The 115,343-nt window shown below is 31.4% G+C and carries 102 protein-coding genes (2 of these 102 cut by a window edge); 44 read left to right on the forward strand and 58 right to left on the reverse strand.

The genetic code is table 11. The annotated features are described in order from the left end of the window. The 11 genes from ACH5TW_RS02805 to ACH5TW_RS02855 form a co-directional block, all read right to left on the reverse strand. A protein-coding gene (locus ACH5TW_RS02805; protein ID WP_439334963.1) for an alginate export family protein crosses the window boundary here: on the reverse strand, window positions 1-724 show its 5' portion. The gene continues 527 nt to the left of window position 1, outside the view; the window shows 724 of its 1,251 coding nt (coding positions 1-724); the start codon lies at window positions 722-724; its stop codon lies beyond the left edge, outside the window. A gap of 47 nt (window positions 725-771) precedes the next feature. Next, window positions 772-1,602, reverse strand: a complete 831-nt coding sequence (locus ACH5TW_RS02810) for an ABC transporter ATP-binding protein (protein WP_439334964.1) — start codon at window positions 1,600-1,602, stop codon at window positions 772-774. Between the two features lie 6 nt (window positions 1,603-1,608). After that, window positions 1,609-2,457: an ABC transporter ATP-binding protein gene (locus ACH5TW_RS02815; protein ID WP_439334965.1), complete on the reverse strand. Its 849-nt coding sequence runs from the start codon at window positions 2,455-2,457 to the stop codon at window positions 1,609-1,611. 89 nt (window positions 2,458-2,546) lie between these two features. Then, window positions 2,547-3,653, reverse strand: coding sequence for an ABC transporter permease (locus tag ACH5TW_RS02820; RefSeq protein ID WP_439334966.1), 1,107 nt, complete (start codon window positions 3,651-3,653; stop codon window positions 2,547-2,549). 28 nt (window positions 3,654-3,681) lie between these two features. Next, on the reverse strand, window positions 3,682-5,067 hold the full coding sequence (locus ACH5TW_RS02825) for a CmpA/NrtA family ABC transporter substrate-binding protein (protein ID WP_439334967.1): 1,386 nt from the start codon (window positions 5,065-5,067) through the stop codon (window positions 3,682-3,684). A gap of 311 nt (window positions 5,068-5,378) precedes the next feature. Further along, window positions 5,379-6,089, reverse strand: coding sequence for a cytochrome c3 family protein (locus tag ACH5TW_RS02830; RefSeq protein ID WP_439334968.1), 711 nt, complete (start codon window positions 6,087-6,089; stop codon window positions 5,379-5,381). Window positions 6,090-6,102: 13 nt separating this feature from the next. Continuing rightward, window positions 6,103-7,131: a 2Fe-2S iron-sulfur cluster-binding protein gene (locus ACH5TW_RS02835; protein ID WP_439334969.1), complete on the reverse strand. Its 1,029-nt coding sequence runs from the start codon at window positions 7,129-7,131 to the stop codon at window positions 6,103-6,105. Window positions 7,132-7,203: 72 nt separating this feature from the next. Next, the gene (locus tag ACH5TW_RS02840; protein ID WP_439334970.1) at window positions 7,204-7,677 is read right to left on the reverse strand and encodes a hypothetical protein; all 474 of its coding nucleotides are present in this window, start codon (window positions 7,675-7,677) and stop codon (window positions 7,204-7,206) included. Between the two features lie 97 nt (window positions 7,678-7,774). After that, window positions 7,775-8,602: a c-type heme family protein gene (locus tag ACH5TW_RS02845; protein ID WP_439334971.1), complete on the reverse strand. Its 828-nt coding sequence runs from the start codon at window positions 8,600-8,602 to the stop codon at window positions 7,775-7,777. A 27-nt stretch (window positions 8,603-8,629) separates the two neighbouring features. Then, window positions 8,630-9,043, reverse strand: a complete 414-nt coding sequence (locus ACH5TW_RS02850) for a globin family protein (RefSeq protein WP_439334972.1) — start codon at window positions 9,041-9,043, stop codon at window positions 8,630-8,632. Window positions 9,044-9,263: 220 nt separating this feature from the next. After that, entirely contained in the window at window positions 9,264-10,022 is a 759-nt protein-coding gene (locus tag ACH5TW_RS02855; protein WP_439334973.1) for a Crp/Fnr family transcriptional regulator, read from the reverse strand. A 221-nt stretch (window positions 10,023-10,243) separates the two neighbouring features. Here ACH5TW_RS02855 and ACH5TW_RS02860 point away from each other — a divergent pair, with 221 nt between their 5' ends. From ACH5TW_RS02860 to ACH5TW_RS02925, 14 genes are all read left to right on the forward strand, one after another. Further along, complete coding sequence (locus ACH5TW_RS02860) at window positions 10,244-11,422, forward strand: molybdopterin molybdotransferase MoeA (protein WP_439334974.1); 1,179 nt, start codon at window positions 10,244-10,246, stop codon at window positions 11,420-11,422. Between the two features lie 9 nt (window positions 11,423-11,431). Further along, window positions 11,432-11,770, forward strand: a complete 339-nt coding sequence (locus ACH5TW_RS02865; protein WP_439334975.1) for a winged helix-turn-helix domain-containing protein — start codon at window positions 11,432-11,434, stop codon at window positions 11,768-11,770. Between the two features lies 1 nt (window position 11,771). Continuing rightward, on the forward strand, window positions 11,772-12,512 hold the full coding sequence (locus tag ACH5TW_RS02870; protein WP_439334976.1) for a sulfite exporter TauE/SafE family protein: 741 nt from the start codon (window positions 11,772-11,774) through the stop codon (window positions 12,510-12,512). 1 nt (window position 12,513) lies between these two features. Next, complete coding sequence (mobA, locus tag ACH5TW_RS02875) at window positions 12,514-13,098, forward strand: molybdenum cofactor guanylyltransferase (RefSeq protein ID WP_439334977.1); 585 nt, start codon at window positions 12,514-12,516, stop codon at window positions 13,096-13,098. Then, window positions 13,082-13,315 (forward strand): MoaD/ThiS family protein, encoded by a 234-nt coding sequence (locus ACH5TW_RS02880; RefSeq protein ID WP_439334978.1) that lies wholly within the window; start codon window positions 13,082-13,084, stop codon window positions 13,313-13,315. Before mobA ends, ACH5TW_RS02880 begins: the two co-directional genes overlap by 17 nt. A 46-nt stretch (window positions 13,316-13,361) precedes the next feature. Next, window positions 13,362-14,459: a molybdopterin-synthase adenylyltransferase MoeB gene (gene moeB, locus ACH5TW_RS02885; RefSeq protein WP_439334979.1), complete on the forward strand. Its 1,098-nt coding sequence runs from the start codon at window positions 13,362-13,364 to the stop codon at window positions 14,457-14,459. Then, the gene (locus ACH5TW_RS02890) at window positions 14,449-14,895 is read left to right on the forward strand and encodes a molybdenum cofactor biosynthesis protein MoaE (protein ID WP_439334980.1); all 447 of its coding nucleotides are present in this window, start codon (window positions 14,449-14,451) and stop codon (window positions 14,893-14,895) included. Before moeB ends, ACH5TW_RS02890 begins: the two co-directional genes overlap by 11 nt. A gap of 88 nt (window positions 14,896-14,983) precedes the next feature. Next, entirely contained in the window at window positions 14,984-15,895 is a 912-nt protein-coding gene (gene moaCB, locus ACH5TW_RS02895) for a bifunctional molybdenum cofactor biosynthesis protein MoaC/MoaB (protein WP_439334981.1), read from the forward strand. After that, entirely contained in the window at window positions 15,895-16,902 is a 1,008-nt protein-coding gene (gene moaA, locus ACH5TW_RS02900; protein ID WP_439334982.1) for a GTP 3',8-cyclase MoaA, read from the forward strand. Before moaCB ends, moaA begins: the two co-directional genes overlap by 1 nt. Before the next feature lie 125 nt (window positions 16,903-17,027). Then, window positions 17,028-17,672, forward strand: coding sequence for a hypothetical protein (locus ACH5TW_RS02905; RefSeq protein ID WP_439334983.1), 645 nt, complete (start codon window positions 17,028-17,030; stop codon window positions 17,670-17,672). A 213-nt stretch (window positions 17,673-17,885) separates the two neighbouring features. Then, complete coding sequence (locus tag ACH5TW_RS02910; RefSeq protein WP_439334984.1) at window positions 17,886-18,464, forward strand: hypothetical protein; 579 nt, start codon at window positions 17,886-17,888, stop codon at window positions 18,462-18,464. Window positions 18,465-18,516: 52 nt separating this feature from the next. After that, window positions 18,517-19,356, forward strand: a complete 840-nt coding sequence (locus ACH5TW_RS02915; protein WP_439334985.1) for a sialate O-acetylesterase — start codon at window positions 18,517-18,519, stop codon at window positions 19,354-19,356. Between the two features lie 114 nt (window positions 19,357-19,470). After that, a complete protein-coding gene (locus tag ACH5TW_RS02920) occupies window positions 19,471-20,550 on the forward strand; it encodes an alpha/beta hydrolase (protein WP_439334986.1) in 1,080 nt (359 codons plus the stop codon). Between the two features lie 115 nt (window positions 20,551-20,665). Next, on the forward strand, window positions 20,666-21,001 hold the full coding sequence (locus ACH5TW_RS02925) for an avidin-fold protein (RefSeq protein WP_439334987.1): 336 nt from the start codon (window positions 20,666-20,668) through the stop codon (window positions 20,999-21,001). A 155-nt stretch (window positions 21,002-21,156) separates the two neighbouring features. On the opposite strand, the gene ACH5TW_RS02930 is transcribed toward ACH5TW_RS02925, so the two are convergent. Both ACH5TW_RS02930 and ACH5TW_RS02935 read right to left on the reverse strand, forming a co-directional pair. Next, the gene (locus ACH5TW_RS02930) at window positions 21,157-21,642 is read right to left on the reverse strand and encodes a glycosyltransferase (protein WP_439334988.1); all 486 of its coding nucleotides are present in this window, start codon (window positions 21,640-21,642) and stop codon (window positions 21,157-21,159) included. A gap of 25 nt (window positions 21,643-21,667) precedes the next feature. Next, the gene (locus ACH5TW_RS02935) at window positions 21,668-22,852 is read right to left on the reverse strand and encodes a response regulator (protein WP_439334989.1); all 1,185 of its coding nucleotides are present in this window, start codon (window positions 22,850-22,852) and stop codon (window positions 21,668-21,670) included. 180 nt (window positions 22,853-23,032) lie between these two features. On the opposite strand from ACH5TW_RS02935, the gene ACH5TW_RS02940 reads away from it, so the two are divergent. The 3 genes from ACH5TW_RS02940 to ACH5TW_RS02950 are packed head-to-tail and all read left to right on the forward strand — an operon-like array spanning window position 23,033 to window position 28,838. Beyond that, window positions 23,033-26,122 (forward strand): putative glycosyltransferase family protein, encoded by a 3,090-nt coding sequence (locus ACH5TW_RS02940; RefSeq protein WP_439334990.1) that lies wholly within the window; start codon window positions 23,033-23,035, stop codon window positions 26,120-26,122. Beyond that, the gene (locus ACH5TW_RS02945; RefSeq protein ID WP_439334991.1) at window positions 26,122-27,324 is read left to right on the forward strand and encodes a hypothetical protein; all 1,203 of its coding nucleotides are present in this window, start codon (window positions 26,122-26,124) and stop codon (window positions 27,322-27,324) included. The genes ACH5TW_RS02940 and ACH5TW_RS02945 overlap by 1 nt, the downstream gene beginning before the upstream one ends. Next, window positions 27,321-28,838: a glycoside hydrolase family 2 TIM barrel-domain containing protein gene (locus ACH5TW_RS02950; RefSeq protein WP_439334992.1), complete on the forward strand. Its 1,518-nt coding sequence runs from the start codon at window positions 27,321-27,323 to the stop codon at window positions 28,836-28,838. The genes ACH5TW_RS02945 and ACH5TW_RS02950 overlap by 4 nt, the downstream gene beginning before the upstream one ends. Here the strand turns inward: ACH5TW_RS02950 and ACH5TW_RS02955 are convergent. The 4 genes from ACH5TW_RS02955 to ACH5TW_RS02970 form a co-directional block, all read right to left on the reverse strand. Beyond that, on the reverse strand, window positions 28,828-30,045 hold the full coding sequence (locus ACH5TW_RS02955; RefSeq protein ID WP_439334993.1) for a glycosyltransferase: 1,218 nt from the start codon (window positions 30,043-30,045) through the stop codon (window positions 28,828-28,830). The genes ACH5TW_RS02950 and ACH5TW_RS02955 overlap by 11 nt on opposite strands. A gap of 108 nt (window positions 30,046-30,153) precedes the next feature. Then, window positions 30,154-31,404 (reverse strand): oligosaccharide flippase family protein, encoded by a 1,251-nt coding sequence (locus ACH5TW_RS02960; protein ID WP_439334994.1) that lies wholly within the window; start codon window positions 31,402-31,404, stop codon window positions 30,154-30,156. After that, window positions 31,385-31,693 (reverse strand): hypothetical protein, encoded by a 309-nt coding sequence (locus tag ACH5TW_RS02965; protein WP_439334995.1) that lies wholly within the window; start codon window positions 31,691-31,693, stop codon window positions 31,385-31,387. Before ACH5TW_RS02965 ends, ACH5TW_RS02960 begins: the two co-directional genes overlap by 20 nt. Window positions 31,694-31,719: 26 nt before the next feature. Next, the gene (locus tag ACH5TW_RS02970) at window positions 31,720-31,998 is read right to left on the reverse strand and encodes an STAS domain-containing protein (protein WP_439334996.1); all 279 of its coding nucleotides are present in this window, start codon (window positions 31,996-31,998) and stop codon (window positions 31,720-31,722) included. A gap of 156 nt (window positions 31,999-32,154) precedes the next feature. On the opposite strand from ACH5TW_RS02970, the gene ACH5TW_RS02975 reads away from it, so the two are divergent. Further along, window positions 32,155-34,215 carry a tetratricopeptide repeat protein gene (locus ACH5TW_RS02975; RefSeq protein WP_439334997.1) on the forward strand — a complete coding sequence of 687 codons (2,061 nt, stop codon included), beginning with the start codon at window positions 32,155-32,157 and terminating at the stop codon, window positions 34,213-34,215. Window positions 34,216-34,233: 18 nt separating this feature from the next. On the opposite strand, the gene ACH5TW_RS02980 is transcribed toward ACH5TW_RS02975, so the two are convergent. From ACH5TW_RS02980 to ACH5TW_RS03030, 11 genes are all read right to left on the reverse strand, one after another. Continuing rightward, window positions 34,234-34,701 carry a hypothetical protein gene (locus tag ACH5TW_RS02980; RefSeq protein ID WP_439334998.1) on the reverse strand — a complete coding sequence of 156 codons (468 nt, stop codon included), beginning with the start codon at window positions 34,699-34,701 and terminating at the stop codon, window positions 34,234-34,236. Window positions 34,702-34,862: 161 nt separating this feature from the next. Then, window positions 34,863-35,321 (reverse strand): IS200/IS605 family transposase, encoded by a 459-nt coding sequence (gene tnpA, locus ACH5TW_RS02985; protein ID WP_439334999.1) that lies wholly within the window; start codon window positions 35,319-35,321, stop codon window positions 34,863-34,865. 546 nt (window positions 35,322-35,867) lie between these two features. After that, complete coding sequence (locus ACH5TW_RS02990) at window positions 35,868-38,447, reverse strand: DUF6923 family protein (protein WP_439335000.1); 2,580 nt, start codon at window positions 38,445-38,447, stop codon at window positions 35,868-35,870. Between the two features lie 147 nt (window positions 38,448-38,594). Further along, window positions 38,595-39,296, reverse strand: coding sequence for a LytR/AlgR family response regulator transcription factor (locus ACH5TW_RS02995; protein WP_439335001.1), 702 nt, complete (start codon window positions 39,294-39,296; stop codon window positions 38,595-38,597). A gap of 9 nt (window positions 39,297-39,305) precedes the next feature. Beyond that, complete coding sequence (locus tag ACH5TW_RS03000) at window positions 39,306-39,623, reverse strand: Hpt domain-containing protein (protein ID WP_439335002.1); 318 nt, start codon at window positions 39,621-39,623, stop codon at window positions 39,306-39,308. A 2-nt stretch (window positions 39,624-39,625) separates the two neighbouring features. Continuing rightward, window positions 39,626-41,602, reverse strand: a complete 1,977-nt coding sequence (locus ACH5TW_RS03005; protein ID WP_439335003.1) for a PAS domain-containing sensor histidine kinase — start codon at window positions 41,600-41,602, stop codon at window positions 39,626-39,628. Further along, window positions 41,602-42,141, reverse strand: a complete 540-nt coding sequence (locus ACH5TW_RS03010) for a heme NO-binding domain-containing protein (protein ID WP_439335004.1) — start codon at window positions 42,139-42,141, stop codon at window positions 41,602-41,604. Before ACH5TW_RS03010 ends, ACH5TW_RS03005 begins: the two co-directional genes overlap by 1 nt. A gap of 1 nt (window position 42,142) precedes the next feature. Further along, window positions 42,143-42,556 (reverse strand): response regulator, encoded by a 414-nt coding sequence (locus ACH5TW_RS03015; protein WP_439335005.1) that lies wholly within the window; start codon window positions 42,554-42,556, stop codon window positions 42,143-42,145. 127 nt (window positions 42,557-42,683) lie between these two features. After that, entirely contained in the window at window positions 42,684-44,117 is a 1,434-nt protein-coding gene (locus ACH5TW_RS03020; RefSeq protein ID WP_439335006.1) for a rubredoxin, read from the reverse strand. Continuing rightward, on the reverse strand, window positions 44,114-47,635 hold the full coding sequence (locus ACH5TW_RS03025) for a molybdopterin-dependent oxidoreductase (RefSeq protein WP_439335007.1): 3,522 nt from the start codon (window positions 47,633-47,635) through the stop codon (window positions 44,114-44,116). The genes ACH5TW_RS03020 and ACH5TW_RS03025 overlap by 4 nt, the downstream gene beginning before the upstream one ends. Before the next feature lie 127 nt (window positions 47,636-47,762). Then, window positions 47,763-49,187 (reverse strand): MFS transporter, encoded by a 1,425-nt coding sequence (locus ACH5TW_RS03030; RefSeq protein ID WP_439335008.1) that lies wholly within the window; start codon window positions 49,185-49,187, stop codon window positions 47,763-47,765. Window positions 49,188-49,483: 296 nt separating this feature from the next. Between ACH5TW_RS03030 and ACH5TW_RS03035 the strand changes: the two genes are divergently transcribed. Continuing rightward, window positions 49,484-50,134 carry a hypothetical protein gene (locus ACH5TW_RS03035; RefSeq protein ID WP_439335009.1) on the forward strand — a complete coding sequence of 217 codons (651 nt, stop codon included), beginning with the start codon at window positions 49,484-49,486 and terminating at the stop codon, window positions 50,132-50,134. A gap of 59 nt (window positions 50,135-50,193) precedes the next feature. Here ACH5TW_RS03035 and ACH5TW_RS03040 read toward each other — a convergent pair whose 3' ends face one another. The 9 genes from ACH5TW_RS03040 to tilS all read right to left on the reverse strand — a co-directional run bounded on the left by ACH5TW_RS03040 (window position 50,194) and on the right by tilS (window position 63,676). Next, complete coding sequence (locus tag ACH5TW_RS03040; protein ID WP_439335010.1) at window positions 50,194-50,859, reverse strand: response regulator; 666 nt, start codon at window positions 50,857-50,859, stop codon at window positions 50,194-50,196. An 836-nt stretch (window positions 50,860-51,695) separates the two neighbouring features. Continuing rightward, on the reverse strand, window positions 51,696-53,510 hold the full coding sequence (locus ACH5TW_RS03045; RefSeq protein ID WP_439335011.1) for a sensor histidine kinase: 1,815 nt from the start codon (window positions 53,508-53,510) through the stop codon (window positions 51,696-51,698). 10 nt (window positions 53,511-53,520) lie between these two features. After that, window positions 53,521-54,105 carry a DUF4202 domain-containing protein gene (locus tag ACH5TW_RS03050; protein ID WP_439335012.1) on the reverse strand — a complete coding sequence of 195 codons (585 nt, stop codon included), beginning with the start codon at window positions 54,103-54,105 and terminating at the stop codon, window positions 53,521-53,523. An 11-nt stretch (window positions 54,106-54,116) separates the two neighbouring features. Then, window positions 54,117-54,494 carry a nitrite reductase small subunit NirD gene (gene nirD / locus ACH5TW_RS03055; RefSeq protein WP_439335013.1) on the reverse strand — a complete coding sequence of 126 codons (378 nt, stop codon included), beginning with the start codon at window positions 54,492-54,494 and terminating at the stop codon, window positions 54,117-54,119. Window positions 54,495-54,585: 91 nt separating this feature from the next. Beyond that, entirely contained in the window at window positions 54,586-57,099 is a 2,514-nt protein-coding gene (gene nirB / locus ACH5TW_RS03060) for a nitrite reductase large subunit NirB (protein WP_439335014.1), read from the reverse strand. Window positions 57,100-57,265: 166 nt separating this feature from the next. Continuing rightward, complete coding sequence (locus tag ACH5TW_RS03065; RefSeq protein WP_439335015.1) at window positions 57,266-59,560, reverse strand: FdhF/YdeP family oxidoreductase; 2,295 nt, start codon at window positions 59,558-59,560, stop codon at window positions 57,266-57,268. A 38-nt stretch (window positions 59,561-59,598) separates the two neighbouring features. Then, window positions 59,599-60,555, reverse strand: a complete 957-nt coding sequence (locus ACH5TW_RS03070) for a YheT family hydrolase (RefSeq protein ID WP_439335016.1) — start codon at window positions 60,553-60,555, stop codon at window positions 59,599-59,601. A gap of 106 nt (window positions 60,556-60,661) precedes the next feature. Further along, window positions 60,662-62,284, reverse strand: a complete 1,623-nt coding sequence (gene ade, locus ACH5TW_RS03075; protein WP_439335017.1) for an adenine deaminase — start codon at window positions 62,282-62,284, stop codon at window positions 60,662-60,664. A gap of 81 nt (window positions 62,285-62,365) precedes the next feature. After that, window positions 62,366-63,676, reverse strand: coding sequence for a tRNA lysidine(34) synthetase TilS (gene tilS / locus ACH5TW_RS03080; RefSeq protein WP_439335018.1), 1,311 nt, complete (start codon window positions 63,674-63,676; stop codon window positions 62,366-62,368). A gap of 124 nt (window positions 63,677-63,800) precedes the next feature. Between tilS and ACH5TW_RS03085 the strand changes: the two genes are divergently transcribed. After that, window positions 63,801-64,493: a hypothetical protein gene (locus ACH5TW_RS03085; protein WP_439335019.1), complete on the forward strand. Its 693-nt coding sequence runs from the start codon at window positions 63,801-63,803 to the stop codon at window positions 64,491-64,493. On the opposite strand, the gene pabB is transcribed toward ACH5TW_RS03085, so the two are convergent. After that, window positions 64,490-65,788, reverse strand: a complete 1,299-nt coding sequence (gene pabB / locus ACH5TW_RS03090) for an aminodeoxychorismate synthase component I (protein WP_439335020.1) — start codon at window positions 65,786-65,788, stop codon at window positions 64,490-64,492. The two genes, ACH5TW_RS03085 and pabB, sit on opposite strands and share 4 nt — an antisense overlap. A 75-nt stretch (window positions 65,789-65,863) precedes the next feature. Here pabB and ACH5TW_RS03095 point away from each other — a divergent pair, with 75 nt between their 5' ends. Together ACH5TW_RS03095 and ACH5TW_RS03100 are read left to right on the forward strand one after the other, a co-directional pair. After that, window positions 65,864-66,754 carry an aldose 1-epimerase family protein gene (locus tag ACH5TW_RS03095; protein WP_439335021.1) on the forward strand — a complete coding sequence of 297 codons (891 nt, stop codon included), beginning with the start codon at window positions 65,864-65,866 and terminating at the stop codon, window positions 66,752-66,754. Between the two features lie 37 nt (window positions 66,755-66,791). Beyond that, window positions 66,792-68,147, forward strand: coding sequence for a DEAD/DEAH box helicase (locus ACH5TW_RS03100; RefSeq protein WP_439335022.1), 1,356 nt, complete (start codon window positions 66,792-66,794; stop codon window positions 68,145-68,147). 280 nt (window positions 68,148-68,427) lie between these two features. Here ACH5TW_RS03100 and ACH5TW_RS03105 read toward each other — a convergent pair whose 3' ends face one another. Then, the gene (locus ACH5TW_RS03105) at window positions 68,428-69,525 is read right to left on the reverse strand and encodes a hypothetical protein (protein ID WP_439335023.1); all 1,098 of its coding nucleotides are present in this window, start codon (window positions 69,523-69,525) and stop codon (window positions 68,428-68,430) included. A 128-nt stretch (window positions 69,526-69,653) separates the two neighbouring features. Here ACH5TW_RS03105 and ACH5TW_RS03110 point away from each other — a divergent pair, with 128 nt between their 5' ends. Beyond that, on the forward strand, window positions 69,654-70,964 hold the full coding sequence (locus ACH5TW_RS03110; RefSeq protein WP_439335024.1) for a voltage-gated chloride channel family protein: 1,311 nt from the start codon (window positions 69,654-69,656) through the stop codon (window positions 70,962-70,964). A gap of 7 nt (window positions 70,965-70,971) precedes the next feature. Here the strand turns inward: ACH5TW_RS03110 and ACH5TW_RS03115 are convergent, their stop codons facing one another. The 9 genes from ACH5TW_RS03115 to ACH5TW_RS03155 all read right to left on the reverse strand — a co-directional run bounded on the left by ACH5TW_RS03115 (window position 70,972) and on the right by ACH5TW_RS03155 (window position 81,066). Continuing rightward, complete coding sequence (locus tag ACH5TW_RS03115) at window positions 70,972-71,763, reverse strand: polysaccharide deacetylase family protein (protein WP_439335025.1); 792 nt, start codon at window positions 71,761-71,763, stop codon at window positions 70,972-70,974. A 10-nt stretch (window positions 71,764-71,773) separates the two neighbouring features. Then, window positions 71,774-73,063 (reverse strand): serine hydrolase domain-containing protein, encoded by a 1,290-nt coding sequence (locus ACH5TW_RS03120; protein ID WP_439335026.1) that lies wholly within the window; start codon window positions 73,061-73,063, stop codon window positions 71,774-71,776. Window positions 73,064-73,189: 126 nt separating this feature from the next. Continuing rightward, window positions 73,190-75,619, reverse strand: a complete 2,430-nt coding sequence (locus tag ACH5TW_RS03125) for a glycoside hydrolase family 31 protein (RefSeq protein WP_439335027.1) — start codon at window positions 75,617-75,619, stop codon at window positions 73,190-73,192. A gap of 149 nt (window positions 75,620-75,768) precedes the next feature. Further along, a complete protein-coding gene (locus ACH5TW_RS03130) occupies window positions 75,769-76,596 on the reverse strand; it encodes a mechanosensitive ion channel family protein (protein ID WP_439335028.1) in 828 nt (275 codons plus the stop codon). Window positions 76,597-76,629: 33 nt separating this feature from the next. Next, entirely contained in the window at window positions 76,630-76,803 is a 174-nt protein-coding gene (locus ACH5TW_RS03135; protein ID WP_439335029.1) for a hypothetical protein, read from the reverse strand. Beyond that, window positions 76,803-77,378: an RNA polymerase sigma factor gene (locus tag ACH5TW_RS03140; RefSeq protein WP_439335030.1), complete on the reverse strand. Its 576-nt coding sequence runs from the start codon at window positions 77,376-77,378 to the stop codon at window positions 76,803-76,805. Before ACH5TW_RS03140 ends, ACH5TW_RS03135 begins: the two co-directional genes overlap by 1 nt. A 265-nt stretch (window positions 77,379-77,643) precedes the next feature. After that, entirely contained in the window at window positions 77,644-78,489 is an 846-nt protein-coding gene (locus ACH5TW_RS03145; protein ID WP_439335031.1) for a DUF4249 domain-containing protein, read from the reverse strand. Between the two features lie 5 nt (window positions 78,490-78,494). Continuing rightward, window positions 78,495-80,876 (reverse strand): TonB-dependent receptor, encoded by a 2,382-nt coding sequence (locus ACH5TW_RS03150; RefSeq protein WP_439335032.1) that lies wholly within the window; start codon window positions 80,874-80,876, stop codon window positions 78,495-78,497. A 49-nt stretch (window positions 80,877-80,925) separates the two neighbouring features. Beyond that, window positions 80,926-81,066 carry a hypothetical protein gene (locus ACH5TW_RS03155; protein ID WP_439335033.1) on the reverse strand — a complete coding sequence of 47 codons (141 nt, stop codon included), beginning with the start codon at window positions 81,064-81,066 and terminating at the stop codon, window positions 80,926-80,928. A gap of 355 nt (window positions 81,067-81,421) precedes the next feature. Here ACH5TW_RS03155 and ACH5TW_RS03160 point away from each other — a divergent pair, with 355 nt between their 5' ends. Then, the gene (locus ACH5TW_RS03160) at window positions 81,422-82,204 is read left to right on the forward strand and encodes a S1/P1 nuclease (RefSeq protein WP_439335034.1); all 783 of its coding nucleotides are present in this window, start codon (window positions 81,422-81,424) and stop codon (window positions 82,202-82,204) included. 9 nt (window positions 82,205-82,213) lie between these two features. On the opposite strand, the gene ACH5TW_RS03165 is transcribed toward ACH5TW_RS03160, so the two are convergent. The 3 genes from ACH5TW_RS03165 to ACH5TW_RS03175 form a co-directional block, all read right to left on the reverse strand. After that, entirely contained in the window at window positions 82,214-83,050 is an 837-nt protein-coding gene (locus ACH5TW_RS03165; RefSeq protein ID WP_439335035.1) for a DUF922 domain-containing protein, read from the reverse strand. Between the two features lie 65 nt (window positions 83,051-83,115). Then, window positions 83,116-84,516: a dihydrolipoyl dehydrogenase gene (gene lpdA / locus ACH5TW_RS03170; RefSeq protein WP_439335036.1), complete on the reverse strand. Its 1,401-nt coding sequence runs from the start codon at window positions 84,514-84,516 to the stop codon at window positions 83,116-83,118. Window positions 84,517-84,661: 145 nt separating this feature from the next. Then, on the reverse strand, window positions 84,662-86,257 hold the full coding sequence (locus tag ACH5TW_RS03175; protein WP_439335037.1) for a S41 family peptidase: 1,596 nt from the start codon (window positions 86,255-86,257) through the stop codon (window positions 84,662-84,664). Window positions 86,258-86,395: 138 nt separating this feature from the next. Between ACH5TW_RS03175 and smpB the strand changes: the two genes are divergently transcribed. The 3 genes from smpB (at window position 86,396) to ACH5TW_RS03190 (ending at window position 88,038) form a co-directional block, all read left to right on the forward strand. Next, window positions 86,396-86,854, forward strand: a complete 459-nt coding sequence (smpB, locus tag ACH5TW_RS03180; RefSeq protein WP_439335038.1) for an SsrA-binding protein SmpB — start codon at window positions 86,396-86,398, stop codon at window positions 86,852-86,854. An 83-nt stretch (window positions 86,855-86,937) separates the two neighbouring features. Next, complete coding sequence (locus ACH5TW_RS03185; protein ID WP_439335039.1) at window positions 86,938-87,468, forward strand: thioredoxin domain-containing protein; 531 nt, start codon at window positions 86,938-86,940, stop codon at window positions 87,466-87,468. Window positions 87,469-87,492: 24 nt separating this feature from the next. Continuing rightward, a complete protein-coding gene (locus tag ACH5TW_RS03190) occupies window positions 87,493-88,038 on the forward strand; it encodes a pyridoxamine 5'-phosphate oxidase family protein (protein ID WP_439335040.1) in 546 nt (181 codons plus the stop codon). An 11-nt stretch (window positions 88,039-88,049) separates the two neighbouring features. On the opposite strand, the gene ACH5TW_RS03195 is transcribed toward ACH5TW_RS03190, so the two are convergent. Continuing rightward, window positions 88,050-88,691: a protein-L-isoaspartate(D-aspartate) O-methyltransferase gene (locus ACH5TW_RS03195; RefSeq protein ID WP_439335041.1), complete on the reverse strand. Its 642-nt coding sequence runs from the start codon at window positions 88,689-88,691 to the stop codon at window positions 88,050-88,052. A 147-nt stretch (window positions 88,692-88,838) separates the two neighbouring features. Between ACH5TW_RS03195 and ACH5TW_RS03200 the strand changes: the two genes are divergently transcribed. The 15 genes from ACH5TW_RS03200 to ACH5TW_RS03270 all read left to right on the forward strand — a co-directional run bounded on the left by ACH5TW_RS03200 (window position 88,839) and on the right by ACH5TW_RS03270 (window position 107,080). Further along, window positions 88,839-89,798, forward strand: coding sequence for a Gfo/Idh/MocA family protein (locus tag ACH5TW_RS03200; protein ID WP_439335042.1), 960 nt, complete (start codon window positions 88,839-88,841; stop codon window positions 89,796-89,798). A gap of 31 nt (window positions 89,799-89,829) precedes the next feature. After that, window positions 89,830-90,054, forward strand: a complete 225-nt coding sequence (locus ACH5TW_RS03205; RefSeq protein WP_439335043.1) for a hypothetical protein — start codon at window positions 89,830-89,832, stop codon at window positions 90,052-90,054. An 89-nt stretch (window positions 90,055-90,143) separates the two neighbouring features. Further along, complete coding sequence (locus ACH5TW_RS03210) at window positions 90,144-91,034, forward strand: 3-hydroxybutyryl-CoA dehydrogenase (RefSeq protein ID WP_439335044.1); 891 nt, start codon at window positions 90,144-90,146, stop codon at window positions 91,032-91,034. 68 nt (window positions 91,035-91,102) lie between these two features. After that, complete coding sequence (locus ACH5TW_RS03215; protein WP_439335045.1) at window positions 91,103-91,771, forward strand: YggS family pyridoxal phosphate-dependent enzyme; 669 nt, start codon at window positions 91,103-91,105, stop codon at window positions 91,769-91,771. Window positions 91,772-91,796: 25 nt separating this feature from the next. Beyond that, window positions 91,797-93,161, forward strand: coding sequence for an exonuclease domain-containing protein (locus ACH5TW_RS03220; RefSeq protein ID WP_439335046.1), 1,365 nt, complete (start codon window positions 91,797-91,799; stop codon window positions 93,159-93,161). A 39-nt stretch (window positions 93,162-93,200) separates the two neighbouring features. Next, window positions 93,201-94,031 carry an ion transporter gene (locus ACH5TW_RS03225; RefSeq protein WP_439335047.1) on the forward strand — a complete coding sequence of 277 codons (831 nt, stop codon included), beginning with the start codon at window positions 93,201-93,203 and terminating at the stop codon, window positions 94,029-94,031. Next, window positions 94,024-94,920 (forward strand): tRNA (adenosine(37)-N6)-dimethylallyltransferase MiaA, encoded by an 897-nt coding sequence (gene miaA, locus ACH5TW_RS03230; RefSeq protein WP_439335048.1) that lies wholly within the window; start codon window positions 94,024-94,026, stop codon window positions 94,918-94,920. Before ACH5TW_RS03225 ends, miaA begins: the two co-directional genes overlap by 8 nt. 178 nt (window positions 94,921-95,098) lie before the next feature. Beyond that, window positions 95,099-95,776: a tRNA (guanosine(37)-N1)-methyltransferase TrmD gene (gene trmD / locus ACH5TW_RS03235; protein WP_439335049.1), complete on the forward strand. Its 678-nt coding sequence runs from the start codon at window positions 95,099-95,101 to the stop codon at window positions 95,774-95,776. Window positions 95,777-96,146: 370 nt separating this feature from the next. Further along, entirely contained in the window at window positions 96,147-96,497 is a 351-nt protein-coding gene (gene rplS, locus ACH5TW_RS03240) for a 50S ribosomal protein L19 (RefSeq protein WP_439335050.1), read from the forward strand. Window positions 96,498-97,360: 863 nt separating this feature from the next. Further along, window positions 97,361-99,571, forward strand: coding sequence for an NADP-dependent isocitrate dehydrogenase (locus ACH5TW_RS03245; RefSeq protein ID WP_439335051.1), 2,211 nt, complete (start codon window positions 97,361-97,363; stop codon window positions 99,569-99,571). A gap of 79 nt (window positions 99,572-99,650) precedes the next feature. Then, on the forward strand, window positions 99,651-102,026 hold the full coding sequence (locus ACH5TW_RS03250) for a TonB-dependent receptor (RefSeq protein WP_439335052.1): 2,376 nt from the start codon (window positions 99,651-99,653) through the stop codon (window positions 102,024-102,026). Window positions 102,027-102,029: 3 nt separating this feature from the next. Beyond that, a complete protein-coding gene (locus tag ACH5TW_RS03255) occupies window positions 102,030-102,839 on the forward strand; it encodes a DUF4249 family protein (RefSeq protein WP_439335053.1) in 810 nt (269 codons plus the stop codon). A gap of 137 nt (window positions 102,840-102,976) precedes the next feature. Next, window positions 102,977-104,221 carry an efflux RND transporter periplasmic adaptor subunit gene (locus ACH5TW_RS03260; RefSeq protein WP_439335054.1) on the forward strand — a complete coding sequence of 415 codons (1,245 nt, stop codon included), beginning with the start codon at window positions 102,977-102,979 and terminating at the stop codon, window positions 104,219-104,221. A 1-nt stretch (window position 104,222) separates the two neighbouring features. Continuing rightward, on the forward strand, window positions 104,223-105,581 hold the full coding sequence (locus ACH5TW_RS03265; RefSeq protein ID WP_439335055.1) for an ABC transporter permease: 1,359 nt from the start codon (window positions 104,223-104,225) through the stop codon (window positions 105,579-105,581). A 35-nt stretch (window positions 105,582-105,616) separates the two neighbouring features. Next, window positions 105,617-107,080: a TolC family protein gene (locus ACH5TW_RS03270; RefSeq protein ID WP_439335056.1), complete on the forward strand. Its 1,464-nt coding sequence runs from the start codon at window positions 105,617-105,619 to the stop codon at window positions 107,078-107,080. Window positions 107,081-107,156: 76 nt separating this feature from the next. On the opposite strand, the gene ACH5TW_RS03275 is transcribed toward ACH5TW_RS03270, so the two are convergent. From ACH5TW_RS03275 to ACH5TW_RS03290, 4 genes are read right to left on the reverse strand one after another with little or no spacing between them, the layout of a single operon-like run. Beyond that, window positions 107,157-108,215, reverse strand: a complete 1,059-nt coding sequence (locus tag ACH5TW_RS03275) for a serine hydrolase domain-containing protein (protein WP_439335057.1) — start codon at window positions 108,213-108,215, stop codon at window positions 107,157-107,159. A 44-nt stretch (window positions 108,216-108,259) separates the two neighbouring features. Next, entirely contained in the window at window positions 108,260-109,522 is a 1,263-nt protein-coding gene (locus ACH5TW_RS03280; RefSeq protein ID WP_439335058.1) for a BamA/TamA family outer membrane protein, read from the reverse strand. 12 nt (window positions 109,523-109,534) lie between these two features. Further along, complete coding sequence (locus tag ACH5TW_RS03285) at window positions 109,535-110,467, reverse strand: hypothetical protein (RefSeq protein ID WP_439335059.1); 933 nt, start codon at window positions 110,465-110,467, stop codon at window positions 109,535-109,537. Window positions 110,468-110,483: 16 nt separating this feature from the next. Beyond that, on the reverse strand, window positions 110,484-111,200 hold the full coding sequence (locus tag ACH5TW_RS03290; protein ID WP_439335060.1) for a DUF547 domain-containing protein: 717 nt from the start codon (window positions 111,198-111,200) through the stop codon (window positions 110,484-110,486). 113 nt (window positions 111,201-111,313) lie between these two features. Here ACH5TW_RS03290 and murQ point away from each other — a divergent pair, with 113 nt between their 5' ends. Then, window positions 111,314-112,132, forward strand: a complete 819-nt coding sequence (gene murQ, locus ACH5TW_RS03295; protein ID WP_439335061.1) for an N-acetylmuramic acid 6-phosphate etherase — start codon at window positions 111,314-111,316, stop codon at window positions 112,130-112,132. Then, a complete protein-coding gene (locus ACH5TW_RS03300; RefSeq protein WP_439335062.1) occupies window positions 112,122-112,355 on the forward strand; it encodes a DUF6095 family protein in 234 nt (77 codons plus the stop codon). Before murQ ends, ACH5TW_RS03300 begins: the two co-directional genes overlap by 11 nt. On the opposite strand, the gene ACH5TW_RS03305 is transcribed toward ACH5TW_RS03300, so the two are convergent. Next, window positions 112,356-112,856, reverse strand: coding sequence for a hypothetical protein (locus ACH5TW_RS03305; protein ID WP_439335063.1), 501 nt, complete (start codon window positions 112,854-112,856; stop codon window positions 112,356-112,358). Between the two features lie 183 nt (window positions 112,857-113,039). Next, on the reverse strand, window positions 113,040-115,343 hold the 3' portion of the coding sequence (locus tag ACH5TW_RS03310; RefSeq protein ID WP_439335064.1) for a helix-turn-helix domain-containing protein. The gene runs 138 nt beyond the window's last position; 2,304 of the gene's 2,442 nt are visible here — the last part of the coding sequence; the start codon falls outside the window, past its right edge — the gene reads right to left on this strand; its stop codon occupies window positions 113,040-113,042.

Here is a 115,343-nt window from a genome sequence, read left to right on the forward strand (position 1 = left end):
TTTGTACAAAAGCATTAGCAGCTACACCAAAACTTCCTTTTTTATAATCTAAATGTGTACCTATAGTTTGTAAATTACTAATTCCGTCAGTTTCTTGAAAACCTGTATTTAATAATAATAAACTACCTGATAAGTTTTCCCAAGCTTGCTTTAAGTATAAATACTGCATGCTCTTATAAGAAAAGAAACCTGTTGTTCCATAATTAGTTCCAACCGATTGAAATCCTGTAGGGTTTGAATAATCTTGATTAAAAGCTAAACCTAAATCAAACATAAATTTACCTTTCTTATATTTTAATAAAGCTGCATCATGATTACGACCTTGTTGTGCCCAGTCTAAACCTCCAAAAATCCTTTGATCGTCATACGAAATAACCTGTCGTCCTAATTTTGTTGAGAAACCTTCACCTAACTTAAGTTCTGCCCATGCTTGAAAAACGGCAAATGAGTTATTTTGGTCATATGGTAAAATCTGTCTGTTCTCTCCCCAAACCATGATGTCTTGAAAACTAACAAAGAACTTATATGCTTCAGTTGCATATCCTGCATTTAATCGAACTCTTGTTGATATTCCGAAGCCAGCGTCAGCATCATCTGCAATTAAGCTACCGAAACCATTTCGATATTCTGTACGTGGTCTAAACTCTCCATCTAATGTAAATTGTGCATTTGCAAACTGAACCATAGCTGTCAGTATAGCTATAAATGAATAAATCTTTTTCATAATTTTTAATTTTTAAGTTTGTTTAATTTGATTTGTTTATAAGGTATTTAGTGTTCTAAAAAATCTATAAGATGCTTTCTGTACTCATAATAATCATCGTGTTCTAAAACAGATTTTCGTGTTCTAGGTCTTTCAAAATCTACATTTAAAATATCACCTATTTTGGCTTTAGGCCCACTCGTCATCATTACTACACGATCTGCTAAAAAGATGGCCTCATCAACATCATGCGTAATCATAACTGCAGTAATTTTTTCTTTATTCCAAATTTCAATAAGAATATCTTGAAGCTCGCCTCTTGTTAAAGAATCTAACATTCCAAAAGGCTCATCTAACAATAAAACTTTAGGCTTAATAGCAAATGCTCTTGCAATACCAACACGCTGTTGCATACCTTGAGAAAGGTCTGACGCTTTCTTATTAAAAGCATCTTCCAATCCTACTTTCTGCAAATAATATTTAGCAATATCTTGACGTTGTCCTTTAGTAGCATGAGGAAAAACCTTATTCACACCTAATAACACATTTTGAAGAGATGTCATCCAAGGCATCAAACTAGGCGATTGGAAAATAACCCCTCTATCTGGCCCAGGACCTTTTATATGCTTTCCTAATACAGATATATTGCCCCCAGAAATAGGATTTAATCCTGCAATCATAGAAAGCATAGTTGTTTTTCCACAGCCAGAATGCCCAATAATGGTAACAAATTCCTCTTTTCGTATCTGAAGATTTAAATCTTCAAGAACAACATAATCTCCTTTTGGTGTTGGATATACTTTCTTAAGGTTATTTAAATCCAACATAACCTCATTAGAAGGAAATCGACCATTATTAGGAATACTTCTTGCTGCTTTATTTTCTAGTATAACACTCATTATTAATTATTTAAATTGATTAACAAAATCTTTAGGGCTCAAATCTGGAAGAATAAATTCTTCTTTAGATTCAGATTTTCGTTCATTTCCTATATCCATTAAATATTCAATAATGGCATTTCTTGTTTTCTTAAAATTCGGATTATCATTTAGCGCTGTTTTATCTCTCGGGCGTTCAATATCAATTTTAAACTCAGGCCCCAACGTCGCATTAGGCCCTGGACGTAGTGGTATAATACGGTCTGCCATATAAATACCTTCATCCACATCATTCGTAATTAATAATGCAGTACGTTTATCTTTTCCCCAGATATTTAAAATTTCATCTTGTAAATTCCCACGAGTTAAAGCATCTAAAGCACCTAATGGCTCATCCATAATTATCATTTCTGGTTTCATAGCTAGTGCTCTTGCTACAGCAACACGCTGGCGCATACCTCCCGATAATTCTTTTGGGCGCTTACTTATGGCAGGTGTTAAGCTTACCATTTCTACATAATCCTTAACAATCTCTTGTAATTCTGTTTTACTTTTCTTCGGAAAGGCTTCTTTAACTGCCATAAAAATATTTTGTCCTACCGTTAACCAAGGAAGCAAAGAGTAATTCTGAAAAATAACACCGCGTTCATGACTCGTATCAACAACAGGTTGACCTTTAAATAGCACTTCACCACTTGTAGGTTTTATAAGTCCATTTATAAGATTTACTAAGGTTGTTTTTCCACTACCAGTAAATCCAACTATGGCAACAAATTCACCTTCTTCAATAGATAAATTAATATTAGAAAGCACCTCGGTAGCATCATCGGCTTGCCCGTAAGTTTTATATATATTATTTAATTCTAAGTATGCCATTTTTATTAATGTTTATTCGTTAATCTGATGATTTGTTTATTCGTTAAATCTGTTTAAACAATTAAACAACTCAACAGCTAAACAATATTCTAAATACCGTCGTTCTTATTAAAAGACACCATATTCTGAATGGTAAGCATGATTCTATCTAAAAGAAAACCAATGATTCCAATTACAAACATGGCAACAATAATTTTTGAGTTAGAGTCGTTAGCACCGTTTTGGAATTCTTCCCAAACAAACGATCCTAAACCTGGACTTTGTGCTAAAAGTTCAATAGCAATTAAAACCATCCAAGCTACCGATAATGTAATTTTTAAACCTGTAAAAATTAATGGTAACGACGATGGCAATACCACTTTAAATATTTTCTGAATAGGACCAAGTTTCAACACTTTCGCCACATTTATATAATCTTTATCTACAGACGATACACCCATAGCCGTATTAACTAAGGTTGCCCACATAGAGCAAAGTCCTACACTTATAAAAGAAATAATAAACGAGCTATCTTCACTTGAATCTATCAAAATTGTTTTAATAATCATAAAGACTAATAAGTACCAAACTACTGGAGAAACGGGTTTAAATATTTGAATAAACCAGTTAAAAGCACTTTTTAAAGTGGGACTTAATCCTATAAAAACACCTAAAGGAACCGCAATTATTAAAGCTAATAGAAACCCCGCAAACACGGTTTTTATACTCATAATAATCTGATCTACAAACGATGGACGACCTGTATAAGTAATAGCCGCTTTTCCTTCAGCTAAGCGTTTTTCGTTTAAAGCAGCTGTTTTTTCTATAAAAGCAGCCTTATCTGCACTAATAATATTATGATCTTTTAAAAGCGCTTTATATGATTGCCAAACTTGTGCAGGAGACGGTAATGTGTTTGGTTGGCAACTAATATCGCCAGAAGCAATACATGCTTTCAAAGCATCGGCTGCCTCCTGTCCTTGTTCGGTTAACGCCTTTTCAATTTTAAAATCGGCTTCTTTATTGTATAACGATTTGGCACCCATATGCCACAATCCTATAAATAAAAGTATAGAAGCAAGTGGCACAACCACTTTTCTTAAGAAATTTCTAAAATCTTCTTTTTCCAGTTTTCCTGTAAATAAATCTTTTAAAGTACTTAAAAAACCTAATCCCATAAATGCTGATATTCTTCCTAATGTTATGCTTTGCTTCATGACTACTAATATTTATTATATAATCTTTTTACTTGTCTTTATTTCCTATTGAAAAACTATTGATGTAACCTATAGGGTCTTTAGCATCGTATTTTGTTCCATCAATAAAATCGGTTGTAGCTGGTTTATAACCATCTGTAGTTGGTAGATCAGTTGCAGGAATATATCCTTCTGCTACTAATAAATCGGCTGCTTTTTTCCAGATATCTGGACGGTATATATCTTTAATAGTTTCTGCATACCATGCAGCTGGTTTAGCTTCAGGAATTTGTCCCCAACGACGCATTTGAGTTAAGAACCAAATACCATCTGAGTAAAAAGGATAGGTTGCATTGTACTTATAGAATACATTAAAATCTGGCATTTCACGTTTGTCACCTTTTTCAAACTCAAACGTTCCTGTCATAGAATTAGCTAACACAGCTTCATCTGCACCAACATACTGAGACATTGATAAAATTTTCACAGCTTCTGCTCTATTACCTGGTTCATCTAACCATTTTCCCGCTCTAATTAATGCTTTCGTTACTGCAATAGCGGTGTTTGGATTTTCATCAACAAACTTTTTAGTCATTACAAACACCTTTTCAGGATTGTTTTTCCATATATCGTAGTTAGTTACTACTGGCACACCAATACCTTTAAATACAGCTTGTTGATTCCATGGTTCTCCTACACAATATCCATAAATAGTTCCTGCTTCAAGTGTCGCTGGCATTTGTGGCGGAGGTGTTACAGATAATAAAACTTCTGCATCAATTTGTCCTTGTACATTTTCTGCTGTGTACATACCAGGATGAATACCTGCTGCTGCTAACCAATATCTAATTTCGTAGTTATGAGTAGACACCGGAAATACCATACCCATTTTAAAAGCCTTACCGCTATTTTTATACTCTGTAATTACAGGCTTTAAAGCATCTGCCTTTATTGGGTGTACAGGTTTACCATCGGCTCCTTTTGGCACATTTGGTTTCATTTTAGACCAAACATCGTTAGATACCGTAATTCCATTTCCGTTTAAATCCATTGAAAACGCTGTAACCAAATCGGCTTGCCTTCCAAAACCAGCACCTGCAGCTATTGGCTGACCTGCTAACATGTGAGAACCATCTAATTGACCATCAATAACACGATCTAAAATATTTTTCCAGTTTGATTGAGCTTCAACCGAAACAAACAACCCTTCATCTTCAAAAAAGCCTTTTTCTTTTGCTATGGCTAAAGGCGCCATATCTGTTAACTTTATAAAACCAAAGGTTAATTGAGGTTTTTCAATTTCTAAAGTTTTAGTTTTTGAAGTTTCTGCAACTACTTCTTTGGTTACAGTCTCCTTTTTTTCTTTTCCTCCACAAGAAAGTAACAGTAAAGAAACTGATAAGATCCATGTTGATTTTGTTAGTAATGATTTCATATAGATAATTTTAAATTAATTAAGTAGTAATACTTATTTTTTTGACAAATATATACGTAGTCTTAATTATATTTAATGTCAATCCCCATGTAAAAACCACTTTTTACAACATAACGAAACCTGTTAAAAAACATAAAACAAAAACAACTAACTGAAAATCAAAACAAAAGAAACTACGTATATGAAAAAATACACCTAAGTAAATACTAAAATTGTTATAAGTAACAAGAGAATAATGGCTGTTTATAAGAAATTTAGCCAAAAATTATGTGAAGCAGATGATTGATAAAATTTTTAAAAAGAAATACTCTTTATTCATTATCTAATTTCTTCAACCAATCAAACTCTGATAATCCTATATACTTTTTATCATTTCCGAAAGGGTCTTCACCTCCATCAAAATATTTTTGTAAAGCATACATAGATATCGTGTCTTTTAAAGATGTAGGCACTTCATACCTATGATTTCCATGAAAATCATGACATTGAATACAAGTTGTCCATTGCTCATTAGCAATTAACTTTTGATGACTAATGTCTAAAGGATCATTTTCTACTACCAATTCTTGATGGCAGTTCATACAGTAATCTATTGAAGCTACCGATACTCGCTCTCCATGATGTTCTGAGTGACAAGTAATACATGTAGTTGCATCAATAACTTTTATTGCTTCTTTGAATCTAGGTTCAGAAAACCGGTGATTTGGATGCCTATCATTAGGTCTATCATGACATTCTAAACAATTAACAACCGTTACATCTTTAGTACCAAAATCGACTCCATGTTCTCTAACACCAACTGCATGTGATATATTAGACTGTATTTGTTGTACTAAATTCCCTTTTGCATCAGCATGACATGCAACACAAGACATATCATTATGTCCAGCATTCATAGGACCAATAGACACATATTTTTCAGAAACATCTAAAGTTAAAATAAAACATATAAGACCACCTAATAGCAAACCTATTATACCTCCTATAAATTGTCTTTTTCTTAAGGGACTAACTTTAAACATATTTAATTATTTATTACAATTCTATAACAACCGATTCACTTTCAGGATAACTAACACAGGTTAGTATTTTACCATTATTTACTTCTTTTTCGTCAAGAAAGTGACCTTCTATCATTTTAATATCTCCAGAAACACAAGTAGCTTTACAAGTTGAACACATACCAGAACGACACGAATATGGCAATGCAATATTATCAGACATGGCTTGCTGTAGTATCGATTTATCACCCCTTACTTTTATATCATGCACTTGTCCATTGGTTTTAATAGTAACCTTACTTATTAAATCTTTTCCAGATAGCTTGATGGTTGGTGCTTTAAAAACTTCAATCTTAATTTTTTCTCTTGAAATACCATTTAGTTTTAAAAGTTCTTTGGCTTTTTCCATATAACCAAATGGACCACAAATCATATAAGTATGATCTTCAAATTTAAGGTTGTGCTTAATAAAAATCTTATTCAATAAATCTTCAGATAGTAATCCTGAGTGATAATTAACTTTTTCTTCACTTAAAGAAGACAAAATATGCTCTACTGAAAACTGATTTTCATATTGCCTTATAAGTGCTTCTATTTCTTTATGAAAAATTATAGAATCTATATTTTGATTAGCATATATAAGAATGATTTTAGAATTTTCTTCAGTAACTAAAACAGATTTTATTATCGAAAAAATAGGCGTTACACCACTACCTCCTGCAAACAAAACATACGTTTTAATAGTATCTTTTTTAGGTTCTACAAAAAATGACCCCATAGGCTTGTCTACCTCTAACTTATCACCAGCTTTTAAACAATCATGTACATAATTAGAAACCAAACCTTTATCTACACGTTTAATTGTAATTTTTAAATCCTTATCGGTTTTGGGACAACTACTAAAAGAATATGCCCTTTTATGAACCTGACCATTTATAGGAACATGTATAGTAAGAAACTGTCCTGGTTTATATGAAAGCTTGTTGAAAAAACCACCATTTTTAAAGCAGATGCTCAATGCATCAGGAGTTTCCTTTATAATATCTTTTACTAATAATTTCATTTAGTTATAATTGTTTTTAATAGGATATTATATCTCTATTGATGTAGCTGAAAATTTAATAATGACTTAGTTTTATTTATAATAGAATACTACTCCAATATGAAAGAACATAATAATGGTTATTATAATGGAAAATGATACATGACAAATCATCCAACCTTTAAACAATAAATCGCTGTTATTCTTTATTACATCTAAATTTATGTATCCAATTAAGGCATTTGCAAAAAAGAGGTACGTAAGTAACGCTAAGTAGCCATAACCTAGAGACATACTATGAACATAAAAAAACAATGGACTTAAAGCTCCTAACCATTTATGTATAACTGTCATTTTAAGAGCGTATTTCCTGAATTTTTTAGCGACTCTAGTTATAGATAACACCCATTGAAACGTTATTAGTAATGCCAACCCTAAACCAGACCAACGCTTATACATTTCTTGCTGCTGTAACTCATACAACCAAAACCATTCAAGTTTAAAAAAAAACTGAACAAAAAACAGCAATAGTAATACTAGTCCTAAAATGGTAGATTTGCTTTTCATGTACATTTGTTTATTTTTGAAAACAATTTGCTCACAGCTAATAGTAATAATTAGCTGTGAAAACAAATTACACTTCCCTTCTTCAACACTTTAAATTTTAATTAGATGCTACAAGCTTTTTCATAGTTTCATATGATGTTAATTTTCTAACACTGTCAAGAAAAACTTCAGCAGACGGCAAATACTTTCCTTCAGCTGGCCATTTTTTTCCAATCTCTGGTTTTTCGCTCTCTTTAAAGTTTTCTATTTCATCTAAATATTCTAAATAAATATCTACTGTACCCTTAGCATAAGAATTTAGGACTGCCACTGTTTCTTTATATGTTAATGAATCTTTAGGATATTGCCATGTGGTAGCTCCCATAACATCGCCTAATTTCCAATCTGTTTTTGGAGATTGTGCATGTCCGTTATGACAAGAAACACAAGCCCCAGCACCTGCCACATCTGCAAACATTGCTGTGTGTAATTTTTGGTCTTCATCATAAAAAAATTGTGGTTTTTGGTCTACTTTAATTTTATCAAAAAGTTCTGCTTGCTTACCAACAAACTTATTTGCTGCATTTACTGGAAAATCAGACCCTAAATACAACCCCAATGGCACTGGGCTTTTTGTTATACTTGTAGCAACACCTCTTAAAAACAATGCAGGTAACGGACCAGCTTCCACATCATCTTTTCTCCAATCTTCATCAAACTTCATCCCTTGTGCCTTTCCTTTTCCAACAATGGCTTTTGTATATAAAGTTCTAGTAACATCATTTTCCTTTGAAACCATTTCTAAAACTTCTGATACAGAAAACACATTTTCTTCTGCAGTTCCTTTTGGTGTTTCTTCAGCTACGCCTCCACATGAAAATAAGCTAACAAAAGCAATACAAATCATTGAAATTTTTAAACCTTTTAATACTTTATACTTTTTCATAACTATAGTTTTTTTTAATGGTTAATATTAATAAGATGCCTCAATCATTACAGTAGACATGGTTGTATAAACTGAAGTCCAAGCCTCTTCAACTTCAGGAGTAAAATCATCACCTAAACCAGCAGATAATGTTCCCAACAATGCAGCTCCAACAGTATTATAATGTGATGGCACAACTTTATACTCCACATGTTTCTTACCTAAATTTTGCAAAACAGGCACTAAAGCTTCTAAATTACTTAATCCTGCAACCGCAGCTGCTAACATAGTCATTAGCTTATTTCCTTGTGTTTTCATTGCCTCCTCACCTGAAGGAAATAGTGGTTTTAAAGCGGGATCTAATTCAAATAGTTTTGAATAAAATATTTCGGCAGCAGTTGCAGCTATAGGTTTAACTTTTTCAAAAGATTCTTGAACTAAGGTGATTGTTTTTTGTTCCATAATTTAAGTTTGTTTATCATTAGTAATCTATCAACACTTAAATAAGTATTAATACTTATAATTTAAGCAAAAATAAATGGACTTTTTGAAATTAAGTATGGTATTAATCAGACCTAAACATATTTTTAGAGCATACTAAAACATGCGAAAAAACAGATTTTAAAACTGAGTTACACCATAAAAAATAAATAATTAAAAAGAAGTAGTATTGATAAATTAGTTAACTATCTAAGTAGAAGTTATGCTCACTAATCTCATTTTTAAGAAGTTGAATGTCGGTAATTCCTATTTTTTTTCCTTTAGCGTTAATAAGATTTTCCTTTTTTAATGCAGAAAACACTCTTATTACTTGTTCCTCTGTAGTACCTGCATAGTCTGCATATTCTCGCCTACTTAGAGAAATATCTAAAAAGCCTTTATTACTACCAAACTTTCTATGTATATATAATAAAGAATCAATAACACGCTCACGAACCGTCATTTGAGAAATAGACTTAACTTTAGACTCACTTCTATTTAATTCGTTAGCATAAAAAAGCATAAAGTCGTAAGCAAACTTAGGGTACCTTAGTAAAGCTTCTTGTAAATTATTTTTAGAAAAATAACATAGTGTTGTATCTTCTAAAGCAATCGCACCAATAGAATAATACTCTTCTGTACCAAAGCCACGATGTCCAATAATTTCACCAGTTTTAGCAAAACGAACAATTTGCTCTCTCCCGTTAATACCAGTTCTAAAGACTTTTACTTTTCCTTTTAAAATGAAAAACAACCCATTTACTGGAGCGCCTTCAATAATAAATTGTTGACCTTTTTTACATTTTAAATTGTTTTTCTCATTTACAATGGAATAACTATCTAATACTGCTAAATTCCTTTTTATTAAGCACGAATAATTTTCGCAAGAATTACACGAAACATCGTATGATGTTCGCTTTCTAATTGATGTAGATATAGTATGTTTAGTTATAGTTTCCAATATTTACTTAATAAGACTAAACAAATATAAGTATTAATACTTAATAAAATTGTAAAATACTTATTTTTAGCAGTCTAATAAAATTGTCGAAACTTTATTATGATTACAAAAATATATACCTTAATTTTTAAATAAATCTCAATAATTCAAAATATGCTAATCGTAAACATATCTAAATAAAGACAAACTCGTTATATTTGTAAATACATAACGATATTTAAATGATTTCCGTAGAAGACGCTATTCAACTAGTAAAAAACAACACCAAACCGCTTTTAAAAGAAACAACGAAACCTGTTGAAAAAGCTGGAGGTTATATATTATTCAAAGACGTTTATTCGCCAATAAATATGCCGCCCTTTAGGCAATCGGCTATGGATGGTTATGCATTATTTTTACATGAGAGTTTAAGCTATTCATTAATTGATGAAGTAAAAGCTGGCGATAACCACCAACCCATTTTAAAACAAGGAGAAGCGGTTAGAATTTTTACTGGTGCACCTGTACCAGATACTGCCAATGCTATCATGATGCAAGAAAAAGTTAAAAATGATGGCCGTAAAATAACTATCGAACATAGCATAAATCAAGAAACAAATATTAGACCACTTGGAGAGCAAGTTAAAGAAGGAGACATCGCTTTAAAAAAAGGAACCAAACTAACGCCTGCCGCCATAGGTTATTTAACATCTTTAGGTATAACAACCGTTTATGTCTATAAAAAACCATCTATAGCATTAGTAACTACAGGAAATGAATTGATTAAGGCAGGACAACCTTTAAATTATGGCCAGATATACGAAAGCAATTCAACCATGCTTCAAAATGCACTTTATAATTTAAAGTTTTATGATATAACCTTACACAAGGTTGAAGATGATTACGAAAAAACAAAATCTAAACTTGAAACCGTTATAAACGAGAATGACTTGGTGATTGTAACTGGTGGTATTTCAGTTGGTGATTACGATTTTGTTGGAAAATCACTTATAGAATTAAATACTGAAAACATCTTTTATAAGGTAAAACAAAAACCAGGAAAACCTCTATTCTTCGGAAAAAAAGAAGACACACTCATTTTTGCACTACCAGGAAACCCTGCTGCTGCCCTCAGTTGTTTTTACGTTTATGTGTATATCGCATTGCAAAAAATGATGAATAGAAATGTTATAGAATTACCACGTATCAAAGCTAAATCATTATCAAATTTTGAAAAGCGAGGTGATAGACCTCAATTTTTAAAAGCTATTTATAAAGAAAATACCGTTGAAATTTTAGAAGGACAAAATTCATCCATGTTACAAACATTTGCACTTTCAAACGCTCTAGTTTTTGTACCTGAAACTGTTTCTAATATTTCAATTAATGATGATGTTGAAGTTATTTTACTCCCATCTTAAACTAAGATTATGAGCTATAAAATTAAAAGTAGAGTTTGGATTGAACATGATAATCATGTGTTATTAGGAGAAGGTCGAGTGCATTTATTAAAAGCTATTGAAGCAACTGGCTCGCTATCTAAAGCAGCAAAATCATTAAACCTATCGTATAAAAAAGCTTGGAATCTTTTAGATTCAGTGAACAAATCGGCTAAAAAACCAGTAACAATAAATAGTATTGGTGGTAAAGGTGGTGGTGGTGCCCAATTAACAGAATACGGAAAATCTTTAATTAATGTTTTTGATGAGATTAATAAAAACTGTTGGGACTTTTTAGATAAACAATTAGAAAAAATAGAGCAATTATAGTATGCTACAAAACGAATACATATTAGCCTTTTTATTCATCCTACCAATAGTATCCTTTCTATACTCAAGTGTAGGTCATGGAGGCGCTAGTGGTTATTTGGCACTTATGGCTTTGTTTTCGTTTGCACCTGAAACCATGAAACCCACTGCTCTACTTCTTAATTTATTTGTTGCAGGCATTTCGTTTTATTACTATTACAAAGAAGGGTATTTTAATAAAAAACTGTTTTTAGTATTCGCTATAGCATCAGTGCCTTTTGCTTTTATAGGAGGAACCATTGAAATTGATGCGTCTATTTACAAAAAGATATTAGCCGTTTTATTAGTCTTTGCTATTCTAAAAATGCTGAATGTTTTTGGAAAGGAAAAAGATACCATAAAAGACACCAAACTTTGGCAAGGCTTAATAGTTGGTGCTATTATTGGTTTCTTTTCAGGACTTATTGGTATTGGTGGTGGCATCATATTAACACCTGTTATTTTATTGTTCCATTGGGGTAAAATGAAAGAAGCCGCAGCCGTTTCTGCTTTATTTATTTGGGTAAATTCTGCTTCAGGGCTTATCGGACAATTAAGTAGCGGTGTCATTATAGAAAAAGAAGCTTTTTTATTAGTGGCTATTGCTCTCATAGGTGGTGTTTTTGGAGGCTATTATGGAAGTAAAAAAATCAACAATAAGAAACTTCGATACATTTTGGCTTTTGTATTAACCATAGCATGTTTTAAACTATTTTTCACTTAAAATGATAGACAAAAAAAACATTACAGGTATTATTTTGGCGGGTGGAAAAAGCACGCGTATGGGAACCGACAAAGGTTTTCTGCTATTAAACGGAAAACCATTTACCCAATACAGTATTGATGCTTTACAGCCTTTAGTATCCGAAATTTTAATTGTTTCAGATAATCCTGATTATGATATTTTTGGATGTAAGCGCATAAACGATATTACAAAAAATGCTGGTCCTGTGGCAGGTATTTGTTCAGGATTAGAAGCATCTTCAACTGAATACAATTTAATTTTAAGCTGCGATATTCCTTTGATTACTTCAGATATTTTAAAGAAATTGATAAAAGCTATTGATGATACTTCCGAAGTCATTCAAATTGAAAGCAACGGCAAATCAATGCCACTTATAGCATTATACAAAAAGCAATGCAAAGAAATATTTAGCAAGCTATTAAAAGGAGACGAAAGACGTTTACGTGTTGCTGTTAACGCCTGCCAATCAAAAAATATAGCATTAGAATTAGAACACGATATATTTACCATGAATGTGAATACACAAACAGAATTAAAAGCCATTGAAGATGCATATAACCGTTAAATATTTTGGACAGATAGCGGAAGTTACCCAACAAGAAGAAGAATCTTTAGAATTTTCTGGGAGTTTAATTTCTGAACTATTAGATCTATTATATTCAAAATATAGCGACTTGAAAACGAAAGATTTTCAAATAGCACAAAACCAAGAATTGGTAACTAATGAAACTAAAATAACAGGACAAGAAATTGCCTTATTACCACCTTTTGCAGGAGGCTAAATATAAAAACGTTCTGGCAGGAAGAAATTCCTGCCTACACAAGAATATGAGATATAACAGACATATCATCTTATCGGAAATAGGTCAAGAAGGTCAAAACAAACTTTCCAACGCTAAAGTATTAGTAATTGGTGCTGGTGGTTTGGGTTGCCCTGTTTTGCAGTATTTAACAGCCGCTGGTATTGGCAAAATTGGTATTATTGATTTTGATGTGGTAGATATTTCAAACTTACAACGTCAAGTATTATTTGGAACATCGGCATTAGGAAAAAACAAAGCAGTAGCAGCTAAAGAACGATTAACAGATTTAAACGATAGTATCACTATTATCGCTTACGCGGAAAAATTAACGCACCAAAACGCTGTTAATTTATTCAATCAATATGATATTATAGTTGATGGCACCGATAATTTTGAAACGCGCTACTTAGTAAATGATGCTTGTATTATTACAAACAAACCACTCGTTTTTGGAGCCATCTATAAATTTGAAGGACAAGTATCTGTTTTCAACTATCAAAACGGGCCAAGTTACCGTTGCTTGTTTCCAAACCCTCCAGAAAAAGGAAACGTCCCTAATTGTTCAGAAATTGGGGTTTTAGGAGTACTTCCCGGTATTATTGGAACAATGCAAGCTAATGAAATTTTAAAAATTATTTTAGGTATTGGCAACGTGCTTTCTGGCAAATTACTTTGTTATAATGCCTTGACGCTTCATAATTCAACATTAAAAATTAAAAGAAACGAAAACATCATCCAATCTGTTTTAAAAAACAAGGATAACTTTCATAATAAACAAACAGAATCTCAATGTGAAATAGACATTATTTCAATTTCAATCAAAGACGTTTTATTTGGAGAAAATATTCAATTTATTGATGTTAGAGAAACTCATGAACAACCAAAAATTGAAAATTTGGAAGTCACAATTATTCCATTAAGTGTACTAGAAAACAATCTAAACAAAATCGATTCAGCAAAAAAGAAAATCCTTTTTTGTCAATCAGGAATACGAAGTAAACGTGCTGTAAAATTATTGCAAGCATTACATATTCAAAATTGTTTCAGCATAAATGAAGGTGCTTCAGATATAAATAAACATATAAAAGAACAACATAAAACAACTTCAAATAATGAAAGATAAAAAAACCATAAAAAGCGTATTCAAACAAGGCGCTATTTCTTCAGAGTTTATAGGAAACTCTATTGCGAAACACCAAACCAAAACAAGTATTGGAGCTCACAATATATTTTTAGGACAAGTAAGAGCCGATGTTATTGATAACAAAACGGTTGCTGCCATAGAATATACAGCCTATGAAGATATGGCCAATGAAAAGTTTCACGAGATTAGAGAAGCTGCTTTTGAGAAATTCGAACTCACATGCATGCATATCTATCATAGTTTAGGAAGTGTTAAAGCTGGTGAAATCTGTTTATTCGTTTTTGTATCATCACCTAGACGAAAAGTTGTTTTTGAAGCTTTAGAATTTATTGTTGAAGCCATAAAAGCAGATGTACCAGTTTTTGGAAAAGAAATTTTTGAAGACGAATCTCATCAATGGAAAGTAAACACCTAAGTGTTATTTTGAATAGCTGTTTGTCGTTAAATCGAGAAAAACTAAACGAATAACCGATTAAACAAATCAACAATTAAGTAACAAAAAAATGGTCGATATAACTCACAAAGCAACAACATTAAGAACCGCGATAGCACAAGCCGTTGTAAAGGTTAGTAAACCCGAAACAATAACAGCCATACAAAACGATACCGTTCCTAAAGGAAACGTATTTGCCATGAGTAAAGCAGCAGGCTTATTAGGCGTAAAACGCACACCAGATATTTTACCTGATTGTCACCCCTTGCCTATTGAATTTACAGGTGTTGAGTACGATATAAACGGATTAGAAATCACCGTACTATTCACCGTAAAAACCATTTACAAAACGGGTGTAGAAGTTGAAGCGATGCACGGTGCAAGTGTAGTGGCATTAAACATGTACGACATGCTAAAACCTATTGATAAAGGCATCGAAATACACGCTATAAAACTATTAAAGAAAAAAGGTGGAAAATCAGATTTTAGAGATAAGTTTAGAAAAGATTTAACAGCAGCAGTTATTGTTTGCTCTGATACGATTTCGGCAGGACACAAAGAAGATAAAGCAGGAAAAGCTATTATTGAAAAATTAGAATCTTGCGATGTAAAAATTAAAGATTACATCATCATTCCTGATGAAATAAAAGATATCCAAGAAAAAGCAAAAAGCTTTCAAGAAACTGGTGTCGATTTAATAATTTACACAGGAGGCACAGGGCTTTCTGTACGCGATGTCACCCCTGAAGCTTTATTACCATTATTAGACCGAAGAATCCCAGGTATTGAAGAAGCCATTCGTAATTACGGACAAGACAGAACACCGTTTTCTATGCTATCTAGAAGTGTAGCAGGCACTATCAAAGACACCTTGGTATTAGCTTTACCGGGATCTACAAACGGAGCCAAAGAATCTATGGATGCTATATTTCCATCGGTACTACATATTTTCAGAATTTTAAAAGGTGCGAGACACGATTAATGAATAGCAACAAAAACATATTACAAGATAATTTTGGTAGAGACCACGCCTACTTGCGAATTTCGTTAATTGAACGCTGTAATTTACGCTGTTCCTATTGCATGCCAGAAGAAGGCGTGCAACTCTCTCCTAAAAGTCATTTAATGACCTATGAGGAAATATACAATATTGCCAAAACCTTTGTAAAACATGGCGTTACTAAAATAAGATTAACAGGAGGAGAACCTTTAATTAGAAAAGACATCCCTATTATTTTAGAAAAACTTGCCACACTTCCTGTGGAATTATCCATAACATCTAACGCGGTTATAATTGATAAATTTATTGATATACTAAAAGCTAGCGGCATTAAAAGTATCAACGTGAGCTTAGATTCCTTAGATAAAGAAAAGTTTAAACATATTACGCGTCGCGATCAATTTAAAAAAGTTTACGACAATATCTTATTATTAGTAAAAGAAGGTTTTAAAGTTAAAGTGAACGCCGTTTTAATGAAGGACTTTAACGATAACGAAATTATCGATTTCATTAATTTCACAAAAGATTTACCTGTTTCAGTTCGCTTTATTGAATTCATGCCTTTTGATGGTAACAAATGGGATATGAGTAAAATGGTGTCTTATGCCGAAGTGATGGAATATGTAAATGATTCATTTTCTGAAGCACAAATAGAACGCCTTCAAGACACACCAAACGACACCTCAAAAAACTATAAAATAAAAGGCTACAAAGGAAGTTTTGCTATTATAAGTTCTGTAACAAATCCGTTTTGCGATTCTTGCAACAGGTTACGATTAACCGCTAACGGACAACTAAAAAATTGTTTATTTTCATCTAACGAATCCGATTTACTAACCACACTCCGTTCAGGAAAATCGATTGAACCTGTTATTCAAAAAGCAGTACAAGCCAAATTTAAAGTTCGTGGAGGTATGAATACTATTGAAAAACTTCAAGAACCTAAACTACATAGCAAAAATAGAAGTATGATTACGATTGGAGGTTAATATTAGCTCAAAACAATTAAAACCTTTTGATTTGTAAGTATTTACTATATTTGGGTGTATATATAGTTGAGGTAAACACTGAGAATGTTTATTCACTTTTTGTAAAATATTTACCAAATCAATCGATGAAAAAATTATTAATTCTAACTCTTTTATTAACCCAAAGCATAAATTTATCTGCAGATGTTGGATTATCGTTTAGATATAAAGTAGAATTACAAAATGATAATGAAAAAATAACTGGTTACATATATCATTATACATATTCAGAAGGTTTCAAAAGTGATAAAGAATCATTCTTTGAATATTTTTCTAGAGAATTCCATAATACACCTTACATATACACAGAAATTCATAGTTTGATTTTATCTAAAAATTTTGATTTAGACTTTTGTCTACCAGTGAATAGATTAGATTTTAATCTTGAAAAAATAATAGATGTAAAATTATTTGAAATAAAAGAATTTGAAGTCGGAGACAAAATTTTATTAATTGAAAATGAAAAAATTTATAATTTAATTGGGAAAAAAAACTTCGAAGAGGTAAGATTAGACAATAAATTAGCTGAAAATTGTAATATCTCTATTATTGATTTTAGTTTGAAAGCAGATATTAAAAGAATACAGATGAATCTGAATTCTTTAATTAAAAAACATTACAACATTGAATTTGACTCAGTTGATCAAGATTTTTTTAAAATCTTTAATAAATTAAAAGAAAAAATGTATAATGATAATATTCTAATTTTCACCTACTGTTCTGCATTATAATATTATTAAAAAGTTATTCTCTCTTAAAAAAACTTTTGAAATGGAATATGGATATTCAAGCAAGATTCATTTTGTGCACACAATTTTAGTTTATATTCTGGGAACTATATTTTTATCATTTGCATACATGTATATTAATAAATAGCAGTTGAAATCCGAAAATACGACTCAAATATCTAAACAAAACTAATAACAGTTAACCCTTATTAAAAAATGAAACGATTAACTCAGTTTATAAAAAATAACTCATCAGGAAAAAAAGTTCTAGGTCTTTTTATTCTTACCAATGCCGTTTACATATTTATGCTAACTGTTACGATTCCTAAAACAATGGGGTTCTCGAATGGAATGAAATTACTGGATATGATGCCAACAGGCTATGACTTGAATTATGTTAGTGAATTATTCAACTTGCTTGGAGAAATTGGACGTCAAACGTATCTAACAAATCAAATACCTGTGGATATGATTTATCCATTACTTTTCGGACTGACCTACTGTTTGCTTTTAGCTTATTTTCTAAAAAAATTAAACAAACTAAATACCCCATTTATTTATCTCTGTCTAATTCCTATAATTGCTGGAATAGCAGATTATTTAGAAAATTTCGGGATTATTACAATGCTGAATAGCTATCCGGAATTGAAAGCGAATATAGTCTCTGTAACTAATATGTTTTCAGTTATAAAAAGTATTTCAACAAGTCTATTTTTTATTGCATTGATTGTAATATTAATAATGCTTGGTATTAAAAAAATAATTACTAAAAACAGCACTAATGTAGAGGTTTAATCGAATATTGATAGAATTTTGATATACATAACCGTTAGACAAAATCTTAAAAATGAAATATATAATAACATTATTAATTGCTATTTTATTAATCTCCTTTAAAAGTTCTGAAAACGAAGAACGCACAAAGAATTTTCCCAAAGAAGAACTTCGCGTTATAAACATTCCAAAAAAGGAGAATGTTTGGGTATTTATCATGGCTGGACAATCTAATATGGCAGGTCGTGGTTTTGTTGAACCTAAAGATACCATTCACAATAATCAGATTCTTTCTATAAATAGTAGCAATCAATTAATTTATGCAAAAGAACCTTTGCATTTTTACGAACCGCCACGAACAGGCCTTGATATTGGTATGTCTTTTGGAAAAGAAATTATAAAGAAAATTCCTGATTCTATCTCGGTTTTATTAATTCCTACAGCAGTTGGAGGAAGTTCTATAGGACAATGGATAGAAAACAAAAAACGTTTAGATGTTGAGTTATTTTCAAACTTTAAAGAAAAAATAGAATTAGCCCAAAATTATGGAGTAATAAAAGGAATATTATGGCATCAAGGAGAAACTGATACAGACGAAGAAGCTACCATTAAAGAATATGACAAAAACCTTTCAGTATTAATTTCAAAATTTCGAGAAGCTACAAATAATGATCAGTTACCCGTAATTATTGGAGAACTTGGAGATTATTCAAAATACAAGGAAAAATGGAACCAATTAAATTCAAAAATATTGGAGTTCTCCAAAACAGATAGTCTTGTAAGAGTCGTTAAATCAAAAGGTTTAAAAGACAAAGGAGACAAACTTCATTTTGATTCAAAAAGCATTCGTTTATTTGGAAAAAGATATGCTAAAAAATTCTTTGAATTAATAACGATTCAAAACGATAAATAGCGAAGTATAAAATTATAAAACCGTTACTTTTCATAAGCACCAAACTAATATCTTACAAACTTAAGATTTGTATCTTACCACTTTATTTTTTTTAAAATAGTTAAATAATAAATAATGAAACAACTAGCCACTATCCTTTTTTTAATAGGTGCTTTAACCTTAAATGCTCAAGACTATCCTGAGGTTACAATTCCAGGTTCTCATATAAGAAACATCACATCTTCTATTGTAGAAGGACAAGAATATGAATTACATATTTTGTTGCCCTCGAATTATAGAAATAGCACAAAAAAATATCCAGTTGTTTATTTAATGGATTCTCAATGGGACTTTCCTTTGGTGAAATCTATTTATGGAGAACAGTATTATGATGGGTTTATACCAGAAATTATTGTTGTTGGAGTCACTTGGGGAGGCAAAAAGCCTAACCCTAATACCTTGCGCGCTAGAGATTACTCACCTACCAAAGGAACAGAGAATAGTGACACAGGAGGGGCCGATAAATTTCTAGATTTTATGAAAACCGAATTATTTCCATTCATAGAAAGTAATTATAGAGCTAAATCTGAACAACGAACTTTAATGGGATGCTCTTTTGGAGGTTTAGTTACTTTATATGCATTATTTACTCATACTGATATGTTTGACGGCTATGTTGCAGCGAGTCCGGGAGTTGGCTGGGATAATGAAAGTATTTATCAGTTTGAAAAAACATTCCCTAGAAATAATAAAAAAACTGTTAAAGTATATATGACTGTTGGCGATGTGGAAAGCGGTCGACCAAAATACGAGAAATTTGCAGCAACAATGAAAAACAATAATTATGACAATGTACATTTAATTTCAAAAGTGCTAGAAAACACTGGACATTCAGGAACAAAATGCGAAACCTATACCAGAGGATTACAATATGTGTTTGAAAGAAAAAAAATGAAGCTAAATGATGCCATTTTAAATAAATACGTTGGCACTTATAAGTTTAACGATAACACGGAAGCTCTAATAAAAAATGAAGATGGCCATTTAGTAATTGAATCTCCTCAAGGGAAAGTTACACTTTTAGCAAATACTGAAAATCATTTTTATGCAACATTCGGGCTTTATAATATTCATTTTAAAGAACAGAAAAATAAAGTTAAAAGTTTTGATTTAGTAACTTTTGGAGGAACTCTAAATTTCATTAAAATGGAATGATAAGCTATAGGCATACTATTAGAAGAAAACACTGTAAAAATTGAAGTCGAAAACAAAAACTCTGGTTCTGCTTTAAGAGCTTTTTGAAAACTAAATATTGTTACAAAATTACAGAATGAATTACAACAATAAAACATTCAGACCCGTTGAGAATTCTGAAAATGGAGAAACGACTGAAGAAACCATTTTTAAATATAAGCAAAACGGAAATATTCTAACCTCTGAATATAGTGGCGGACACATTGTTAGTGGACATTTAATAGGTTTGGTAGATGACGATGGCGCTATTAACATGCGCTATCATCAAGTAAATACAAAAGGTGAACTGATGACTGGAATTTGTCATTCAAAACCTGAGATAATGGCAAATGGAAAAATTAGACTTTATGAGGCATGGACATGGACTTCGGGCAATAAATCTAGTGGAAAATCTATTTTAGAGGAAATCTAAATGACTCTAAAAAACACGGATTCTTTTTGCGTTAGCGATAGTAGTGATAGCTTTTGGTGAGCGGGAGCTTCGAGCCAAAACTACAAACGGATAGCGCGACCTTTAGCCTGAACAGATTTCAGGATAAAGGTAACGCCCTAAAAAAATGTTTGCTATTAACTTATCCTTTTAATTTCTTCACTAACCCCTATATGCTTCTGATTTAAATAATCTACAACCGATACTATATTTTTAAAAAGAGTTCTTTGCTTTTTATTATTCTTTACTTGTTCTAAGTTGTATTGCTTTATTAAATTACTTGGCTTCTCAAATGTTCTTAAAAACTCAAATAAATATCGCAAAGTTTTACCTTCTTCAAAATTTATAAAACCAATATAGTTTAGGTCTTTTTGGTTAAAAAGGTACCTAACTCCTGCTTTTATTGCGGCTTCATTTCCTTTGTTTTGTTTAATATCTATAATGGTATAAACATGTTCTGATGCATCATTTAATTGCTGTAATTTTTCTAAAGTTTTATCGGTACTTGCATTGTTTACTAAGCACAAATGCGTAACGTTTTTTAAATCTAAAAACTCTTTATGCAGCTTACTATCTATAGAAAAAGCATTGTTGTGAAATATTATTATAATTCCAATTTTCATGAATCACTCTTTTAATATTAAAGTACTAAACCACTTCTAATTTAACCTCTACGCTATTTTTTATAGCATGCTTTTTACTTCTATAAACCCAAGCTATTTGTGCTAACTGTCCCATAATTTTTATCGAATCTTTCATTGATAATTTAGATCCATCGGCATGTACCCATCTTTTTAATGGTTGCTCGCATAACATTGCCTTTGCTTTTTTAAGTCCAAAGTGTAGTGTCATTCTTTTAAAAATTTCGACATCAAATATCCATTGCGTTACAAATTTTTGATTAAAAGCAATACCTATAACATCTTTATGAAAAATTTTAGCACCACATTGTGTGTCTTTAAAATTCATTTTTAAAATCTTTCTGATAATAAAATTAATGGTAAAACTAATTATTTGTCTTGCAGATTCTTTAGCAATATTTGCTCCCATTCTTGTAATACGTGAACCACTTACAATTTTAAAATTAGAGTGCTCAATAGTTTTTACTAAGTCATCAAAATCTGCTAAATCTGTAGATAAATCGGCATCTAAAAACCCTATATAATCTAAATCTGTTTTTTTAGCCATATGAAGCATACCTAAACGAACAGCTTCAGCCTTTCCTCCATTTTTTTCGCAATTGTAAACTGTAATAAAATCTTCTCTTCCTTTTCGTAAGTCATTTAAAACTTCAAGAGTTTTATCTTTACTACCATCATTTACAAAACACAAGTGGTATCCAGAGTTTTTATCTATATAATCTGTAAATTCTTTGCTTAACAAACGCTCTTCTTCATTATAACATGGAATTACAACGCCTACGCAACGTTCTTGTATCATAACATTGCTTTTAGTAGCGACTGTCTTTATTTCAGGCGCACCAATTAATCGTTTTACACGTGCACAAATTTCGTTTAAGCTTAATGGTTTCTTCATATAATCGTTAATACCCAATTCAAAACCTTTAGTAATAGTTTCGTCTTTTGTATCACCAGATAATACCATGATTGCTGTTTTAGATTTTTCTGTCTCTCTAATATACTTCACAATATCTAAGCCTTTAATTCCAGGCATATTAATATCTACAATAACTAAGTCTGGATTAAATGATTCGTATAACTCCAAACCTTTAGCGGCATCTGTTTCTATTTTAACTTCGTAACCTAATTCTACTAATCGCTTTTGTAAAGGCAACAATACTAATTGTTGGTCGTCTATAGCTAATACTCTCATAATTAAAGTTTTTAGAATTATTATACTCCAAAAGTAGTTGACAAACCTTCGTTAAAATTGATATTTAGTTAAACACCAAGCTTTGTGTAGACGAATGGTAATTTTGTGTAGACAATTAAAAATGAAAGCTCCACTTAATTTATTTATATTTACATTAACAAGATTGTTACTACATATTTAATGAAAGAAACAACAAATAAATACTTAATTGTAGCCTTACTTTTAGGATTGGCTTTTCATGGAACTTCTATATTCTTTACTTTAGAAACGACCTATGATGCCTTAATTCATTTGTTTTTTGCTGATCATTACTCTAACAGTTGGTTTGAACCCTGGAATCAAAAATGGTATACAGGTTTTACGGTAATGAGTTATCCGCCTTTAGTGCATCAATCTATTGCAGCACTTTCGTTTATTGGCGGTCTTAAATTTGGCATGTTTACAGTAGCCTTAATTAGTATTGTACTTTTTATTACTGGTGTTTACAGGTTTTCGCTACTTATTACATCGAATAGAACTGCGGCAGGTTATGCTTCTATTTTAGCTGTTTTATCGTCATCGTTTGTTGAGACTTTACACATTTTTGGGCAACTCCCTAGCATTATTGGTATTGCCGTTTTAATGCATGCCTTACCAGAAATTTATTTATGGTTAAAAACAGGCAAGTATCGTTATTTATTTACATCGCTGTCATTAATTGCTGTAACCGTAACATCGCACCATGTGACTCCTATATTTGGAATGATATTTTTTATTTTCCCACTAATAGGCATGGTAATTATGGATGTTTCAAGAGAACAGGTAGATTCTGTAAAAGCCATTACTATTAAAGTGTTTTTAAATAGTTTTTTTAAACTTTTTAAACGTATTATAAGTTTTGGAATGCTTTCACTGGTTATTATAGTTGGCTGCATTTTACCATATTGGATAAATTCAAAAAACAACCCCATTACTCAAGTTCCAATTCCTCATGGATCTCGTGATAATTTTTTAGAGATTACATCGTCTGGGTTAGTGTTCTTTTTAATTCCTTGGGGTGTTTTATTAATACTTCTCCCCTACATCTTTTATAGATATTACAGCAAACGGTATTTGTTTTTTGGGTTTTCAATAACAATACTTACTATTTTAGGAACTGGAGGCACCACCTTTATTCCTAGACTTTTTTTAGGAGAAACTGCTTTTAATATATTAACATTAGATCGTTTTACGCTTTGGGCATCCATCATGTCCTTACCTCTTTTTGGTGAGTTTGTATATCGCTTTGCTGAAGGTGATTTAAAGCAACTTATTCAAAATAGATTTGGAGCTATTTATCACCGACTCATTGGTGGTTTACTTGCTGGCTTATTTATATTCATGACCATATTCACAATGAGCTTGGGTTATTTTAGACCTTCACAACCTCAGCAAATTAAAATGTTGCCTATTGTGAATTTCCTTAATCAAGATCAACATGACCAATGGCGGTATATGACTTTAGGATTTGGCGATCAAATGGCATGGTTATCTGCACAAACAAAGGCTATGAGTGTTGATGGTAATTACCATTCTGCAAGACGCTTACCTGAGCTTACCACACGCCCTATTGAACGTTTAGAAAACTCTAAATTTAAAGGTGTTGAAGGTATAGGGTCGTTACAACAATTTTTAACCACACCAGAGAAATATAATTTTAAGTATATATTCTCTAATGATAAGTTTTACGATCCTATTTTATATTTCTGTGGGTGGCAACGCTTACGGCAATTAGAAAATGGCATACAGGTTTGGGAAAAACTAAACGTCCCGCCTATATCTTCTATTTTGCCAAAAGATGATGTTGTAAAATGGCAAAAAATACTGTGGGGTATTATGCCTTTCCTAACAGTTATTATTGCTTTTATTTTAAATATTCAAATGCTTTGGATTCGATTATTAAAAAGAAAGCGAAAAGTTATTCCTGAATATTTAAAATTTAAAAATAACTATTCTAAATTCTCAAAAGGTGTTCTTAGAATTACACATATTTGGTCGGTAATTTTAGCTATTACAGTCTGCTTTGGTATTTACAAATTCTATATTAAAAATGATGCACATCATTCTCCAGAAAATGCATTACTAGCCTATTATGATGCGTTAGATTTTAAAGAATTTGAAAAAGCATATAGCTTAATTAATCCGAAAAGCAATTTACCTATGGCTCAGTATATGTTGGAAATTTCGGTTACTGATGGCCTACTTAGTTCTTATGCAAAACTAGATGCTATTGAAGCCATCATCACCTCTAAAACAGACAATTTAGCAACAGTAAAAGTAAACACCAATTGGATTACGCCTTTAGAAAAAATAAACAAAACCGATTATAAATCGTTAGTAAAATTAAAAGGAAAATGGTTTATTCAACCAGATGATATCGATCTAGACTTACCTCCAGATCAACTGTATTCTGGTAATCTTACAAAATATTTTAACCAAGGACGCCGACGCATCACTACAGAACAAACACACCATGAAGATGTTTTAAAACAACCTGTTTTAGAAATACTATCGGCTAAATTGATAAAGCACAATAACAGTTATGCTTTAATTGGTGAAGTTCAAAACATAGATAACGTTCCTGCCGATGTTGTTTTAAAAGGCACTTTGTATAACGATACGAATAAAGAGTTAGCAACCTACAACGCCAAATATCATGTTAAGCATAAATTAATGCCGAAGGAAGTGAGTTCTTTTAAAATTAATTTTGAAGGTATTGCCTGGTCTAAAACTCAAGATTCTATTCCAAAAACCTTTAATCCTGATGAGTTTACACCTGTTGAATTCGAAGAGCAACCTACAAAATTCAACTTGCAAATAGCAGGTAATGTTTCAGGATCTGATTTATATAAAGATGCGACTTTAAGTGATTTAAATATTTCAACAAATACTATTTCAGGGAAATTATTTAATTCTGGATTAGAAGAAATCACCATTCCGCAATTAATAATTACATATTATGATACCAACAAAAACATGCTTTGGGTAGACCATCATTTTATAGAAAAAGGCATCAGACAGCAACGACAACAAGCTTTTGAATTTCCTATTCTAAAAAACGACAGCATTAACATCATAAATGAAGACATGAAAAACTGCTTTGTTAATGGCTTACCAAACACATCTATTTCTAACAAAGTAGTTCCTAATCGAATTAATAATCAAACACATGCTGTTTTACAACCCATAAAACATGCAAACTATAGTTTTATAAAAATTGAATTGAATAGTTATATAGGAAATCCGAATTAATGAAAATAAAATTCACATATATACTTATTATAACAATGGTGTTTTCATCATTCACAAGCACTGTAAAAAACAGTGATGTATTTAAATTACTCACTACCACAACTGAATTTGAAGCAGGCAGCACTATTGTTTTAAAATTTTCAAATGAAAGTAGCGAAAAACCTAATTTATATTTAAGCAATAGCTATGGTTCAACTATAATAAAACCCAATACTGAATCTGGTATTTTAAATTATCAAATACCTCAGACTATATCTAACAAAACAGGAATTGTAAACTGGAAATTATTAAATTCGTCTTCCCTTTCAGGGAAATTCAAAATTACATCAAAACAAAAAGTAGCAAGCATGGAAACCTATTTAGGTCCACCAAGTATTGAAGCAGGTGGAACAGACTATGCTATGCTCGTTGTTATTCCTACGGATGTTTTAGATAACCCGTTAGCCGATAGCACCAAAGTAAACGTAAAACATCAATTTTTAGAAAATCAAAATAATGAAGACGTTCTTATAAAAAATAGCATTGCCTATAAAAACATCTATTCTGAAACAAAAACAGGACGGATTTTAGTATCTTCTGAATGTCTAAATATTAATTCAAAAGAATATACAATCAACGTACTACCAGCTATTCCAACAGATTTTAGTATTTCATACCAACGAAATCATGATTATGCCGATGGTAACCAAATAACAAACTTCTCTACATCTACAATAAAAGATAAACATGGCAATATTGTGAGCGATGGTACCTATGTAGAATTCTTTATAAATAATACTTCAAAAAATATTTTAAAAACATCTGGAACGACAATAAATGGCATTGCTACTGCTAAAATGATTCACCCGGACCATGAAGATAATTGGACGGTAAAAGCTTTTATTGAAGGCATGGCAGAAAGTGATTCTATAACATTAGCTTATAAAGCTGTAATTACAAATTTTGACGTCGCTTTCTCTACAAACAATAGAATAATAACTGTTGGTCCTCTAAAAAGTTTTATGAATCAAATGATTCCTGATGGCATAGAAGTATCGCTTTCTATTTATGAAAATGGTACAAAACTAAAAACACTTTATAAAAGCTCATTTGAAGGTTTTGCTACTTTTAAATTAGATACTAATAATACTCCGAGTAGTACTTACAAGTTTATAATTAAAGCTGCTGGCATTGAAAAAACACACTCTAACATAAAGCTATGACGTCTATTAATAAAAACATATTACGAAGTGTTTTAGTGATGTCTTACATTGCTATTATTGCATTCATTTTATTTGGCATTAGTAGTTTGTATAGTTACCTGAATACTGGAGCCGATAGAAGTTCTATGCTTCATACTGAAATAAAAAAAATAGATCAATACTTACCAAAACTAGAATGGGCGCCATTAGAAAATGAAGGTCGCCCCATGGATGCACAAACATTAAAGAGTATTCAAAACGATTACTTAGATGCTTGGTACGTAAAACATATAGCTTATAAAACCAATACGACTAACGGCATTGAAGATTATTATACCGAAAGTGCTCGAAAAAATATTATTGATATTGTAAAAGAGAACACAGCTAAAAATATTACTGTAGATGGTACTACTTTAGAACATCATCTTAATCTCGATTTTTTTAGTGAAGACGGGCAACTTATTGTGATTACAGACACAGGGGTTATTGAATACAAACATATTTACGAGAATGAAACTAGTGCTTTAGAAACCACCGAGACATCTAGCTATAAAATTATTATGCTTTTAGAAGATGGTTTTTGGCGTATTAGACATATGATAAAAGAAGATAGCAGCGATTATACAAATGAATTTACTCCTGCTTCAAATAAAGTTACTACTCTAAAAGGAATAAACTACTATCCACAAGCATCACCTTGGAGTATGTATGATGACATCTTTGATACCAACATTATTTCAAAAGATTTTAAAATCATTAAAGATGCTGGACTAAATAGCATCCGCATTTTTGTGCCTTATGATGATTTTGGACAAGCGAATGTAAAAAAGGAAAAGTTAGAAAAACTCATTCAAGTTTTAGACTTAGCAGAAACTAACAAACTAAAAGTCATGGTGACGCTTTTTGATTTTTATGGCGATTATTCTGTTTTAAACTGGACACTGAATCAGCATCACGCAGCAACCATAGTTTCTGCATTAAAAAACCACAACGCTTTGTTGGCTTGGGATATAAAAAATGAACCCAATTTAGATTTTGAATCTAGAGGAAAAAACCTTGTGATTTCTTGGTTAAATGCAACCATTGATTTAGTAAAATCTATAGATAAAAAACATCCTGTTACTATTGGCTGGTCTAATGCCGAAAGCAGCATTATTCTTAAAGAGAAGTTAGATTTTATAAGTTTTCATTATTATGAAAAGTTAAAAGACTTAGACAAAACATATAAAGCTTTACAACTTAAAATGCCTAATAAACACATAGCCATTACCGAGTTTGGGTTATCATCATATAAAGGTTTATGGAATCCGTTTGGTAATTCAGAACAAGATCAAAGTAATTATTATAAAGAAGCTCAAAGTATATTTAGCGATAATAATATATCGTTTATGTCTTGGACACTTTACGACTTTACTAAAATACCAAAGGAAGTCGTTGGAAGACTTCCTTGGAGAAAACGGGCTCAAGAGCATTTTGGTTTAATAAACCAAAATGGAGAGACTAAACCCGGATTCGAATATATTTCTAAGCAATAATCTCTTCAGATTTCACTTGTTTTATTTCAGATTTTCTAGCAATAATATTTTTAAAAGTATTTAAATACATATCTACTATTCTAGACATAGGATACGCTGTTGCTGCTTTATAATTAGCCTTTTCTAATTCAATACGATAGCTATTATTTACAAGTATTTTTTGAATAGCTAATACTAAACTATATACACTTGTAGGATCAAAAAACTCACCTTTATAACCTTCATCTTTTACTAAAAGTGCTAGATCTCCTAAATCGGGCATAACTACTGCTTTTCCATAGCTACCCGCTTGATGCAACACCCCAGAACTTCCAGTTGTAGATGTATACGGAAACACTACTAAAGCACTTTCTTTAAATAATTTTGGCACATCTTTTTCGGCAACATAACCCGTAAACGTGATACCATCTAAATGTTTGTAATTTTCTTTAACAGCAGCTAAATAACCCGGTGTGTTAGGATTATCGGTTCCAGCAATAACAACTTCTAAATTTAAATGAGTCGTTCTTTTAATATGCTCAACCGCTTCAATCATCTTCTCTACTTTTTTGTAGGTTCCAAATTTCCCAAAGGTCATAATCTTAAAAGGGTCTAACGGAATATCATAACTAGGCTCTTCAAAAATTTCAAAAGTACCATGTGGTATCAATTTCACGTTATTAGCATTATACTTAGCTTCTAAAACATCTACATATTTCTGCATGGTTACAGCAACAGTATCAGCCTGAAGAATTAATTTGGTTAAAGTGCTTCCTATAAATTCGTAAATTTTCTGCATCCATTTATTACTTGTAAAGCCTGCTTTTCCTAAATCTACTTCTTCAAGAATATTGTGTAATAAAACGATATTCGGAATCTTTTTTAGCTTACAAACCAATGGTAACATTAAGCCTAAAGCAGCAGCTACTTTTTTATCGCCAAACTTCATAAATTGTAAATTAAACAACACCGCATCTGGTTTTTCTTGATTTATAGCTTTAGTTACATTTATAATGTTTGTATAGCTATTAAATGTCCAACATTCTTTGATTGTTATTTTACAACCTTGCTCTGTAAATGTGACATCTTTTTCACCTTCAGTTCTATCGGTTAACAGAACTAATTCTGTGATAGATTCTTTTTGTCTAAAGTGTTTTACTAAATGAAATGCGTACTCGTTCAATGTTACTTTACTTGGGGGATACGCTGTTACGATTGCTAATTTCATAATAATCTGGTTTTAATTATAATACAAATTTGGGCTTTTATCTTTTTAAAAAGAGGTGATTACAGGTGAGGAAACATTTGCTGTAGACGAATGGCAAATTACTTTAGATTAAGCTTTTTTCGACTTTAATTGATCTACTTTAAAAAATGCTAACTGGATAACTAATAACATTAACATTGCTATAATTTGCATGTGTACCACTTGCTCTAAACTATCATGATAAAATACGACCAACCCCATTTGAAGCATGCCAAATACACCAGAAATAACAACAGGTATATATTTATCTAAAGACAAGTAGTAATACGCAAATATGTTAGATATAGCGAACATAGAAGTCGCAATAGCATATTTCCATAATAATGGTGCCATAGCAATGTAACTGTCCCCAAATAATAAGGTAATAATGGTTTCAGGGAAACTAATACAAACACCAATAATGGTTATTGAAATAACAGCTATATAACCTACATATTTAAACAATATAGAAGCTGTTTCTTTTCCTTCTTTTTTAAGTTGAACCACCGTTGGTAATAACAACATAACAAACATCCAAGCAATGAAATACACAATGCGACCAATAAGTGCTAAAGAAGCATACAAACCAGCCTCATACGATTCAAAATAATGCTTCACTAAAAGAATATCACTATTATTAATAATGATTTGAGTAAGCTCATAGAAAGCTGTGATAACGAAAAAACTTCTAATATTTTTTGAATGCACTTTACTTAGTACAAGTGTTTTCTGCGGGAGCATATTACTAAACTTAAACGGTATCAATCCGAATAAAAACGATGCTAAAATCCCCACAGCAATAACAACAGATGATTGAATATTAAATATTAAGATAAGTCCTAATGTTATTATTAAACGACTTAACATTTCTAATTGATAGGTTATAGATAATGATTTAAAAGACTTTTTCCCTTGAAAGATGCCTCTATTCACACTCATTAAAAAATAAAGTGGCACACCACAACCAAATACAACAAACATACTTGAGGACGACGTATTAAAAACTTGTTGTAACTGACTTGCAAAAACGACGATTAAAATCCCCATAGCTATTCCTACAAAAAGAGCATTTTTATATACTTTAGATATAAAACTTTTGAATAACTCATTTTCAAAAAGTACTGAAAATTTTGCCGTAACTAATTGAAATGTCATAGCAGCAAAGCTCAACACTAATAAAAAGGTTATAAGTACAGCGGCATCTGAAAATTGTGCTGGTCCTAAAATGCGACCAAGAATTAAATTGTATAAATAATTACCGCCATTTACTGCCAGAACACTTATCATAAACAACTGTTCTGGCGAAATGCTTTTCTTTAAACTATTGCTTATCGTAATCATTTTTAAATATGGTATTTAAATTTGCTTTCTTAAATTGATTTCTGATCCTTTTATTTCCTTTTCCTAAAACAAATAGTACTTTGCTTCTCCTCTTTGCTTTTTCAGATATAAAACGCATAACTTCTAAAGCTTTATTATCAATTTGCTTTACTTTTTTAAGACTTATTACAACCTCATAATAGGTGTCTAATAAGTTGTTAAAATAGGTTTCAACTTTGTTTGTATGGTCATTAGTGAAATCTCCATGTATTTCATAAACGCCTTTGTTATTTATTATTTCAAAATTCATAATAGTATCGATTTAGGTATTAATGATTAAGCTACATTGTTATAATACAAGTCATCATAAACTTCTTTACATCCTGTTCCAACGATATAAATCTTTTTATCAAGAGCAACAGATTCATTATAGATAAATCTCATTGCATTCATACCATTAGTATCAATTTCTACTACATTTTCAATGTTAATTACTAATTCGTCACAAGCTTTTAAAGCAAACTTTAAATGGTTTTGAAAGTTTAAAGCTGTCATAGCATTAATAGTTCCTTCTACTAAAAATGTTTCTCTTTGTTGTGTAATTTTAAGTGCCATAATTTCTAGATTTTAAAAGTTAATATTTCTTGTTTCTGACACAAATATCCTTGAAGAATCAGTGGGAGGACGTTTAATTTCGTTCAGTGGTAGATTGCTGTAGGTGAATGAATAGGTTCTTGTCCGTAACTTGCAGTAGAACAAAAAACCTAAATTATGTCTATTAAAAATCACGTTAAATTACTAGTCTTTTTCATCTCAACTTTAGTGTATTCACAGAATATGCAAGAAGGCTTTACATATTTAGAAACGGGGAACTACCAAAAAGCAGCATCGTTTTTTACAACCATATTAAAAGACTATCCAAATAACAAAACGGCTAAATTATGTTATGGACGTGCTGTTGGATTATTAGGAAATGCAGATCAAGCCGTTTCTATATTTACAGACTTACTAGCTACCTATCCAAACGATTTTGAAATTAAATTGAATTATGCAGAATCCTTACTTTGGAATAAAAACTATAACGATGCCAAATCTTTTTACGAAAGTTTAATTAAAGAAGACAACAAAAGCTTCCCTGCGCTTTTAGGATATGCTAATACGCTTTCTAATCTAAAAATATATGATGAGGCTTTAATTTATGTAAATAAAGCTTTAGATGTTTTACCAGGAAATCCAAACGCCTTAACATCTAAAAAATATATCTATTTAGGATATGCGTATCAAAATCAACAAGCTCAAAATTATGACGAAGCTGAAACACTTTTAAAAGAAAATCTAACTCTTTTTAATAATGATAAAGACACCTTATTGAATCTTGCAAACCTCTATTTAATTGCTAGTGAATTTGATAAAGCTGAAAGCACATACAACACCATTGCTGAAAATCCAGAAAACAAAACAACAGCATTAAACGGTCTTGCTTTAGTTAAACACTTAAAAGGACAAGAAAAAGAGGCTTTAAAAATTAGCGTAGAAGCATATAATACAGTTCCTAATTTAAATGACGCTGTACTTATTCAACAAACCAAAGAGCGTTACATACAAGCTTTAATTTGGAATAAATCATTTAAAAAAGCAAAAACATTAATTGATGCTATTATAAAAGAAACACCAAACGAAAACTGGATTTTAGCTTTACGAGCTACACTAAACATTTATAAAAGTGATTTTAAAAAGAGTGTTGCCGATTACAATCGTATTCTAGAAAATGATAGTACCTCGTTTGATGGCAATCTAGGAAAAGCAAATGCATTAAAGGCTATAGGATATTACAATGATGCATACCAATCGGCTAATAATACGTTATCTTTTTATAAGAATCAAAAAGATGCTACCAACTTTATTAAAAACTTAAATACCACCTTTACCCCATCATTAGAAACCAAGGCGTCTTACTCGTTTGATAATGGCGATAATGAAGCTTATGCTTTTCAAAGTAGTTTAGAATTTCCAACCTCAACCAAATTTAAGTGGTTAGCTAGTTATGCATACAGAACAACAAGCAACAACATTACAAACAGTAAAGCCAATTCAAACCAAGCATTATTTGGTTTAGGCTACCAGTTGTTACCTAATGTTACTTTCAAAGGAAGTATTGGAGTAACCTCTGCAAAAGTAAACACCGATGATTACACACAATTATTAACCGATGTATCCTTAAATATAAAACCGTTTAAATTACAGACTTTAGATATTGGTTATAAACGTGAGATACAAAGTTTTAATGCCGATTTATTAGATAGAGAAATCGTTATGAATAACTACTATGCTAATTACAACCTGAGTACGAACTTCAACCTAGGTTGGTTTACTCAGTATTATTACACCTCGCAAAACGATGGTAATAACCGTAATTTATTATTTACTTCGTTGTATTATAACATCCTTAGTAAGCCTTCTTTAAAAGCAGGTTTCAACTACCAATACATTACATTTAAAAACCAAGTGCCTACCATTTATTTTAGTCCTGAAAAGTTTAATGCTGTTGAAGTTTTTATAAACCTGATTAAAGATGAAGCCATTACCAAAAAAAACGAATGGTTTTACGAGTTAACTGCTGCTACTGGGTTACAATACATTGAAGACGACAGCAAACAAAGCACCTACAGAATACAAGGAAAATTAGGTTATAAATTTACAGATCGTGCTTTATTGAATATTTACGGAACCAAGAGTAATATAGCTTCAGCGACAGCTGCTGGTTTTACCTTTACCGAAATTGGTTTGCGCTTTAAATGGGTGTTGTTTGATAAACCTGTTTTTAGGGAGTAATACAATGGATACTTACCTTTAGTTTAATGATTTCCATACATTTTGAATCTTATTCAATTTAATAAAAAATGGAATTAACAGTGCTAATTCTAATCGTATTGAAATATTAAACCCTTCTTGAAAAAATGGTAAAACAAGCATTGAAATTGTGCAGATAACAATGCCAATTATGGCATCAATTTTCCCCATTTTTATAGCATAATCTTTTTCTAGCCACAATGAAAATGCAGTAAAGCCTTTAAAAACCCCAATAGCTATTATCATCAATCCTATTAAAGAAAACTGCTCATTTGTTTCAAATCCATAAAATGATAAATCGGCTCTTATATTAACAAATCCTAAAATTAAACATACAAAAGCTAATAATCCAAATAACATGAAAATCCAACAAAATATTTTCACCCACCACGGCAGAAGCATTCTTCTCCTTACTTCTATGTTTTCAAATTCCTCAAATTTACTTTGCTCTGAATTTACTTCTCCCATGTTTTACTTTTATGTTTTTAATATTTTTTGTCTTGTTATAAATATACTGCTCCTCTGGAGCTTGAATTTAATGTATTATAATTTCGCCTATTAATATATAGTCACGCTGTGACTGTTTTATTATTTCTTTTTTGAATATAAACAGCTCCAGAGGAGCGACATTAATAATCTGTAAAAATATAGTCTGTTTTATATTCAATATCATAAGCTTTTAAGAAATCAATATACTCTTCTTTAAATGTTTTTACCCTATGATGTTCTTCTTGATTTTTAATATAATGAATCACTTTATTTACCCCAGATTGACTTACTGTAAAGGCTCCAAAACCTGTTTGCCATTCAAATTTTCCATTTACAAAACGTTTCTCGTTAATCCATTTAGATGAATTTGCTTTTATATCTCTTATTAAATCTGATAAATTACAATTTGGTTTTGTCCCAATTAATAGATGCAAATGATTTGGCATACCATTAATAATCAATAACTTTTGATCTTTATTAGATATAATTCCTGTAATGTATTTATACAGCTCATCCTTCCATGTAACCTTAATTAGATTCTTTCTGCCTTTTACTGCAAAAACTATATGAAAATAAAGCTGTGTGTATGTGTTTGCCATGTTATAAATATATCGCTCCTCTGGAGCTAAAATTTAATGTTCTTTTTTCTATTAATATATTGCCACGCTGTGTCATTTTTATTGTTAATCTATTTTGTATAAAAAGCTCCTGAACTTCGATATTAATCATTCGTAAAATACAACTAACCTCCTAGCTTCCTTCTTAATGCATAATCATCAATATCTTTATTTTTACGTATGCCGCAACTAAAAGACAAACCAATTCCTTTAAAACACTGTTAATATATCGCTCCTCTGGAGCTAAATTTAATGTTCTTTTTTTATATTAATATGCTGCCACGCTGTGGCTGCTTTTATTTTTCATCTTTTTATTTATAAAAGCTCCAGAGGAGCATCATATTAATAAACTATAATTTCGTGTCTATTTATTAAGCTCCAAGGGAGCGACATTTATCACCTTTGAAAAGATAACCTGTTCTATATTCAACTCAATAAATATACTAAATCAAATCCGTTTCTTACAAAAAATAAAGAGCAAAAGAAATGAATCTTTTGCTCTTTAAAATTTGAAGTAATTGCTATTAATTATTCCACAAGTAACTTGACTACTTTATATTGTTTGTATTTACTCTTAATTTTACAAAAGTATAATCCGGAAGTTAACTGCTGTCTATTTAGAGGTATTTCGTTTTTGCCTGTTACAGCTTCAAACGGCACTTCTTTTACAAGCGAACCTAATTGATTATAAACTTCCAACACCGCAGTTTCCGATTGTACTGCTGTAAAATGAATAACCGTATTGTTTTTCATTGGGTTTGGTGCTGCAAATATGTTTATGTTTTCATCATTTAAAGCTTCTACCGAAAGTGTTTTACTTGTTGAAAAACGAAGTTGTTGTAAATTCATTTCTTTAGTCTCTACCTCGCCATTATTCGCCAACATGGTAAATACGATAGAGGTAACATCATTTAAATCCATATCTGTTCTCATTACAGATTTAAACTCGGTAAACGGAATGCTAAAATCTTGCATGGCATCGGTTAAATTTATAGCTGCTTTATATTGGTTTTCCCAATTGCTAACACTTGCTTTTACCAATCGAATTATTAAAGTACCTGTACCTTTTGCTTTTAATTGAAAGCTATTATAATTAGATAAATCTATAGGATTAAACTTAGGGGTTAAAGCTCTATAGGCTGCAACATATTCGCTGGTGGTTGCCGTTAATTCTATATTACGTTCTATTGGATATTCATCATCATTAAATTGCTCATCGTTTGTTTGAATAATATAGCTACTAATACTTGTACTTGGTGCAGCATCATCATAACCCCAAGGGCCATCAGACATAAATAAATCGTCTGGTGTAGCAATACCATCACCTATTCTAAACCCAATATCAAACAGGCTACCTGCATCTACTTCTACATTAGAAATATAATTTCCATTTAAATCAATTGAAGACGACACATAATTAACTCCTTCGGTTTCGGTTGATCTTAATCCGCCATCAAAAACCACATTATTACTTCTGTTAGTGTTTACTATTTGTAAATCTAGCTTCCCATTATGGTAATGTCCTTTTCTAACAAAAACCGTTGGCGGTGTAGAATTGTTATAACTTGCAATGGGCTTTTGCACTTCTAATAAACTTATCACTTCTTCTCCAAGTCTTAATAAATCATCTAAAGAATTAGACCATATTTGAAAATTATAAAAAGGGACATTTTTCTCATATTTATCTAAGGTCCAATGACTCTCTATAGCAAAACCGGTATCATTATTCACGGATTTAGCCGATAAACTTAATACAAACTCTAATGAACCATCAATATTTCTGATTAGTGATTTTATGAATTTTTGCTCTCTAATTTCTATGGTTGACACCGAAATTAATTGAGCTCCTAACAATCTATCGCAAATGTATTTGGTGTGCTCGTAAACACCTTTTTCGGTTTTAAGAAGTAGTACAGAAGCCACGGCTTCATCATTACGCATATAATCTACCGAGTATAAATCGGTGGCATTGGTAATGCTCAACAAATCTTTAGGAGACGAATCTATTACATAATCTTCATTTATTATATCTAACGGAATAAAATCTAATAATTGAACACCTACTTTTCCAGAAGCTACTTTTCCGTAGCGTGATGATTTAGAAAACTTTTTAGCAATACTTTTATCAAACTTATAATTGTTTTTTGTGCGATTAAAATTTCGTTTACTAATTTGTTGAGACAATCTGTTATTACTTTCTAATCCACCAGCATTGGCTGTAGAAGTAGGCGCTTCAATAACAGGGCAAGCAGCATAACCAGAACACGAAGGATCTTCACAATCTATTAATCCGTCGCCATCATCATCAATACCATTGGTGCAATCTTCTTGTGGTACAGGCGCTGTAGGGCAACGTGCGCCATCATTTTGAGAACTTGAAGGTCCGAATGCAAAAAGATTAGAATCCATAGTATTTGTACCATCTAAATCTTGTACATTTTGAATGACATAAATAGTTCCTGTTTGATTAGAAGACACATAAAACCGACCAGATGCATCAAAATAAACAGCGCCGTAAGTATAATTTAAACCAGAAAGAATTGGCACTTCGCCCATGCTTTCTATAATTCCTGTTTCAGCATCAATACGATATAAAATATTTGTGTTTTTTTCTACGGTATATAGTTTCCCATCTACGGCATTAAATGCCCAATCATGAATACTTAAATTTTGCGTTAAGGTTTTCGTTGCTATATAAGCCCCATAATTATCTGATTCAGGATTTACATCTATAGCATAATAACTCGTTCCTCCTCCTTTCAAATAATACACACCTTCTGCACTTACATCACCCACATAGCGTCCGCTAGTTGGTAACTCATCTACATAAAAAATTAAAGTAGAGAAATCTTTACCAATACGGACAATAGATTTTGAAGGAAAACTTAAAGAGCCCCATATAAATCCATCGGTTGGATTATATGCTGCAGCATTTACAGTTCCTTCAGTTATATCTGTTGCTACTGCATATGAATTTCCCGAAGCTAAATCGATCGCATAGACATCGTTATACTGAAATAAATAAGCGTTGTAGTCGCAATTAAATGGCGTGTCCTGAGCATTAATACTCAGATAACAAAAAGCTAATAATAGTAATATTCTTTTCATGATATAATAGTTTATATCACAAAATTAGGGTTGAAAGATTCCTTTAATTTTTATTTTCGTTAGATCAAAATTAAGTGTAGACGAATGGTATTTATTAGAAGTTTAGCGCATTAAACACTAATAAATTAGTTTAAACCGAAATTGAATTTAAAGCAAGTTCAATCGTTTCATTAATTCGGGTCTGTTAGAGCGACTTACAGGAATAACATCTTTTTTTATTAGCACACTATTATCTTCTATATCAATTATTTTTTGAATATTAATAATATAAGACCTGTGTACTTTTAAGAATAAATCGGTTGGTAGTTTTTCTTCTATTTTCTTTAGTGTAGAATGTACCGTATAATTTTTATCTTCGGTTTTTACATGAATATAATCGCCTTTAGCTTCTACTAAATAAATGCTAGGAATATCTATTTTTATTAAACGTCTATCGATATTAACATATAAATCATTTCCTGAAGTAGTCTCACCTTCTGATGACATTGTTACTTTTGAAACTGTAGACACAGCCTTCTGAATGGCTTTTTCAAAACGCGGTAAGGCAATAGGTTTTACTAAATAGTCTACAATACAATCATACTCAAAAGCTTCAATAGCAAACTTTGAATCACTTGTAGTTAAAATTATTTTAGGTGGATTTTTTAATGTTTGAATAAAATCGAACCCTGTAAAATCGGGCATGTGTATATCTAAAAATATTAAATCGACTTCGTTCTGATTTAAATATTTTATAGCTTGAATGGCATTTGGAAATTCTTCTAACACATTAAGACTAGGTACACTTACACAAAGTTGTGATATAATAGCTCTGGCAGTTGCCTCATCATCAATAATAATACAATTCATAAAAATACTTTATAGCGTAGCTAAAAAGGTTGTTATGGCATTAAGAATGTTTTCAAAATCTTCTTTACCAACTGAGCTATTTTCTTTTAAATTATCTTCAAAAGATGCTGCCACCTCATAACTTTTTTCTAGCCCTAAAATACTAATTTTATGTTTAAGTTTGTGTACAATTTCTGCTGATTCTTTAAAATTAGCCGATTTTATATGTTTAAAGTAGATACTTTTTTCTTCTGGAAATTCTGTTTTAATTATTGAAACAAGTTTTTCTTCAAAGGCTTTATCGCCTCCAGATAAAGCATGTATATATGATAAATTGGGCTGTTCCATCTTTATTTTTTTAATGTGAAGTAAAAAGTTGAACCAACACCATATTCAGATTCTATCCAAACGTTTCCTTCATATAAATCAACTATTTTCTTTACAATAGACAAGCCAATACCTGATGATTCTTTGCTTCTATTAAGGGAATGAAATATTTTAAAAATCTGATCATGATACTTTTCTTCAATACCAATACCATTATCTTTTATTGAAAACTCATAATGAGTTTCTTTGTCTGTAAAATCAATTTCTATAATACCACTATCTTTATCAATAAACTTTATAGCATTACTAATTAAATTTTGAAATAATTGTTGTAGTTTAGTTCTATGACCTCTTACTGTTGGTAAGGAGTTATTGATTGTTATTGAAACATGATCTGGAACATACAGTATGTTTTTTAAATCTTTTACAAGAGTATCTAAATCAACATGAGTTAGTCCTTCATTTTCGGCTCCTACACTTGAATAACTTAACACATCTGAAATAAGCTGCTCCATCTTCTCCAAAGTGGTTTCAATTAAACCGAAATTTTGTAGACTCGTTTCATCTAGCTTACCTTCATTATCTTCTTTAAGCCAACTAACAAGCGCATTAATACTTCGTAATGGCGATTTTAAATCATGTGATACCACATGCGCATATTCTTGTAACTCATCATTACTCTTTTCTAATTTTATAAGTAATTTTTCTTTTTGATGCTCTAAACTTTTTATACCTGTTATATCTAAATGAATCCCAATAGAACCTATAACTTCTCCATTTAAATTATAATTAGGCGCGCCACTTATTAGCCAATGTTTTATGTCTCCTTGTTTATTTTTTATTTTTAATTCATAAGAGTTAGAATTACCCTTTTGTCTTTTTGAATTTTCTTTTTTAATAATTTTAGAACCATCTTCAATTGTAAATATTTCAGAAGCTATATTACCTACTAATTCATCTTCAGTATATCCAGACATTTCAATAAAACTCTGGTTTACCATTAAAACTTCATCGTTGTTATCAACCTCTAATAAACCCAAATTCATATTAGCAATAATATTACTATACTTTTGTTTTTGAGCTTCTAAACTCTGGCTATAATTTCGCCTTAATGTAACATCTCTATAACTCCACAAATGGCCTTTGTATTCATTATTTCTAAAAATAGGAATATAATCTCTTTCTAAAATTTTACCATTAGCCATTTTTAACTCATCGCCTAAAACAACCTCCCTTTTGCTTAAAACTTCATCTATCTTAAGCACAAAATTTTCTGGGTCTTTGAACAAACTTTTACTTAATTCGGCAGCATTAGTACAATCTTGCCCTATCATTAATTCTGGAGAAACTGGTATATTAAATATTTCGCAAAACTTTTTATTTGTAAGTGCTATTTTCCTGTTTTCATCTTCTAATAAAACAGCACTATCTAAATTTAAAATTAATGTTGACAATCTTTTTTCAGACTCAATCAACATATCTTCTGCTTGTTTTGCTTTGGTTATATCTCTAACAATACCTTGTGCAGCAACAGGTTTTCCTTTATCATAAATTATACTAGCATTGATATGGACTAGTTTAGCCTCTCCTTTTCTTGTAATAATATCTAAATAAAAATCTGTAAGTGAGCCTTTTTCAAGAAGTTCTTTAAACGATTTTCCAACACGTTCTAACTCAGATGGTTTTGCCATTTTAAGTAAATTATAATCTACTTTAGCATCCTCAAAACCTAATAACTCTACAGCTGCATCATTCAATTTAAGAATATTTCCAAGAAGATCCATAATAACATAGGCATCAACAATATTCTCAAAAACACCTTGTAATTGCGAATCGGTTCTATCTAATAATGTTTCTAACTCTGAATAAGATTTTTCTAATTGCTGCTTAGCACTATACAATTCGGCAGCCTTACTTTCTAGAATTTTCTCAGCTTGTTTTCTAGCAGCTTTCTCACGAGCAAGTGCTCGCTTTAAAATGTCAATCTCACTTTGACTCATTAATTTTTCTTAATTAAGAACTTTACTTCTGTACCGTCTTCTTTTATTTTTTCTAATTCTATGGTTGCTGTAGCATCAAAATGTTCGAAGGTTTTATTCATTAAACCCAATCCGAAATGATGCATCGCTCTACTTGATTTGTAAATCATGACCAATGAATTTTCTGTTCTTTCAACAACTTCAAAAGATGGTAACTCGGCATCTGGATAAATTTTCCTTACTTCTACATGAATATGATTTTCTATAGAAGCTAACATTTCTATGGGATCTTTATATCTTGCTAAAAGCCCTGGGTAACTTTGTTCTAAAACACTAAAAAAATGTTCGGCATATACCAATAACAAATCGTCAATTGAAATACTAGTATGCGCACTTAAATGCTGTAATAACTGAAGCATTTCTGAAAACTTATAGGTTCCTACAGATGTGTATATACCTTCTGAATCTAAACTAGATTGTGAAATAATTTTATCAACTACTTCTAGACCAAACTTAGATTCCACTAAATCTAAAAACTCTGTAAAAACAATACCTTTCATCCTAAATTCGCTTTAATTCATTAATACTCCAATACGCTAATAACTTCTCTATTTTAGAAACATAATCCTCATATTTCAAAGGTTTTAAAACATATCCAGCTATACCAATTTCATAACATTCTAATAAATCTTTTTGATTGTTAGATGTTGTTAAAACAATGGTTGGGATAAATTTTAATGCATTATCTGCTTTTAAAATTTTTAAAAATTCGATGCCATCAATTTTTGGCATGTTTAAATCTAATAAAATTATATCAGGTAGTTCCTCTTTTTTTTCTAAAATTACTAAAGCTTCCTCTCCGTTATTTGCTTCAATAATTTTATGATTGAGTTTAAGTGATGAAATCGTTCTATTAAATTTCATTATTTCAATCATATCATCTTCTATAAGAAGAATATTTAGTGTGTTTGTCATTACTTTTCAAGTATTTTTAAAGTGAAAGTACTGCAAATAGATAAACGAGTAGATAGACTTCGCTTACTCGAATTTAAGTGTAGACGAATGACGGATAAGTGTCGACGAATGGAAACGGTATTTTTTCTTATTTAACCAAAATTTTCTTTTCAAAACTACTTTTCGGAGCTTCACAAAGGGAACACTCATAAGTTTCTGAAAGACTTTCAAAAGGTGTGTACGGCTCTATATTTTGAGTCATATCGCCATAAACTTCATTGTAAATAGTTAAGCAATCTTTACATTGATAGACTTCTTCCTCTGTTGTATCTTTTTTGACTTCTAGTGTTTTTTCTTCAATGTTTTCAGACCCTAATTGTTCGAAATACAACTGACTCAATTCCATCAATAAACCAGGTAATTCAACCTTATCTACATCTTGTACATGCATGATATACTCTCTGGTATTCGGGTCGAAATTTTTAGCATACAGCAGATTATAAGTATCTCTGATAACAAAATCGCCTGAAACTTCTGGTTGCTTATTTTTTTCAACAACAACCGATGTAAAATTATAAGTATCACTACCATAATTTGAAATACCAAAGGTTAAACCGTAGGTACTAATATCGTTCTGATCAAAATTAGTAACTAAATATTTCTTAAGACTTAGAGCGTCTTTATCGTTAACGGGTAAATGCCAATTTAATTCGAGCATAGAATGGCGTACATTAATACCATATCTGCCTAAAAACTTCTCCCATTGTATTTTAGAATCGATAGGAATTCCTTTTACAATAAAAGATTTCCATGGGGTTATTGATATTTTACCAATTTTACTTTCAGCGCATAACTCACACATAGCTTTTAAAAAGGATAAATCGTATCTGTTGTTTCTCCAATAAAGACCCAACCAATATTTATCCATAGCAATTCTATTCATGCCCTCGTAATACGGAAATGGGTAAAATGGCACCTCCAAAGGTTTATCTACCGTTCTGTTATTAGTGTCGATAGCATCACTTACTAAATCGAAAACAGTTTCAATAGTTTCTGGTTCTTCTTGCAAAATATTTTCTATAGCAAGTTCTATTTTATCCATGTCCCAACTATAAATAAGCGCAGGATACATTTCTGTTTTTTTCCATTCTGGAAGTCGAACATACAGGTACCAATAATCTTCATGTTCTGAAGCTATAAAGTTTATATGTCCTGTAAACAAAGGCACTAAACGTTGTTTAGGATCGGTAATATTTAATCGTAATTTAAGTTTATGCTTAAATTGTTCAATAACATACAAATACCTATCACTAGTAAGCCATGAGGTACTTGGCAAAATATCGGCAGACACATAAGAAGACGCTATATTTTCTATGCCATCTCTTTTGGGTTTTATAAATTGAAGTTTATCAAATTGACTAAACTTAGTTTCATCAATATCTTCAGGAAAAATAATATCTTGTCTGGAACCAAAAGATATAGCGTCTAAACCTAAACTTTCTGCAGCTTCACATATATATTTAAGCTCGCCCGGAGATAACACACCTCCATTTATTAGTAATCTATATGGTTCTTTTATCATGCCAATACTTTTGTATTATTCAATATTTCTCGAACTTCTGTTTTACAACTTCCGCAACCTAAACCGGCTCCTGTTTTATTACAAAGCGTTGTAAAATCGGTACAACCATCTTGAATGGCTTCTTCAATATTACCTGCTCCTACCTGACTACAAGAACACACTAATTTACCTAAAACAGGCACATCATTTGAAGCACCTCGTAATAAGGTATTTCGTTTTTCAGACATTTCTATCTTACTTTCAATCATCGTTTTAAATTCGGCAAATTCGTTTTTATCGCCCATTAAAACAGCTCCAATTAAAAGATCATCTTTAACTATACATTTTTTATAGTAACGTTTTTTAATATCGGTAAAAATAACTTCCTCGTAGCTATCATCATTTTCAGGGACATTTATCTCACCAATACTACACAGATTCAAATCGTTAAATTTTAAGATATTCATTAACACCGATCCCTGATACGAACAACTAATATCACCAGCTATAAAGTTTGCTAAAATATTGGCTTGCTCTTCTGCTGCCGACGTAATTCCGAATAACTGATTATTATATTCGGCTATTTCTCCAATGGCAAAAATATCTGGATGCGACGATTGTAAATGCTGATTCACTTTAACACCACGACTACAAACAATTCCGTTTTCTCGGGCTATTTCTATATTAGGAATGGTACCAATAGCATACACAATAGCATTCGCAGTAATTAATTTTCCACTTTTAAGTGTTATGTTTAATTCGCCTGTGTCATCATCATCAAACACCGTGCTTACTTCATTATCAAAATAAATTTGAATCCCGCGTTCTTGTACATCTAACGCCAATAATTTACTAGAGACTTTATCTAACTGACGCTCCATTAATCGCGAAGCACGCTGAATAATCGTGATTTTTACATTTTTGTGTTTCATGGCTGCTGCCAACTCTAAACCTAATAAACCACCACCTACAATAGCAACATGCTGCTCTTCTGCTGGTAATCCTGTGGCATCTAAATAATTTTTAAATGCATCGGCATCACTTTTATTTCGCATGGTAAATCTACCAGGTAAATCTATTTGAACATCCTTTGGAATAAAGGCACGACTTCCTGTGGCCAAAATAAGTTTATCAAAGGTGTATGTTTCACCATCACTAGCGGTAACCACTTTATTTTCTTTATCAATTTTAGAAATAAGTGTTTCAGGATGTACTGTAATATTCAGCTTGTTTAACTCTGCTTTCTTTATTTTAAGAAGTTGTTCCCATGATAATTCCTCGGTAACATACTCAGGTAATAATACGCGGTTGTAAAACAAATTAGGCTCTTTAGAAAACACATGGATTTCATCTACCTCGTTATATTCTCTATAATTTTGCACAAACCTAAAAGCTGCTGCACCTGCACCCGCAATAATTATTTTTTCTGCTTTCTTTTTATATTTTTTAACCGATACAGTCGTGAACTTAAAATCGGGTTCTTTAGACTGCGGATCTATATGTGTATTCGTTAAATTATTGGTTCTATTTAAATCGCTTTGCAACTGTTTTCCCCAATGCATAGGCAAAAACACCACGCCTTTTTTAATAGCATCGGTTACTTTAGCACGCACGCGAACCACGCCATTCGCACTTTTTATTTCTGAAATATCGCCGTCTTTTATCTTATTTAAATAAGCATCTACAGGATTTATTTCTAAAACAGGCGTTGGGTAATGTGTTTTTAAACGCGATACCTTTCCTGTTTTAGTCATGGTATGCCATTGATCGCGCACACGACCTGTGGTTAATATTAAAGGAAATTCGGCATTAGGTTGCACCGACGTATTATTAATACTTTTTGCCACATTAAAAATGGCTTTTTGCGATGGCGTATAAAACTTTTTATCTTCAAATAATCTAGGAGTTCCGCTATGTCTGTACTCTGGCACAGGCCATTGAAACGTGCCTTCGTTTTTTAATCTGTAGTAATTTAAAAAGGACACATCAATCTTCGTCCCTTTGGTCATAGATGCATACTCATCATAAATTTCTTCGGCACTGTTATAGTTAAAACCTCTAAAGCCCATACGTTGCGCAAAATCACAAAAGATCTCGACATCGGGTCTGGCTTCTCCAGGCGCATTAATTTCTTTAGGCAAGTATGAAATGCGTCTTTCAGAATTTGTCATAGTTCCCTCCTTCTCTAACCAACCGGCAGCAGGAAGTACTAAATCGGCATACTCTAAAGTATCCGCTTTATGAGAAATATCTTGAACCACCACAAACTTCGCGTTTTTCATGGCACGCTCAATCTGGTGGGTATTTGGTAAGCTTACTAACGGATTGGTACAAGCAATCCAAACGGCTTTTAATTTGCCGCTTTCCAACGCTTCAAACATTTCGGTGGCTGTTAATCCTGGTTTTGGCGAAATACTATCGACACCCCAAAACTGAGCTACTTCACGTCGATGCTCTTCATTCAGTAAATCTTTATGAACTGCTAATAAATTAGCCATTCCTCCTACTTCACGACCGCCCATAGCATTAGGCTGTCCTGTTAATGAAAACGGTCCTGATCCTGGTTTTCCTACTTGCCCTGTTATAAGCGACAAGTTTAAAAGCGCTGTATTTTTATCGGTTCCAACCACACTCTGGTTAAGTCCCATAGCCCACATACTAATAAAACCTTTAGAAAGTCCAATAGTATCGGCTGCTTTTCTTATTTCTTTTTCTGAAACACCACATAATTTTGATGCTTCTCGTAACGAAGTCCCAAAAATTTGTTCTTTATAATCTTTAAAACCTTCTGTATATTTTTTAATGAATGCTTCATCAATCAAGCCGCGTTTATATAAACAACGGGCAATGGCATTATAAAGAATGACATCGGTTCCTGGGAGTACTTGAAGATGAATATCGGCAAAGTTAGCCGTATCTGTTTTTCGCGGATCGACCACTATAATTTTAACGTCCGGATTCTTTTCTTTATGTTGCTCAATACGTCTGAAAAGAATAGGATGACACCAAGCAGGGTTTGCACCCGTAATTAAAAAACAATCTGCCAATTCAATATCAGCATACGAAATAGGCACACTATCTTCTCCAAATGTTTTTTTATAACCAACCACTGCCGAACTCATGCATAGTCGGGAATTAGTATCTATATTATTGGTTCCTAAAAACCCTTTAGTAAGTTTATTGGCAATATAATATTCTTCGGTTAAACTTTGTCCAGACACGTAAAATGCCACACTATCTGGTCCGTGTTTTTTTATAATAGATTTAAAAACGCTCGCAGCTCTGTCTAAAGCATCGTCCCAACTTACACGCTGACGCGGATGCGACCGACTCCATCGCATTTCTGGATATAAAATTCTATCTGAGGTGTCATTTACAACATAATGTAAATTCATTCCCTTAGAACATAGCATACCTTTGTTAACTGGGTGATCTTTATCGCCTTCAACTAAAACCTTGTTATTAAGGTCTTTTTTAACAATAATACCACATCCAACGCCACAATACGAGCATGTTGTTTTTATTTCATTTTTAGACATTTACACCTGCGTTTTACACGAATTAATAAAATATTTTAATACCAAACAAGTGGCTCTACTTACTATTCTCAATACTTTAATAAAGCTATCTTAAATCAATTAAATTGATAAAATTTAACAACATTAATTAGCTTTTCACTTTTATTGGTTGAAGCTCGCCTGTTAAAGATTCATTAGCTTCAGGCACATTTTCTTCCTCAGCAGAAAACTTAATAGCCAACACTAAAAACCCTGTTGCAATAACCACGAAACCAATAATAAAATAACCTTGTGATACTGCAGAAGAGGATGCTGCAGATTGTGCTACTTTTAAAGCACCTTCTCCCAAGCCTTCATTTGCAACAATGGCTGCTTTTTCGGCTAAAGCCGATTTAGACTTTAATAAAAAGGCTGCTAAAAAAGCCCCAACATTACCACCTGCTCCTACAATTCCTGAAACAGAACCAATGGCTTTTTTATTTATAAATGGTACGACTGAAAAGGTTGCCCCTTCTGCCATTTGAACCGATAAACTAAATAGAATTAAAAATACAACACCTACAATAATACTGGTGGTTGTAGAAAAAGTAACTAACATAACACCTTGTAATGTTAATATGAATGATAAAAACAACACACGACCTCGTAAGCCTTTTAATTTTCCGAATTTATCACCAAAGAAACCACCTAATGTACGGGCAAAAATATTCATTAAAGCGAAAGATAACACGATGTTTCCTGCTGTTAAGCGTTCTAACTGAAAGGTATTTTGAAGGTAATCGTCCATCGTACCATATACGGTAAGCTCTATACCAAAACTAGCAGCGTATACTACAAATAGAATCCAAATTCTATAATCTTTAATCACTTCTAAAAACCCAACCTGATCTTTTTTGGTTGCCACCATTTCGCCTGCAGCTTTTAAATCTTTAAAATTACCTTTTGGAGTATCTTGTGTAAAGAAGAAATAAACCAAGCCCATTAAAAAACAAATAACGCCTGCAATAACCATAGAATATCTCCAAGCATCGGCATCTGCAATACCAAAACTAACTACTGCTACTGCAATTAACGGCATGCCTAAACGGTTAGCACCACCACCAAGATTTCCCCAACCTGCCGAAGTAGCATTTGCTGTACCCACAATATTTGGAGCAAACATTAAAGAGGTATGCACTTGTGTAATTACAAACGATGCGCCTATGAAACCAATAAATAATCTACATACTAAAAACTGAAGCGGTGTTTGTACCAAACCACATAATATAACAGGAATCGCTCCTATTATTAATAAAAATGTATAGCACAATCTCGGACCATATTTATCGCATAATTTACCAATAAGTAAACGTGCAAATACGGTTCCTGAAACGGCTAAAATAATAGAATTCCATTTTTGATCTGGCGTTAAGCCTAGGTCTCTAACCACATCTGGCATAAAGGGTACAATACCAAACCATGAGAAGAAACACATGAAAAATGATATTGAGGTGATCCAAAACGTACGTATGGAAACATCTTTAAGGTTGAATAAATTTAATTTTGTTGCTTTTACTGCTTCTAGATTTATCATAACTAAGTATTCTTATAGCAACAAAATTAAGTATAAATACTTAATTCTAAAACATAAAAATACGTATTATACGTAGAAATGTAATATTGATAATTATAAAATGCCGATTTTGAGGATTTGATAATATGGAGGGAATACTGAATGTTATTATTTAGAATAAGTTAAAACGTTAATATATTTCTTTAATTTTAGTTTTAAAAACTTAATATGTTTGTAGGTCTTTGATTATATTTGAGAGTATTTATTTTGAAAACACATTAAGCTAGTAATCATACCCCTAGTTACAACCAATTTGAATGAATCGCATCTTAATAAACATATTACTAATTATAACAGTTGGAGTATTCCAAAATACATTTGCGCAAGAATCGAAAGTCGGAAAGGTAAAAGTTGTAAAATATCGAGATACTAACGATAAATTTACGGAATCGACTACTGACAACACTCTGGCGTATTTGAATAAAAGAAAACACGATATTTTAATTACTAACAAAAAGGATACAACTCTATTGAAAACTGACTCTCTTGGAATTTTTAAAATCCCAAATAAATATTTCAATTATTGTAGAATAACCGTAAATCCTAAAACAAAAGACTTAAGAGAAGAGTTCTTGTTTATTGAGGGACTTGGTGCAAAAGACAGTCTCGAATTTAAAATTTATGATTACCATATCTCGAACAAAATTGATTCAACTAAAGCACCTGATTTTTATAATAAATTCAATACTAAAAAGGCTAAACAGGACTTTTTTTCTGGAAATAAAAGATACTTGCTTGGAAATGGAATTGAATACTCAAAGAATTTTATTGAACAATTGGAATTAAAATATAAAGAGTATGGATTTGAAATTGATTATCCCGAAAAAATGTCTGGAACTTTGGAGGAACATCGAATTCTATATAGATATAACGACCGAATGAAAGAATTGCTCGGAATAAAAAACTAGTGGTAACATAGGATAAAAGTAAGCATTGCGAAGAAAAAAAGTACTAAGCTAAAATATGATTAAATCAACCCATACTCTTTCGCCTTATTAGAAAGCTCCATAATATTTTTAACCTCTAGTTTTTTCATTAAGTTAAAACGGTGTACTTCGGCGGTACGTTTACTTATTTGAAGTTCTTCGGCTATATCTTTATTGTTTTTTAGTTGGAGTACTAAATTTAGTATTTGCTTTTCGCGTTTGGTTAATTTAAAAGGCATTTCAATAACCTCTTTTTTAGGTGCAACTGCTGTATTGGTATTTCCGTTTACAAAGTTATTCATAATAATAGCCGTGACATCGCCTGTAAAATATTTACCACCTGAAGCCACTTTGGTTAAGGCTTTTATAAATTCATCTTTACTAGCTCCTTTAAGTAAATACCCATCGGCTCCTGCTTGAATGGCTTGTACTACGTATTCTTCGGAATCGTGCATAGATAGCACCAAGGTTCTTACATCTGGGTATAATTTGCTCATGGCTGTCACAACCTCAATACCATTCATTTCTGGCATACGAATATCAACAATTAGCACATGAGGTTTATTCTTTTCAATAACCTCCAGGGCTTCTTTTCCGTTGGATGCTTCATCAATAACTATAATTCCAGATTGGTCTTCTAAAAGGGCTTTAATACCATCTCTTACTAAAACATGATCGTCAGCTAATACTACATTGATAACATCCATAGGCTTTATTTATAAGTACAAAAATAATAATTTTAAGTAATACTACGTAATTTCATTCAAAAAAGCATCTTGTTTTTGGGTTTCTTGTGTTTTCTAGTAAAATGAGAAATCTCATTATACGAATCATGTTCAGCCTCACTCTTATGCGATGTCTCAATCGTTCCTCTTGTCGACATGACTAAAAAATGCATCATTGTTTCGAAAAACGAATACAAATTTGAGCTACTTTGTCATTTCGAGCACAGCGAGAAATCACATCATAAGAATCAAACACAACACTCTTAGTTATGCGATGTCTCAATCGTTCCTCTTGTCGACATGACTAAAAAATGCATCATTATTAAAAAAACGAATACAAATTTGAACTACTTGTCATTTCGAGCACAGCGAGAAATCACATCATAAAAATCAAACGCAACACTCTTAGTTATGTGATGTCTCAATCATTCCTCTTTCGACATGACTAAAAAACGAATCATTATTAAAAAAACGAATACAAATTTGAGCTACTTTGTCATTTCGAACGAAGAGAGAAATCGCATAACAATGGTCGCGCAAAAACGCTAAGGCACTAAATTTTAAACTTCTTTGTAAAGCAAGAAATCACATTATACGAATCATGTTCAGCCTCACTCTTATACGATGTCTCAATCGTTCCTCTTGTCGACATGACTAAAAAATGCATCATTATTAAAAAAACGAATACAAATTTGAACTGCTTGTCATTTCGAGCACAGCGAGAAATCACATCATAAGAATCAAATGCAACACTCTTAGTTATGCGATGTCTCAATCGTTCCTCTTGTCGACATGACAAAACATACTTTTTAACTTTTCTAAACCAAAGGAATATTCAAAGTAACACGCGTGCCTTTACCTATTTCCGAATTAAGAAAAAGTCGGCCATCAATATATTTAATACGTTCTCGCATGAAGGTCATACCCATACCGCCATCACCATTTTTAACATTCTTAACCTTGGCAGGATCGAAGCCTTTACCATTATCGTCAATCACAATACTCAGCATATTTTTACTATGCGATAAGGACACTAAAATATGCGTAGATTCAGCATACTTAATAGCATTATTAATGGCTTCTTGAGTAATTCTATATATGTTAATTTCAACTAAAGACTCTAAGCGTTCATTGAAATCGGATTTATTAAAAAACACAATATCTTTATTCGTAAGTTTCGATAATTCCTGGGTAAGTTTTACTAATGCTGGCACAATACCATGATCTGATAATTCTGGAGGTGTTAAATTGAAAGTCGCCGTTCTTACACCTTTAATAATATTCGTGGTAAGCTCTTTTAAATACTCAATCTTTACTGTCGCTTTTTCAACATCTTTAGTATCTATACTTTCAAGATTATACTTTAAACCTGTTAGCATCTGCCCGATACCATCATGTACATCTTTAGCAATACGGTTTTGTTCCTTTTCTTGGTTTTCAATAATCTTACTTGAGATTATTTTTTGCTGACTCATTTTTTCCTCAAAACTTCGCTCTGTAAGGCGTTCTATTTCAATTTGAGCTGCTTTACGAGCCGTAATATCTGAGGCTATAATGAGTAATTCAGACTTATCGTCGGTAGGATTAAAAGGAATAATAGCCATTTCCAACCAAACGTCTATAACATCACTCGTAGTTCCTTTTACTTCACCTTGCCAACCTGTTTTTTTATGTTTTAAAACAATATCATCTATAATTAATTGTTCCTTTTCATGATTAGAAAGCACTTGAGAGAAAGTCAAATTCCCACTAAACTTAGTATATTTAAAAAGACGCGAAAACCGTTTTCCCATGTGCAATAACTCACCATTCTGATTGGTTCTAGCAAACAGCAAGGTTTCATCCATGGCGCGACTTAAAGCTCGTAATTCTTTTATAGATTTTTCTTTGGCAACACTTAAGGCATCTGCATCAATCGCCATTTTTTTAGCATGCTTTTCAGCGGTTAACAAGTCGGCAAGCGTTGCTCGAACCGTTTTAGCTGTAGGCCAAAAAATGAATAAAAATTCACCTAGTAGAATTAATAGCGTAAGTGTCATTAGTAACACCTCCAAATTTCTTAACCAACTTACTTTTGCATCGGCTTCTAAATCGTACTGATTTACAATTTGATCCATCATTAAAAGAAAATCGCCTTCATAGGCTCTTACCGTTTTTATATCATCTATAAAAGCAGATACTGGTAATGGTGGAATGTTTTCAATCTTATTAATTATAGCATTTGAAGCTTTGCTAATAGTATCAAACGTAGGGTTTAATTCTTTAAATTTATTAACAACTATTTTGCTGTTTTTTCCAGGTAAGCCTAAACTATCATTTCCTTTTTGAAGCGCGTTATGAGATACTTCCCAAAGGTTTAATGTTTGTTTAACATTGTCTTTAAGTTCGATACGTGCTTCTAAATTTTCTTCGGTAGAAAGTGCTACAATATCTTTTGTTAGTTTCTGACTCAACATACGCTGTCTACCTGCCACATTAATAACAGTAGAATCGCTTTGCTGATCATTAAGGTGCTTACGAATAAGAATCTGACTAATAATAACAGAAAGTGCAATGGTGCTTAAAGCAATTATGTATAAACGGCTTAACTTATCAAACGTTCTTTGGTCTAATGAATTTCCGCCTTTTGTCATGCTTTTTTATTTAAGAAATGGCTTGTTTAACTAATGACAAACTTTTTTCTGAAAAAGGAAGTTTTAAGGCTTCTGCATGTCCGTTATCAGACATTTTAACCCAAGTCTTTTTCAGGATATCTATTACTTTTTCATCGGTATGTTTTGCTGCAAACTCTTCAAAGTAATAATCTAAAAACACCAAACAAATTACATCTTCAATTATTTGGCTTTCTTCATTCTTCTTAATTAATTTCTTGTTAATTAAGAAAGATACTCTATCAATAAATTCTTTATCATACCCAACCTGATTCAGAATTTCGGCTGTTATTTCGGCATGCATTTTCTTTAAAGTTTCACGCCATTTTAAATACCCCACTCTATCCATCGGATATTCGTTTCTGGCTATTTTCCAACGACAAATATGTTGAGAACGCGCTGCAATTCGAAGTGCTTTAGATGCATTAGGATTAAACTGCAAAAGTTTCCTAGACATACGTTGTGAGTACAATAATTCTTTAGGATACTCTATACCAAAAACCTCGTAATTATTAGGGTCTTCAGAGTTTTTTTTATCTATTAATGCTATGGCAGTTTCAAATCGTGTCGGCTTCATTTTTATGTATATTAGTCTGAAAAGCCAATATACACATTTCCGCTTTCAATTTTAACAGGATACACAGCAATTTTTAAATCGTCGCCAGCTAAATTCGATCCGTCTTCCAACGAAAAGTTCTTTTTATGCATTGGGCAAGCTACTTTGGCAACGCCATCCTTATCGCCTATCATTCCTAACGATAATACCATTTCCATTTTATGCGGACATAAATTTTGACAGGCATACCACTTACCTACTCTAGCAAAATTATACACCGCTATTTGCTTGGTTTTGTACTTTATACAAGCTCCTGTATTCTCTGGAAAATCTTCAATAACTCCAACTTTAAACCAATCTTTTACTTGAGTTTCAGTAACCGTTTCGTATTGTTCTAGTATATTTTGCATATCTATTCTTTTTGTTGATTTGTTTATCTGTTGATTTGTTTATCTGTTACAAACGTTTAAACGTATAAATAATTAAACAAATCCACTTAATTTAACTCCAAGCCTTTGGCATTTTCTGATCACGCATTGGCACAAACACCAAGTTATCATCAGTATCATCAGAATTCACAAAATGTTTGAAACGTTTTGCCATGTTAGGATCTTCAATCGCTTGTTTCCACTCACACTCATATCTATTAACTAATCCTTGCATTTCGGCATCTAAATCTGCTGCAATTCCTAAAGAATCTTCAATAACCACTTGTTTTAAATACTCAATACCACCTTCTAATTTATCTAACCAAGGAGCTGTTCGTACTAAAGGACCAGCTGTTCGTATGTAAAACATTAAAAACCTGTCTAAATATTTAACCGACGTTTCATCATCTAACTGTTCCGCAAACAACACCGCATGTTTTGGTGTAGCACCTCCGTTTCCGCAGACATATAAATTCCAACCACCATCAACAGCAATTAATCCGAAATCTTTACCTCTAGCTTCAGCACATTCTCTAATACATCCCGAAACACCACCTTTTAATTTGTGTGGCGAGCGTAAACCTCTATATCTATTTTCAATTTCAATTGCAAATGTTACACTTTCGTGCATCCCGTAACGACACCATGTAGAACCTACACAACTTTTTACTGTACGTAACGATTTTCCGTAAGCATGTCCACTTTCAAAACCTGCATCAATTAAATCTTTCCAAATAAGTGGTAACTCATGTAATTGTGCGCCAAATAAATCGATACGCTGACCTCCAGTTATTTTAGTATATAAATCATATTTCTTAGCAACTTCACCAATTACTATTAATTTGTCTGGTGTAATTTCACCTCCAGGGATTCTAGGTACTACAGAATACGTTCCGTTACGTTGAATATTGGCTAAAAAACGATCGTTTGTATCTTGAATACCTACCTGACGGTTAGGTGTTTCCATAGTAATACTAGCAAAAATAGATGCTACTAACGGCTTACAAGTTTCACAACCATGACCTTCACCAAATAAGTTTAGCGTTTCGTCATAATCCTTTACTTGATTCACTTTTATAAGATCGTATAATTCTTGTCTGTTAAAATTAAAATGCTCACAAATAGTTTCTTTAACTTCTTTTCCTAAAGATTTTAAAGTTTCATTTACTAAATCGGCTACCATAGGTTTACAACCTCCACAACCTGTGGTTGCTTTTGTTTTAGCCACAACATCTCCAAAATTATTGCTATCGCCTTCTGTAATAGAACAGCAAATATCGCCTTTCGTAACACTTTCACAAGAACATACTTGCGCCGCGTCTGGTAAATCTAAAACACTACCAAACGACGAACCGCCTTCACTTGCTGGTAAAATTAACTCAGCAGGATTCTCAGGAATCGCCATACCATTCAAATATATTTGGTGTAACATATTATAATCGGATGCATCACCAACTAAAATCCCTCCTAGTAACGATTTACCATCAAGACTCACGTTAATACGCTTGTATAAATGTTTGGTTTTATCTTCAAAAATAACAGAATGCCCTTTTGATGCTGGCATAAACGGTTCACCAAAACTGGCTACATCTACGCCTATTAATTTTAATTTGGTAGACATATCAATATCAGCAGGCATAAGATCCTCTTCTTTTCCTAAAATCTGATTTACTGCAACACCTGCCATATCATAACCAGGCGCTACTAAACCATATATCATTTGGTTGTACAAAGCAACTTCACCAATAGCATAAATCTCTGGGTCTGATGTTTGCATTTTATTATTAACCACAATACCACCACGTACGCCCATTTCTAAATCGCAGGTTTTAGCTAACTCATCTCTTGGACGAATTCCCGCAGAAACAATAAGCATATCTACATCTAGCACATCATCTTCTCCAAACTCCATGGCAGTAATAGCATCATCGCCTAAAATTTGATTGGTTGCTTTACTTAAGTGAATATTTAATCCGATAGATTCTAATTTCAATTGCAACACTTGACTACTTCTAGAATCTAATTGTCTTGGCATTAATTTAGGAGCAAACTCAACAATATGAGGTTCTAAGCCCATATCCATAACCGCTTTTCCAGCCTCTAAACCTAATAAACCACCACCTAAAACCGCTGCTTTAGCATCCGGGTTTTGCGCTTTAAGTTTAGCAGCATAAGCGAGCATGCCTTCTAAATCTTCGATAGTTCTGTATACAAAAACACCTTCTTTTTCAACGCCTTTAATATTTGGAACAAAAGGCGAAGACCCTGTTGCTAATACCAAATAATCATAGGCATACTCGTCTTCTGTAGATGTTGTTATTGTTTTTGTAGAACGATGAATATCTGTAATACGTACATTGGTAATTAATTCAATATCATTGGCTTCATACCAAGATCGTGGCGCCATTTCTAAAGCGCCTGCATCTTGATTTTCAAAGAATTCACTTAAATGAACGCGATCATAAGCTGGTCTTGGTTCTTCACCAAAAACTGTTACTTTAAATTGACTGCTATCTGAATCGGCTGCAAATTTTTCACAAAATTTATAACCAACCATTCCATTACCTATGACAAGAATTTTTTTCATATCTACGTATTTTTAAACAAAAGTAAGTATAAATACTTAATTTTAGATACGTAGTTTAATTATTTTTATGATGTCATACGATTATTATAGATTTCGCAAATTCATACTATCTTAATTATTTATTAGACAAAAAAGCTCCTTTTTAAATAGCATAAATAACGAAAAACTAAGTAGTACTCACCGTAATAATAACACTCTTTGATGCTGGTGTTTTAGCTGTATGAGCAAAACTATCTAGCGGTACAAGCACATTTGTTTCAGGAAAATAAGTAGCACAACAGTTTTTAGGAATATCGTAACCTACTACTTTAAAATTATTAGCAACTCTTATAACACCATTGAATTCTGACTTTAAATTCACAACTTGATGCTCCTCTAAATTACGTAGTTTCATATCGTCTCGATTCATAAAAATGATGCGACGTTCGTTAAAAACACCTCGATATCTATCGTTTAAGCCATAAATAGTGGTATTAAATTGATCGTGACTACGTATAGTCATCATAATTAATTCATCTGCTTTCAACTTCAAAGCAGGTAGTTTATTGATAGAAAAATTAGCCTTGGTTGTTTTTGTTTTGAATTTTCTTTCCCGTGCTCCATTAGGTAGATAAAACCCCGAAGGTTGTTTAATTCTTTTATTATAATCATCAAACCCTTCAACAACCTCAGCAATATCATCACGTACCAGATTATAATCATCTTTATACTGCAACCAATTAATTTTAGACCGTGATTTTAAAGTCGCATTGGCAATACCACAAACTACAGCGACTTCACTTAACAATGTATCAGAACAAGGCTCTAAAACACCTTTGGTAGATGAGACTACCCCCATAGAATTTTCAACACTTTGAACTTGTAAACCTGTTTTTTGATAATCTTTTTCGGTGCGTCCTAAACAAGGAAAAATCAAAGCTTCTTTCCCTGTAACCAAATGCGAACGATTTAGTTTGGTACTTACATGAACTGTTAGGTTGCAATTTGCCAAAGCCTGTGCTGCATAGGCTGTATCTGGTACTGCCGAAATAAAATTACCTCCTAAGCCAAAAAAGACTTTTGCTTTTTTCTCATACATGGCTTTTATGGCATCTATAACCGAATATCCATGCTTTGTTATTGGCTTGAAACCATATTTCGTTTCTATTTTATCTAAAAATGCTTGTGGTGCCGATTCCCAAATACCAACCGTTCTATCGCCTTGCACATTAGAATGCCCACGAACTGGACAGGTGCCTGCTCCTTCTTTTCCAATACTCCCTTTAAGTAATAACAAATTAACGACTTCGCGAATATTATCTACCGCATTTTCATGTTGCGTTAAGCCCATCGCCCAACAAATAATAATCTTATTTTTGTTCAGAATTAAATCAAACGCTTCATCAAAAATAGCTTTGGTTATTCCTGAAGCTTCTAAACAAGCTTCAAAATTATAGGTTTTTAAATCTGCAATAAAAGCATCATAACCATGCGTGTGTTCATCAATAAAGTCTTTATCAAAAACATTACTCGTACTTTCTTCTTTTTCTAATAATTTAAGAAGTATGGCTTTCATAAAAGCCACATCGCCATTAATGGTTATAGGAACAAACACATCGGCTATTTGAGTACCGCCAGTTAATAGTTTGATAGGACTTTGAGGATCAGTAAACTTTATTAAACCTGCTTCTGGCAACGGATTAATAGCAATTATTTTTCCGCCATTATTTTTACATTTTTCTAAAGCCATTAACATTCTTGGATGGTTCGTACCTGGATTTTGCCCAATAACCATAACCAATTCTGCTTTATATAAATCGTCTAAAGTAACGGAGCCTTTTCCTATCCCTAAGGTTTGAGAAAGCGCACTTCCACTAGCTTCATGGCACATATTAGAACAATCAGGTAAATTAGATGTACCATATTCTCTAACAAATAATTGATACAAAAAGGCTGCCTCGTTAGTGGTTCTTCCTGATGTATAAAAGACCGCTTCGTCTGGACTATCTAAGACATTTAAATGATTGCCGACTTTATTAAAAGCATCTTCCCAAGAAATAGGTTGATAATGCGTCGCGCCTTCTGCTAAAAACATAGGCTCAGACAAACGCCCTGATTTACCAATTTCAAAATCTGACCAACTCGCTAATTCATCCACACTATGTTCTGCAAAAAAATCAGTTCCAATGGTTTTATTTTGAGCTTCTTCAGCAATGGCTTTCAAACCATTTTCGCAATACTCTCCTAATTTAGAACGTTCATCGTCTGGATCTGGCCATGCACAACCGGGACAATCAAATCCTCCTTTTTGATTTACTTTTAGAGATACCTTTATAGCATCAGCAGGATTCATATATTTAGCAGCATGATTAATTGCCGCTTTAATCCCTCCAAAACCAACACTATTTGTTTTTGGTTTTGTTGTTTTTAATGTTGTGAAGTCTTCAGGTATTTTTGCTTTATCTTCTGGAATTGAACTCATATAAAAATTAAAAATTTGTTATTAAATATATGAGTTATTTACTGATTTTTAACAAACTCTAACGCTCGTTTTTCATTATAATAAATATTCTTTTTAGCAATAAACCCAACATGCCCTCCATATTGAGGCATTTCTAAGTATAAACTCGGATTTTCTTTTGCTTCCTTTACAGGATAACATTCAGGAGATAAAAACGAATCGTTAAGTGCATTAATAATTAATGCCGGTGTTTTTATATTTGGTAAAAACTGAAGACAACTGCTTTTTGCATAATAGTCTATCGCGTCTCTAAAACCATGCGCTTTAGATGTGTAAACATCATCGAAATCTATGAGTGTTTTAATAGTACAAAATTCTTCTTGCGATAAATCTTCAGGAAACTTAACAAGCTTATTAACTAATCGTTTCGTTAAATGATTCAAAAATCGATTGGAATACAATCTATTTTTAGGTTTATGAAGTTCGTTACAAGAGCCCATTAAATCTGCTGGTACAGAAATGGCAATACCCGCTTTTATTTCATTTGGAACTTCATCGCGCTCACCTAAATATTTTAATATTACGTTAGCACCTAAACTTATACCGTATAAATAGATATCTGTGTATTTATTTAATGCTAAAACATGCTCTATAATATCTTCTAAATCATCGGTAGCACCAGAATGGTAACTTCTGTATTTTAAATTATCTTCTCCACTACAGCCTCTAAAATTCACACAGATGGCATCAATACCATCATTATTAAACAATTTTGCCAAACCCGTTACATACGGTCTTTGTCCATGACCTTCTAATCCGTGAAAACACAACACAAGTTTGTTTGATTTTTCCTTAGAGAAACTCCAATCTAAATCTAAAAAATCGCCATCTTTTAAAGTAATACGTTCGCGTTCTTGCTTTAGTTTAACCCGCCGAACTAAACCCGAGTAAACTGTAGAAATAAATCCGTTTTTAAAAAGAAATGAAGGTTTGTAGGTAGCGTCTATTATTGGCATAATTACAGTATTCTGTCGCAGTCGCAGTTTTCAGTTGGTGAAGTTAATATTAAAATTTTCATATTCTTTTATACTTTGCGTCTTTTACTAAAAAAACAACACGATTTTAGTTGACTTCTAAGTCTGTAAATTTAAAATATGTGCCATTAAAAAGCCCCTTATCACTTAATTTTAATGATGGAATAACCAACAAAGCCATAAAAGACAAGGTCATATAAGGCGCATGTAAAGTGCTTCCTAATTCCTTTGCCATGTTGTCGAGTTTCGCATAATCTTCGCCTACTGTTTTCCCATCTTTATCACTCATAATTCCTGCAACAGGCAATGAAATGATTTTTTCTTCGGAATTGGACACAGCACAAATACCACCTTTGTTTTCAATAAGTAAATTAACTGCTTTACAAATGGCTTCATCACTAACTCCTACAGCAATAATATTATGAGAATCATGACCTACGGAAGATGCTATCGCTCCATCTTTCAATCCGAAATTTTTAATAAACGCAATGGCAGGGTCATCATTATTGTAACGGTTAACAACCGTCATTTTTAAAATATCTTTTTCAATATTTGAAACTAAGTTTCCATCTACAATTAAAGCGTCTTCTTTTAGTTCGTTAGTTACCAACTGCCCTTCTAAAGCTTCAATAACTCTTATTTTTTTAGCTGAAGATTCAAACTTAAAATCTGAAATTTCTTTTTTATTACAGTTGAAATTATTCAAATTTTTAAAAGCAACGGGCTTAATCAAGGACACACCTTCATTAAACACAAATGTGCCGTTTATATATGTTTGAAGTGTTTTAAAATTGACTAAATCTTCCACAACAATACAATCGGCATCATCGCCTATCTGTAACAATCCTACATCTAAATTATAATGCTTTACAGGATTAATACATGCCATTTGCAGCACTTTAAAAACACCAACTCCTTTTGCTACCGCTCGTGCACAAAGTTTATTAATGTGATCTAATATTAAATCGTCTGGATGTTTATCGTCACTACAAAACATCATGTTTTCAAAATGCTCTGAAGCTAAATCTATTAAGGCTTCAAAATTCTTAGCAGCACTACCTTCACGAATTAAAATTTTCATACCTTTTTGAAGCTTTTCTAAAGCTTCGTCATAAGTAAAACACTCATGATCGGTAGAAATACCTGCTCTTATATATTTTAAAACATCTTTTCCTCTTAAACCTGGTGCATGACCATCAACAGGTTTATTAAAATATTTAGCCCATGCTATTTTTTTCATGACTTCATCATCATCAAACAACACGCCTGGGTAATTCATCATTTCTGCTAAATACTTAATATCTGGATTTTCCAGAAGTTTTTTAATAGCATCTGAATCTATAACAGCACCTGCCGATTCAAAAGTTGTTGCTGGCACACAAGATGGTGCTCCAAAATTGAATTTAAGTGGTACTTGTTTCCCATTTTCAATCATAAACTCAACACCTTCAACACCCAAAACATTGGCTATCTCATGCGGATCTGAAACAGTTGCTACTGTACCATGAGTAATTGCCAATCGAGCAAACTCACTAGGCACTAACATAGAACTTTCAATATGAATGTGAGCATCTACAAAACCTGGTAATATGAAATGATTTACATCGTGATCTTTCTCTTCAATAGAAAGTATTTTGCCATCCTTAAAAGTAACTTCACCTTTAAAAATACGTTTATTTTGTATATCGACTATGTTACCTTGTAGCTTCATTTTTATTATAGATTCCTGCCTGCGCAGGAATGACAAATTGTTTAATTAATAAGATGCTTAGACTGTGCTAAGCATATCAGTTTACTGCAACTCAATTTTAAGTATTTGCTTCGTTTTGTCTGTTACTCGAAACCTGTTATCTGCTCTACGGTTTACTACCCAAACAATCATATTTTCAGAACATAACAACCAGATATTTTCTTTATCTAAAAGCGATAGTTTTTCGTCTTTAAAATACTTACTCAACTTCTTTTTTCCTGTCATTCCTAACGGATAAAACACATCGCCTTCTTGCCATTTTCTTAATTCTAATGGAAACGTTAAAACATCTTTATCAACATAAATAACATTGGTTCGTTTTCCGAAAATAGCATCTGCTTCATCAAAAAGCAAAATACCCAATGGGGTTTCAAGGTCTTTATCTGTTTCTGAAATAACGATACTTTCATTTGCTTCTACAAAAAGCTCACTTAACAAAATATGCTCTCTATCTTTTATTAAACGGTGTGTAGACGACAAAACTTGCTTACCCGATTGTGCCTCTAAAAGCTTTACAACATCATCCCATTCTGTAAATCCGTAATCCTTGAATATTTCAAATAGATACGCTTTCGGGTTATTCAACTTTTTAAACTCTGAAATTTTAAAAACCATTTGATAGTCGTCAATAGTTTCAACAGCATTATTAAAAAAACTATCAATACTATCTTCAACAATATCGGCTGTGTCATTTAAGTTACTAATTGTATTTTGAAAATTCTGTAATACACTTGGATTCATTTCCTTCAAAATGGGAATCACATCGTGCCTTAATTTATTTCTCAAATACTTAGTAGAGGCATTACTGCTATCATCTCGCCACTTTATATTGTTCGCTTTAGCGTAAGTTTCGATATCGTTACTAGAAAATGGTAACAGTGGTCTCACAAAATGGTTGTTAACTTCAGGAATACCTGTTAAACCTTCTAACCCCGTACCTCTTGATAAATTGATTAAAAAAGTTTCTAAATTATCATCGGCATGATGTGCTGTTAAGACATAATCGAAACTTAGCTGTTCCGCTAATCCTTCAAACCAGTTATAACGCAGTTCTCTCGCTGCCATTTGTATAGAAACCTTATGTTCCTTAGCATATGCATTGGTATCAAAACTTTCAACAAAGGCTTCTAAATCTAAGCTTTCTGCTAATTGCAGAACAAAGTTTTCATCGGCATCACTTTCTTCACCACGCAAATTAAAATTACAATGTGCTAATGCGATATTTAAACCTGCTTTATGAGATACATGTGTTAAAATCACACTATCAATTCCTCCAGAAATAGCTATAAGAAGTTTGCTTTTTTTCAAAAAAGGTAAACGCGATTCTAAATGGTGTTCAAATTGTGCAAACATGGTTCAAATATACAACTTTGAGGGTTTAATTTAATCGAAAATCGTTAATATAAAATGATATAAATCATGAATTTTATTCTAAAACAGAAGTACCTTTTAAGTATTAATTTTAAATACTATTGTTATGTGCTCATTAGATAAAATAAACGATAAAAAAACAAAAGAAGCTTTTGATAAACGTGTTATTTCGGCAACTCAACATTTACAAGCCTATGTTAAGCACAGACTATACATTGCAATATCTACGGGAATTATTCCTAAAAACATGTATACGTCTCATGGTATTATTGACGAGGCTATTGCTAAATACTACGAAAAAGGATATAATATTGATAGCGATGCTACAACCATAAAACTGAAGCTTTTTAAAATTGTTGATGCCGATTTAAACACGCTTTTTAAAAAAGAGGCCTTTCATAAAAACACGATTAGCACGAATTCTATTTTAGAAGAAGAATTGGATAATTTAGAAGAAAAATATACTGTTGATGCCGATATGGATTTTGTTATGAATGAAGATTTAAATGATATCTCGTACAAGCAAGACCATAAACACAAACATTTGTTTTTATATGCCGATAATGATAGTTCGGTTTTAGAAGCTTTTGATATTGAAGCCGCATCGCTTAATGACTCTAAAAAAAGACTAGGCAACTTATACAGTTGGTTGCCATTAAACGTGTCGAATATTATTGATTTAATAGTTTTTGGAAAGCTAAGTTTTGAAGAAATATCAAAAGTAAGATCTATGGAAGTAAAACGTGTGGAGTTTATTTTTAATGAAGTCAAAGATCAGTTTAAAGATCATATAGATTAGTTCTCCAAAACCGTTCGCATCGCTTTAGCCTTTACCAAACATTCCTCGTATTCTTTTAGCGGGTCGCTTTTTGCTGTAATAGCGCCACCAACGGAATAAGACACGTATTTTTTGGTTTCGTTATATAAAATACTACGAATAACCACATTAAAATCGAAATCGCCTGTAGGCGAAAAATAGCCTACAGCCCCCGAGTAAAGCCCGCGTTTAGTTGCTTCTAAATCTTCAATAATTTGCATTGCCGAAATTTTAGGAGCGCCCGTCATACTACCCATTGGGAAGGTGCTTTTTATAATATCTATGGGATGTGTTGAAGCTTCAACTTCCGATGTAACCGTAGAAATCATTTGATGCACTTGATCGAAGGTATAAATCTTGCACAACTCTTTTACTTTCACACTGCCTTTGGTGGCGGTTTTAGATAAATCGTTACGTACCAAATCAACAATCATAATGTTTTCACTTCGCTCCTTTTCGTTTTCTAACAAATCCTGTTTCAGCTTCGCATCTTCTTCAACATCTAACGAACGCTTTGCTGTTCCTTTTATAGGCTGCGAAATTAAGGTTGTTCCTTCTTTTTTCAAGTAACGCTCTGGTGAAGCCGATAACAAGTATTTATCTTGACATTTTAAAAAGGTTGCAAAAGGCGGATTAGAAATATCATTAAGTTTATTATAAATCTCTAAAGGATTAATTGTTGTGTCTTCGGCATAAAACTCTTGACAAAAATTCGCTTCATAAATATCGCCACGATGTATATGGGCAAGCATATTTTTTATTTTCTCGAAGTATTCATCTTTATGAATGCGAAGTTTTATTTTGATTTGATCATCGGAGACCTTGCGCTCAAGGTCACTATCATCTATATTCTCAATAGCTTTTAAATCGTCTTCAATTTCATCATCAACACAATTTAAGTATTGAATTTCAACATTATCACCTTTAAATAAAAATAGTTTCTTAGGCTGAAAAAAGTACAAATCAGGAAATTCTAAACCATCAAAATTAGTCGATTTTAAAGCTTCAACATCATTTTTTAAATCGTAGGTTAGGTATCCAAAAATCCAATCGTTTACTAAGGTTTGATATTCTTTTAGTTTTTCAAAACCCTGAAGATAATCTGTTTGAATGCCAGTAAACGCATCAACCGCCAAAACCGCATCATAATTAGAATAGCTTTGCTCGTAATTATTAGAATCTAGCCAAACCACATCATCAAACTGTTGTGCCCAAATGCGAATCTGACTTTTAAAGACTTTAGAATCTTTAAATTTAAAAATTTGTTTTGTTCTCAATAAAAAAGATTATTCCGCAAAGTTAAGTAGAATACTTAAAAAATTAAGATTTTTGTACTTTAAACATCTAAAAGCATGTACACCTTACAAAACGAGAAACTTAAGATTACGGTTAAAAAAATTGGTGCCGAATTATGCAAAATTACATCGACAAAGCATCACACCGAATTTATGTGGAATGCCAACCCAGATGTTTGGAGTAGCTACGCGCCTAACCTATTCCCAATTATTGGTGCTTTAAAAAACAATACCTATTTTTTTGAAGATAAAGCATATAGTTTACCTAAACATGGTATGGTGAGAAACAACGACCATATTACGCTACACGAACAAACCGAAAACAGTTTAACATTCAAACTCATTTATAGTGAAGCAACGCTAAAAATATATCCGTTTAAGTTTGAGTTTTATATTACATATACGCTAACAGATACAACCATAAAAATAACACACACCATTAAAAACGTTGATAACAAACCCATGTATTTCTCGGTTGGCGGACATCCTGCTTTTAAGTGCCCAGTGTATGACGATGAAAATTATGATGATTACGTTTTAGAATTTGAACACCATGAAAACTCTGAAACACACCTCATAAATATGGAAAACGGCCTTATTTCACCTAAAACAAAACCTGTGTTTAGCAATACTAATTTGCTACCGCTAAAACACGACTTATTTAATGCCGATGCGCTTATTTTCAAAGATTTAAAATCTAGAAAAGTCATCTTAAAAAGTAATAAACACGGAAACATTTTATCATTTACTTATAATGATTTCAATTATTTAGGTATTTGGGCAAAACCAGAAGGCGATTACGTTTGTATAGAACCGTGGTTAGGTATTGCCGATAACGAAACCACCAATCAAGATTTAAAAACCAAAGAAGGCATTTTAAAACTTGCTGCCCACGAGACCTTTAATGCAAGCTACAGTATTGAAATAGATAACAATCATTTAATCTAAATTATTAAACGTAACTTTGCCAGCTAAATAGCATATTTTGACATTTCACGATTTAAATTTAAACACCCCATTATATAACGCCATAGACGATTTAGGCTTTACAACACCTACACCCATTCAAGCAGAAGCTTTTAATGTGGTAAGTTCGGGTAGAGATATGGTTGGTATTGCCCAAACAGGTACAGGTAAAACCTTTGCCTACATGTTGCCTATTTTAAAGAATTTAAAATTTTCGACACAAGAAAATCCGCGTATTTTGGTGTTAGTGCCAACACGCGAATTGGTGGTACAGGTGGTTGATGAAATTGAAAAACTATCAAAATACATCAATAATCGTGTATTAGGCGTGTATGGAGGTACTAACATTAACACGCAAAAGCAAGCCATTGCCGAGGGTATTGATATTTTAGTAGCAACACCAGGTAGATTATACGATTTGGCTTTAAGCCGCGTATTACAATTAAAATCTATACAGAAATTAGTAATTGATGAAGTTGATGTCATGCTCGATTTAGGCTTTAAACATCAGCTAATTAATATTTTCGATATACTTCCAGAAAAGAGACAAAACATTATGTTTTCGGCAACCATGACCGAAGATGTCGATTTACTAATTAACGATTTCTTTAAAAGTCCAGAGCGTGTATCCATTGCTATTTCTGGAACACCGCTAGATAACATCTCGCAAACACGTTACAAAGTTCCAAATTTTTATACCAAAGTAAATTTATTAACACACTTACTAAACGATACAGAAACCTTTAATAAGGTTTTAATATTTGTAGCGTTTAAAAAAATGGCCGATCGTTTGTTCGATCAACTCGATGAAATTTTTCATGATGAGTTATGCGTTATTCACTCTAACAAAACACAAAACTACCGTTTACGTAGTATCGAGCAATTTAGAAACGGAAACAACCGTATTTTAGTGGCTACCGATGTTATGGCGCGCGGATTGGATATTGATAACGTATCGCATGTTATTAATTTCGACACACCAATTTACCCAGAAAACTACATGCACCGTATTGGTAGAACAGGTCGTGCCGAACGTAAAGGAGAAGCCCTTATTTTTAATACCGAAAAGGAAGCCGATGCCATTGAGAATATAGAAACCTTAATGAATATGGAAATTCCGTTATTGAAAATTCCAGAAACCGTTACAATATCTACCGAACTTATTCAAGAAGAGCGTCCGGTAATAAAAGAACGTAACAACCCTAACAAACGTAATAGAGACGAAGATGCGCCAGGACCAGCCTTTCACCAGAAATCTGAAAAGAATTCTAAAGAAAACTTAGGTGGTTCCTACAAATTCAAAATAGCAGCTAAGTACAAAAAGCCTAAAACTAGAGGCGATAAAAACTATAACAAACGAAATAAGAGAAAGTAATTTTTTGGGCGTTACCCTATCGGGTCGGGCTTTCTGTTACAAGTCCTCGCTCCTACGTCGCTGTGGGCTTTTCACGGCAATCCCTAACGCGGGTGTATTTGTTAAATTTAAGTCCATCCAGCTAAAGTCTATTGTCATTCCTGCCTGCGCAGGACTAACATAAATAGAGATAGTAAGAATCATAATAAATAGAAAAAGAGTAAAAAAATAGAGTTTTGCCCTAAAATTTAATCTTCAGTAAAAATTAAAGCAACTCTTGTCATAATAAATCAATTTCAAATTAATACCCTGTGATTTCCTTAAGCTTATAAAAGAAAGCTTTCTTTCGTTCTGAGCTAATTTTCCAATCGGTTGGGATACTTTGAAAACCAGATTCGAAAGGTTCTCCCTCTTTTCTAAAATCAAAAAATCCCCAAGATGCATAAGATTCTATAGACGTTTTTAAATTATAAGACTCTTTATCGAAATCAAAATGATCGTCTTCATTAAAAAGAATTGGTTTTGTATAATAACCTTCTGAAGCCCTTACCTTTTCAACCAAAACCTTAATACCTTCAGGTTCTTCAATACCATTACCATGAATAAGAACAAAATCTGAACTCTGAATAATATTAGAAGTTGGCACTCTATTACCAGCAAAACTTGTACTAACCAAAAACTTATTATCTGTCATTTTTTTAACACGTTCTATTAACTCTGAAACCCGTTCTGGTTGCAATATTTTATGTTCGTAATTGATATCACATTCATTATTAATCTCTATTAACAAGTTAGAATACGATTTTTTTAAAAGCCAATTGGTAATATTATCAACAGCATTTAAAACCGCCTGTTCGTCTTTTAATTGATCGTCTTGTCCAAAATAGAAATAACCAAGTATAACAACCATTCCTATGTCATCTGCCTTATCTAATATTTTTTCTAAACGATTAATATATTTAGGTCTTAAATTACCAATGCTATCGAATGCTGTATTTACCCAACCATAATTTCCATATCCTAAGGGACTTCCGCCTTGAAGGTTTAAAGTAAAAGCTAACAAACCATGAGATTTCCAATCGGGCATTGCGGCAATAAATTCATTTGTATTTCTTTCGGGATCCCAAACTTGGGTGTCTGGATACTTAAAATTGTCTCGTGTATCGGGATTTAAATCATCAAAAACACCTTGAACCATTCTAGAATTAAATAAAAGTCCTTCAATCTTGTTTCCTTCCCAGTTTCTATTTTTATAGGTTATTTCATCATTAATGTAAAACTGTTCTCCCTTAATAGCAACAACGGTTTTTTTATGCTCTTCTTTTTCGCAAGAACTTAAACTAAAAACCGAAATAAGAAGTCCGAAAAAAACAAACCATTTAATTTTTGTAGCATTCATAATATTCTATTTATTACTTATTATAAGATTGATGTTCTTAAAGATATGAAATTATAAAAAGAACTACTGTTTGCTAGAAATTTACGGTAATCTAATATTTAATTTATATTTGCAGCACATTGCACTTTATGATAGCTAAAATTAAAAAATTCTTACTTTCTATCGAACAAGTTCCCACGCTACTCTATCTTGTAAAATGGGTGTTTATTTGTTTGCTTTTAGGCGCTGTTGCTGGTAGTGTTTCGGCTTTCTTTCTTACGAGTTTAGATTGGGCAACAAATTACAGAGAATCTCATTTATGGATTATTTGGTTGTTACCAATTGGCGGTTTTATTATTGGCTTGTCTTATCATTTATATGGTAATGAGGTTGTAAAAGGCAATAACTTATTACTTGAAGAATTTCATTCACCAAAAAAAATAATCCCTTTTAAAATGGCGCCTTTGGTATTATTTGGCACTATTGTAACACATTTATTTGGTGGATCGGCAGGTCGTGAGGGTACAGCAGTACAAATTGGAGGTGCTATTGCCGACCAGTTTACAAAAATTTTAAAACTCTCTAAACGCGATAGACAAATTCTTTTAATTGCAGGTATTAGTGCTGGTTTCGCTTCTGTTTTTGGAACACCGTTAGCCGGAGGTATTTTTGCGCTTGAGGTTTTAGTTTTAGGAAGAATAAGACTCGATGCTATCATTCCTAGTTTTATGGGTGCTGTTTTTGCAAACTATTTTTGTGAAATCTGGAACGTAACACATACACATTATCATATTTCTGAGGTTGCCGAAATGAATCCTATAAATCTATTATGGGCATTATTAGCAGGTATTATTTTTGGTTTGGTTGCGATGCTATTTTCTAAATCGACTCATTTTTGGAGTAATCTATTTAAAAAATATATTAAATATCCGCCATTACGTCCTGTTATTGGTGGTGTTATTTTAGCCGTTACCATTTATTTTATGGGAACAACTAAGTACATTGGTTTGGGTATTCCTACCATTGTAGATGCGTTTGATGTGAACCTCAACTCTTATGACTTTTTATTAAAAGTATTACTCACCTCTTTTACGCTAGGTGCTGGTTTTAAAGGAGGTGAAGTAACGCCTTTATTTTTTATAGGTGCTACTTTAGGAAATGTACTCATTTGGTTTATCCCGTTACCAATGGGATTACTTGCCGGTATGGGTTTTGTTGCTGTTTTTGCAGGCGCTACCAATACACCTATTGCATGTACAATTATGGGCATTGAATTATTTGGTATAGAAGCAGGCGTTTTTATTGCTTTAGCGTGTAGTACTGCCTATTTATTTTCTGGTCATTCAGGTGTGTATGCCTCCCAAATTATTGGAAGTCCGAAAAACAATTTCTATATACGTGAAAAAGGGTTACCGCTTTCTGATATTAAAAAGAGACGTGATAAACAGGAAAAGACTTAAGCTAAAACTAACGCTCCTTTTTGATGTATTCTAAAACATCAACTAACGGACTAACCCAAATTGATGCTTCGTTTTCCTTTAAGTATTGTACAAACTTATTGTGTTCGTCTAAATCGACATTTAAATTATGTTCGCCACCAACACCGTGAAACAAGAATACCGCTAAAGAGCTACTTGTTTTGGCTTGTTCTACAATACTTATTAAATGGTCTGCAGTATCGCCATTAACACTAAAGGCTTTAACATCAAATAAATCTAAATTAGATGTCTCGAAACCCGCTTCTACACCACGAGCACCAACAAAATCGGTTTTAATAAGTTCTATAAAAGAAGAATCTCGAATGGCTGTATCTCCACAGGTATAAGCAAAGGTTCTTTTGGTTTTACCATCGATAGTATGTAACAAGGTATTTGCTAATTTAATTTCGCTTACAATTTTATCAATGGAATAGGTATCTAAATCGTAATCTGGATTGACCCATTCTCTTCCTTCTGGCTTTCCATCACACGGATGAAATAATGTATGATTGCCTAATTCATGGCCTTTATTTGCTAATGCTTTCCAATCATTCAACCTATTATTTAATGACGCTGAATTTCCAGGAACATAAAATGTGGCTTTCAATCCTAAAGAATCTAAAATAGTTAATACATTATCTAAATGCACATTCAATCCGTCATCGTACGTTAAAGAAACGGCGCATTGTTTTGTATTCCAAAGTGCTTTATTTTCATTTTGTGCATTCGTTATAAATGATGCCATAAATACTAAGAAAACGCATGCTTTTAAATGTTTCATATGCTTAAAATTAATCATCAACAGCTTGATTTACTAAAGTTCTAAATATTTGCGAAGTATCATCACCACTAATTCGTTGTGTCTGCTTTAATAATATGCCAATATAATCTTCTTTAGGATCTGCAAAATACTTCGTATTAAAATAACCGCCCCACTCAAAAGTACCTTCGCTGCTGTTACCTCCTAAATCATGTTTTTTCTTATCAACAAGTCCAAAAGCTAATCCGTGAGCTCTTTCAATATTTTCAGATATATAAGGAATTTGATTGGTTAAAATAGTTTCTACAGTGGTTCTGCTTAAAAGTCTAACACCATTTAATTCTCCTTTGTTTAAATACATTTGTAAAAACGTTGCATAATCCTTTGCTGTACTAGAAAGTCCTGCTCCACCTGATAAAAACCGTTTAGCTCCGGTTTTAGGATAATCGGTATCGTAAAATGTTACAGGATATTTAACCCATACATTATCTTCTTTTGTTTGAACCGTTACCAACCTATCGTATTTTGATTCTGGAAGATAAAACTGTGTATCCTCCATTCCTAAAGGCTCGAAAATTCTAGTTTTTAAAAATTCATCAAAAGGCATTCCAGACATAATTTCAACAAAGTATCCTAACACATCTAGTCCTTCGCTATAAGTATACTTTTCACCTGGATTGTGGTGTAAAGGTAATTTGGCTAGTTTTTTAATATTATCGCCAATAGCAACATTTTCGGTAGTGAATAAATCTACAATACCTGCTTTAGCATATAGCTTTTTAAAACGTAAATCGCCATCTATTTTCCCATAACCAATACCAGATGTATGCGTCAATAAATTTCGAATAGTTATTTGTGTATCGGCTGGCTTGGTTGTGTATGATGAATCTGCTTCGTTAAAAGTATCTAAAAGTTGGGCTTCTCCAAATTCTGGAATATATTTTGAAATAGGATCGTCTAAGCTAAATTTAGCTTCTTCCCACAACATCATAACGGCAGTTGAAGTAATGGCTTTAGACTGAGAAGCTATTCTAAAAATATGATCTAATTCCATATCTGTTTTAGAAGTGTTATCTGCCATTCCAAAAGCTTTATAATACACTATTTTACCATGTCGAGCAATTAAAGCAACAGCACCAGGGATTTTCTTTTCTGAAACAGCAAACGTTAACATTGAATCTATGCGGTTTAACCTTGCACCTGACAGACCTACAGAACTAGGCGTTGCAATAGAAAGTGTTTCGGTTTGTAATGTTGGTGTTTGCTTAAAACAAGAGGTTAGTACAAATGCGGTAAGGCAAACTAAAAATAGTTTTTGCATGGGTTTAGTTGTTGATTAAATTAATAGAAAAGCTAAGTTACTTTTTTATAGATAATTATAATTATCTACAAACAAAAAAATCCCTTTCCAAATAAATGAAAAGGGACTTTTTTAAATTACTACTTATTAATTGATTTTTAAAACCAATTCTTTTCCTTTGTAAACAACACTTTTATTGATTGCTTTAGGAATTTGCATGCCATTTCCATTAATATCATTAACAACTACAATATTAAATTGACGTTTTTTAATCATCTTAGGAAAAGCACCTGTTCTTTTTCCTATTGTTAAAATTTTATTTTCATCATCCCAACTAAACTTAATGGTAGAAAATAATCCTTTCTCATAATTATAGTTATCTTTTTCATCATCATACAAAATAAATTCGCCATCGGCACCAGGATACACACGAATTTCTATAGGCGCATTATTTTTTTCGTTAGCATATTGAACAAAAGGTCCCATTGGTAAAATTGAACCCGATTTTACATATAAAGGCATAATATCAATAGCCGCTTCAGCTTGAATAGTCTGTCCGCCATCATATGTTTCTCCTGTCCAAAAATCTATCCATTTTGTATTTGCTGGTAAAAAAACCGCTCTTGATTTTGTTGTACTAAAATCTTCTTTTCCTCCAATAAATCTATTACCATCCTTTTTTACATCAACATACATTGGATCTGTTACAGGACAAACTAATAATGATTTTCCGAACATATACTCATCATTAATATCTAGTGCGTTTTTATCATCTGCAAAGTCCATGACTAAAGCACGAATCATACTGGAAGCATTTGCTGTTACATCCCAAGACGTAGAATAAATATACGGTAATAACCTATATCTTAAATTGATAAACTTTTCAATAGCATCATAAGCCCAAGTTCCTTTATCTCCAAATTGATAAATTTCACGCGGACCATCGGTACCATGAGAACGCATCATAGGACAAAAAGTTCCATATTGTAACCAACGCACATACAATTCTTTATAAGCTGAATTATTATTTCTTTCAGGATAATCCCATAGGAAAAAGCCACCAATATCAGTATTCCAATACGGAATTCCAGTTAATGAAAAATTCAACCCTGCCGAAATCTGATTTTTAAATTGAGGCCAACCAGCTTTTACATCGCCAGACCATGAATTAGCTCCAAAACGTTGTTGACCAGTAAATGCAGAACGGGTAAGTATAAATACACGTTTATCTTCACGTGTTGCTCGCTGATGTTCATAAACACCTCCAACAGTTTTTAAAGGAAATAAGTTTCTATATTTTCTAAACGACCCTAAATAAGTTTGTTCATCATAATCTTTATCTTGTCTTTCGTTATGATCTGGTTCGGTAGAATCCATCCACCAACCATCGTTTCCGAGACTAAAAATACCTTTGTTTAAGTATTTCCAATAAATATCGCGAGCTTCAGGATTATACGGGTCATAAACCCTAACTCCAGAACTCTTAGCATCTTTTGGCTGTGGCCATGTATTTTTATCTGTTAAAGGCCATGTTTTAAAATTAAATAACATGCCTTTTTCATTCAATTCTTTATAAGGTTTGGTTTTAGGCCCAAAAGAAGCCCAAATGGAAAAAATTACATGGGCATTTAAATCGTGAACCTCATCAATCATTTTCTTAGGGTTAGGGAATTCTGGATTTAAGAACTCCATTGAGTTCCATTGATAATTATTACCCCAATATTGCCAATCTTGTATTAGTCCATCAAATGGAACCTTTAATTCGCGGTATTTTTTAACAACACCAACCGCTTCATCTTGACTTTTATATCTTTCTTTACTTTGCCAATACCCATAAGTCCAATAAGGAAACATAGGTGCTTGACCTGTTAAATCTCTTATTTGTTTTACAACGCCATCGGCATTGCCACCATACATAAAATAATAATCTACACAATCTCCTACTCTAGATTCAAAAGATGTTTCGAAAACACTATCTGAAAAATCTGTTGGTGAATAATTATCCCAGAATACACCATAACCTTTTGATGATTGCATAACAGGAACAGCTGTAATTAAAACTTCTTGTAAAAGGTGTAATTTTTGATTTCTTTGAGACATGTTTCCATCTTGAAACTGCCCTAAACCGTAAACCTCTTCATCTCTATCTAACACATATGATTGACGCACTACATAACTATCTTCATCAACATCTTTTATTGATGTAATTTGAACGCCATAATCTTTCTCAACAAGTAATGACTTATTATCTGAAGAAACAAAGGATACGCTTCCTGTCTTTTTATTTATATGAACTGCTAATTTTAATGAAGAAATAATGACTTCATCTGCATTTTCTAACAAACTTAAATTTACAGTTTCTGGAGTTTTAATTACTGAATGGCTCTTTTTTTCGAAATCTTTACCAATTGGAGATTTTAATACTCTCACTATTTCTGGAGTATAAAACTCAATAGCAACATTAATATTACTTATTTGAGTATTAACAACTTTAAGTGTTTGTTCATACTCTTGTCCTTTAGCAGAGAAAATAAAAACAAATACAAAAACTAATAATACATAAAAATTTTTCTTCATAAAATAATCACACATAAATTAATAAGTGTAAAAATAACATTTATTTTTTAATATCATAAAAAATCCCTTTCCAAATAAATGAAAAGGGACAAATAGAGAGTTTTTTAGTTTACAAAAATAACCAACCAAATTTTAACCCTAACTTAAAGTTAATCTCGTATTCTTACTTGACTCTCTACAATATCTGAAATAGGAACAACTAGTTTTCCTTCTGATGTTTTTAATGTTACCGAAGCACCATCAATAGATTCAACCTCTCCTTTAATATTATTAAATTCTATATTTTGCCCTATTTCGTATGTTTTTCTAGCGTAAAACGTTTTTAATAATTCGCCAACCATTTTTTGTGCGCCAAAACCAAAAGCTAATGCAAAGGCTAATAAAAACGCTGCCAATATCAGGGTAATGTTACTTGTAATAATTTCGGTATCAATACCAGCCTGATTTAAAGCTGTTATAGATGTAAATATTAGAATTAAAAAGAACACTATTTGACTAATAATTTTTGCTCCTGATAAATCCATAGATTCGAAAAAGGATTTTAAACCTTTCTTAATAAGGTTTGCTAAAACTAATCCGATAGTAAAGATTACTAGCGCTGCAAATAATTGAGGTAAATAGCCTAACAGGTTACTAATTTGTTCAGAAATCATGGTTAAATTCATAATATCTGATGCCATAATTATAAGCATAATATACATAACCCATTTTACGAAAGTTGAAACAATTTTGATGGTATCAAAGTTCAATTTTTTACCTTCAACAATTTCTATTTCATTTAATACATCATCTAATTTATTGGCTTTAGCAATTTTTAAAGCTTTCTTAATAATTTTAACTACAAGTTTGGTTATTAACCAACCAATAACTAAAACTATTATAGTTCCTATTATACTTGGAAACACCTTTGTTAACTCAAGCCACATGGCTTTTAAAGATTCCATAGCAATATCTTTGAATTCTGTTGCTTTTTCCATGATTTAATATTTTCGTTAGGGTTATTTGGATTTTTATTTTTTTCTTTTACTTATTACAGACTCAATAAGGTCTCCTATATTATAAGAGAATAAGGCCGCTAATTCCATAAGCAATTTTGCCATGGCAATATCACTCATAACCTTAGACTTAAGTTCCTGAGGAACTTCCTTGAGAGGCTGGTCTACATATTTAAACGGATTCTCCATTATTTAAGGTTATTAGTATATACGGTTACTAGTTTATCTTTAGCACGTTTAATTCTCATTTTAACCGCACTTTCACCTATTCCTAAAGCACTTTCAATCTCTTTTATAGAAAGAGAATCTTGGTATTTTAGTAATAAAATCATTTTCTCCTCTGGAGAAATTAGCTCTAAAGCTACCTTCAATTTATCAACCTTCATACTTAAAAAACTAGTATCATCTTCTTCTTCATCTGAAAGGTTTTCTAAATCAGTATAATCTACCGATTGTTTTTCAAACTTTTTAGCCGTATTTCTGGTCACATAATTTACGCAATGATTATATGTAAATGAATATAACCATGTTGAAAATTTAGATTTTCCTTTAAAACTAGCTAATTTAACAAAGAGTTTTAAAAACACATCTTGTGTCAAATCTTTTGCTTCGTCTTCATCTTTAGCAAACCCATAACATTTATTGTATACTAACATAGAGTATCTGTCATACAGAATCTCGAAAAGTAATGTGTCATTGTTTTTCACAATGCCATCTACCAGTTCTTCGTCTGTTAATTTATTAATATTTGTTAGGGTTTTCAAATAATATAGCTTTCGCCAATTTAGTTGTTATAGTGTTTAAGACACTTCTGTTTTAAAGAAGTCACACTTTATAGTAAAAAAATAAAAATATAACTATTCGTTTTGAAATAGTTAAAATTTAATACGCATTCATTACGCAAACTACTATTTAAGTGCTATTTCATTTAAAACAAAATTAAGTAAGTTTTTACTTAAAAAAAGAAAAAAACCACTAACCTTTTATTTAAAGTAAGATTAGTGGCTTTTTGTAAAAAAACAATAATAACTACTGAAAAGTATAACTTGTTTTAACTACTTGATTTACTCTAAAATAACCAAAGGCATAATTATCTGGCGTTGTTATATTGATACAGTTACCTCTTAAAGGCACAGGTGTTGAACTAAAAAGACCAGCACCTTCTGATTGCTCAATTATAATTCTAATATAATTGTAATAGGCTTCAGAAATACCAAAAAATGAAACATCTACGATATCTCCTGGTTTATATTCTTCTATCTTATCTGTGTCTTCATCTTCTCCCTTTTCAAACCACCAGCTAATTTCATTACCATTTACAAATTCATCATCACCATCTTCTAATTCTGGTAGTAAATCGCCTCGTCTTTGAGTTTTAAATAAATAATAATTTTCTTCATCTACAGGGTCTGTAAAAATTACAGTAAATTCTAAAGCTTCATCATCAAAACCATCTTCAATAGATTGGGTGATTTCTGTTATATCTGTAACAGGTGTTAAAGTTTCATTGGCCGTAAAAGTTTCTCCTTCATATATAACTTCTAAAGTATAAGAATCATTAATAACAGGAACAAACTGGGTTGTTGTATAAGCCCCATTACTTTGATGTGTAAAAACAAACTCTTCTGCACTATTATTATTAGTCACTTTAACAGATGCATTGGTAACGCTTACATTTGTTGTGGCATCAAAATAAGGTGTTGATTTACTCAATTTTATAGTTTGATTATTTCCTATTGTTCCTTTTTCCCAATCTATAGAAGCTTCAATAACTAATCTGGTTGGTGCTTCTTGTACATCTACATCAATAACATCTTCACAAGATGTAAAAGCTAAAACAAAAAGTAATATGGTTAATTTAAAATATAAATTCATTTTTCTTAAAATTTAAAGTTATAAGTTACTGATGGCACCATTCCGAAAATGGCAGTTCTTGTCGCTTCGTTAATTCCTAAATCTTGATTTTGAGAAAAAGAAATAGAAGCTGCATTTTTCTGATTATAAACATTATAAATACCAAAAACCCATTCGCCTTTCCATCGATTGTTTGGTTTTCTATTAGGAGTATATGTTGCTGAAATATCTAACCTATGATAAGCAGGTAATCTATCTGAATTTCTAGCAGAAAAACTAGCTATTGATTGCCCTTCGTATTGATACTGACCATTAGGATACGTTACAGGTCTTCCTGTTTGAAACACCATATTACTACCAAATGTCCATTTATTATTAAGTTCATAAGATCCTGTAATTGAAAAATCATGAGTTCTATCAAAAGCTGAATTATACCAATCTCCACTATTAATTCCAGGACCTCCAGCAATGCCTCCTAATGTTCTTTGCTCTGCTTTAGATAACGTATAAGCTATCCAACCAGTAAAACGTCCTTCATTTTTACGTACTAAGAATTCTAATCCATAAGCGCGTGCTTCACCATTTAAAATTTCAGTTTCAATGGTATTATTTCCAATTAAATCTGAACCATCAATGTAATCTATTCGGTTATCTGTTGTTTTATAGTACCCTTCAACTTCTAACGAATATTTTTTGTCATTAAAATCTCTAAAATACCCTAAAGCATACTGATTAGATAATTGTGGTTTTATATATTTTCCACTTGTTGTCCAAACATCCAAAGGTGTTACAGATGTTGTATTTGATAGTAAATGAATATATTGAGCTGCTCTTGAATATCCTGCCTTTATAGAAGACGATTCGTTTAATTGGTAAGCTAAAGATGCTCTAGGTTCTATATTACCAAAAGTTTTTATCGTTTCGTCTTTTTTGTAATCGGTTTCTCCTATTTCGGTACCACGTTGATAAATACCTAAAAGACTGTTGTAAACTACGGGTTGATTATTAGCATAATCTATCATAGCTTGTCCTCCTAAACGACTAAAAGCACTGTGTCTCAATCCATATTGCGCTGTTAATTTATCGGTTAATTTATGCTCTGCACTAACATACAAACCACTTTCAAAAGCCTTTTTTCTATCTAAAGACAATGGATTTACTGAAGACGTTTCAGAAGTTGGACGTATTTGTCCAGGATCGAAATCATAATAAATCGCACTCGCTCCAAAATCTAATTTAAAGTTATTACTTGCATAGTATTTAAAATCATATTTAACATTGTAGTTCGTAATTGAAGAAACCCAATCGAATTCCTCACTCGTAATTCCTAAATCATAATCATATTTACTATAGATTAATGATAGGTTAGAAAATAGTTTTTCATTAAAAAGATGATTCCATCTTATATTCCCAGACGTATTACCATAACTTGTTTTAAAGCTTTCACCCAATCTAAAAGTATCTCTACCAAAATATCCTGACAAGTATAACTTGTTGTTATTATTTAAGTTGTAATTAGTTTTAAGATTTAAATCGTAAAAACCAACTCTACTATCTTCATCTGCTGCTTTTAAAAACAGGTTTGCATAAGAACTTCTACCCGCTACTAAAAAAGAGCCTTTATCTTTAAACATAGGCCCTTCAACAGTAAGCCTACTAGAAATTAGCCCAATACCACCTGTTAAGGATAGGTTCTTACTATTTCCATCTTTTTGGCGAATATCTAACACCGAAGATGTTCTACCTCCAAACCGTGCTGGAATACCTCCTTTATACAATTTTATATCCTTAATAGCATCGGCATTAAAAACAGAAAAGAAACCTAACATATGTGACGTATTATAAATAATGGCTTCATCTAGCAATACTAAATTCTGATCTACCGCACCACCACGTACATGAAAACCACCTGTACCTTCACCATTTTTTGTAACTCCGGGAAGCATTTGTAATGATTTTATAATATCGACTTCTCCTAATACCACAGGCATTTGTTTGACTGTTTTAATATTTAATTTAGAAACACTCATTTCTGGTTTTTTAAGGTTTACACGTTCTGTTTCTTCTGCAGTAACAAGCACTTCGTCTAACTGTGTTGATGCCTCCTTAATTTCAAAATTTATTTTTTGATCTTTATCTAATATTATTTCCTGACTCACATCTTCAAATCCTATATAAGACACAACAACTGTATATGTGCCTTTAGGAGCTGAAATAGAATAAAAACCATATTCATTACTTACTGCTCCAATAGAGGTTCCTTTTAAAAATACAGAGGCTCCAAATGCGGTTTCTCCATTACTAGCTTCTTTAATTATTCCACTAACAGTAAAATTTTCTTGAGAAAACATAACCGTTGTTAATAACATAAATAGAAATGCTATTTGTTTCGTTTTTTGATTTTTCATTTTAATAATTGCTCGTTTTTTTGATGAATGACTATTTTCTTATTGATGATTATAATTGTTTTATATTATTATTTTGAAATGTCCTTTCTCTAGTTGAAGCATTATTTCTTGAACTAGTTCCTGTATACCATCCAAATCCTAAAAAAGGAGTGAAAATTTTAGTTGACTGATTTGTGTCTTTTTGATTCATGATTATTCGTTTTTTGATTGATGAAATAAACAACTACTTCATTGACATATAAAAAAACAAAAGGTTGCATGAATTACTATATTTATTTTTTAGGCATAAAAAACAACCTTTTTAGGCTGTTCTTTTAATTGTTATAAAAAGTTTAACTATATAAAAAGTTAAAGTTTCTATATATAACAAAGCTCTATTTTCAAAAGCCGTTAAAGCCCTTTCTTAAAAAGCTTCAGTAAATATAATTGCCTGTTTATTTTTTATTGATAAAACAAATAGTTACCTAATTGCCATATGAAAACATAAAAGGTTACATTATAAAGTATTTTTTTACTAATTTTATTTTATATAAATAATTTACCCCATGAAAACACCTCTTGTTTACTTACTAATTTTTCTTTTTTCACTTTCTAATTATAGTTCAGCTTCCAACGATATCTGGGGACCAACAGGACACCGCGTAGTTGGAAAAATTGCCGATCAATACCTTAAATCTAAAACCAAAAGAAAACTTAGAGAGTTACTGCATAACGAATCTTTAGCTTTTGTTTCTACTTATGCAGATGACATTAAATCTGACAAAAGATATAACGACTTTTACACATGGCATTATGTAAATATGCCTTTAGACTCAAATTATGAGGATTCTAAAAAAAGTGAATCAGGCGACCTTGTTACAGGAATTGAACATTGTATTAAAATTATTAAAGACGACAATTCTAGTGATGACGACAAAGCTTTTTATCTAAAATTATTAATTCATTTTATTGGCGATTTACACCAACCAATGCATGTTGGACTTGCTGAAGATAAAGGCGGAAACGACTTTAAACTGCAATGGTTTTACAACGACACAAACTTACATGCCGTTTGGGATACTAAAATGATTAATAGTTATGATATGAGTTATAGCGAACTTGCTGAAAATGCTGATGTATTAAGCAAAGAACAAATAAAAGCGATACAAGCAGGAAGTATAGTTGATTGGGTAAATGACACACATCAATTAACAAAACAAATATATGCTAACGTTAAACCCGAAGAAAATTTACGCTATCGCTATTCTTATGATAATTTTAAAACCGTAAGAACACAACTCCAAAAAGGAGGTATTCGACTAGCTAAAATTTTGAATGATTTGTTTTAAGTAAAAGAACTAATTAGTTTTATACAAATCATATCTAGCTAATTCAAGTATTACAATGGCTTCCCACTCTTCTTGAGTTTCTTTTTTCAAACCATGTTTCGTTTTATAATCGTAATCCTCTTGACGTTTTTGCCATTCATTCTTAATGCTCTCAAAAATAGCAAGAGCTCTATTTGAGTCAGTGGCTGTAATATTAGCATCAATTAATGCTTTTCGTAATTTTCTAGTATAAATTTCTGTAATATCGAAATGAATTTGTTCGTGTCTTAAAACATAATCTGTTCTTCCTTTAGGCAACACCCAACTACCATTATTATAAAAGACATTTCTAACAAAAAGTTTTCCCTTTTTAAATAAATTTAAGCTTCCAGGCTCATAACCAAAACCAGAGTTTGTAACGGCTAATGCATTTGGAAAACTTATTATATCAGGTTCTCCTTTAAAATCATCCCACGTTAATTTTCGATTTGCAGACCACTCTATTCCTGTTTCATATGTTTTTGCATTATCCACTTTATAAATATTTGCCCACAACCTATGGCATGTACTCATTTTATCTGCGGGTTTGTGCTTTGTTATTTTTACAAGATTTGCTCCAGATAATCTAGCCAGTTCTTTTAAGTTATTAATATTTTCATAATAAGAACAGTTATTTGAAAAACCATTATCAGTTGCTTTTATTTCTCCTATTTTTTCACCTAAAATTATTTGTTCATCAACAATGTCTATAACAACTACCAATTCATCTTTTGAAAGTTCAGGCAATTTTTTAATTACAGAACTCCTTAATTTAGGTGAACATGAAACAAAACCAATAAGACATAAAACAACTAATACTCTTTTCATAAAATAGATTAAATTAAAAAGCAACCTAAAATAGGTTGCTTTAAATATATATAAAATATATGATTTTAAATATGCAAGGCTCTATCATCAGTTGCCGCTAAAGCAGCTTCTTTAATAGCTTCTGTAAATGTAGGATGCGCATGAGACATTCTAGACACATCTTCAGCAGATGCTCTATATTCCATAGCCACTACAGCTTCAGCAATCATATCGGCAGCACGAGCGCCAACCATGTGTACTCCTAAAATTTCATCAGTCGTTTTATCAGCTAAAATCTTTACAAAACCATCTAAATCCATACTCGCTCTACTTCTACCTAAAGCACGCATAGGAAACTGCCCTGTTTTGTATGCTACACCAGCCTCTTTAAGTTGCTCTTCGGTTTTACCAACAGCAGCAACTTCTGGCCACGTATAAACAACACCTGGAATTAAATTATAATCGATATGTGGTTTTTGTCCTGCTAAAGTTTCAGCAACAAACACACCTTCTTCTTCAGCTTTATGAGCTAACATAGCACCTTTTACAACATCACCAATTGCATAGATATTTGATGCGCTTGTTTGTAAATGATCGTTAACTTCAACTTGACCTCTATCAGTCAGTTTTACGCCTGCAGCTTCAGCATTTAATCCATCAGTGTAAGGTTTACGTCCCACAGATACTAAACAATAATCGCCTTTAAATTCTACTTCTTCTCCTTTTTTATTATCTGCTTTCACGATAACTTCATCGCCAACACGCTCTACAGATTTTACTTGATGTGAAGTATTTATTTTGAATTTTTGTTTCTTCAAAACTTTATTAAGTTCTTTTGAAACCCCTTTATCCATTGTTGGTACAATTCTATCGGCATACTCTACTACTGATACTTCTGCTCCTAAACGCTTATACACTTGCCCAAGCTCTAAACCAATAACACCTCCTCCAATAACGATTAAATGTTTTGGTATTTCTTTAAGTTTTAAAGCCTCAGTAGACGTAATAACACGTTCTTTATCTATAGAAATAAAAGGTAAACTTGACGGCTTACTTCCTGTGGCAATAATGGTATTTTTTGCTTCAACCTCAGTTGTTTCTTCTCCTGAAATTGTAATATGCGTTGCATCTTTAAAGCTTCCTAATCCTTGATAAACATCAATGTTGTTTTTCTTCATTAAAAAGTCAATCCCACCAGTAGTTTGATCTACAACAGCTTGTTTACGAGCTATCATTTTTTCTAAATTCACTTTAACTTCACCAGGAATTTCAATTCCATGCTCTTCAAAATGTTTAATAGCATCTTCGTAATGGTGAGACGAATCTAAAAGCGCTTTACTAGGTATACAACCTACATTTAAACAAGTTCCTCCTAATGTACTATATTTTTCTATAATGGCAGTTTTCATGCCTAATTGTGCGCAACGTATAGCTGCAACATATCCTCCAGGACCTGAGCCTATAACGGCTACATCATATGAGTTCATAATATATTTTTGACGTTCGTTTTTTTAAATCAATTTCAAAAATACAAATGTTTTATGGGAAGGCAATAAAAAACAATATTTTATAAATGAATTTATAATTTTAACAATAAAGTCGATATAAATTCGCAATAACTCTAACTTTTAATTACGAATGCTTCTTTTTGTTAATATGAGCTAAAACCCATTCTAATTCTGGATCTTTTTTAAGTTTTCTATCTTCAATAGTTGGTAATATTTCAACATCTGGTTTTACGCCATAACCATCTGGATTTTGATTATAAGGCGTTTCAATTTGCATCAAACCCATTCTAATTTTTAGTTTTGATGTTGGCATTTTGTAAATTTTATAAATACCAGCCACACAACCATTATAGGCTCCTCCTGTTTCTTCCCCAACAAAAATAGCTCTTTTATTAGCTTTAAGATGTGTTGAAATAAGCGTAGATGCCGAAAAAGAATTTCCATTAATCAACACATACAAATCACCTTTATAATGCAATGGATTTGGTGATTTCTCTTTTGAAAATCTAAGATTATAATAAAACCTTCCATCACGTTTTTTTGTTTTAATGAGATTATGCATGACGATAAAAGGCGAAAATATTCCTGAAATAATTTTTAATGCATTCGGACTTTTATTACTCATTAAAAAACTAAAATAAGGTAAACGATTTGCAACCTCGCTTTCTTCAACAAGTTTATAATTTTTATCAGTTAAATAAGCATATAAATAATCTACTTCTGAAATTCTTCCACCTCCATTATCTCTTAAATCTAGAATAAGGTTTTTAGTTTTAGTTGTTTCTAATTCGGCAAAACTTTCTTTATAGAATTTCTTGTAGTTTCTATTACCAAAAGCTTTAATCTTCATATAAGCCAAAGTACTATCTGCTTCTAAAAACTTAAAGCTTCTTGTATAACCTTTATCCTTACTTATAAAACCATACTTTCTATCTTTCTTACGTTTTACTTTAGCAGCAATGCGGTTATTCTTTTTTTCTATTTTACTTAATTTTGGCTTTTTTACTAATTCTTTCTTCTTGCTATCTGCTATTGAATCCTGTTTTTTGTCTTTCTCTATGCGTTTAAATGTTCTACTAAATAAAGAATCTTTTAATTTAAATGTTACAGTTAAACTATCTAAAAAGCCTTTATCTTTATAATAGAAATACCGAAACCCTTTGCCAACATATCTATCGTATAAAGTTTTATTAAAACCATCGGAAGCAAAACGTGTTTTATAACGACCTACTAAATCGGTTGCTAACTCATCTTCAATTTTTACAACCTCACTTCCTATTAATAAAGTGTCTACACCTCTAACATTGGTAACCCAAAGCTTCTGGTTTAAATATTCAAAATTTAAATTATAAAATTGAAATTTTTTCTTTTTTAAAAGGTTCCTTTCTTTTTTAGAAAAACGTTTATTAGCAGAACCTACAGATATATGTCCCTGCCTTACAAACCTTACTACAGGTGCTAGCTTTTTATAAAACTCGCGTGAATTAATTGGTGTTTTTATAGAAGATTTGAGACTATCAAACTTAAAATCTAAATCTTCTTTAGAAGTGTATTGATAGAGTTTAGGATGGTGCTTTTTTAACTGCTTGTATACCTTATCAACATCGCTACGCAAATCTTCAATAGGATGTAACTTCGTAGTTTGCTCGTTATACTTTTTAACACTATTACATGAAACTAAAAGTATAAAAACAAGTATAGACAAAAACAGTTTCTTCATATAAATTATAATCGGGAATTTTTAACGAACCTCTAAATTACTTGTATTTAAGCAAATTCAAAATCTATTTCATATTATTTAACTTTTCAACAATTTCAAACAACATAGTGAGAATAAATTTATGTAGTTTTGTGGTCGATGCAGAAAAAGATTAACATACAAAACAAAAAAGCACGCTTTCTATATGAAATATTAGATAAGTATACCGCTGGTATTGTATTATCTGGTACCGAAATTAAATCGATACGAAGTAGTAAAGCTTCTATTGCCGAAAGTTTTTGTGAGTTTAATGATAAAGGTGAGCTTTTTATAATTAATGCCACTATTGAAGAATATGCTTTTGGTAATTACTACAATCACAGACCTAAAGCCGAAAGAAAGCTCCTTTTAAACAAAAAAGAACTTAAAAAGTTACTTAAAGAAGTTCAAAATACGGGACTTACTATTATTCCATTACGGTTATTTATAAATGAAAAAGGCTATGCCAAAGTAGATATTGCTTTAGCTAAAGGTAAAAAACTATTCGATAAACGTGAGAGTATAAAAGATCGTGATAATAAACGCGATTTAGATAGAATAAAGAAAAATTACAAATAGCATTTCTTAAATTTAAGAAAGCCTTAACGCTTCAACACTATACAAATCTTTAATTTGTACGCTTAAATAAATACTTTCTATTAATGAAAAAACTAATACTATTGTTAGCGATAAGTTTTATATCGATAACATCTAATTCTCAAGAAAAAACAGAATCTAAAAAAGATTATACAACTAACGTATCAACGCTTGATAATACTATAGAGTCTCTATACAATGTGATTTCTGGAGAAAAAGGTAAAGAAAGAGATTGGGATCTTTTCAAATTTTTATTTAAACCTGATGCTAAATTAATTCCTTCATGGAAAAATAAAGAAGGTATCTATGAAATACGTTACATGAAACCAGATGATTATATTAAAAGTTCTGGGAAATGGCTTGTTGAAAATGGTTTTTTTGAAAAAGAAATACATCGTAAAGTAGATACCTTTGGAAATATTTCTCAAGTATTTAGTACTTATGAAACGTTTTATAGTGAATCTGATGAAGAACCTTTTATGAGAGGTATTAATAGTATTCAGTTACTAAATGATGGTGAACGCTGGTGGATAGTTAACATTTACTGGACACAAGAAACCGAAGAAAATCCTATTCCTAAAAAGTATTTAAGATAAACTACTGGTTAAAACCTCTTTATTATGGGCAAACAAGTTCCAGAAATAACACCAGAATTAGAAGACTTCATTAAAAAGCAAAAAATATTTTTTGTTGGTACTGCTGCACAAGATGGTCGTATAAATATTTCACCTAAAGGACATGATAGTCTTCGTGTTTTAAACCCCAACAAATTGGTTTGGTTAAACCTTACTGGAAGTGGTAACGAAACAGCTGCACATCTTTTAAAAAATGATAGAATGACTATTATGTTTTGTGCTTTTGAAGGCAAGCCTCTTATTTTAAGACTTTACGGAACTGCCAAAATATACCACGAAAGAGATACTAAATTTCATAAGTATATTGATTTATTCGAACAAAATACAGGCTCAAGACAAATTATTGAATTAGATATCGATTTAGTGCAAACCTCATGCGGTTATTCAGTACTATTCATGGATTTTAAAGAAGAACGCGGTATGCTAAATGCTTGGTCTGAAAAACAAGGAAAAGAAAAAATCAAATCCTATTGGCAAGAAAAAAACACCAAAAGTATTGATGGTTTTGAGACTAATATAGTCTCTAGCTAACAGCTAACAACCTAATTCTTATCCTCCAATAAAGGCACAAATCGAAATTCACCAAATTCCTCTTGTTCAAATTCTTTTTGGCCTTTTCTTATAAAAAGTGTCATAATTTGAACATCGTCACCCACAGGAATTACAAGTCTGCCTCCAATTTTCAACTGGCTCAACAAGGGTTTAGGTACAAAAGGTGCACCCGCTGTTACAATAATGCTATCAAAAGGCGCTTCATCTGAGAGCCCCTTATAACCATCGCCAAAAATAAGTTTCTTAGCACGGTAGCCTAATTTTGGGAAAAACTTACTCGTTTTTTTAAACAACTCTTGTTGGCGCTCAATACTATATACTTTAGCTCCTAACTCACACAAAACCGCAGTTTGATAACCACTGCCTGTACCAATTTCAAGAATTTTATGGTCTTTCTTCACCTTTAATAGTTCACTTTGAAAAGCAACAGTATACGGTTGAGAAATAGTTTGATCTGCCGAAATAGGAAATGCCTTGTCTTGATAAGCATGGTCTAAAAAGCTAGAATCCATAAACAAATGTCTCGGTATTTTGCCAATAGCATTCAAAACAGCTTCATTGCTTATTCCTTTCTTTTTTAATACGTTAACTAACTGCTGTCTTAATCCCTTGTGCTTAAAAGTGTCTTTCAATGTTGGTCTGGTTTATTCTGCTAAAATTAGTCAAAGATTTTAAAGCTGAAAACAATTTTATCACATTTTATTTTCACTAAAAAATTCATGTTAAATCATCAAATTCATGTGTTAAATATCTTATTTTTGTTGAAAACGTAAATAATTATGCTAAAAGTTGGTGTACTTGGTGCTGGCCACCTAGGGAAAATTCATTTAAGACTTCTTAATCAATCTGAAAAATACAACCTTATAGGGTTTTATGATGCAGATGAAACAAATGGTAAAAAAGTAGAAGCCGAATTTGGATATAAATTTTTCGATTCTATTGAATCACTCATCGATGCGGTTGATGTGGTAGATATTGTAACACCTACCCTATCTCATTACGATTGTGCAAAACAAGCCATTGCAAAGGGCAAGCACATTTTTATTGAAAAACCTATTACCAATACGGTTGAAGAAGCCGAACATATTAGGCAGTTATTGGCCGACAATAATTTACGCGGACAAGTAGGACATGTAGAGCGTTTTAACCCAGCATTTTTAGCTATTAGAGACGATATTAAATCGCCTATGTTTATTGAAACGCATAGATTAGCAGAATTTAATCCGCGTGGTACAGATGTACCAGTAGTTTTAGATTTAATGATTCATGATATCGATATTATTTTAAGCATCGTAAAATCTAAAGTCAAGAATGTATCTGCAAGCGGTGTCTCGGTTATAAGTGACACACCAGATATTGCCAATGCCAGATTAGAATTTGAAAACGGTTGTGTAGCGAACTTAACGGCAAGTAGAATTTCACTTAAAAGAATGCGTAAAGCACGTTTCTTTCAAAAAGATGCCTATATCTCTGTAGATTTTCTTGAAAAGAAATGTGAAGTTGTTAAAATGAAAGATGCTCCAGAAAATCCTGGTGATTTTGATATGGTATTGCAAAATGCTGAAGGTGTGAAAAAACAAATCTATTTTGACAACCCTAAAGTAGCTGACAATAATTCTATTTTAGACGAATTAGAAACTTTCGCAGATGCTATCAACAATAACACAACACCTATTGTAACCCTACATGACGGTACCGAAGCATTACGCGTTGCTACACAGATTATTAATTGTTTTTAAATAAAAAACTAATGAACTAAAAAAATTTAAAATGGAAAAATTTTGGATAGTTGCAATAACAATATTAATTTTTACAATAATCACGTTTTTATATTGGAAGCTTACTAATGCTTTTGGAAAAAATGAATATGGTGAAAAAATGTGGAAAAACTGGGGAACAAGAATGTATTATTGGACAGGAGCTATAATGGTTTCTGGAGGTATTACTGTCGGTATAATTTACCTTTTAAATTCCACAAATATTTTAACTCTTTAGTATTCTAAAAACATAAAAAAACGTTTTTTTAAAGGAAGGTTAAAAATAGAGATCTCCTTCTGCAAGGGAATAGTAAAACAATTAATTTAATGAAAAACATAGCTGTAATAGGTGCAGGAACCATGGGAAATGGTATTGCACATACCTTTGCCCAAACTGGTTTTAAAGTAAACCTGATTGATATTAGTGAAGCTTCATTAAAAAAAGGCATAGCAACCATTTCTAAAAATTTAGATAGAATGCTTGCTAAAGAGAAAATCACAGAATATGAAAAAGCAAAAACACTTTCTAATATTACAAGTTATACATCTATAGAAAAAGGTGTTAAATCTGTTGAATTAGTAGTTGAAGCAGCCACAGAAAATATAGATTTAAAACTCAATATTTTTAAACAATTAGATGAAGTTTGTAATGAAAACACCATACTTGCTACAAACACATCTTCAATTTCTATTACACAAATTGCAGCAGTAACCTCAAGACCAGATAAAGTAATTGGTATGCATTTTATGAATCCAGTTCCTATTATGAAACTGGTTGAAATTATTCGAGGATACAATACTAGTGATGACGTTACAAAAACCATCATGGATTTATCTAAAACACTAGATAAAGAACCTGTTGAAGTTAATGATTATCCAGGATTTGTTGCCAATAGAATTTTAATGCCTATGCTTAACGAATCTATTGAAACCTTATACAATGGTGTTGCTGGCGTACACGAAATAGATACAGTTATGAAACTTGGTATGGCACACCCTATGGGACCATTACAGTTAGCCGATTTTATTGGGTTAGATGTTTGCTTATCTATACTTAATGTAATGTACAACGGTTTTAAAAACCCTAAATATGCACCTTGTCCACTATTAGTTAACATGGTTAATGCAGGTAAATTAGGTGTAAAATCTGGGGAAGGTTTTTACGATTACTCTGAAAGTAGAAAAGCTGAAACTGTAGCGAAACAATTTTTAAAATAAGTTCATTCGTTTATTTGTTAAGTCGTTTAGATAAATCAACTTAATAATAAATAATTTTACAAACTAAAATGTCAATTCAAAAAAAACTCAACCACATAAAATCTAAATTACCAGAACACGTTACGCTTGTTGCTGTTTCTAAAACAAAACCTGTGTCTGATTTAATGGAAGCCTATAATGCTGGACAACGCATTTTTGGTGAAAATAAAATTCAGGAAATAACAGAAAAATATGAGGTTATGCCAAAAGATATTGAATGGCATATGATTGGTCATGTACAAAGCAATAAGGTAAAATACATGGCGCCATTTGTGAGTTTAATTCATGGTGTTGACAACTTTAAATTGCTAAAAGAAATAAATAAACAAGCCAAAAAACATGATAGAATTATTGATTGTTTGTTTCAAATAAAAATTGCTTCAGAAGATTCTAAATTTGGAATGACTCATTCTCAAGTTTCAGAAATATTACAATCTAAAGAATTTTCAGCATTAAAAAATATTAGAATTATTGGACTCATGGGAATGGCTACTTTTACTGATAATGAAAATCAAGTAAAAAATGAATTCAATCTTTTAAAATCTACTTTTAACGATTTAAAACAATTGAAAACTGCAAACTACAAACTGCAAACTATTTCAATGGGTATGAGTGGCGATTATCAACTAGCAATTGATTGTGGTAGTACTATGGTTCGAGTTGGAAGTAGTATCTTTGGTGTGAGAAATTACAATTAAAAACAAATAAACGCATAAATATTTTTTGTACGCAATACTAGATATAGAAACCACAGGAGGTAAATTTAATGAAGAAGGTATTACTGAAATAGCCATTTATAAATTCGACGGCCATGAAGTTGTCGATCAGTTTATAAGTTTAGTAAACCCCGAACGAGACATTCAACCTTTTGTAGTTAACCTTACAGGCATAAACAGTAATATGCTTAAAAATGCCCCTAAATTTTACGAAGTTGCAAAACGTATTGTAGAAATTACCAAAGACTGTATTTTAGTAGCTCACAATGCGCAATTTGATTACCGCATATTATGTACAGAATTTAGACGTTTGGGGTTTGATTATGAACGCCCATCGCTTTGCTCAGTAGAATTAGCAAAAGATTTAATTCCAGACCAAACATCTTATAGTTTAGGAAAATTAGTCCGTTCACTTGGTATTCCTGTTACCGATAGACATCGCGCTTCTGGTGATGCATTAGCGACAGTAAAATTATTTAAAATACTGCTAGACAAAGATACTAGCAAAAACATTATTAAAGAATCTATTAAGCTAAACCCTAAGCATCAATTAGAAAGTAGACATCTTAATATTCTTGAAGAGCTTCCTGCGGTTACTGGCGTTTATTATATTCATAAAGAAAATGGTGATATTATATACATTGGGAAAAGTAATAATATAAAAAAACGTATCAATCAGCACTTTACGAACACCAATCGGAAATCAAAAAAAATACAGGCCTTAGTGCATTCGGTTAGTTATGATACTACAGGAAGTGAATTAGTAGCTTTTTTAAAAGAAAGTGAAGAAATAAAACGTATAAAACCAATATTTAATAGAGCCTTACGTCGTAATACATTTACGCATGCATTATATAGTTTTAAAGATGAAAACGATTATATAAACCTTAAAATTGATATAGCAGACGGACGCAAAAAACCAATAACAACTTTTACTAATAGACAAAGCGGAAAAAGTTTTATTACAAAAGCTGTTGAAGATTATAATTTATGTCAAAAACTTACCGGTTTATATAAAACCAAAACCAGTTGTTTTAATTACGATATAAAAACATGCGAAGGCGCTTGCATAAATAAAGAACCTGTGCAACTGTATAACAATCGTGTAGAAGCACTTATTGAAAAAAACAGTTATGCTAATAAAAACATGGTCATTGTTGATAAAGGTCGAGCCATTGATGAGCATAGTGCCATATTTATTGAAAATGGGATTTTTAAAGGCTTAGGTTTTTTTAATTTAAATTATCAAATTAATAATATTGAAGTGTTAGAATCTATTATCACCCCAATGGAAAATAATAGAGATGCTCAACATATTATTCAAAATTATTTAAGAAAAAACAAATGTTTAAAAATTATTACACTTGGCTAAACCATACTTAAAGGTTTTCTTTTAGTATTTTTGAATATTATGAACAAGCTTCAAAATAAAGGTTGGAAACGAAAACTTCATGAAATAATCTATGAAGCAGATACTCCTATAGGTAAATTATTTGATGTGGTATTGCTTATTACAATACTTGCAAGTATTTTTCTTGTTATGCTCGAAAGTGTTGAAAGTATTGATAATAAGTATCACGACATCCTTAATATTTCAGAATGGGTTATAACCATACTTTTCTCAATAGAATATATTGCTAGAATTATTACAGTAAAAAAACCTTTAAAATATATTTTTAGTTTTTATGGTGTCATAGATTTCCTATCAACTATCCCTAAATACATCTCATTACTTGTTGGAGGTTTACATGCCCTTGCTGCTTTAAGAGCTTTACGATTACTTCGCGTTTTCAGAATTTTAAAACTAGCACGTTATTTAGGAGCTTCAAATAACTTAGTAGCTGCCATAAAAGCAAGTCGTGTAAAAATTTCAGTTTTTCTATTTGCTGTTGTTATTATATCTGTCATTTTAGGCACTATAATGTATTTAATTGAAGGTGAAGAAAATGGCTTTACAAATATACCTAAAAGTGTTTATTGGTGTATTGTTACACTAACTACAGTGGGTTATGGAGACATTGCTCCTCAAACTCCTTTAGGGCAATTCATTGCTTCTATTGTTATGATTTTAGGATACGGTATCATTGCTGTACCAACGGGAATTGTAACTTCAGAATTCACTAAATTAGATTCTGAAAAACCAGAAACTAATACTCAAGCTTGCCAAAATTGCGCATCTGAAAACCATAAAGATGATGCCGCTTTTTGCGATCATTGTGGACATAAATTAAATCATGAGTAAAATTCTAATTTCTATAGTTGGGCCTACTGCTATTGGAAAAACAGCACTAAGTATTAAACTTGCTAATTATTTTAATACTGAAATAATTTCGGCAGACTCACGGCAATTTTTCAAAGAGATGCAAATTGGTACTGCAGCGCCTACCTCAGAAGAATTAGCAGCAGCTAAACATCATTTTATTCATCATAAATCTATACACGATGAATATAATGTAGGTGCTTTTGAAAAAGATGCTCTTAAATGTCTAGACACCCTTTTTAAAAACCACGATATTGTTATTATGGTTGGCGGATCTGGTCTCTATGTTGATGCTGTAACTAATGGATTAGACAACTTCCCTAAAGTAGACGTAAGTATTCGCGAGAATTTAAATAATAATTTAATTAGTAAAGGACTTCCTTATTTACAAAATCAACTAAAAGAGCTCGACATTACATCATACAATACGATTGCTATCGATAATCCAAAACGTGTTATTCGCGCTTTAGAAATTTGTATTGGTTCAGGAAAACCCTATTCATCATTTTTAAATAAAGGAAAGGAAAAACGAAACTTCAAAACGATAACAATTGGGCTTACTGCCGAAAGAGAAACTATTTACAACCGTATTAATAAACGTGTTGATTTAATGATGCAAGCAGGACAACTAGATGAAGCAAAAAGCTTGATTGAATATAACCATTTAAACGCCTTAAACACCGTTGGTTATAAAGAATTATTCAACTTTTTAAATGATGAATGGACACTTGACTTTGCTATTTCTGAAATTAAAAAAAACACTAGACGTTTTGCAAAACGACAGCTTACTTGGTTTAGAAGGAATGAGCAAACACTTTGGTTTGATTATGAAACCGATTTAAAAGCAATAATAAAACAGTTAAATATTTAAAGGAATCTCTTTATTTATATAAACCTCCAACTTGACTTTGTAAAAAAATTTTAGCTATATTTATTTAACGTATTATATGAAATATTAAAACGATTTCATATATACGTCTGACCTTCTCAAAAACACGCATCAAAATAACCAACAATTAAATTATCTTTGCAAAACATAAAAATTTATCATGCGCATAGATATTATAACTGTTTTACCAGAATTACTTAAAAGTCCGTTTGATGCGTCTATTTTAAAACGTGCTATTGATGCTGGTTTGGTAGAAGTTCATTTTCATAATTTAAGAGATTACACGACCGATAATTATAAATCTATCGATGATACACAGTTTGGTGGTGGCGCTGGTATGGTTATGATGATAGAACCTATAGATAAATGTATTTCGACTTTAAAGGCAGAACGCGATTATGACGAGGTCATATATATGACACCCGATGGCGAAACCTTAAAACAAGGTATTGCTAACCATTTATCATTAAAAGAAAATATTATTATTCTTTGCGGACATTATAAAGGTGTAGACCAGCGTGTTAGAGATCTTTTAATTACACGCGAAATATCTATTGGCGATTATGTATTATCTGGTGGCGAGTTAGGTGCAGCTGTACTTTGCGATGCTATAATAAGATTAATACCTGGGGTTTTAGGAAATGAAACCTCTGCTCTAACCGATTCGTTTCAAGATGGACTGTTAGCACCACCTATTTACACAAAACCAAGAGAATACAAAGGAATGAAGGTGCCTGAGTTATTGTTTGGAGGTAACTTTGGTAAAATTGAAAAGTGGCGTGAAGAACAAGCGTATTTAAGAACTAAAGAACGTCGCCCTGATTTGTTAGATGATTAATTTAGCTAATTATTAAACTAATATCTGCTTTTTATAATGTGTATTAAATTGTGTTAAGGATAAAAACGGCATCCTTTATGCGAAGTTTTACATTTTTAACCTCACATTATATACTAAAAGCTATTTAATAATGAAATATTGAAACAAGCTCGGGACTGCTTAGCAGAAAGGTATAGTGGATATCCTGACTTTTTGCCTTATAACATCCTGATTTTAAACAACAAACATGAAGCAAAAAGGAACACCCTAAAAAAGATTATTATTAATTGTAAATTATTAATTATTAACTATATTTGCAGCCAATTTCGGGTTAACCTCTGGCGAGAATCGTGTATGTTGTTCTGGATTAATTATAATTAAATTTAAAGATATGGAATCTTTAGTAAAATTTGTTCAAGACGAATTTGTAACAAGAAAAGAATTACCAGAATTTGCAGCTGGTGACACAATTACTGTTTTCTACGAAATTAAAGAGGGAAACAAAACACGTACTCAGTTTTTTAGAGGCGTAGTAATACAAAGAAGAGGATCTGGTTCATCAGAAACTTTTACAATTAGAAAAATGTCTGGTTCTATTGGAGTTGAGCGTATCTTCCCAGTAAACTTACCTGCATTACAAAAAATTGAAGTTAACAAACGTGGTAAAGTACGTAGAGCTCGTATCTTCTACTTTAGAGGTCTTACTGGTAAAAAAGCCAGAATTACTGAGCGTAGACGTTAATATAGTACAACTGCATAAGCAGCGATTAAAAAGCCTTGATTATATATCAAGGCTTTTTTTATTAACTATTGTTAATAACTACGGTTTATAAGTAGTTGATATCTAACTGCTTAAAAAGTTTGTTTTTTTGAATTTAGGTTATACTTTAGTAAAAAGAAATAATAACAGCTCTTAGTTGGTTTCATAGCAACAATGAATTTATATTATTTTCTAAATAAGGTAACGTTCTTTATAAAATTGTTTTTTGAGGTTTTTAGTTAACATGTGTATACGTGAATAATGAAAAACCATGATATTACAAAAAGTCCTAAATACGCAAGTAGTTGGCAACTGGTGTAATTGAAAGCTTAAAAAGCAACAAAAACGAAAGTAATTGTTGCAATGAAAGCAATGCTTAAAGCAAACTTAACGCGAAAGTGAAGAGCAAGTTTAATAGCATCAAGAAAAACGATTATCTGAAACATTTTAGTAATAGGTCAATACATTTTGAAAATTACAACAAAAATGTTTCACTTGTAATAATAGCACTTGAATTGAAACCGTTTGATGAATATTTAAACGCCTTTTAATAGCAATATTAAAATAGATCATGTTATGTTATTACATAGAAAGCCATATCAAAGGAGATTAAGTTCTGCAGTGATATGGCTTTTGTTTTTTTAGCTTCTTTAGCTTTTTATTACCAAATTCTTATTCGTGTCTCCCTTTTTTATAATTCTATTAAAACTTAGTGATTCTTATGTGGTTCGCGCAATTTTTAAACATCTTTAAATATCAATTTTTGTATATTCGCATCGCGAAAACGATATCGTACATTTTTTTCGACTAAAACAGTTAAACTATTTACATAAAATTTCATAGTAATGTCTAAAATTATTTATACAAAAACCGATGAAGCTCCTGCTTTAGCAACCCGTTCTTTTTTACCCATAGTTAAAGCTTTTGTAAAGTCTTCTGGTGTTAATATAGAAACTAAAGATATTTCTTTAGCAGCAAGAATTTTAGCAGTTTTTCCTGATTTTTTAAATGAAGATCAAAGAGTTTCTGATGATTTAGCTTTTCTTGGTGAATTAGCAAAAAAACCTGAAGCTAATATTGTAAAACTACCAAATATTAGTGCTTCTGTTCCTCAATTAAAAGCAGCTATAAAAGAATTACAATCGCAAGGTTTTGGTATTCCTAATTACCCAGATGAGCCTAATACGGCTGAAGAAAAAGAGATTAAAGCACGTTACAACAAAATTAAAGGAAGTGCTGTAAACCCTGTGTTACGTGAAGGAAACTCAGATAGACGTGCTCCAAAAGCAGTTAAGAATTATGCTAAAAACAATCCACACTCAATGGGTGCTTGGAGTAATGATTCTAAAACGCATGTTGCCACTATGGGTGCTAATGATTTTGCTAGTAATGAAAAATCTGTAACCATAAGTGATGCCACTAGTATAAAAATTGTTCATACAGACAGTAATGGAACTACCACTGTATTAAAAGATTCTTTAGCTTTATTAAAAGGCGAAATAATTGATGCTACCGTATTAAATAAAAAAGCTTTAATAAACTTTTTTGAAACACAAATAGAAGACGCTAAAGCAAATAATGTATTGCTTTCATTACACATGAAAGCAACTATGATGAAAGTGAGCGACCCTATTATATTTGGTCATGCTGTTAAAGTGTTTTTTAAAAACGTATTTGCAAAACATGCTGAAATACTAAATGAAATTGGTGTCGATGTTAATAATGGTTTTGGAAATTTAGTTGAAAAGATTAAAGAATTACCAGAAGCTAAACGCAACGAAATACAAGCAGACATTGATGCTGCATTTAAAAACGGACCTGAAGTTGCTATGGTAAATAGCGATAAAGGTATTACCAACTTACATGTACCTAGTGATGTTATTATTGATGCTTCTATGCCAGCAATGATTCGTACTTCTGGGCAAATGTGGAATGCTGAAGGTAAATTACAAGATACTAAAGCAATTATTCCAGATAGTAGTTATGCTGGAATTTACTCTGCAACTATAGATTTCTGTAAAAAGAATGGTGCTTTTGATCCTACAACTATGGGAACAGTTCCAAATGTTGGACTCATGGCTCAAAAAGCTGAAGAATATGGTTCTCATGATAAAACATTTGAAATAGCTTCTAACGGAACTGTTAGTGTTATTGATGCGTCTGGCAATACATTATTAGAACATACGATTGAAGTTGGAGATATTTGGAGAATGTGTCAAGTAAAAGATGCTCCTATTCAAGACTGGGTAAAACTTGCTGTTACACGTGCAAGAGCTTCTCAAACGCCTGCTGTTTTCTGGTTAGATGAAAATAGAGCGCATGATGCCGAGTTAATTAAAAAAGTAAGCACATATTTAAAAGATCATGATACTTCTGGATTAGATTTAAGAATCTTATCGCCTATTGATGCAACGCTATTTACTTGCGAAAGGTTAAAGGATGGTAAAGATACTATTTCGGTTTCAGGAAATGTATTACGTGATTATTTAACAGATTTATTCCCAATTTTAGAAGTTGGAACTAGTGCAAAAATGTTATCTATTGTTCCTTTAATGAATGGTGGTGGTTTATTTGAAACTGGTGCTGGTGGATCTGCTCCTAAACATGTGCAACAATTATTAGAAGAAAATCATTTACGTTGGGATTCTTTAGGTGAATTTTTAGCATTAGCGGTTTCATTAGTACATTTTAGTGATGTAAACAACAATCCTAAAGCTAAAATTTTAGGTGAAACATTAGATGATGCTACTGACAAATTATTAGAAAATAGAAAAGGTCCTTCAAGAAAAGCTGGAGAATTAGATAATAGAGGAAGTCATTTTTACTTAGCCATGTATTGGGCTCAAGAATTAGCTAATCAAACAAAAGATGCTAGTTTAAAAGCAGAGTTTACTCCTATAGCAGAAAAATTAATAGAAAACGAAACTGCTATTATAAATGAGTTAGCCGAAATACAAGGTAAAGCAACTGATATAGGAGGTTATTATGAGCCTAATGAAGATTTAATAAATCAAGTTATGCGACCAAGTAAAACATTTAATAGTATACTTAACTAAATAAAACATAAACACTCTTTTAAAAAGCCCCTTTTTTGGGGCTTTTTTTATATTTTTATACAAAAAGCTATTTTAAAGAATGTATAAAATTATTTCGTGCTTTATTGTCGCGCTGTTTTTTAATGTTTTAGTGTTAAACGCTCAAGAAAAATTTACACTCAGCGGAACTATTTTAGAACAAAAAAGCAATGAATCTCTCATTGGGGTTAATATTGTTTTTCCTGAATTATCCACAGGAACTACTACTAATGAATATGGTTTTTTTTCTATAACACTACCTAAAGGCACATACAATATTGTAATTCGCTATTTAGGTTATACTTCTATTTCAGAAACACTTGTACTTTCAGAAGATATCACTAAAAATTTTTCCTTATTTGATTCTGCTGAAAATTTAGATGAAGTTATCATTACCGGTAACATTGAAAAGCTAAATATAAAAGCACCTCAAATGAGTGTGAACAAACTTAATTCAAGTACTATTAAAGAAATACCTGTAGTACTTGGAGAATCAGATATTATAAAAGCAATTACCCTACTACCTGGTGTTACTAGCGCTGGTGAAGGTGCTTCTGGATTTAATGTTAGAGGTGGTGCTGCAGATCAAAATTTAATTCTTTTAGATGAAGCTATTATTTATAACTCATCACATTTATTCGGATTCTTTTCTGTATTTAATCCAGATGCCATAAAAGATCTTAAACTATATAAAGGTGGTATTCCGGCTCGCTATGGTGGACGTGTCTCATCTGTTTTAGATATCTACCAAAAAGAAGGGAATAGCAAAGAGTTTCATATGAATGGTGGCATAGGTATTGTTTCTAGCAGATTACTTGTCGAAGGTCCCATCAAAAAAGAAAAAGGATCCTTTCTTATTGGAGGAAGATCTAGCTATGCGCATTTATTTTTACCTCTTTTTGATAATAACAACATTGCATACTTTTATGATTTAAACACAAAATTAAGCTACAAAATAAACAATAGAAATAATATTTATCTGTCTGGATATTTTGGTAGAGATGTTTTTAGAATTCAAGATACATTTGAAAACACCTACGGTAATTCTGTTTTAAATTTTAGATGGAATCATCTTTTTTCAGATAAATTATTTTCTAACCTTTCTTTTATTTATTCGGATTACGACTACGATTTAAAATTAAATTTTGTGGAATTTGATTGGGTTTCAGGTATTCAAAATTTCAACTTAAAGTATGATTTCAAACATTATATAGCCGATAAATTTAAACTTCAATATGGATTAAACAGTATTTATTATAAATTTAATCCTGGTGATATAAAACCAACTGTAGAATCCTCAGGAATTAATCCTCTCAAACTCATAGATAAATATGCCTTTGAAAATGCATTATATCTTGATGCCGAACATAACATCTCAGATAAACTAGCATTATCATACGGTTTACGATTTAGCTCTTTTCATCGTTTAGGTCAAGACGAGCTTAATGTTTATGAAAATAATGAAGCTGTTATTTTTAATAACGATTTTAAAATATATGAAAAAGCGGTTCCTACGGCAACTGAAACCTTTAAACGAAGTAATATTATTGCAAGTTTTTTCAATATAGAACCAAGAGCTTCATTGGCATACCAACTAAATACAACAAGTTCTATTAAAACAAGCTATAATAGAATGAGTCAGTATTTACATTTATTATCTAACACAAATTCTCCAACACCTTTAGATGTTTGGACACCTAGCGGTAAATATATAAAGCCACAATTATTAGATCAATTTGCTATTGGCTACTTTAAAAATTTTAATGACAACCGATTTTCTTTAGAAATAGAAAGCTTTTATAAAACCATAAAAAATAGAATTGATTATATAGATGGAGCCAATTTAGTAGCTAATAATGCCATAGAGCAAGTTATTTTAAATGGTAAAGCACGGGCTTATGGTTTAGAGTTTTTATTGAGAAAAAACGAAGGTAGATTTAAAGGGTGGTTAGCTTATACCCTATCGAAATCTGAACAACAAACAAAAGGAAGAACTCCAAACGAAATTGGTATTAACAATGGTAATTGGTATAAAACACCATATGACAAAACACATGATATATCTTTAACTGGCAGTTACGAATTAAATAATAAATGGAAATTAAACTCTAATTTTTTATATCAAACCGGACAGCCTGCTACATTTCCCAATGGCCAATATCAATTCAATGGCATTATTATTCCAAATTTTAATAATAGAAATTCCGATAGATTAACATCATTTAGTCGGTTAGATCTTTCTGCAACATATACACCAAAACCAAATAAAAAAAGAGGCTGGCAAAGTTACTGGGTGTTTGGGGTTTATAATGTATATAATCGTAAAAACGCTAGTTCTATAAATTTTGGCAGAAACTATGAAACTGGAATAAATGAAGCTACTCGTCTATCTATTTTTGGCATTGTTCCATCAGTATCTTATAATTTTAAGCTTTAACTAATGAGAAAGATATTCTATATATTAATAATAAGTCTTCAATTTGTGTCTTGTGAAGACGTTATTGAAGTTGACTTAAAATCTACTGAACCAAGATTAGTAATAGATGGATCGTTAAATTGGCTAAAAGGTTCTCAAGGAAATAATCAATATATAAAACTAACATTGAGCGCTCCTTTCTTCGATAGAGCGGTTCCTCCTGCAAATGGTGCCACCGTTATAGTCACAGATTTAAATAACAATACTTTTAATTTTGTTGAAGAAGAAAATACTGGTTTATACATAAACAATTCTTTTATCCCCGTGATTGATGGCATTTATAACCTAACCATTATTTACAATAATGAAACGTACACTGCTACAGAAAAATTAGTACCAGTAAGTCCTATTGAATATGTAGAACAAAAAAATGAAGGAGGATTTTCAGGAGAAGAGATTGAAATAAAAACATATTATACAGATCCTGAAGGAATAGAAAACTATTATCTATTTGAATTTGCTAACAATATTACAAAAAGCCTTGAAGTTTATGATGACGAATTTACCGATGGTAATCAAATTTTCGCTTTTTATTCAGATGAAGACTTAACTACAGGTGATGAACTCATTATCAAAAATTATGGTATTTCAAAGCAGTTTTATGAGTTCATGAATCTTTTACTTCAACAAACAGATGATGAATCTGGAGACCCATTTGAATTACAACCCGCTACTGTAAGAGGTAATTGTATTAATCAAACAAATCCTGAGAACTATCCTTTAGGATATTTTAAAGCTTCCGAAGTCTCTATTTTCAACTACATAATCAAGTAATTTCTTATAATTGGTATAATATTTGTGCATTAAATTAGTTATAAATGAATAATTTATGAAGATATTAACTAAAAAAAATCTGACAGCTGAGTTTTTTTTGTAATTTTATTCTTCATCAATCAAAAAAATAACTAAACATGACAAAAAAAAAAATTGCCTATATAATAGGTGCAATTGTTTTAATTATTGTTGCTTATTCATTCCTAACCAGCTCAACTGACGAAAACGCCTCACTCACTTCAAAAGTTACAAAAGGAACATTTTTAAACGAAGTCTTTATTTCTGGTGAAGCTCAGTCTACTAGCTCTAAAAAAATTAATGGTCCTACTAATGCAAGACGATTTGGTATTTATAATATAAAAATTCAAGATTTAGTTCCAGAAGGAACTGTTGTAAAAAAAGGAGGGTATATTGGAAAGCTTGACATGTCTGAATTAAATGGTAAAATTCTTGATGCCCAATTAAACTTAGACAAAGCGGAGTCTAAATATACACAACAACAACTTGATACAACACTTACTCTAAAACAAGAACGGAACGCTATAAAAGATTTACTTTTCAACATTGAAGAAAATCAATTAGAATTAAAACAATCTATATATGAAGCACCTGCTGTTATTAGGCAACTTGAAATTAAAATAGAAAAGTTTGAACGTGATTTAAATGAAAAAAAGGAAGATTATTCTATTAAAAAACGACAAGCCAATGCTAAAATGATTGAAGTTGGCACTGAAGTTTCTAAAATTAGAAAAAGAATAGATGAGTTATTAGAACTACAAAAAGAATTCACTATTTATTCTGAAGACGAAGGGATGGTAACTTATGTTAAGGAATGGAATGGTACAAAAAAGAAAGTAGGTTCTACTATTTCTCCTTGGGAACCAGCCATAGCTAGTCTACCAGATTTAACAAAAATGGAATCAAAAACCTATAGTAATGAAGTTGATATTAGAAAAATAAAAAAAGATTTAAAAGTTAAGGTCGGATTTGATGCATTTCCAGACATCGAGTTGGATGGTATTGTAACAGACGTTGCAAATGTTGGAGAAACCAAAGCAGGATCTGACATTAAACTTTTTCAGGTTTTAATAAAAATTAATGGAACTAATAAAAATATTAGACCTGGCATGACAACTTCTAACAAAATACTTACAAAACAAGAAGACGATGTATTAATGATGCCTCTAGAAGCCATATTTTCTAAAGATTCGATTAGCTATGCTTATGTAAAGTCTGGACTATCAATAGAAAAAAAGCAAGTAGAATTAGGACTTTCCAACAATGAAGTTATTATTATTGAAAAAGGACTAAAAGAAGGTGATGTAGTTTATTTAAATAAACCCGAAGATACAGACGATAAAAGTATAACTCTATTGAAGTAATATGATAGATAAAATACTTTTAGAAAAACTAAAATCTACATTTAATGAAGCATTTTGGTTTATTAAAACTAATAAGGTTAGAACCTTTTTGACGGCTTTAGGAATTATTTTTGGTGTAGCTTCTGTTATTACAATGCTAGCTATTGGAAATGGTGCAGAAAAAGAAATATTAGCTCAATTAGAGCTTGTTGGAGTAAATAATATAGTTATAACTCCAATCCCTGATGAAAAAGACGAAAACACGGATGAAAATGAAGAAGAAAATAATAAATCAGAATCAAAGCGTTTTTCAAAAGGACTTGATGTTCTAGATGCATTAAATATGCAAAAATATATACCTAGTGTAAAGCTAACAAGTCCAGAAATTATTTTAAACTCATACGTTATCAATAACGGACAACAAAACAGTATAAAACTTATTGGTATCTCTCCTGCATTTTTTGAAGTTTCTAACATAAACTTAGAAAAGGGTAAGTCTTTTTCTCAATATCAAATTAAAAATGCTTTACCTGTATGTATTGTAGGTAAAAAAGTGGAAAAAAAACTATTTACAGGTGAAAGCGCTATAGGTAAACAAATAAAAGTAAAAGATGTTTGGCTACAAGTGATTGGTGTCATTGAAGAAAAATTAATATCAGATAAGGCACAAGAGAATTTAGGAATAAGAGACCTCAATGAAGATATTTATATTCCTTTAAATACTTTTTTAGTAAGGTATATAGATCGAAAAATAATTAGCGACAAAGTTGGTGTAAATAGAAGTAATCGTAACCAAAATGGTCCTAAAAAAAGCATTCCAAGGGGAAATTATCACCAAATAGACAAATTAACAGTTCAAGTTTCAAATTCTAATGAATTAAAGGCTACTGCTGAAGTCGTTAGTAAAATGCTTAAACGCAGACATAATGATGTTTTAGATTTTGAAATAACAATTCCAATTCAACTTTTAAAACAACAACAAAAAACAAAACAAATTTTTAATATAGTATTAATTATTATTGCTGGGATATCATTACTTATTGGAGGTATTGGCATTATGAATATTATGTTAGCCTCTGTATTAGAAAGAACAAAAGAAATAGGCATAATCAGGGCTATTGGAGCCACCGAAGAAGACGTTATCCTTCAATTTTTATCGGAATCTGTACTAATTAGTGTTGGTGGAGGTATCATTGGAATTATAGTTGGTATTATTGGAGCCTATATTATTGAAATATTTTCAGGGATAGAAACAGTTTTATCCTTAAACTCTATTTTAATTTCGTTTTTTATCGCAGTCATTGTTGGATTAATTTTTGGAATTTTTCCTGCAAAAGCAGCAGCAAACAAAAGACCTATAGAAGCTTTAAGAACAGAATAATTATTTAACATCATCAATCAAAAACATATTAATAAATGAAAAAACTATTTATTATTATCATACTTGGTATTTTACCATCAATTATTTTTTCTCAATCAAAAAAAATAACATTATCTCAAGCCATTAGTATGGCTCAAAAACAATCGCCTGATTATAAAAGAAATTTAAACGCAAATCAAGAAAGTTATTGGAGGTATAAAAATTACAAAGCACGCTTTTTACCACAACTTAGATTAGACGCAACTCTACCTGAATTCAGCAATTCTATTAGGCGTCAACCTAACGATGCAGGGCAAGATATTTTTGTAAATCAAAACCAATTAGTACTGGCAGGCGGATTATCATTATCTCAAAACGTATCATTAACGGGTGGTACATTATCGTTATCTTCCAATCTAGAAAAAGTAGACCTTTTTGGGAATAATGATATTACAAACTATTCTGTAGTTCCCTTTTCAATTCGATATAATCAGAGCTCACTTTTCTACAATAGATTTAAATGGGAGAAAAAAATTGAACCTTTAATTTATGAAGAATCAAAACGAGATTTTGTTGAAAAAATGGAAGCTATTTCAATAAATACATGTCGTCGTTATTTTAGTTTACTTAAAGCACAGATGCAATTAAATATTGCAGAACAAAACTTATCAAATCAAGACACACTATACCAAATTTCTCAAGGACGTTTTAAAATGGGTAAGATAGCTGAGAATGAATTGTTACAGATGGAATTATCACTCTTAAATTCTAAAAACAATGTAACAACTAATTCTATTGAATTTAAGAGAACGTCTCAAAATATAGCGAGATATTTAGTTTTAGATACTGAAAATATTGAATTAGAAGTACCTGAAGATTTGGCTCTTTTTGAAGTCGATGCTAATAAGGCTATTGAAGAAGCACAATCAAACAGAAAAACTGTTATTGAATTTAGAAGAAGAAGACTCCAATCTGAAAACAATTTAGCTAGAGCAAAAGGGAATAACAGATTAGAAATGAATCTTAATGCTAATCTAGGAGTTTCTCAATTTGGAAATGATTTCGACAACTTATTTAATAATTATAATAAACAACAATACGTATCTGTAAGATTTGGTATTCCTATTTTTGATTGGGGAGTTTCAAAATCAGAACGTAAAATGGCCGAAGCAAATTTAGACTTAACAAATAATAATATTAACCAAGACAAGCAAGAGTTTGAGCAAGAAATATATTTACATGTTTTAAATTGGTCAAGCAAAAGAGACTTTTTAGTTACAGCACAAAAAGCAAAAGAAATAGCTGAAAAAAGTTATGATCTAACTAAAAAAAGATATGTTTTAGGGAAGGCAACTATAACAGATTTAAATAGAAATCAAGAAAAGAAAGACCAAGCTATTGTAAACTATTTAAATTCTTTAGAAGCATTCTGGATAGACTATTATATTTTAAGGCAGTTAACACTTTATGATTTTATAAATGACAAAAAAATAGAAGCAGAAGATATTGTTTATAATTAAAAACTGATTATAAGTTCATAAAAATAGTTCAAATTAGAATAGAATAGTATCTATAGAAAACAATTTATTTACATAATTAATTCAATTCTATTGATTCAAATATAGTATCAATCAATTTATCAAACTTTTTGTCAATATTAGGATTTGAACAATTTATTAAAATAGATATAACGACTTCTTGATCTGGATAAACATAGAAAATACCATAACCTCCTAAACCATTTCCTATATGGCCAAAATAAAACCTTCCACTAGAATCATAACTTACTTGAAAACCAAGTCCATAATATGTAGATTTAGATACACTATTTTTTGTTTTTTGAGCTATAATAAATGGTTTTAATTGGTTCTTATTAACTAAAGAACCTTTTAGCAGAGCATTACCTAATATATTTATATCTTCTGAAGTCGATAAATAACCACCTGAAGCTAACTTGAAATAATTATTAACTTCACGAACTGGTTTAAAACGTTTTCTTCCTACTTTTTTATAAAAAACAGCTTTACCCTCTAATGCTTCGTTTTTATCGGAAAACGTTTTTTTCATTTGGAAAGGAGTTAATACACGTGTTTCTACAAACTCTTCAAATGGTATTTTAGCTTGTTCTTGAATAGCTAATGAAATTAAATTCCAATTGTAACTTGTATATGCATAATTAGTTCCGGGTTTAAACAAAAGCGAATCATTCTCAAACAGTTTTACACCTTCTCGTATAGTTAAAGGTTTATTATTTTTAAACTCATTGCCCTTATAATTTCTAATACCAGACAAGTGTCCGCCTAATTGCCTTATAGTAATATCATATTCTTTTTTAGGGAAATATGGAACATAGTTATAAACAGAACTATCAAGCATTATTAATCCTTCTTCAACAGCATTTAATAATGCTATTGACGCTATGGGTTTAGATATACTACCAATTCTAAAAATTGTAGTTTTTGGATTAACAGGCGTCTTATTTTTTAAGTCAGAATAGCCAAAACCTTGAGACCAAACTACTTCTTGGTTTTTAGAAACCGTTATTGCTAATCCTGGTACTTTATGCCTACGTATTATTTTTTCAACAATACGCTCTGCTTTATTAAACTCACCAAACGTATTTTGTGCAAACAACTGATTAAAAAATGAAAACATAATAAAGCTTATAATTAAAAATGATTGATGTAACGCCTTCATCTCTAAAAATATTGACCAATTCCAAATACAATTCCTTTAGAGGCATTTTCGGTTATACCATAACCATAATCAATCCTGAAAACAGCATTAAATATTTTAGCATGGATAAATCGTAATCCAATTCCAGGATATATTTTAACATTTTGTGATTTAGTAAAATCACTTAATCTACCTCCAGGGTTACGCCATGTACCAGCATCAACAAATATATTACTTTGCATAGCAAACCAGCCTTTTTGAATGAGCGTATGTCGGTACTCTGTATTTAAAACTATAACACCTGTACCTCTGTCAATTATATTACCAACACCTCTAACATTTAAATTATTATCTACTGAAAATGGTGCAAATGGACTATCATTATTTGAAGACAAACCAAATCTAAGTCTGTTTGCCCAATTACCTTTCTTCCCAACTTGTTTATAATAGAAAAAATCATTCCAAGCAATAAAAAATTTATCCTGAAATGAATTATTAGTTGTAACAAATTGAGTGTATAATAAGCTCCTAAAACCATCTACATATTGGTAATTATAATCTAAATAATCTAAATCGTATATAAGCTTGAATAATATTTTATCAATTTCAAAATTAATAGGAATATCATCAGATGTTAATCCAGTTAAATATTTGTACTTTTCAGTAAAAAAATTTACTCCAAACTGGAATTTATGATTAAAATTATATTCAAATAAACCTAATACTTCAAAAGACTTATTATTATATAAGTAATTTGAGCTCCCTTCATTAAAATATAGCGGCTCCTCACTACTCCAATTTTGATGATTGATAGCAATACCCCATTGGCTACTAAATAGATAGGGTGCTCTAAGGTTAATACTGTAGCTGTCATATCCATTATTTTGATAAAACCCACCAAATTCAAGTCCTTTTCCTAAGAAATTAAAATCATACAAGCCTATTTTATAAGCAAATTGCTGGTTAGTTGCGGTCCAAACATTCACAACAGGAATAAGAGTGAAATTTTCCTCAATATTGACAAATACGTTATAGCTATTTTTATGTGAATAAAACACTTGGTAACTTGCATGAGATATTAAAGGTAACCGCTTCAACCTAATAATATCTTTATCCAACTGTACTGAATCTAAAACACCTCCAGCATGAGAAGTAATTACATTCTCTATAAAACTTGTTTTAGTTTTCTTAAACCCTCGAATATTTAGTGAAGCAATTGAAGATTCCTGAGAAAACAGTAACAATGATATAAATTGACTTATCAATATAAATATTGTTTTTCTCATACCTAAAAGTAACTAATTAAGTATTAACCTAGCTCCTAAATTAAATGTTTGCCCAAGACCAGTATCGTTACCTCTTATAAAATTGGTATATAATGCCTCAATGTTTAAAGTATCAGTTAATTGATATTTAGTTCCACCACCTACTGCTGTGAAATTTTGTTCAAAATTATTACCTAAATCTATTAACTGAGAATGCTGTGCTAAAGCTAAAATTGTAAATTTTGAACTTGGAAAATAGCTAAAAAATACTCCTGGAGTTAATCTCAAACTGTTATTAGCAAAACTCCCTTGTATACTATTACCATTTGTACCAAATACGAGTTCTTTACCAAAATTAAATTCAGAATTTAACTCTGTAAATAATTGAAAATGATTCCCTTCAAAAGTATGATCATAAAAAAATCTATTTTGCCATGTAAATCCTTTTTGATCAAAAAAAACATTGTTTTCAAACTCATTATCAATTAAAGGGATGACAAGTGAACTCTGTATTGAAAAATTATTTAGACTATTAAAAGGAACAAATTTAATGGATGGTGCAATAGAAGTTAACCCACTTCTTGCTGAATTAGTATCTCCATCAAACTTAAAAACATCTAGAGCATCTCTGTTACCTATTACATTACTTCTAAATTCAAGTATAACACCAATATTTATTCTTTTATTTTTTGAAACTCCTGTATATACTTCTAGAGTCGATGTGAAAAATGTCTCTCTTTCTAGGTCTTTAGTTACCGTACTATTGTTATCAGCAATTTTAGTTTGTGTATATAAATTATTAAACCATTTAATATCATACTGTCCATTACCAATTAGCTTAGAAGGTGTTAGTGTTTGAATTACCGAACCAGTTGATAAGTCTTGTTGATTATTCTCCTCTTGAGATGAAGCAAAATTATAATTTAAAAGCATTGTTATTATTGCAATTTTTAATATTTTTTTCATGTTCAACATCTATTTATTATTTAACCTTATTTAAGCTCCAATCATAAGTGTAATATGTAATCTTATAATCGGTTGGTATTTTTTCTTCTCTGTAAATATTTATGTAATCAATAAGTTTAGATTCTTTAGATGCAAAATCACTTAAATACCATTTAAAAATTTCAGAAATAGCTACTTTTTTTCTCTTATGATTTAATTGAATAAATTTTGGATTGTTTAGAGCTAACCTTGTTTGTTTTTCCAATTGAGAATCTAAATTCTTAGGCAAGTAAGCACTATTTATTATTGGAGGACATCCTAAACCAGCACACACTAATACAAAATGAATTCTGGGGTCATCATATTTTCGCCTAATTTTATTGTTTTCAATATCATTTAAAGTTAGTGTTTCGTGAACGACTTCATGCTTTTTTGTATCAAAAAAGCCTACAACATCTAATGGTGATTTAATAGGTAAATTTTCAATTACGCTTTTAATAGTAATAATATTATATAAGTTAATCCAAAAAGCTTTTTGTGTATTCGAATCTAAGTCCTTAAAAGAAATAGAATTAGATAATGCTATTAACTCAATTAAACTTTCAGTTTTTTTCTCAATAGCTTCATAATTCACCAAACCAGTACTAACATATGATGAAAAAAACACATCAGCTTTGTAAAAAAAATCACTACTATTTTGAGAATAAGCACCTAATGAAAATATTAATATAGTGGTAAATAAAAATGATTTCATACAAATTATTTTAACATTAAGTCGAAATCCAAAATCAATTCTTACATATATCCTAACTAAATTATTTATTTGCAAATTATTTTAAGACCTTTACAGATATAAAACACAAGGTAATGTCTTTTACTAAAACGACTGAGCAAGATTCAAACTACAATCATTTAGAAAAAATGGATATTTCTTCATTATTAAGTAACATTAATAATGAAGATAAAACAGTTCCTTTAGCTGTAGAAAAAGCCATTCCTCAAATAGAAAATCTGGTTACTAACATCGTAACTAATCTAAAAGAAGGTGGTCGATTATTTTATATAGGCGCAGGAACTAGTGGTCGTTTAGGTATTTTAGATGCCTCAGAATGTCCACCAACCTTTGGCGTTTCTCACGATTTAGTTATTGGTTTAATTGCAGGAGGCGATATAGCTATTAGAAAAGCAGTTGAATTTGCTGAAGACTCACTAACCGAAGGTTGGAAAGATTTAAGCGCATATCACATTTCTAAAAAAGATGTGGTAGTTGGAATAGCTGCATCAGGAACGACTCCTTATGTTATTGCAGCATTAGAAAACTGCAACAAAAACAATATTATTACAGGCTGTATTACTTGCAATAAAAATAGTCCTTTATCTCAAACAGCCAAATTACCTATAGAAGTAATTGTAGGTCCAGAATTTGTAACTGGTAGTTCTCGTATGAAAGCTGGTACCGCACAAAAACTAGTTCTTAATATGATTACCACATCAACTATGATTCAACTAGGGCACATTAAAGGAAATAAAATGGTAGATATGCAATTAAGCAATAATAAATTAGTTGATAGAGGTACTAAAATGATTATGGCAGAGCTTAACATATCTCATGAAAAAGCTAAAAATTTATTAGACAAATATAAAAACGTGCGTTCAGCAATAAAAAACTATAACGATGGAAACTAAAAAAACAGATAAAGTATTACTTTTTAAAGGAATCAAACTTTTAATATTTGCTGCTTTAAGCCTTTTCATGGGACCAACTTTAATGACTATGGCCCTTTCTGATAAAGAAAACTCGCTTTACATCCCTTTATTAATTGTAGCCTGTTTAATATGTGCTATGGCAGTTTTCTTAATATTTAAAGGCATTCAAATTATAATGCAGAGTATATTTAACAAAAAATAATCAACCTAACAATCTCTCTTTTGGTGTGGTAGGGTTATAACCAAAATCGCAATCGTCAAAAGATATCTTTAAGCCTTCTAAAATATAATTAATGATGGCATAATGGTGTATAGTATGGCTATTTGCTTGAGAAAATAATGCTCCCATAGTATATTGTATCTCAGTTTTACCTAAACCCAAATCATCAAAAACATCAACTGTAGTATTCATATCTAAATTTGAACTGCTAAGTTTATCAATAATAGTATCTAAATAAGCTCTAGCACTACAACATTTACATTCTACATCTTTATTTCGACTTCTAGCTGTTAAATCAATTTGATTTTTTGAATTGATATTAAAAATACATTCATAAAAATCTAAAATATGTCTAACATGAGTTCCTATACTTGAGTTATAAGGAGATATTGAGTCGTTACACAACAAATTATCATCTAAATTATCTAATAATGATTTTGTTTTATTAAGAGTTTTAAGCGAAGATCCAATTATAATATTCATGTGTTATTTATCTATTGTTTTTCAATGGTCAAATGTAGCTTCCATTTAATCATTCCCTTAGCATCAAAATTTAGTTATGGATGTTTCATGCACACTAAAATAACGAAATTATTTGATTTTAAAAATGATTAAACTTTAGTCTAAAAAGCATTGAATCCTTACATAAAAATAAGATCAATTTATTTAATTTGAAAATGCTAAATCCTCGAGAACTAAACGTAACTCACCATAAGAATATTTATCATCTAACTGGTTTTTTAAATCAGATACATTCTCAAAAGTTTTCTTTGGTATAACCTGCTTCAATTCTTGATAATGTTCTTTAGAAATTAAATCGGTTATTTTCACTTCTCCAGAAATAATAAAACTAGCTAAATGCCAAAAAATAGTATTCTCGTTTAATTCTCTCTCATTAGCAATAGCTTCTATAGATTTTCCCGATTTAAATAATTCTAAAGATATTTTTTTAGTCTCACCTTTCTTCCTTTTAGGCTTTACATCTTCAAACATATCATTAGGTTTAGAAACCTCAATATCATTTTCTTCACAAAAATCTATTATCGCTTTTAAAATTAAACTTCCATATTTTTCAACTCGTACCTTTCCCATACCATGTACTAAAAGAAGTTCTTCGTTGGTTACTGGTAAGGTTTCACACATTTCGTATAATGCCTTTTGCGAGAAAACCTGATAGTGAATTAAATCCTTTTCATTAGCTATTTCGTTTCTAAGCACTCGCAATATTTCAAATAACTCGACATTTGTTGTACCATCAATAACCGTTTTTCTAGCTTTTTTAGGTTTATCTTTTGCTAAAAACACTGCTTTAGTTCTCAATTCTAAAAAGGTTTTAGTATTATAGCCTTCTATTAAACCGTTAAAATATAAAAGCTTAGCAGTTAGTAAATCTTCAATAGTATCTATGTTTTTTATAAGATCAGAATCTATCGTTTTATTATCTGTAGTAAAGCTTAACAATTTTAATGAGGCTACTATCTTTTCTTCTGTTTCAATTTTAAAATAATGAATAGCCTTTTTAAATCGCTCTTTAATAGCTTCGCTAAATTCTGGTAATACATCTGGTTCTAAAAGCTGCTTTAGCTGACTATTAAAACCATTGCTTACTTTTAAAAAAGAAGTTACAGCACCTTTAATAGTTAATAAAGGAGCTTCAATATTACCTTGAATGATTGTTCTGTTTTTGTAATAAATATCTAGCACCCTATTTACAGGATATAAGAATCCATAAAAATTAAAAATATCAGATATTAAATCCAATTGAAAATCTTGCTGCGAAGCCACTAAAATATGTTCGTCTGGTTCATTTTCCTCAGCATTCTTATTAAATGATATAACATGACTATCACTAATAATCTGGCTAGAATGAATTTTACTTTTTAAAACTAAACCTTCTAAAGTTTTACATCTACTTAGTGCAACATACGTTTGTCCATGTGCAAAAGCTCCTTGAGCGTCGATTATAGCATTTTCAAAAGTTAACCCTTGACTTTTATGAATAGTAATAGACCATGCTAAACGCAATGGCATTTGTGTAAACGATCCTATTTTATTTTCAGTTATCGCCTTTGTTTCAGCATCAACAGTATAATTAATATTCTCCCAAACTTCAGGAGTAGTAACAATATTAAAATCATCATCAGGACAATGCACCACTACTTCATCATGATCTAAAAGAATCACCTTTCCTATTTTTCCATTATAATAACGCTTATCAGGACTGCTATCATTTTTTATAAACATAACCTGTGCTCCAACCTTCAAAGTAACCGCTTCACTATTCGGAAAAGAAGATTCCGGAAACTTCCCTTCAACTTTTGCTTTATAAGTATGTGCTTTAGATTCTAACTTTTCTAACTCAATATTATTTGTAGCTTCCGCTTTGTTATTATGAGTCGTTAACGAAATAAACCCCGCATCTGGTTCTGGAATAAAATCAGGAATAAACCGTTTATTTAATTCCTCTGCCGAAGATTCTGTAAGTTCATTATTTCTAATCTCATTTAGAATTTTAATAAATATAGGATTCTCCTGTCTATAAATATGTTTTAATTCTATAGTCAAAGCATTGCACATTTCATATGCATGACTACTAAAAAAGAATCCATTTTTATAAAATGGCTTTAATAACTCCCATTCGTTATCTCTAATAACAGGCGATAATTGTTGTAAATCACCAATCATTAATAATTGTACTCCACCAAACACTTTATTTCTATCTCTAAAACGACGTAACGTTTTATCAATACCATCTAATAAATCGGCACGAACCATACTAATTTCATCAATAACTAATAAGTCCATAGACTTAATAATATTAATTTTAGTCTTACTGAATTTTCTATTAAAACCTTTCGAAGCATTCAAATCGGTATCAGGTAAAATAGGTCCAAAAGGCATCTGAAAAAACGAGTGTATCGTTACTCCTTTCGCATTAATAGCCGCAACACCAGTAGGTGCAATAACAAC

The organism is Thalassobellus sediminis (assembly GCF_044386045.1).
In the GTDB taxonomy this organism is placed as follows: domain Bacteria; phylum Bacteroidota; class Bacteroidia; order Flavobacteriales; family Flavobacteriaceae; genus Thalassobellus; species Thalassobellus sediminis.

What these genes read in the sequence shown, in the direction of transcription:
- ACH5TW_RS02810 (WP_439334964.1), bottom strand. Translation starts at nt 1,602, where the DNA reads ATGAGTGTTATACTAGAAAATAAAGCAGCAAGAAGTATTCCTAATAAT.
- ACH5TW_RS02815 (WP_439334965.1), bottom strand. Translation starts at nt 2,457, where the DNA reads ATGGCATACTTAGAATTAAATAATATATATAAAACTTACGGGCAAGCC.
- ACH5TW_RS02820 (WP_439334966.1), bottom strand. Translation starts at nt 3,653, where the DNA reads ATGAAGCAAAGCATAACATTAGGAAGAATATCAGCATTTATGGGATTA.
- ACH5TW_RS02825 (WP_439334967.1), bottom strand. Translation starts at nt 5,067, where the DNA reads ATGAAATCATTACTAACAAAATCAACATGGATCTTATCAGTTTCTTTA.
- ACH5TW_RS02830 (WP_439334968.1), bottom strand. Translation starts at nt 6,089, where the DNA reads ATGTTTAAAGTTAGTCCCTTAAGAAAAAGACAATTTATAGGAGGTATA.
- ACH5TW_RS02835 (WP_439334969.1), bottom strand. Translation starts at nt 7,131, where the DNA reads ATGAAATTATTAGTAAAAGATATTATAAAGGAAACTCCTGATGCATTG.
- ACH5TW_RS02840 (WP_439334970.1), bottom strand. Translation starts at nt 7,677, where the DNA reads ATGAAAAGCAAATCTACCATTTTAGGACTAGTATTACTATTGCTGTTT.
- ACH5TW_RS02845 (WP_439334971.1), bottom strand. Translation starts at nt 8,602, where the DNA reads ATGAAAAAGTATAAAGTATTAAAAGGTTTAAAAATTTCAATGATTTGT.
- ACH5TW_RS02850 (WP_439334972.1), bottom strand. Translation starts at nt 9,043, where the DNA reads ATGGAACAAAAAACAATCACCTTAGTTCAAGAATCTTTTGAAAAAGTT.
- ACH5TW_RS02860 (WP_439334974.1), top strand. Translation starts at nt 10,244, where the DNA reads ATGATTTCCGTAGAAGACGCTATTCAACTAGTAAAAAACAACACCAAA.
- ACH5TW_RS02865 (WP_439334975.1), top strand. Translation starts at nt 11,432, where the DNA reads ATGAGCTATAAAATTAAAAGTAGAGTTTGGATTGAACATGATAATCAT.
- ACH5TW_RS02870 (WP_439334976.1), top strand. Translation starts at nt 11,772, where the DNA reads ATGCTACAAAACGAATACATATTAGCCTTTTTATTCATCCTACCAATA.
- mobA (WP_439334977.1), top strand. Translation starts at nt 12,514, where the DNA reads ATGATAGACAAAAAAAACATTACAGGTATTATTTTGGCGGGTGGAAAA.
- ACH5TW_RS02880 (WP_439334978.1), top strand. Translation starts at nt 13,082, where the DNA reads ATGCATATAACCGTTAAATATTTTGGACAGATAGCGGAAGTTACCCAA.
- moeB (WP_439334979.1), top strand. Translation starts at nt 13,362, where the DNA reads ATGAGATATAACAGACATATCATCTTATCGGAAATAGGTCAAGAAGGT.
- ACH5TW_RS02890 (WP_439334980.1), top strand. Translation starts at nt 14,449, where the DNA reads ATGAAAGATAAAAAAACCATAAAAAGCGTATTCAAACAAGGCGCTATT.
- moaCB (WP_439334981.1), top strand. Translation starts at nt 14,984, where the DNA reads ATGGTCGATATAACTCACAAAGCAACAACATTAAGAACCGCGATAGCA.
- moaA (WP_439334982.1), top strand. Translation starts at nt 15,895, where the DNA reads ATGAATAGCAACAAAAACATATTACAAGATAATTTTGGTAGAGACCAC.
- ACH5TW_RS02905 (WP_439334983.1), top strand. Translation starts at nt 17,028, where the DNA reads ATGAAAAAATTATTAATTCTAACTCTTTTATTAACCCAAAGCATAAAT.
- ACH5TW_RS02910 (WP_439334984.1), top strand. Translation starts at nt 17,886, where the DNA reads ATGAAACGATTAACTCAGTTTATAAAAAATAACTCATCAGGAAAAAAA.
- ACH5TW_RS02915 (WP_439334985.1), top strand. Translation starts at nt 18,517, where the DNA reads ATGAAATATATAATAACATTATTAATTGCTATTTTATTAATCTCCTTT.
- ACH5TW_RS02920 (WP_439334986.1), top strand. Translation starts at nt 19,471, where the DNA reads ATGAAACAACTAGCCACTATCCTTTTTTTAATAGGTGCTTTAACCTTA.
- ACH5TW_RS02925 (WP_439334987.1), top strand. Translation starts at nt 20,666, where the DNA reads ATGAATTACAACAATAAAACATTCAGACCCGTTGAGAATTCTGAAAAT.
- ACH5TW_RS02930 (WP_439334988.1), bottom strand. Translation starts at nt 21,642, where the DNA reads ATGAAAATTGGAATTATAATAATATTTCACAACAATGCTTTTTCTATA.
- ACH5TW_RS02935 (WP_439334989.1), bottom strand. Translation starts at nt 22,852, where the DNA reads ATGAGAGTATTAGCTATAGACGACCAACAATTAGTATTGTTGCCTTTA.
- ACH5TW_RS02940 (WP_439334990.1), top strand. Translation starts at nt 23,033, where the DNA reads ATGAAAGAAACAACAAATAAATACTTAATTGTAGCCTTACTTTTAGGA.
- ACH5TW_RS02945 (WP_439334991.1), top strand. Translation starts at nt 26,122, where the DNA reads ATGAAAATAAAATTCACATATATACTTATTATAACAATGGTGTTTTCA.
- ACH5TW_RS02950 (WP_439334992.1), top strand. Translation starts at nt 27,321, where the DNA reads ATGACGTCTATTAATAAAAACATATTACGAAGTGTTTTAGTGATGTCT.
- ACH5TW_RS02955 (WP_439334993.1), bottom strand. Translation starts at nt 30,045, where the DNA reads ATGAAATTAGCAATCGTAACAGCGTATCCCCCAAGTAAAGTAACATTG.
- ACH5TW_RS02960 (WP_439334994.1), bottom strand. Translation starts at nt 31,404, where the DNA reads ATGATTACGATAAGCAATAGTTTAAAGAAAAGCATTTCGCCAGAACAG.
- ACH5TW_RS02965 (WP_439334995.1), bottom strand. Translation starts at nt 31,693, where the DNA reads ATGAATTTTGAAATAATAAATAACAAAGGCGTTTATGAAATACATGGA.
- ACH5TW_RS02970 (WP_439334996.1), bottom strand. Translation starts at nt 31,998, where the DNA reads ATGGCACTTAAAATTACACAACAAAGAGAAACATTTTTAGTAGAAGGA.
- ACH5TW_RS02975 (WP_439334997.1), top strand. Translation starts at nt 32,155, where the DNA reads ATGTCTATTAAAAATCACGTTAAATTACTAGTCTTTTTCATCTCAACT.
- ACH5TW_RS02980 (WP_439334998.1), bottom strand. Translation starts at nt 34,701, where the DNA reads ATGGGAGAAGTAAATTCAGAGCAAAGTAAATTTGAGGAATTTGAAAAC.
- tnpA (WP_439334999.1), bottom strand. Translation starts at nt 35,321, where the DNA reads ATGGCAAACACATACACACAGCTTTATTTTCATATAGTTTTTGCAGTA.
- ACH5TW_RS02990 (WP_439335000.1), bottom strand. Translation starts at nt 38,447, where the DNA reads ATGAAAAGAATATTACTATTATTAGCTTTTTGTTATCTGAGTATTAAT.
- ACH5TW_RS02995 (WP_439335001.1), bottom strand. Translation starts at nt 39,296, where the DNA reads ATGAATTGTATTATTATTGATGATGAGGCAACTGCCAGAGCTATTATA.
- ACH5TW_RS03000 (WP_439335002.1), bottom strand. Translation starts at nt 39,623, where the DNA reads ATGGAACAGCCCAATTTATCATATATACATGCTTTATCTGGAGGCGAT.
- ACH5TW_RS03005 (WP_439335003.1), bottom strand. Translation starts at nt 41,602, where the DNA reads ATGAGTCAAAGTGAGATTGACATTTTAAAGCGAGCACTTGCTCGTGAG.
- ACH5TW_RS03010 (WP_439335004.1), bottom strand. Translation starts at nt 42,141, where the DNA reads ATGAAAGGTATTGTTTTTACAGAGTTTTTAGATTTAGTGGAATCTAAG.
- ACH5TW_RS03015 (WP_439335005.1), bottom strand. Translation starts at nt 42,556, where the DNA reads ATGACAAACACACTAAATATTCTTCTTATAGAAGATGATATGATTGAA.
- ACH5TW_RS03020 (WP_439335006.1), bottom strand. Translation starts at nt 44,117, where the DNA reads ATGATAAAAGAACCATATAGATTACTAATAAATGGAGGTGTGTTATCT.
- ACH5TW_RS03025 (WP_439335007.1), bottom strand. Translation starts at nt 47,635, where the DNA reads ATGTCTAAAAATGAAATAAAAACAACATGCTCGTATTGTGGCGTTGGA.
- ACH5TW_RS03030 (WP_439335008.1), bottom strand. Translation starts at nt 49,187, where the DNA reads ATGATAAATCTAGAAGCAGTAAAAGCAACAAAATTAAATTTATTCAAC.
- ACH5TW_RS03035 (WP_439335009.1), top strand. Translation starts at nt 49,484, where the DNA reads ATGAATCGCATCTTAATAAACATATTACTAATTATAACAGTTGGAGTA.
- ACH5TW_RS03040 (WP_439335010.1), bottom strand. Translation starts at nt 50,859, where the DNA reads ATGGATGTTATCAATGTAGTATTAGCTGACGATCATGTTTTAGTAAGA.
- ACH5TW_RS03045 (WP_439335011.1), bottom strand. Translation starts at nt 53,510, where the DNA reads ATGACAAAAGGCGGAAATTCATTAGACCAAAGAACGTTTGATAAGTTA.
- ACH5TW_RS03050 (WP_439335012.1), bottom strand. Translation starts at nt 54,105, where the DNA reads ATGAAGCCGACACGATTTGAAACTGCCATAGCATTAATAGATAAAAAA.
- nirD (WP_439335013.1), bottom strand. Translation starts at nt 54,494, where the DNA reads ATGCAAAATATACTAGAACAATACGAAACGGTTACTGAAACTCAAGTA.
- nirB (WP_439335014.1), bottom strand. Translation starts at nt 57,099, where the DNA reads ATGAAAAAAATTCTTGTCATAGGTAATGGAATGGTTGGTTATAAATTT.
- ACH5TW_RS03065 (WP_439335015.1), bottom strand. Translation starts at nt 59,560, where the DNA reads ATGAGTTCAATTCCAGAAGATAAAGCAAAAATACCTGAAGACTTCACA.
- ACH5TW_RS03070 (WP_439335016.1), bottom strand. Translation starts at nt 60,555, where the DNA reads ATGCCAATAATAGACGCTACCTACAAACCTTCATTTCTTTTTAAAAAC.
- ade (WP_439335017.1), bottom strand. Translation starts at nt 62,284, where the DNA reads ATGAAGCTACAAGGTAACATAGTCGATATACAAAATAAACGTATTTTT.
- tilS (WP_439335018.1), bottom strand. Translation starts at nt 63,676, where the DNA reads ATGTTTGCACAATTTGAACACCATTTAGAATCGCGTTTACCTTTTTTG.
- ACH5TW_RS03085 (WP_439335019.1), top strand. Translation starts at nt 63,801, where the DNA reads ATGTGCTCATTAGATAAAATAAACGATAAAAAAACAAAAGAAGCTTTT.
- ACH5TW_RS03095 (WP_439335021.1), top strand. Translation starts at nt 65,864, where the DNA reads ATGTACACCTTACAAAACGAGAAACTTAAGATTACGGTTAAAAAAATT.
- ACH5TW_RS03105 (WP_439335023.1), bottom strand. Translation starts at nt 69,525, where the DNA reads ATGAATGCTACAAAAATTAAATGGTTTGTTTTTTTCGGACTTCTTATT.
- ACH5TW_RS03110 (WP_439335024.1), top strand. Translation starts at nt 69,654, where the DNA reads ATGATAGCTAAAATTAAAAAATTCTTACTTTCTATCGAACAAGTTCCC.
- ACH5TW_RS03115 (WP_439335025.1), bottom strand. Translation starts at nt 71,763, where the DNA reads ATGAAACATTTAAAAGCATGCGTTTTCTTAGTATTTATGGCATCATTT.
- ACH5TW_RS03120 (WP_439335026.1), bottom strand. Translation starts at nt 73,063, where the DNA reads ATGCAAAAACTATTTTTAGTTTGCCTTACCGCATTTGTACTAACCTCT.
- ACH5TW_RS03125 (WP_439335027.1), bottom strand. Translation starts at nt 75,619, where the DNA reads ATGAAGAAAAATTTTTATGTATTATTAGTTTTTGTATTTGTTTTTATT.
- ACH5TW_RS03130 (WP_439335028.1), bottom strand. Translation starts at nt 76,596, where the DNA reads ATGGAAAAAGCAACAGAATTCAAAGATATTGCTATGGAATCTTTAAAA.
- ACH5TW_RS03135 (WP_439335029.1), bottom strand. Translation starts at nt 76,803, where the DNA reads ATGGAGAATCCGTTTAAATATGTAGACCAGCCTCTCAAGGAAGTTCCT.
- ACH5TW_RS03145 (WP_439335031.1), bottom strand. Translation starts at nt 78,489, where the DNA reads ATGAATTTATATTTTAAATTAACCATATTACTTTTTGTTTTAGCTTTT.
- ACH5TW_RS03150 (WP_439335032.1), bottom strand. Translation starts at nt 80,876, where the DNA reads ATGAAAAATCAAAAAACGAAACAAATAGCATTTCTATTTATGTTATTA.
- ACH5TW_RS03155 (WP_439335033.1), bottom strand. Translation starts at nt 81,066, where the DNA reads ATGAATCAAAAAGACACAAATCAGTCAACTAAAATTTTCACTCCTTTT.
- ACH5TW_RS03160 (WP_439335034.1), top strand. Translation starts at nt 81,422, where the DNA reads ATGAAAACACCTCTTGTTTACTTACTAATTTTTCTTTTTTCACTTTCT.
- ACH5TW_RS03165 (WP_439335035.1), bottom strand. Translation starts at nt 83,050, where the DNA reads ATGAAAAGAGTATTAGTTGTTTTATGTCTTATTGGTTTTGTTTCATGT.
- lpdA (WP_439335036.1), bottom strand. Translation starts at nt 84,516, where the DNA reads ATGAACTCATATGATGTAGCCGTTATAGGCTCAGGTCCTGGAGGATAT.
- ACH5TW_RS03175 (WP_439335037.1), bottom strand. Translation starts at nt 86,257, where the DNA reads ATGAAGAAACTGTTTTTGTCTATACTTGTTTTTATACTTTTAGTTTCA.
- smpB (WP_439335038.1), top strand. Translation starts at nt 86,396, where the DNA reads ATGCAGAAAAAGATTAACATACAAAACAAAAAAGCACGCTTTCTATAT.
- ACH5TW_RS03185 (WP_439335039.1), top strand. Translation starts at nt 86,938, where the DNA reads ATGAAAAAACTAATACTATTGTTAGCGATAAGTTTTATATCGATAACA.
- ACH5TW_RS03190 (WP_439335040.1), top strand. Translation starts at nt 87,493, where the DNA reads ATGGGCAAACAAGTTCCAGAAATAACACCAGAATTAGAAGACTTCATT.
- ACH5TW_RS03200 (WP_439335042.1), top strand. Translation starts at nt 88,839, where the DNA reads ATGCTAAAAGTTGGTGTACTTGGTGCTGGCCACCTAGGGAAAATTCAT.
- ACH5TW_RS03205 (WP_439335043.1), top strand. Translation starts at nt 89,830, where the DNA reads ATGGAAAAATTTTGGATAGTTGCAATAACAATATTAATTTTTACAATA.
- ACH5TW_RS03210 (WP_439335044.1), top strand. Translation starts at nt 90,144, where the DNA reads ATGAAAAACATAGCTGTAATAGGTGCAGGAACCATGGGAAATGGTATT.
- ACH5TW_RS03215 (WP_439335045.1), top strand. Translation starts at nt 91,103, where the DNA reads ATGTCAATTCAAAAAAAACTCAACCACATAAAATCTAAATTACCAGAA.
- ACH5TW_RS03225 (WP_439335047.1), top strand. Translation starts at nt 93,201, where the DNA reads ATGAACAAGCTTCAAAATAAAGGTTGGAAACGAAAACTTCATGAAATA.
- miaA (WP_439335048.1), top strand. Translation starts at nt 94,024, where the DNA reads ATGAGTAAAATTCTAATTTCTATAGTTGGGCCTACTGCTATTGGAAAA.
- trmD (WP_439335049.1), top strand. Translation starts at nt 95,099, where the DNA reads ATGCGCATAGATATTATAACTGTTTTACCAGAATTACTTAAAAGTCCG.
- rplS (WP_439335050.1), top strand. Translation starts at nt 96,147, where the DNA reads ATGGAATCTTTAGTAAAATTTGTTCAAGACGAATTTGTAACAAGAAAA.
- ACH5TW_RS03245 (WP_439335051.1), top strand. Translation starts at nt 97,361, where the DNA reads ATGTCTAAAATTATTTATACAAAAACCGATGAAGCTCCTGCTTTAGCA.
- ACH5TW_RS03250 (WP_439335052.1), top strand. Translation starts at nt 99,651, where the DNA reads ATGTATAAAATTATTTCGTGCTTTATTGTCGCGCTGTTTTTTAATGTT.
- ACH5TW_RS03255 (WP_439335053.1), top strand. Translation starts at nt 102,030, where the DNA reads ATGAGAAAGATATTCTATATATTAATAATAAGTCTTCAATTTGTGTCT.
- ACH5TW_RS03260 (WP_439335054.1), top strand. Translation starts at nt 102,977, where the DNA reads ATGACAAAAAAAAAAATTGCCTATATAATAGGTGCAATTGTTTTAATT.
- ACH5TW_RS03265 (WP_439335055.1), top strand. Translation starts at nt 104,223, where the DNA reads ATGATAGATAAAATACTTTTAGAAAAACTAAAATCTACATTTAATGAA.
- ACH5TW_RS03270 (WP_439335056.1), top strand. Translation starts at nt 105,617, where the DNA reads ATGAAAAAACTATTTATTATTATCATACTTGGTATTTTACCATCAATT.
- ACH5TW_RS03275 (WP_439335057.1), bottom strand. Translation starts at nt 108,215, where the DNA reads ATGTTTTCATTTTTTAATCAGTTGTTTGCACAAAATACGTTTGGTGAG.
- ACH5TW_RS03280 (WP_439335058.1), bottom strand. Translation starts at nt 109,522, where the DNA reads ATGAGAAAAACAATATTTATATTGATAAGTCAATTTATATCATTGTTA.
- ACH5TW_RS03285 (WP_439335059.1), bottom strand. Translation starts at nt 110,467, where the DNA reads ATGAAAAAAATATTAAAAATTGCAATAATAACAATGCTTTTAAATTAT.
- ACH5TW_RS03290 (WP_439335060.1), bottom strand. Translation starts at nt 111,200, where the DNA reads ATGAAATCATTTTTATTTACCACTATATTAATATTTTCATTAGGTGCT.
- murQ (WP_439335061.1), top strand. Translation starts at nt 111,314, where the DNA reads ATGTCTTTTACTAAAACGACTGAGCAAGATTCAAACTACAATCATTTA.
- ACH5TW_RS03300 (WP_439335062.1), top strand. Translation starts at nt 112,122, where the DNA reads ATGGAAACTAAAAAAACAGATAAAGTATTACTTTTTAAAGGAATCAAA.
- ACH5TW_RS03305 (WP_439335063.1), bottom strand. Translation starts at nt 112,856, where the DNA reads ATGAATATTATAATTGGATCTTCGCTTAAAACTCTTAATAAAACAAAA.